Here is a 115343-nt window from a genome sequence, read left to right as displayed (position 1 = left end):
ATAAACCGTTTAATATTCTTCACAACATACGGACGACTCACGCCGGCACGCAGACGAATGGAAATGTCTTGCACGATCCCGGAAAACGGATGAATGTTACAGTCCAGCTCATACCGAATGTCGAGCGTCTCTTTTTCCATGATGGCGGATGGCTTTTCAGGCTTAAACGCCTCTTTAAAAACATCAATCATTTGGTGTCCTTGGATAGCACCATATTTATGTCCATATTCCTCCGTGGACATTAATTCATCGAGTTCCAACAAAAACGCAACGAGGTGTTTACATATCCCCGTATAGGAATCAAACGCAGGGCAAGAACAACTCATTCGGTCCAAATCCCCATTGCGTTGAAATGTTGCTTGGCACTGATAGCTTCTTGACCCATGAACCGCCGCTTTTGTCGTCTTCTCATGCTGAAAAAAAGACACAGGCCCCACACGATCATTGTAATAATAGATTTCGCCGCGCGTATAGGTCCGAGGGTTATCCACGGCTTGAAAAATATAATCCGGATGCAAACTATCTTGGTTTATTTTAAACATCTAGGGTTTCCATCTCCTCCACTACCCGCTCTTTTATTCACATTCTATCACTTAAGCCAGTATATGATAAAGTTCGAACCATATTTGCGATTTCACGGACAAGTTATTGAGGTGTTTTCCCTTGCACGGCACCATTCTTCTATTGACAAGCAACGCCCAAATGCTAAATAATAAAGTTAGCACTCACCGATCTTGAGTGCTAACTTTTTGAAAGGAGCATTCTCATGGCAAAAACAGAATTCAAAGCAGAATCGAAACGATTGTTGGAACTGATGATCAACTCCATTTATTCGCATAAAGAGATTTTTTTACGAGAATTAATGTCAAACGCGAGCGATGCCATTGACAAGATTTATTATCGGGCGTTAACCGATGACTCCTTGACCTTTGACAAGGACCAATACTACATAAAGGTGACGCCTGACAAAGAGAGCCGAACATTGCACATTTCCGATACCGGTATTGGCATGACGAAGGATGAAATGGAAGATAACCTCGGCATCATCGCAAAAAGCGGTTCGTTAGCATTTAAAAATGAAACCGAGTTGCAAGACGGGCATGACATCATCGGCCAGTTTGGTGTCGGCTTCTACTCTTCTTTTATGGTCGCTGACCAAGTCACAGTCATTAGCAAATCATTGGATAGCGATGAAGCGTACAAATGGGAATCCGAAGGCACAGACGGCTACTCAATCGAGCCTTATGAAAAAGAAACCGTCGGCACCGACATTATTTTGAAAATCAAAGACAATGGCGAAGAAGAAAACTATGATGATTTTCTTGAAGAACAAGGACTAAAAACGGTCATTAAAAAATACTCCGATTTCATTCGCTATCCAATCAAGATGGACGTCACCGTCCAACAACCGAAAGAAGACGAAGAGGATGAATACGAGGAGTATCAAGAAGAACAGACGGTCAATAACATGGTGCCGATCTGGAAAAAAAATAAAAGTGAACTAACGGATGAAGACTACGAGAATTTTTATGCCGAAAAACGGTACGGCTTCGACAAACCGTTAAAACACATTCATATTAACGTGGATGGGCAGATCCGTTACGACGCCATTCTTTTTATTCCGGAAAGCGCGCCGCCCGACTATTACACTGCCGATTTTGAAAAAGGATTAGAACTGTACTCCAGCGGCGTGCTCATCATGAACAAAAGCGCGGACTTGCTTCCGGATTACTTTGGATTCGTGAAGGGCATGGTCGATTCCGAAGACCTGTCGCTTAATATTTCCAGGGAAATGTTGCAACACGATCGTCAATTAAAAACGATCGCCAAGAATATTAAGAACAAAATCAAGAACAACCTGCAAACGATGCTTAAAAACGACCGCGAAAACTACGAGAAATTTTATAAAGCCTTTGGCAGACAGCTTAAATTCGGCGTTTACAACGATTTCGGCATGAATAAAGAAGACCTGCAAGATTTGTTGATGTTCTATTCATCTACCGAGAAAAAACTAGTCACGCTGGACGAATATGTTTCCCGCATGCCCAAAGATCAAACGTACATCTACTACGCGAGCGGCAACAGCTATGACAAAATCGACAAGTTGCCGCAAACCGAATTAGTTGCTGACAAAGGGTATGAGATCCTCTACTTCACCGAAGAAGTGGACGAATTCGCGATCAAAATGCTCACGAACTATAAAGAAAAAGAATTCAAATCCGTCTCAAGCAGCGACCTCGACATTGAAAACGAAGACGACAATACGGAAGAAGAACAAGAAAACAAAGAGGTCTTCGCCGCCATGAAGGAAGCAATCTCCGACAAGGTGAAAGACGTCAAAGCATCAAAAAGACTAAAATCCCACCCCGTCGTCCTGGCGTCAGACGGTGAAATATCCATCGAGATGGAAAAAGTCTTGCAAAGCATGCCCAATAACCAAGGAATCAGCGCCGAAAAAGTCTTAGAGATCAACGTCAACCACGACGTATTCCAATCCCTGCAAGAAGCCTACGACAATGACAAAGAAAAATTGGCGCTTTATACCAATTTGCTATACAACCAAGCCCTGCTGATTGAAGGTTTGCCGGTGGAAGATCCGGTGGAATTTACGAATGATATGTGCAAGGTGATGGTGTGAGGATGACTCCCCGGGTGGACGTAAGCGCCCGGGGAGTTTTAATGAGTAGCTACCATTTGTTTATACACATTATTCTGAAATTAATTCATGGATACTGCGAACTGCTTGATGGAATACTTCTTTATTGAGCTTCCCGAACTTTTTGATTACGATATCCTGCGCCAAAGTATAGATCTTATCCGTTCTAATATTTGAAGTTTGCTTCAAATGTCCATCAATTAAGTCTTGATTTGAAATCGTTATCGCATGTTCCATCTCTTTTAGGTTTGAGGTGACCGCCGCAACAAGCACGTCCGTACTTTTTAAGTTATACCGATTATTAGACAAAACCAATACGGGTCTTCTTTTTCTGGAGGACAAATCTGTGAAAGGGACCGGAATGAGCACAATCTCTCCCTGCTAAAGCATCATTCCAGACCTCGTCATCAACCTTATTGTCCCAAAAATCAATACTGCTTTCACTGGCTTGCAGCACATCTTGGTATTCTTCTTTTTCTCTTTTCATTTTAAGATATCCAATAAAGTCAATGATCTCTGCCATATCTTTCTCCGAGATATCCTCAATTAGCTCAATAATTCTTTCCTTATTTGGATTCACTTGCATCACCTCACGGTTATTATAGCATATGATTCCGTCTATTTAAAAAATTATACGAATGATGCCAAATAACACTCCGCTGATGAGCATTTCGTGATATGATGACTAAAAGATCAAACGTCCAATACTACATACATATAATTTTTATATTATTTAGTCATCTAGATTCAGCAATGGACAAACTCAGAAAGGCGGGAACAAATAAGATGGATGACGGTGACGGTTTTTTTAATTTGTATTTTAGCAACCGAAAAAAAATTAATTAAAAACAATATTACGTTACCGGAGGAGGATAGCAAAAAGTATGCGTCAAGGAATCCCTTGCCGCATCAGCCTCGGCGAATGCCGAGAGGCTATTTAACGTGAAGGATGCGCCTAAAACGACTGCTGAAAATAACCCTTTTTTCACTTCAATCTCTCCCCGGCAAGATCAAATATTTCCACGCGACATCGAACATTTCCATGCCGAGGTTTCTTTTTATCACTTCAGTGCTTGCCCCAGTATCGAGTTTGAGTTTGAGGAGCTTGTCCGATATTTCACCCAACTTGCTAATTGGGAATTGACAGCGTCGTTAGACGACGTAGTGTTGGAAGTGTGTGCGTGCTATCCATACTTTGCGGATCGCTTTCTTTAAGTGCCAATGCCAAAATCATAAATCCCAGCCATGACAGTTTAAAACCTAATGACATTTATCGTCCTTTTTTCCGTTAAAGCAAAATGATGGACATGTGTCTTCATCTGTCAATGTTCAAATTCGGTGATTGGCCGTCATTTGACGTGGTTTTCTTCTGAGCAGGGTACGCGTAATTTCATGGAAATATATGGTGAACGAAAGCCATTGTCTTTTCATTTTTGACGCCATCATAATCAGGCGTAGGAACTTTCATGGTGTCATTTGTTGCCCATGGACGCCATTATATGCTGGATTCTGTCGATTCATGGCGTCAAACGTTTGTACTCTTACATCATTTGTAAATACGCTTTTCATTAACGTTTCGCTACTCTAAAGCTTCATTTTAATTTTGGCAGAGGCTTTAAAACAAAGCGGTCCACGTATTATACTGATCCGGCGCTTCGCCTTCTTCTTCGATGATTGTGGGATGCTCCGGTAGCGGTGATTGTTTATCTATTTTACTCAAGTTAATCTCAAAATGCCATTCATCGCCAAAATCAAACAGGTAATAGAGTTTCTGTCCTTTAAAAAGACCAACGTCTGCAATGGTTGTTTTGTCAGCGGCGTAACCTTTGTCATTGTCCATGAAAGCACAGAAGATCGGCTGGCCCGTTTCTTTATTTCCATTGATATAAAAGGAATACAAGTGGTCGTCATCAAATTGAAAAGCATCCTGAATGGCATGATGGAGCTCCTCGAATGTATGCTCATGAGAAGCAATGATTTTTCTCCAACAGTGTTTCCATAAAATGACTTTGAATGTGTACATACCGCTTCGGTCAATCTTCCCTTCCGAAGTCACTGTATTCTGCACTTTACGCGCAGGGAAAATCTTTTTGAAAACATCAAAAGGTTCCTTCTTGACCCTATCCTTTCTTTTCCGCAAAGAGCGAAGTAGCCGCTCCAAACCATCCCCGTTCCAAAACTTAACGGTATGCTCAATCAGCAAACCACTCATATTTATTCCCCATTGATTGGGAATGAAAAATTGCATAGGTTCTCCGAAATCCGATGTTTCTTCAAATTCCCCGAAACCGAAGAAACGGAGATGATGAAAAAATGTAACGCCCTTATCTTGCCATTCCACATAAAAATATGAATCAGGTTCTGGTATTTTTTCACCAAGATCTACATGATGGATCGACTCAAGCTGGTCATAAAAACGCACAAGGGAGACATACTTCTCTGTTCGTTCATTGAAACCATATTTGGACCAATAGATTTGTGTGAGGTAAACGTATTTCTCATAAGGATTCAAAGTCTTGAATTCTTTCATCGCATCGGTCTCTATTAATACAGGCTTTCCCCTCTCATTATTCCCCTTTGCATACAACTTGCCGGCAGTTGCCAGAAAAAACATCAAGTCTATCTCCGGGTATTGTGCTTGAGTATAATGGGGTCCCTTCACTTCTCTTTTATAATTGAGGCTTGCATTCAACCGAAAGGCGTCTTTCTTTCCCAACACGCCATGTTTCTGTGATAATAGTGGTCTTTCCTTTTCGATATAACGCATGAATGTTTCGAATTCATTCAACGTTGTATTTATTTCTTCCAATATTTTCACCCTTCCTTGATAGATTGCGATCAACCTTCTCCAGTCTTTACCGTAAACACATCACACGGCGCGTGTCGGACGCAGGCTTCGGCTACGCTTCCGATAAGCATGCGTTCGAAGGCGTTGCGTCCGGTAGAACCGGTGACCAACAAATCAATGTTATACTCGGATAATAGATTTCTTGAAAGTTGGACCCGTGGGTTGCCGGAGCTAAGAATAGTTTGGACATTCTTCAATCCTGCTTGAACAGCCTTATTTTTGTATTTTTCCAATATTTCTTTTGTTTCGGCATCGGTGAGAATCCCTTGCCGATTATACGCATGCGTGGAAAAATTGCGAAGGTCGATCACATGGGCAATGAAAAGATGAGTATCGTGGAGCTTAGCCATTGCAATCGCTTTTTCCAGGGCCTGTTCAGACTGGACAGATCCATCCACGGCTACTAAAATTTTTTTATACATCCTCACTCCCCTTTTAATAGCTATACCCGATTTAACTTCCATCAAATCGAAAGGAGCGGCATTTATGTCAACGTTAGCCGAACAACTGTTTCTCACCGCTATCAAGCCTAAGGACGGGAAACCTTATGCACGTAGCAGCAGCGCCTTGCCTTACAGTCTCAGTGGTGCCCTTATCGCAGAATTGATGCTGCGAGCCAATGTCGAGTTGCAAAAAAAGAAAATCGTCGTTATTAATGATCAAGTGGACCATCCTTTGCTCCAGGAAACACTCGCCATAATTCAAAAAAAGAAAAGACCAATGACTCCTAAACACTGGGTATCCAAACTCAAGTCGGAATTCAAACAAATTCAAAAAGTGGTCGCACACCATTTGGAAAACGATAACCAAATCACCATCGATGAGAAAAAGATTTTAGGACTCTTTAACAGTCAAACCTATCAACTAAACGATCCCAACCATCTTGAACGATTGAGGGATTCTTTTTCGGAGGTTCTTCGTAAAGGGGAAGCAGGTACCCCATTCAACCAAGAAGACGAACGTCACATTGTGCTTTTGTCCCTAATCGAGGCAAGCAAATTACTTTCCATCGTTTATCCGAACGGAAAAGAAGCACGTGCCGTCCAGAAACAACTCAAGCACGTCAATAAAAATCTCCCCGTTTCCAAGGCAGTGAAAGAAATCATCCAGGCTATTGATGTAGCGATCATCGCGGCTATAGCGGTGACAACGACATCATCGAATCAATCGAATTCTTGATCCGAAACGATCCAGGGAATATGATAGACTGGTAGAGAGGTGATCAAAATGAACGTAACCGTGCTTGGCGGGGGAAACGAGGTCGGCGCTTCCTGTTTGCATATTGAAATGGCGGAAACATCGATCTTAATTGACGCGGGGATGCGCATGCAGGGGGAACAATTATTGCCGGCGCTCGGGATGCTTGAAGATTTGCCGCGACCGCAAGCGATTCTTGTTACCCATGCCCACGCCGACCATATCGGGGCGTTACCCGTTATACATAAACTTTTTCCGGAAGCGCCGATATACGCGACGGCGCCAACGATCGCGCTTATGCGCATCATGATGAAGGACTCGTTAAAAATTATCGAGGAACGCAGCCGACGAGAAGAGACGATTCCTCCATACTCTGAGACCCAAGTTGAAGCGCTCTTGGCAGCCATGCTGGAGATCCCCGCGAGCAACACGCTTCGCATCGGGGAATTGCGTATCGAAAGTCATCAAGCGGGTCATATCCTGGGCGCGGTGATGTTTTCGCTTATTGGCGGGGGCGCAGAACTGCTCGTCACCGGCGATCTTAGCTTTAAAGCCGGAAGGACGATTTCCGGTGCCAACGTGCCGCACCATTTAAAACCCGATGTCGTTATCATGGAGTCCACCTATGGAAATCGTGCCCACACGGATCGCCACACCGAAGAAAAGCGACTCGCCGAACACGTGGCGGAAGTCGTTGCGGGCGGTGGGTTTGCCCTTGTTCCCGCTTTTGCGCTCGGACGTGGCCAAGAAGTCTTACTCGTGCTGCAAGATTACATGGATAAAGGATTAATTCCAGAGTTTCCAATCTATGTCGATGGTCTCGTGACACCTGTCAGCCGTGTCTACAGACAATACCCGCAATTTTTAAAAGGAAACCTTGCCCATCGTGTCCATCGGGAGGGCGATGTTTTCTTAAAAGAAGGACGGTGTCAAGCGGTTCATCCGAAGGAGCGCGAGGCGATCTTGCAAGGCAAACCTGCCTGTATCGTGGCGTCTTCCGGCATGCTGACCGGAGGGGCGAGCAGTTGGTATGCGGAACGACTTATCGGAAACGATAAAAACGCTGTGCTACTCACTGGCTACCAGGATGAAGAAAGTCCAGGGAAAGCGTTGCTGGATGTTGCGGAAGGAAAAACGGTGGAACTTTCGATTAACGGGACGGCGTATGAAGCAAAAGCGCGAATTAGCAAGTACGGCCTGTCTGCCCATGCCGATGCTTCGGAAATGCAGTTGTTCATTCAGCAATTGGCGCCTACGCATACCCTGCTCGTCCATGGCGATGACGACGCGCGAACAGCTTTGTCCGACTTGCTGGACGAACGGTACAGCCCTACCCTCGTTGAAAACGGAGACAACTATCCTTTTGAACTCCGGGATTCGAAAAAAGGCATCAAAGGCAAGCGATATAAACCTAACAAAGAGCATGAGGCGTTGCGTTCCTTAAATGGACAATTTATCCTCTATGAACCCGAAGACGATGACCCGCTGAAAGTAGCCCTATGCACCGGTATTCATCCGAAAACGAATGTTTTGTTTTCGCAAACGCTCAAAGGAAAGCCGGTAAAAATTCAACCACACCAACTCATACAAGCCTTGGGGCAAACAACGCGCACGATTGACGACGTCCGTGAGTCGCTGCAACCGCTGCTTGATTTTAACCGCCCGGAACTGAAAGCTTTAGACTGGAGCCAGGTGACCGAAGGGGTTTACACCTTTCAAGGTTTGCTGCGTCATGTCACCGTACATGATTCACTTGAAGAACGGCTCGTATTAGCCCTCGCGTTACAAGCCCTGCCTGAGGAGCAAAAAAGAGAAGGACAGTCCGGGCAAAAAGAATACAAGCCTGATGATGATTTTATGGTTCAAGCGCAAAATGGAACGCTACCTATGCAGGGCAAGAAAATGAACGCGGCGAAGGCGATGGATATTGCGCGGGAGACGTTAGCGGATGAGCCTGATTTCACGCGTTGCGGGGCTGATCAATCAGGGGAAAAACTGACGCTTTTCTTTGCTTTTCCGGAGGCTTATACAGATGATCAAAAAGAACGAATGATCTCGTCCATTGCCGACCAAACAGGCTGGGAGGTCGTCATTTCCCCTTCAACGAGACAAGACTTGCTGTTTCAAGTACTCTCAGACCTTACCGAGAACGGCGAACCCGAGAGTTTCTCCCTCCACTTGCAAGAAAAAACCGTTCGTGCAACCCTCCCGGAAACGAGCGATGCCAAAGAGGTCGCTGAACGATTCAAGCAACGTACCGGTTTTTATTTTCAGGAGAAAGGTTCTGAAGCAACTGGCCCGACACAATCGAACGATCTCTTCGAAGTTACGGACCGAAGCGTGCGAATGGAAAATAATGAAGCAAGGGAAGAGGCAAAACAATGGGCGGAGGATCGCAACATCACGTTGTATAAAGTCAGTTTCAAAGGACAAGGCGAAAATAGCGTGTTGGAAGTGCACTTTATTTCACCGGAAGTGGCCAAGCGGCATGAGATTGATCTGGAGGAACTTTCTTATCGGACCGGGTTTCCGGTCACATATGCCGAAAATCCGAAACAAAATGAAATTATAAATGAAGCCGTTACCCGCATACCCGCGTCATGGGCGTTAAAGAAAAACCCCTCGATTCATCGTGAACAGAGCATCCTTGGGTTAAAAGTGGGGACTTCGCCCGATACGGAGGAAGCAAAACAAGTAGAAGACGCAATTAAACAAGTAACTGGGTATGGGATCGAATTGAAGAACTAATCTAGGGACTGCTTAATAATGGAAAAAGACTGGCACATAAGCATTTGCCGTTGGTGTTGGTGTTGTCAAAGCTAGATGCAAGGAAATCCATCCTATAATCAAAAAACCCTTGCACTTCTGGCAACGTACGGAGGGACGGTGCTGCAATGGCGAGACTCCAGCGGAAAAACGGACGCGTCAAGCCCCCGCAGCGCCGGTTTTGCGCGAGGAGGCTTGACCGTTCGTCCGCGGAAAGCGAAGCCATGGAAGCGGCATCCCGGCTTCAGCTGATAGCTGCAAGTTGTTCAGCAATCCCTAATCTAACTCGGAAAAAGGAGTCAATCGAACGGTAGTTTTCGGTTCAAACCGTTGAAATCAATGTGCTTGCTGACATCACGGCTCAAAAAAACGTCCAACTTTAAGGAACAGCAGACCTGCTCTAAGTCGCACAGTTGCTGTTCTTTTTGGTTTTCCTGAAAGCCTCTGCCAAAATTAAAATGAAGCTTTAGAGTAGCGAAACGTTAGTGGAAAGCGTGTTTACAAATGATGTCAGAGTACAAACGTTTGACGCCATGAATCTACAGAATCCAGCATATAATGGCGGCATCGGATAGTTATGACGCCATAAAACAACGCATGTGTACATTTAATGGCGTCCATGGGCAACAATGACACCATGAAAGTTCCTACGCCTGATTATGATGGCGTCAAAAATGAAAAAACAAAGGCTTTCGTTCACCATATATTTCCATGAAATTACGCGTGCCCTGCTCAGAAGAAAACCACGCCAAATGACGGCCAATCACCGAATTTGATCATTGACAGATGAAGCACACATGTCCATCATTCTGCTTTAACGGAAAAAAGGACGATAAATGTCATTAGGTTTTAAACTGTCATGGCTGGGATTTATGATTTTGGCATTGGCACTGAAACTACTGTTCCATTTGAAGTTTTTGGTTCATTTCCTCCGGAACGTTCAACACGGTGGCCGATTTTTAAGTTATCATACCCATTCTGAGCGGGGCGGGACATCACTCTGCTCCCCTTGTTCCCCTTGGAACAGCTCAATCCCCGTCTGAGGGATTACTTTGCTTCTTTTGTTCCCCTCAGTGCAGGCTCCTACGGATCCGGTCAATTTTTCCACTAAAATATTTCTAATGCCCACACGAAAATTGTGCCTTCTCCCCTTTTGGGGGAAAAGGCACCTCATAGACCCTAATTCACCTTTTTTGCTCCTTGCCAATGCTCTTCTCTTAAGCGGAATTTTTGCAATTTACCGGTTGCCGTCTTCGGCAAGCTTTCCACAAACTCGACAGCTTTCGGAACTTTAAAGTGAGCGAGGTTCTCACGGCAAAAAACAACCACGTCTTCTTCGGTCACGCGGGCATCCGGTTGCCGGACGACGACGGCTTTCGGAATTTCGCCCCATTTTTCATCGGGAACCGCTATAACGGCTACATCCATAATATCCGGATGCTTAAACAGTACCCCCTCTACTTCTGTGGACGAAATATTTTCACCGCCGGAAATGATTAAGTCTTTTGCCCGGTCACGGATTTCAATAAATCCATCCGGATGGGTCACCGCTAAATCGCCGGTATGATACCAACCATCGCGTATTGCTTCCGCTGTCTTTTCCGGAGCCTTGTAGTATCCTTCCATGACAACATTGCCGCGGGTGACAATCTCGCCTAATTCCTTTCCGTCCCAATTTACCTCTTCTCCGTCTTCACGAACCACTTTCGTCTCCCCGTTAAACGCAAGTTCAATGCCTTGTCTCGCTTTTATGGCCGCTTGTTCATCTGCCGGTTTATCGTCGAATTCTTTTTTCCATTCACAATAAAGAATGAAAGGAGACGTTTCCGTTAAACCGTAAACATGGATCATATCCAATCCTAAAACGTCCTGGGCTTTCTGGATAAGAGCAGCGGCCGGAGGTGCGCCTGCTGTCGCCATCCGCGGCTTTATCGCGATGTCGGTTTCTTTTGCTTTTGGATCATTGACAAGCATATTGATGACTGTCGGAGCACCGCACAATAGCGATATATTTTTATTTTCAAACAAATTGAGAATGTGCGGAGGGTCAACTTTCCGCAAGCATACATGGGTAGCACCCGCTGCTGTTATCGCCCAAACACCACCCCAACCGTTGGCGTGAAACATCGGCAGCGTGTGCAAATAGATATCATCGTGCCGAACGTTTAGATGGTACATAAAATTGGCAGCATTCATGTAATTCGCACGATGGGTAAGCATGACCCCTTTCGGTTTGGACGTCGTTCCACTCGTGTAATTCAAGGTAAGGAGCTGATTTTCATCGATAGCCACTTCAGGAGGTGCGGAATCTGATGGAACGGCCTGAATAAATTCCTCATAATCGATCCCATCTAAGTAGTTTGAGTGTCCTTCTACCGAGACGATAATGATTTTTTCCAACGATAGTTTCTCTCTGATTTCCTCGATTGGCTCGGTGAATGCTTCATCGACGATCAGCATTTTCGCATCGCTATGATGAATGATATATTCCAGATCTTCCGCGGATAATCGGTAATTAAGCGGCACCATTGCTGCTCCCAACTGGCAAATTCCATAAAAACTCTCGAGCATATAGTGGGTATTCGGAATCATGACGGCGACGTGGTCGCCTTGTTGGACGCCCGCTTCCTCTAGGGCTACGGAAAGACGGTCGGTACGATTCCCGAATTCCTTATACGTAAACTGCTTTTCTTCATCAATGACGGCAATTTTTTCCGGGTAATACTTGATTGCTCTTCGTTTCCAGTCCAGAGGGGTAAGAGTCGCTAACAACAGCATACACTCCTTTTTTTAAAAACTCGTTCTACTTATATCATAACATATTGTCATTTGAAAAAATGAATGTTACATCGAACGGGGCGTTGGCCAATTCCATAAAAAACCGATCTTCCCTTTGTTACGATGAAGATCGGGTTTATCGTTATCAAACATACTACGCTTGTGATACGTCATCCATGTGATTTTCATCATTCGAGCTATCATTTGGTGTATCTACGTCACGAATCGTCATGACCAAACCGCCAAACTTCCCCGCGAACAAATTATAGATAAGCGTGGCGAGCGCCATAATTCCAAAATATAGTCCGACATAAAAAACGGCTCCGACTAGGAAAAGCGGCAAGCCGATAAGCCCCAATGGACCTTCCAGGATCGTTAGAAACAACGACCAAAAAATCGCCAAGATACCGAACAAAACAATCGGGATCACCAAGAAATAGCTCGTCGCCTTCAAAACACTTGGGATCGTTAATTTTCGAATTTCGATTTGTTTCTCTTGTTCCAATCCCATCATCTCCTCTCTCACTTCCACCTTTTAATCGATGAAAAATCCCACCAATAATGATGGGAACGAAAGCCTTGATATTTTACATAAACATTAAAGCTCCAAGAACCACATTGATAAGCGTTAAGATCAACGTAAGCGCACCAACCACAATACCTGTAATTGCTGCCCATCGATTCGCGGCTTTCATACTGAGCGCACCTAAAATGATCGCCACAATGCCAATCGGAAAGCCTAAAAACGGGATTAACCAAAAAATTAAGTTTACAAGTCCCAATATGAAAGCAGCAAGCGCCATACCACTATTCGGTTTACTTTCGACATCCTCCATCGTTATCCACCTCATTCCTTATCTTTCTCTTTCTCTTTCTGATGATCAGCAATGGATCATTTCATTACCTATATATAATGCTTGCTAGTAATAAAATTACACATTTTACTCATGAAGTCAATTCATTTACATTATGCTTTTCAAATATAGGCTTTCGTGATAGTGCATCCACTTTATTTTTTTCGATTCACAACATTTGTATTCCCTACCTTCCTATGCCATGATTAAATGAATATTTCTTTTTATCCATGAAAATGGTGATCGATATGGCAATGAACACGGGCGCGACCCGACCGGCAGCGCTCTCTGAACCAACGATGTATCGCATTCTTATTGTGATTGGCTTTGTCCATTTATTAAATGATTCGATTCAAGCGGTTGTTCCAGCGATGTTTCCCATATTGGAAGCTTCCATGGGATTGACCTTTACGCAACTGGGGGTTGTTGCCTTTGCATTAAACACTACAGCTTCGCTCGCGCAGCCGCTTGTCGGCTGGTACACTGATCAAAGGCCATCGCCCTATGCTTTGCCGATCGGATTATGTTTTACATTTGTCGGTGTCTTCGGGCTTGCAATCGCGCCCTCTTTTTGGTTTATCGTTGCTTCCGTCATTTTCATCGGCATCGGTTCGGCAACGTTTCATCCTGAAGGATCGCGGGTTGCAAACATGGCGGCAGGTGGGCGCCGCGGACTCGCCCAATCGATTTATCAAGTTGGCGGCAATGGCGGGCAAGCATTGGCACCGGTCATTACCGCGCTCCTGCTCGTTCCCCTCGGCCAAATCGGCGCGCTTTGGTTCACGATCGTTGCTGCTGTTGCAATTGGATTATTAGTCTACATTGCACGCTGGTATTCACAACAAAACCCGGTGATGACCAAGAAAAAAAAGAAAAAAATTGTCGAAAAGCAATCAAAAACGAAGCATCCGGCCCGTAAATTGTTGATTTTTCCCATTGTTTTGCTCGTGTTTCTCGTTTTCGCCCGTTCATGGTTTCAAGCAGGGATGACGAATTTTTACGCCTTTCATTTGATTGAAAATTATGGATTGACAATTCAAGAAGCGCAAATTTACCTGTTTATTTTTTTGGCTGCAGGTGCAGTCGGCACTTTTTGCGGCGGACCAATTGCTGATCGGTTCGGCAAACGCAATGTGATCATGATGTCTTTTCTGGGTGCAGCGCCGCTCACAATGATTCTTCCGCACGTCCCGTCTTTTTTGCTTTTTCCGTTATTGGCACTCATCGGTTTTATTATCATTTCCAGTTTCGCCGTTTCTGTCATTTACGCCCAGGATTTATTTCCGGGAAGCATCGGGATGGCTTCGGGGCTGATCGTAGGATTGGCATTTGGGATGGGAGCTGTTGGTTCCATCGGACTTGGAGCATTAATGGATCTGGTTGGCGTAACCAATACGATGATCTTCATCGGCGCCCTCCCATTACTTGGTATTCTCACCATATTTCTACCGTCTGATCAACGGTTAGCAAATATCCATGAAGAGGGGAGTTGAAGAGGAAGAAGGAAAATTTTGCCAAGGGATGCTTATGATGACCGAATCGATGCAAACTACTGAATTTCGGGCTTCATGTACGCTTCATGGAGGCTGGAGGTTATCATACATACGCTGCCAATGCAGTATCTCCCTCTTCTTCCAATCTGTTTTTTACCCACTGCACAAACGCGTCATGAACATGAAAAAGTGTCCCCCGATTTCGCAAACGCCCCGCCTCAGTGCCTCGGTAAATGGGATCATTTTTAAATTCATCGTAATGAATAATCTGTTGGAATTCACCAATTCCCCTAACGGTGATGCCATCATCATTGAAACCTTCCTCCACCTCTGCCACGCCGACCAATCCCCTCTTTTCCCTACCGCTTCGGTAACATAAAATCAAATCCCCATCCCAAGCCATTCTAAAGTTACGTGGCAATCTTCTCGTTTCCCAAAAAACAGACGTCTGACTCGTTAAAATATGCTCCCAGCGGAAGGTAGCAGCTGCATCGGAAGCAACCATCAACCATGTTGGTCGTTCAGCTGTATCCATTATCATCAACTCCATACTCAACTTTATTTCTCCTGAATTATCTCATACTTTCTATCATAAACGATTACAATCGCGTCAAACCTTAGTATACTAATAATGAAAAGAGATTTAGAGGGAGGACAAAAATGAAATCAGATGTAGAAATCGCACAAGAAGCCGAAATAATGCCTATCGAAGAGATTGCAAACAAAATAGGCATTGAACGTAACGCCATTGAATTATATGGGGATAACAAGGCAAAAATAAACACGGGTAAAATGGAAAAATTGGAAAGCAAAAAGGATGGAAAATTAATTCTGGTGACCGCGATCACACCGACACCAGCCGGTGAAGGGAAAACAACAACCGTGGTCGGATTGGGAGATGCCCTTCAGAAAATAGGAAAAAACACAGCGATCGCACTGAGAGAACCATCATTAGGACCGGTCTTTGGAATGAAAGGCGGGGCAGCAGGCGGAGGGTATGCCCAAGTCGTTCCGATGGAAGACATTAATCTTCACTTCACAGGAGATTTCCATGCCATCGGTGCCGCAAACAACCTATTGGCTGCTATGGTCGACAACCATATCCACCATGGAAATGACCTTCAGATTGATCCGCGTAAAATCGCTTGGAAACGCGCGGTCGACATGAATGATCGGCAACTTCGGTCTATCGTCGATGGACTAAACGGAAAAACCAACGGCGTTCCACGGGAAGACGGGTTTCACATCACCGTTGCTTCTGAAATTATGGCCATTTTTTGTTTATCAAATAATATCGATGAACTGAAAGAAAAACTAAAAAATATCATTGTTGGCTATACATACGACGATCAACCCGTATCGGCAGGCGAACTGAACGCACAAGGAGCAATGGCTGTATTGCTAAAAGATGCGATGAAGCCCAACCTTGTACAAACGCTTGAGCATACTCCGGCATTTGTTCACGGCGGGCCATTTGCCAATATCGCCCATGGATGTAACAGTGTTGCCGCGACAAAATTAGCATTAAAATCTGCAGATTATATTGTTACAGAAGCCGGCTTTGGGGCAGATTTGGGCGCGGAAAAATTTATGGACATCAAGGCCCGTTATGCAAATGTAAAACCTTCGGCATCCGTTGTCGTAGCAACCGTCCGAGCACTAAAAATGCATGGAGGCGTCGCGAAAAAGCAATTAAATGAAGAAAATTTGGATGCACTTGAAAACGGATTGCCGAATCTATTGAAACATCTGGAAAATATGCAAAATGTTTTCGGTCTCCCTACCGTTGTCGCGATCAATAAATTCCCGACTGATACGGATGCCGAACTTCAATTAATTGAAGACAAGTGCAAGGAATTAGGCGTACATATGGTACTGTCCGATGTTTGGGCACGAGGGAGTGCAGGCGGAGAAGCCTTCGCAAAAGAAGTTGTAAAACTAACCGAACGAGACAGCTCCTTTACATACGCCTATGAATTGGATGATCCTCTAAAGCTCAAGATCGAAAAATTAGTTCATAGAGTATATGGCGGTAAAGGCATTGTGGTTACCTCAGCAGTCGAAAAAGAAATAGCCAGATTTGAAGCCTTGGGATTCGGGCGCCTCCCCATTTGTATGGCTAAAACACAATATTCATTTTCAGATGACAAAACGAAAACAGGCCGCCCTTCTGATTTTGACATTACGATAAGAGGGGTAAGCATATCCGCTGGCGCCGGCTTTATTGTCGTTCTAACCGGATCGATCATGACCATGCCTGGCCTCCCAAAACGACCTGCAGCTGAAAAAATCGATATCAATGAAGAAGGAAAAATTATCGGTTTATCTTAATGATTACTTGAATTTCGGGCGCACTTCTTCTTTAGGCGCCCGCCATTTTACGCGTTAAATCACTTCAAACCCCTGGGGTGCATAGAATGTGGGCACCCAGCAAGCGATTCGATTTCAGGGGGATTCAACGTGAAAAGACGACCCGAAGAAGCTGCGCACCATTTTATTGAACAATTTTTCCCGCGTTGTGAAATAGCCATCTTAGGCGGGAGCGCTGCGCAAAAAACCATCACCGAACAGTCCGATTTGGATATTGTCATTATGGATGACACGGCTCCAAACTCCTACCGGGAATGCTTTTATTGTTTTGATTGGAACATTGAAGCTTTTGTTTTTCAACCGCATTCGCTTGCCTTCGCCTTTGACATGAGTCGCTTGGAGGGTATCCCTACTGTCCCGCGCTTATGTGCAGATGGAATTATTTTGAAAGACGATCCTATATCGGGGGCAAAAATTCAAGAGATGGCCGGACAGTGTTTGCGAAAAGGTCCACTTAAATGGTCAGAAAACCAACAACGACAGATGCGGTTCATGATCACAAATGTTCTTGATGATTTAAACGGCGATCACGACGGGAAGGAAAGACTATTTTCCGCCTATAAACTTTTCGATCTCATCCCCAAGTTTGTACTACGAACTAATCAGCGTTGGGTTGGCGAAGGAAAATGGATGTATCGCGCGCTTCGTGCGTTTGATGAACAATTATGCGCAAACTACCTGGAAGTTTTCGACATTTATATGAAAACGAATAATGCCAAGCCTTTGTATGCATTCATCGAAGAATTGCTGGAAGAAAACGGCGGGAGATTGTTTGAAGGCTATAAAGATTATTTGTACTGAACGATCCAACACTTACCATCTCAGCATTTGCCCCTTTTGCATCATGACTTTTCATGAAACTTCTATTAAAATATAGGAAACGCATTACGCCATAATCAAGGAGGACATAAAATGGATCCGCTCACACTCATCATTATCATCATAATGGTCATCTTTTTCTTCCCTGTCATTATGCGGGGCATCGGCTGTTTACTTCGAACGTTCTCAATAATCATACTCATCGTTGGCGCATTGCTCTTGCTGTGGTTATTTCTCTGAAGTCTCTTTTTCCCACCAAGGAAAATAACGAAATTTCTATTCCACCGCTCCCGTATTATCAATGGTAAAATCAACGTTGACATCAACGTCTACGTCCGGGTAAGCTTCTTTTTCCCACTGCTGAATATCAAGCCCCCGGACATTTTGTCCGACGCGCTCCCCGATACCGATGGGATCAATGTTTAGCGCTTGAAAATATTGAATGGTCTCACTCATTCGGCGCTCGAATTCCTCCGTAGCTAATCGCTCTAGTTGCTCAATACTCTCCCGCTTATAACCTTCAACGCCGCCGTACGTTTGTCGAATTGGCCCTTCAATATCCAGATCCACCTGCACATGCGTGCCATCCGTTTCTTGGGTGATCGTCCAGTTCGAGTTAGAGGATAGGCGATGAAACGAGACCCCTTTGTTTTCGTTAAGTTGTATGTGGACAGTGCCCTCGTCCGTATGCTCATTAAGCATCCGAAAGATTTGCGCGTCATCGATGGATATATCTTCCACGAACGTATCTCCCTGAAATAAAGCCAATCCGGCAACTTTCACATGGTCTCCTTGATATGCCAGTATTGGGAGATAAGGATCAGCCCCTTCGGCATAGTAATGATACATAAAGTCATGCAAACTCGTTCGCGGCATCTGTTTCTCCTGGTTCTGTTCAAGCACATCTTGCAAATAACGAAAAGTAGGCACATGAAAAGCGTATTCTGTCTCTAACATATCTCGCGCAGGTTCTCGTGTGATGGCCACCTGCATGTCTTGGTCAATCATAGGATTTCGTTGAACCGTATCAAGCGATGAAAAGATTCCGTCTTGGGCGGCCATATCTTCATGAAACAAATGCACGCGTGCTCGGCCGGTGTCCACATGTCGAGGCGATTTCGCTTGAAGTGAATTATAGAGGGTTTCAAGCGATTCACCGGATACGTATATGGTTTTGTTTTCCGGCAACATATCTTCTGCAGCTGTAAAAATGGTTGTTATACCGGTGATTCGGTGTTCTCCGTCCTCCAAATCATGACCCATCGCCTGAATATATTGGACCTCTTCAATATAATCATATTCAGGGACACAACCGCCTACAACAAACATAGCAATAAGGGAAAGAATGTACATACGTTTGATCAACGACGCTGCCCCCTTTTCGAAACGATCCTTTCAATCACGTATAATAACGGAACATACACAAAGACGGTATAAAACCCGAGATTACCTGTGAAGGACGAAAGGTTCTCGATTTCCCAACGCGTGACAAAAAAGAAAGCAGCTACAAAAACAAGGGGGGAGAGTCCTTGCAGTGAACGTCGCTGGGAGACTTTTACCGTTTGTTTAGCGGCGCGGCTGGCCGCCCATAACCCTAACGCCACATTCGGCACGAGAATCAAAAACCATATAGACACCCCTATATATTCCATATGCCACAAGGAAATCGTCGGCCATATAATCGTAGAAATATGATGTTCATGGAAAAAAAGCACGGAAAGAATAAAGGCAAACAAATAAACGATCGTACTGCAGATAACGCTGACATGTGCCCATTTTTGCGATCGCGGTGCTTCTTTAATAAAAGGATAAGCCATAAAAAGTATTTCAAATCCCAAAAATTGAAACGTCATCGTTTGCGTGGCCATCCATACATCCATGATGGAGTGGTCCCATAAGGGGAATATACTTCCCCATTGTAATTGCCCATAAGGAAAACGGTTAAAAAGCAGGAAAGGAATCGCCAATATAACGGACAGCACACTTAGACCCGTTACCATTCTCAGACCACCCCCCACGAATAAATAGGCAAGAAGTAGCGTAAAAAAGGCAAAGACCCCTGGATACACTTCAGGAAATAGCCAAACACGAAGAATTTCCACATAGCCCACCAAAATAACAAGCACAAACAAACTATAATAAAAGATCCAATACAAACCTAGAAATCTCCCAAGGATTCTCCCAAACACTCTTGTTTGAAGATCAACGATCGTCTCGTTTTCCTTCAGCATTTGATAGACCAACCATATTACGGCATGGACCATTAGCGCTGAAATAATGATAGCTATCCAGCCATCATGGCCAACAATTTTGACGATAGGACGTTGAAAAGTAAAAATACCCACGCCAACTTGCATCACGGTCACGATGAAAAAAGTTAAAAATGGAGGGATTTGCCTCGTCATCATCGTTTGTTCTCGCATAGGCCTACTCCTCGATATCTTTGGGGATCGTTTTTCTATGTTTCACATCAAACCGCTTCCGTTTTTGCGGCCGAAGGACCATCGGTCTTTTTTGCTGTTTTTGGATCGGCATTTTGAAAATAACATCTCTAAGGTCTTGGAGTCGCAGCGGATAGAGAGGAGCCAAGTATGGATACCCCAACGAAGTCAACTTGAATAAATGATAAAGGTAAAGTCCCGAACAGAAAGCCATGCCAAATATCCCGAAAACCTGCGCAAAGATAACAAAAGGAAAGCGGATCAAACGAATGGTATTGCCCATTTTATAGATTGGCGCCGTAAAAGATGCCAACGCCGTAATCCCAATCATGATCAAGAGCACACTGCTGGCTAAAGATGCTTCAACGACAGCAGTTCCGATAACAATCCCACCGACAATCCCAATCGTTTGCCCGATACGACTGGGAAGCCTAGCACCTGCTTCCCGAAGCAACTCGACCGTCAACTCGAGGATCACAACCTCAACGATCGGCGGATAAGGCACTTCGATTCTAGAAGCGATGAGCGTATCCAACAACTCGTCGGGGATCAATTCGTGATGGTAAGAAGTTACAGCTATATAAAAGGACGTGGCATGAACAGAGAACAGAAGGGCTACGATACGAATCAGTCGAAACGCCGATCCGATAGGCCAAAGCATGTAATGATCATCCGGAGATGAAAAGAATTCCATGAAATTGGTCGGACCAATCGTCATATGCGGAGAACCATCCATCATAAACACGACTTTCCCTTCCGCCAAACCCGATGTCACGCGTTCCGGGCGTTCTGTTTCCAACAGTTGCGGGATAAAAGAATTCGGATAGTCTGTGATGAATTGGTTAATTTGCGAAATATCAACGAGTTCATCATAGTCCACATCTTGGATCCGTTGCCTCAAAGTTTGAACAAGCTGCTTGTTCGTCAAGCCATCCATGTATAAAATCGCCACTCGGCTTTGACTGAAGCGCCCAACCTTCATCTCCTCGACCACGAGATCCGATGTACGCAATCGTTTACGAATCAGATTTAAATTGACATCGATGGACTCAATAAAGGCTTCATTGGGTCCGACCACCGTGAATTCATTTTCCGGTGTTTCAATAGACCGCTTTTCAATCAATTCTGCCGGAAGGCTAAGCACCTCTTCCGTTTGGCCTTTCTTTTGAATAATAATATGGCCGCTCAAGAAATGTTCCTCGATCTCTTTCCCCTTGCAAAGGATATTCGTTTCTTCAAGGGGAATCGCCCGTTGGAGATCCCTGAGCGTATGCATGTCTTTTCGCTTCGTGTAAGCAAGTGCTTCATCATGGAGATAACGATCATCCACGAGAGGATCCAAGTAATGGAAACAAAAAGGACTTTGATCAGACACACGAAAGGAAACGAAATCTGCAGATTTTTGAAACGTCGTCAAAATATCACGAAACGTATTTTCCCTTCGACGATTTATTTTTTCTTTTTGAAATCGCTTAAACATACGCGTCACCTTTTGGAAATATCTATAGGTTTAACGTGCACGAATGGCAAAGAAAATATTCGGCAACAAACAGTACATCAATTCCAACCTCATGCCAGGATTTTTTATTGACAGTCACTTTCAGCCCAGATATACTAAATGTATTACATCAACTAGTACAATTAGCTACCCTTGGGGAGGGAACTTATGCTATCCATTGATCCACGTAGCAAAGAGCCTATTTACCGCCAGATTATTAATCAAATTAAGGAACAAGTGGCTCGCGGGGGATTAAAGGTAGATGACAAAATCCCGTCCGTACGAGAATTATCCACACAAATCGTCGTCAATCCGAATACAGTCAGCAAGGCCTATCAAGAACTGGAGCGGGAGGGCATCATCGTAACGATGCGTGGGAGAGGGACGTTTATTACAGAGCAAGTGCCCGGGGAAATTCTGACAAAAGACATCGAATCGGTGCGGACAAACCTTAAGCAAGTGGTCCTCGAAGGATACTACGCCGGGATAGAAAAAGAAGTGATGCAAGACTGGGTCGCTTGGTACTACAAACAATTTGGGGGAAAGTCATGATACAGGCACAAAACGTTTCCAAAGCGATAGGAAGCCAACAAGTATTAACGAATATAACCTTTACTGTTGGGAAAGGAACCATCACCGGAATTGTAGGTCGAAACGGTGCCGGTAAAACGACATTGTTACGGACGATGGTGACCGTTGCGGATCCCGACCGGGGAACCATTTCGGTGAATGGTGAGGATGTGTTTACAAAGCCTGAGGCAAAAGCGTCCATTCTGTATGTAGATGATAGTGTTGAGGCTTTAAAAAATTATGCCGTTTCCAATGTTGTGTCATTATATGCGGATATTTATCCGAACTTTGACCGTGATTATTTCCAGGAATTAATGGACCGTTTCCAAATGCCGAAAACGAAAAAGCTTAAACAATACTCAAAAGGGCAAAAAGCGTTGTTTTCGCTCATTCTTGCGTTTGCGGCTAAGCCTGAATACGTCCTCCTTGATGAGCCGACCGACGGACTTGATGTAATTATTAAAAAAGAAATCATGCGTTTTATGCTCGATGAAGTCGCAAAAGAAAAGGTTTCTATTATTATCGCTACTCATCGCCTTGATGAATTGGAAAGCTTGGCCGACCAAATTATAATTCTCACTGAAGGGAAGATCACAGAAACGTTCCAGCTGGATGAGTTGCGTGACACTTATAAAAAATGGCAGGTCGTCTACCGTGAAAAAATGCCGGACTCGCTTTCGGATCACTTTTATATTTTGCAGCAATCGGGAAGGGCGTACACGTGTCTGGCGGAAGGAAATCTTCAAGAGTTGGAAGTGGAGTTGCAGAAAACTGAGCCCTTATTATACGAAGAATTGCCATTAACGCTGGAAGATCTATTTGTGGCCAAGCTAGGGGGCGACCACATTGCTGAATAAAGCTTTACTTAAAAAAGATTTGAAACCATCGGCAATGATTCTTCTTATTTTAACAATTCTTTTTGTTATTCAATACCCATTGAGAACCATACTGGAGTTGGAACATTTAAGGTTGTTGGAGGAAGGTGTATCACACGTATTTTCTAGTCGAATGGATAGCTTTGTTCAGGATATCTTCGCAGGAAATGCACTTTCACTGTTTTCGATCATAACCATTGTTGTCATGGGAGGGATGTTCATTGGCTTAGAGCGAAATACACGCCGACACGACTTTAGTCTTTCATTGCCATTTTCCAGGCAGAAACTTTTCGTTACGAAAGCCAGTATCGGCCTTGGTGCCATTACTGTCATCATGAGTGTTAACTGTTTGGTTGCCTGGGGGCTCATTTGGTTCTCGGAATATCGCGATGCACTGGTGAATTTTAACTTTGTTGAAATGTTTCTTGTTCCTTTATTGGCTTACTTGGCGATCTTTGCCTTTACGCTATTGATGGGAACGATATCAGGGGAGATGATTTCCCAAGTTGTTTTAAGTTTCATATTTTTGATATTTCCCTATGGCTTTGTCCTATTATTGAGTGTGTTTGTAACCACACATTTTGGGAATTTAGGAAGGTTAACGGCAACTCATTTTGATGAATGGCTTATGATTCTCGTGTTGCCATTCCAAGTGATGGCAGACTTTGCTTCATTGCCTGAAATACCAACGGGGATGCAATTGGTCGCCTCTTTACCCATCATGTTGATAAGCTTGGCGATTGGCATGAAACTGTATGAAAAAGGAAAAAGCGAGCACAACGGTGAGTTTCTGTTGTTTCCCCCATTAAAACCGGTCTTTCTTATTGGCATCGTCGGTTGCTTTGCCATGTTAGGAGGTATGATTTTCAGCGTATTCGGAGACCCCGCAGGAGCAACCATTCCTTTTTATTGGCTGGGAGCAATTGTTATTGGGGCGTTAGCTTTCTTGATCACAAAACGCTTATTGCAAATGAATGTAACGATGAAAAATAATTAAGAAGCCGCCCCTGTATCACATGGATACGGGGGCTTAAAAGTGTGGCCCGCTCTCATACTCTCCATTTGTATCTTCCGCGTTACAACCGACCAAAAGCGTCATTGATAGTGCGAGCAATGTGGTTTTCATTTTTTTGCCCCTCGTTTTTTGAGACTATACCATTAGATTTTAATGAATAAACTCAATTTTATGCAGTTGTATAAAGCCAAGTTTATACAGCTAACTGAGCGGTAATAACCGTTATATAGGAGGCTAACGTTGTTAGCTATAATTAGAATCATTTTGGCAATCATTGTATTTGCATTAGCAATTTATAGTTTGATAACGGGAGATTATTCAGTATCGCCATACACTATGCTTTGCTTAGGTGCATTGCTTTTCGTTACGGGAATTTCAATCACTAGAGAAAAATATAGAGTATTGGGTATACTTCTTATTATTGTTTCTTTATTCGCCTTTTATGTTTCCATACAGGATTTTCTATTGAGCTGATAAGCGCTCATTTTATTACTTTATGAAAATGAGGGGCAATATGTTCTCAGTTCTCAAGCAACAAGGTATTTGAAATCATAAGTGTCATTGTGCTTGCTGCTTTTGCCATATTTACCGGAGAGGTTGTCACATTCATCATGTTTGGTTTAACATTGATTCAAATGAAATATACTAGCGTACCAACAGTAACGCATAGTATTAATGCTTCATACATTGACATGACAATCACCTCCCTCCTGTTCGTGAATGGACATGGAGGTACAAACGGTGAAACGACCGCCACCGAAGTAACGAATTCTATGACTCTATCTAAGCACATTATTCCTCGGGGTTCTCCCCCTATGATCCATAAAAAACGAATTGCCACAACAATTTTAGGTGTTAATTTCTATGTCACTTTTGATATTTTGATAAGAAAACAATTGATGGATTTGCTGACCCTACACAATCATAATCTCGAATCAATGAAGGTATATTATGCATAAATACGTTCAAAATATGATTTCAATTGTTGTGATTGTGCCCATATTCATTGCTATCTTTCATATTTTATTCGACGTTTCTTTTTGGTTTGCCGGGTTTATGGTCGTATCAGGACTTTATGCTATATATCTGAACCTTAATGGCTTGATCAAAGAGCGAAAGTTACGGTGCCATTAGTTGGTGATCAGCTCCTCTAAGTCGACCATGGGAGTTTCTGTAAAAGACTCATTCTTCGTAATTTTTGTGTTTCTGGAGATGATTCCTCTAGAGAGGGGTATAATCAGGATATTCATTGTTGCTACCATCACAATTCCATATGTTAAAATATTCCTTTATACCTTAATTTTCCTTCATCGCATTTAGGCTCTTCACCAAAATCTATGGCTGACAACCTAGGAGCAATTATGATTGGTAGTGACCGCTACGGAAAAACACTGCGCTTTCCCACAGGAGTCTACGTGTTTTTCCTTCGCTGGCTAGTGGTGTTACCATATTTAATCACGAATATCAACCATTGATTTTAGTGTTGACCCCGCATTTATACTTCAAAAATTAATTCAGGGTAGGTGATCACAGAATGTTTTTAAAAAGAATATCGCTTTTACGTGATAAAGTCTCTTCGTTTAATGAATATCCTTTTTCTATCCCGGTTATCAAACATTTGCACGAATTACATTTAGAAAACAACGTGACTTTTTTTGTTGGGGAAAATGGGTCCGGCAAATCCACGTTGTTAGAAGCCATTGCTGACGGTTGTGGTTTTAGTACTGCTGGCGGCGGAAGAAATAACATGTATGAGGTTTATGCGTCAGAAGCTGCATTAGCTGAATACATCAGGCTTTCTTGGTTACCAAAAATAACAAATGGATTCTTTTTGCGAGCAGAATCTTTTTTTAACTTTGCCTCGCATATTGACAATGTGGATACTGTGGGATTTAAGGATTACGGAGGGCGATCTTTGCATCAACAATCCCATGGGGAATCCTTTTTGTCATTATTTTTGCATCGTTTTCAAGGAAAAGCCATTTATCTTTTGGACGAACCAGAGGCCGCTTTGTCTCCGGCAAAACAGTTGACTTTCTTGAGAATCTTGCATGACTTGACTGTTGAAGGAAACGTCCAATTTATCATTTCCACCCATTCTCCAATTTTGTTGGGGTATCCTCAAGCGGATATTTTGTCATTCGATAGCGATCAAATGTCCAAGATTGACTATGAAAGAACTGAACATTATCAAATAACGAAAACCTTTTTGGAAAACAGAGAAAAGGTCCTTTCTGAATTATTCAGAGAAGATTAGTGGCTATCGACTTCATGCAAGCGCTTGTTATTGACCGGCAATGTTATCGATTCATTATGTCAGGAGATATTACTTATGGAACTCTCATATGAAGAATTAAAAAGGAAAGCCATCTTGAGTACTTTTGTGAAAGTCCCGGTCACCTTTCTTGTTGGGGTCACAATAGCGCATACCGTACTTAATAATCAATTGCCTTCGCTTGTTGATTTAAGCCCCTATCTTGGCGGCGTTTATATAGGGACAACATGTGCTTGGTTTTTCAGATCAGAAGAGAATCACGTTGCAAGAGAACGTCGCCGCCAAACCAAAAAAAGCAAAAAGAGCAACGTGCGAATAGTATTGGAAAATAGCGTAGCCATTTTGATTATTTTTATTTTATTGTTATTACTATCTAGGTACGTCTAACATGTACCTCCGTGAAATTTCTGAAGTATGGTGATACATATGGTCGCAGTTGAGAGAGCAATATTTATCCTTTTCTTTATTTTGATCATCGCGTCGTTGCTCGCTTTACTAAGAGTGATCGTTGAAAATATTTCAGTGAGTTTTACTACCAACTTTTTCACAAATCTTCTCGTCTATTTAAAAAGATTTTTAGGAAGTGATCCTCTTTATGCTCTATCACATTTTAAACATTTCAATGAAAATGAGCTCCTTTCTAGCTGGAATTAGTATGCTCTTTGAATTGATATTTCTTGATTCAGGACAAGGGTTTTTCATTGGTATGGCTTTTTTTGTTTTAGCTTTAATTTTGTTGGGTATTGGATACAAAAAAGCACCCCAAAAGGATGGTTTTTCATAAATGATACCAGGCATTTTATTTTTTTGGTTAATTTTGAAACCAGGGATGGACAAAGAGCATCACCAAAAATAGCCTCATGTGTAAACACATGCAAAGATAGTGCAATTATTTTTTTATTCTGTATGGGATCACACCCTTTATGATACGCTCATTTTTTTATGCAACGGCCAATAAGATTTTTATTCATCATCAATTTCAAAATCAATAACCTCTGCATCCATATCTGCTCCCATGAGTTCAACGCCGTCTGCCATTTCAATTGTCCATTGATTAGATTCATCATCAAACTCCAATGTTTTTATAGCAGGCACATCAAGTTCTTCGACTGGTAAAATCTCACGCAACGCTTCTGTTTTAGTAAGATTGGCCTCTTCCGGACGTTCCTCCTCCAATACTTCGATATAGACTACATCCGATGTTTCACCTGGATAGGGTTCAATGGCGTCCCCATACCCGGCATTCACTTTCTCTCCTAGTTCAACATCTTCAGAAAAATGAGCTAACCACATCGCATCATAGTGCTCTCCATCCCCTGCCGTTGAACTTGGCTCTGTATCAACCACGAGGACTTCATCATCATTTTCGTCCACCACATACCCTGTAATCTCTGATGCCGCATTGGATTCTCCTTGCTTTTGTTCCTGTTCTTCTTCTTGATCCCCGCAAGCAGAAATCACCCCCAAACTTAATGACAGTAAGAGCATCTGTTTCATGATCTTCCCCCTTTCTAGGCATGCCGTTTTATATAATGCGTCGAGATAACAGCAGAAAACGTTACAGAATGTCACCCCGAATCGTTGCCGTATCTCATGTGTTTTTTTATATTACTGCTTTGTTTTTTGTCATATATCCAAACTCCAATCCAAAGGAGTAACAAAGATAAACGGACGCGTCAAGCCCCCGCAGCGCCGGTGTTGCGTGAGGAGGCTTGCCGTTCGTCCGCGGAAAGCGAAGCCATGGAAGCGGCATCCCGGCTTCAGCTGATAGCTGCAAGTTGTTCAGCATTCCCTATTTAAATGTTAAAGAGTCTGGATCTTTCCTATCTTTTTCCGATAACTCATCAAAAATATTGTGTGCTCCCTGATGATTCGTATCCTTATTCTGCTCGATTTGCAAAAGCTGCTTGAAATCTTTTACTGTCAAAGGTCTTGCATCCGGAATAAGTTCATAACCTAACTGTCCATTCGGTTCTAAAGTGGCCGTTTTCACATCCGAAAAAGATGTAATACCTTGTTGGCGCAACTGAATCTCAAGTTGGTCAACGGTGTAACGAAGTTTCTTTAAGTTTTCGGTATGTGGGGTTCCGTTTTCAATCACAACTTTTGATTTTCCAGTGATTAATTTTTCGAGAAAATTAAATTTGATCTGCACATATTCCATAATAATTAGCGCTATGACGAAAATGCCGGCTCCTATCATCGCTTCCCAAACGCTTGTTTCTACAATGGGTTCGATAATGATTGAACCGATGGAGATCATTACAACCGTTTGTGCCATTGTCATTTGTGAAATTGACTTGCGTCCCGCGATTCGGAGTAGCAATATTCCTGAAATGACCATTACGATCGATTGCCATGCCGTTTCCATAATTCCCTCCCATGACCTTTCATCATCCCTAGTTTTACTTAGATGTCGATGGGCTATACGCTTCATTGACATTTAAATGCCACTTTAAAAAAGAAAACAGGCGCTGGTCCTTATATAAGGTAAGCGCCTGTTTTCCTTTTGATAACTAATTCGATCCCTATCACACATTTTAACCGTTTTGCCGAGGAGTCCCCTTCAAAATCTTTGATTTAGTTGGAGAGGTTCACTGAACCTACTTTTCACATGCCTATTTCAAGAAATCTTCATTTTCATAAGATGGATTTGGGTATTTGTAGAACCCCTCACCGGATTCGATACCAAGTTTCCCCTCATCCAAATAATTAGACTTTAGGTATTCAGCAACCTTCTTAGCCGTTTCATCACCTGCTTCGCCTTTTGCCTTGGAAAGGTTATAAGGTGTATGAATTCCAATCACATCCATCGTAGCAAACGGTCCACGCGGCGCGCCCGTTGCAGCCATCCATGTTCGATCGATCGTTTCTGCATCTGCTACTTCATTGACCAGTAATTCTTGAGCGGCGTTCAAGAATGGGACCAATAAGGAGTTTAAAATATATCCGGGTTGCTCCTTGTATATTGGGAGTGGGATCATGCCGATCTCATCAGCAAAGCCCACTATACCCTCGAATACGTTCATGTTAGTTCCTTCATGCTTCATAATCTCAGCTGTATTGTTCCTCCAAATTTCATTTGCAAAGTGTAGCATTAAGAATTTATCCGGACGACCCGTTTCTTCAGCAAACTGGCTCGGAAGCATTGTTGATGAATTGGATGCAAAAATCGTATGCTTTGGAGCAACCGTTGCTAGCTGATGGTAAAAATTTATTTTAATATCCGTAACTTCCGGAACAGCCTCAATCACCAAATCCGCCTGCTCAACGGCTTTTCCTAAATCAGAATAAAAACTCATGCTGTCATACGCTTGGTCTACCTGCTCATCGGTGGCTCCAAGATCTTCTTTGAATCGATCTTTAAGCTTTTTAATTCGTCCCCTTGCTGTTTCAACAGCTTCATCACTTATGTCATAGATGCTTACATGAAAACCTTTAAAGGCAATTTGATAAGCAATTTGACTACCTAAAACACCACTTCCGGCCACCGTTACATGTTTGAATTCCATAAAAGTCCTTCTTTCTTATACTCGCACAATTCTTAAGGGTCCTATTACCCTATACATTTATTGTAGTCCTTTATTTTTTTTCATTCAATTTTCCTGTTCACAGTAAATAAATGGCAGACATAATTCGATTGATATGAGTGACACTTATACTGTGAGGAGGTGCGCCAATGGAGAATAATGCTCATTTAACATCCGCAGAAATTGCTTCCCTGTGGACAGCCTATATGAACGATAGTATGTCCACATGTATCTTACGTTTTATGCTCAAACACATTTCAGATTCAGATATTAAGCCCGTCGTTCAGTATGCCTATGATATTGCATCTGACCATTTAACGCAGTTACACTCCATTTTTGAAAATGAATCATACGCGATCCCGGATGGTTTTGGTGAACAAGACGTCGACATGAACGCGCCATGGCTGTTTACCGATACTTTTTGCATATCTTACATGAAGCACATGGGAAAAGTGGGAATGCTCTCCTACAGTGGCTTCGTTTCGGTGAGTGATAGGAAAGATATACGAACCTATTTTTCACAAGCTTTAACGGAAACAAATAACCTTTATAATCAAGCAAGCGAAATTGAACTTGCAAAAGGAATAGCCGGCAAGCATCCTTATATTGAAGTTCCTAAAAGCATCGATTACGTCAATAGCAAAGCATACTTGAGTGGTTTAAACCCTTTCAACAATGAACGTCCCTTAAACGCCATTGAAATTTCCCATTTGTATATGAATGTACTCACGAATTCTATAGGGATGAAATTGTGCATCGCCTTTGCTCAAAGCTCCACGCATAAAGAAGTTCAGGATTTTATGCTACGGGGAAAAGACATCTCGAAAAAGCACATGAAGATTTTTGCCGATACGCTGTTAGAGGATGAAATTGAAGCTTCACATCTTCCGGATGTAAGTGTCAGTGACTCAACCACCCCAACGTTTTCCGACAAATTAATGATGTTCATGATGTCTCTGCTCATTTCTTCAGGTGTAGGAAACTATGCGACTGCTGCAGCGGCTAGTCAACGAAGCGACCTCGTCACAGATTATGAGCGATTATCGTTAGAAAATGCCAAGCTTGCCAAAAGTGGCGCTGATATCATGATTAAACATCAATGGCTCGAACAACCGCCGGGAACTAAAAATCGAGAAAAATTAGCGAAAAACAATCAAAAAGGCTGACATTAATGAGGTCAGCCTTCATTAGATATCCACAGCTCCTAAATCGCCAACAAGAATCGATCAAAAACAGAGGCTAAAAAATACTCCACCTTAATTTCTGACGAAATTTAAAGATGAAGATGTCCTAAAATAACCGAATGTTTCTACTTGCGTTAATATCTCTATCGTGATGTGTGTGGTATTTGGAACGTTCCCCACGTACGCAACGCAAGGTTTTTAACGTATCGGTCATGGTGGCCACAAACTTGAACATCGTTGACTGGAAGGGAAGTTTTTGGGCACCGTTATCACCTGCTTACCATACCATTTTGCTTTATATTCAAGTATGGTGCGAAAAAGCGACCACCTTACCTCACTAATCGCTTTGGCTAAGTTGTGGTTTTTTTAGCAAATTCGATACTTGCAAATCCTCCATTCCGATCACGTCGTGGTTTTTGACAATGTCCGTAGCAGGCGCGTTGATTTACCTTAAAATACCTTCTGGCATGGAAAAGAAAACTGTTTAGTATCAGATAAGTCCTTTCGAACATGATCTGCGGACTCAAATCGCCGCTCAGAAGCAAATGGAGTCCTCAGGTCCGGGTTTTGGGGAGCCGTAATGGCTGGCGAATGCCAAATTAGTCCGCAAATGTATGTAACATAACACGGTATGTTTAATATCCTTTTCGTCTAAACCCTTTTATTGGTTTTTGTGAATAGTGCCATCCGAAAGAATGGCGAAGTCTTTAATCCCAACGTCAATTCCTAAAGATTCATCTGTTTTGCCGTTTGTTTGTTTTGTCGTGTAAGATTGCACGTTATTATTTTCGATTTAAAACGTAGTGCTCCGTTTTGTTTTTTTGAAAAACCTCGCTTACGCGTCCGCAAGGTTTTTTAGATATGTTGGCTCTTCACCAAAATCTATCGTTGATAAAAGTGAACACTTAGGATAGTAACTAGCCAGCGGAGGAAAACACGGAGACTCCTGTGGGAAAGCGCAGAGGGAAGACCCCGCAGAAAAAAAACGAACTTCTTTTTTCGAGGAGGCTGAGCTTGGGGGCCATTGAAAGCGTAGTGCTTATCCGTAGCGCTGACCAAGCGTTATCCAATACATTGCTTGTCTACCATAGATTTTAGTGTTAACCCGATATGTTTTGTCTATTTTTTCCTATCATTCGGCAATAGCCCATAGGCGATTCATCCCCCACTTTACACTTCATAGGAACTAGAGCTCTTCTCGCCTAAAAACTCGGGCAGTTCTTGTTCATGCTTGTCGAGCATAATCTGTTCCGGTTGAATGCCCTGCTCTCGCAGTACTTCAATGTTATGCACGAGGAATTCGTCGCTGCCGACAACATAAAAGAGCCCATCCTTGTCTGTGGCAAGACTTTTCACCTCTTCATAGTAGTCTTTACGGTTATCGACGAACTGTGATGTGAACGTCTTGTCAGGTGTGGATTTAAAGAAATGAGTGAATAAGAAATCTTTTGATGAATCGATGTTCAGAGAATGAATTTGATTGACGTTATCCGCTCGTTCAAAATAATCAAGTACAAGCGGTCTGAAAGTTGCCAGACCGACACCTGATGACAACAGATAAACATTTTTATTTTCTCTTTTAAGCGGTACATTCGAATATGTTTTAAAGATTGCAACCTCATTGCCAACTTCAAGATTTCTTAAAATCGTTTTAAACTCAGAGCACTGCTCTCTGATGCGTGTTGTGATACCGATTGACTTTTCATGCGGTAAAGTGGAGATTGACATATGTCGAATCAGGCTGCGGTTTGGTTGATCTCCAGCATTAAAGCCTTCCAGTGCGAAGTGGGTGTGGGCACCTTCTTCCCAGATAAAACCTTCCGGACAGTCGAGCATGTACGTTTTGATCTCAGGCGTTTCTTCAATAATCTCATTTATTTTAGTCCAGTATATTTGCATTTATATTCTCCCCTTACTCAATTGTATGGTTCGCTACTATCTAATATACAGCAATTGATAACGATTATCAATTAAACGAGCTGAATGATATTAAAAATCCCTTTAGACAAGGCTATATCCAAAGGGATTACTTCGCAATTTTTATAAAAAAAAGGGGGGGTGTGACTGACCGAGGGTTAAAAGCATTGTTAATGACATGCGCGGATCTTACTTGAATCCACTCACACCACGTTAGTGCCCGCTATTTCTTTATTTGTTTTATCACTGGGTCAATTTTAACCTTTTTGCCAAAGGCGTCAGTGTATAGCCATGAATCGCTACCGTAATAAACACAAGTGCCAGCGTCATCGGGAGCAGCCGCTCGGCATCCGTAAAACCTGCTTCCACCAATATTGTTTGGAAATAGCCGCTGACGGTCATGGCAACAATACCGCGTGGGGCAATCCAGCCAATCAAGGTTTTTTCACTTAGAGAAACATCCGTTTTCGCTAACCCTATCCAAACGGACAACGGTCGAACAATCAACATCATCAAAAGGACGAATCCGATAATTCGGATGTCCCATAGTTCAATTAATTCCGGACGCGTAAGGGAAGCTGTCAACAGCACAAATACAGCACTGATAAACAACGTTGATATATTCTCTTTAAAATGGCGTATATTATTTAAACTATCAACATTCAACCCCATATTCGTTAAGGTGACGCCCATTGCCGTCACCGCTAGCAGTCCGCTTTCATCCATAATTAAGTCCGATATGGCAAAAATAAAAATAACCAACGCGAACATCATAGGTGCCTGCATATCACCGGGAACGATGTTTCGTTGAAATGCATAGCTAACCCCAACTCCGGTCCCAATTCCTAAGACAAGAGCTACGAGTGCTCCCAAAAAGAAGAAACCAAGTTCGGCAGAGTCTGTGACACCGCTCGCCGCCAGGCCAATTTGTAGAGCCAACAAAGCCGCCAGGGCGCCCATAGGATCAACAATAATACCTTCCCAGCGAAGGATTTTGTCGGGTCTTTCTTTTAAATTGGCCTGTTTTAATAATGGGGTGATAACGGTAGGACCTGTAACGATAAACAATCCTCCGATGACAAAAGCAGTCACCCAGGATAATCCGACCACCATGTTGGCAATGACCGCCGTTAAAATCCAGGATATTAATGGTACTAACGTATACATCCGCCTAACAGGTTCTTTGAAGTGGAAAATCTCCTTCCGATCCAGACTGAGACTCCCTTCAAACAGAATGACGGCGACAGCCAGAGAAATAATCGGATCAAGCAAATCCCCAAACAATTGATCCGGCTGAATCCAGTTCATCCCTGGTCCAATCATTAACCCCATTATGGTCATTCCAACAATAGCGGGTATCCCCCACCTCCGTGAAAGCCACTGGGCAATCATACCGCTCAACAGTACTAGTGAAATTCCTATCATAAGTTCTATTGATAACACCCCCCTTACGCTGTAGGTTTGGGCAGTTCCGTATTTGAATCATATAACATTCCTTCTATTAATAAGCGTTCCCTTCAAACACCTGGTCTATTATAAATTCTGCTTTCACTTTTTTGCAAATAAACCACCGCTATTTTTATACCGTTTGACCGAGCTCTCCATGAAAGAACGCCACTTCCTTTGTCGGGGCAAAAAAGCATGGAATAGACTTTTTTGGCACTTGTTATCGGCGGTGCTATGAATTGCAGCGGGATGCATTGAACAACCGGGAGGGATATAATGATTTTAAGACGATCCAATCAATTATTTCCCTGTCATTTTCTGCTTTGGGCAAACACATCCCCATTCCACCTCACATACACTGTGAAAAGTTTCAAACGAAACGTGAGGATCCTTATGGAGACGATGTATGTTCTTTCTTTTCAATTATTTTCATTATATGTAATTGCTTTTATCGGATTTTTTTGTGCAAAAAAACAACTATTCCCTCCAGGAAGCGAAAAAGTTTTATCTAATTTATTACTATACGTGGCATTACCCTGCCTGATTATTCATTCTTTAAATATCCCATTCTCCTATGCTCAAGCCTTTACCGCTTTTACAATGCTGCTATTATCTGCTTATTATTTAATCATGGCGATTTTCTTAAGCAGATTTCTCAATAAAAAACTCAATAAAGCAGCTGACCGCAGTGGTGTATTCCAAAATCTATTGATATTTGGAAACCAGGGATTTATTGGGATGGCTATTATTTTTGCACTGTTTGGAGCAGATGCCTTATTTATTGCTACCGTATTTAATCTCATCTATTTTTTGCTCATATGGAGCTATGCTATTATGATTATGAAGCCAAATGACACAGCACGCCCTCCTTTTACGGACTTTCTGAAAAATCCGGGTTTTCTAGCTACGTTTACCGGCCTTTTTTTATTTATCATGCCATTTCAAATACCAAGCTTTATGGCGTCTCCCATACAGATGCTTGGTGATATGACGATTCCACTTTCCATGCTCGTTATCGGTGTAAGCCTGTCAAACATTACCGCCAGTCAACTACATTCTCTTATTCGCGAGCCTTTATTATACTTTACCGTTATCTTAAGAAACCTTGTTTTGCCGAGCATTTTATTCATTCCTTTATTTTTCCTCCCTATATTTCCTAAAGATTTATTAGTGATTGCATTGTTGTTAGCTGCGATGCCGTGTGCGCACACCATTACCATCTACTCCATTAAATACGGCGGTGATACGAATTTTTCATCGACCGTTGTTTTGCTATCTACTTTTATGACCATCATTACGATTCCGGCGCTATATTTTCTGGCGACCTTTCTCTAACCATTCCAAACCTGCTATGCTACCAATGACACAGAATCAAGACCAAGCAATATAATCAAAGATTTGCGGGAATTTTTTGCGAAATAAAAGAACCCAACTGAACTGAAAACAGTTGGGCATAGGTATTATTTATTTGTTAACTAGTGCAAGGTGGCTGAATGAACCGATGACGGGTACATCTGGAATAAGTTTCCTTCGTCAACGCTTCCGGCTCCCTAACGGACCATTTACCGCTTCATGGAGACCGAAAAAGCGGTCGGTTCTCGTGTTCGGTCGCCATACCCGTTTTATGACGACCGTAACGGTCTGAATCGAAAGCGTTTGGGCGCTATAGCCGCTTCATGATGACCAAAAAGGCTTGTATCGAAAGCATTCGGTCGACATGGCTGCCTTATGGCGACCGAACGAGCGATTGGCTTTCGTTTTCGCAAGAAAACATTTGGTCATTGACGATTGCCTTTGATACCTTCACTCGGGTTATGGAAGTTTCATCCAATCGATCACTAACCCTAGTTTGAAGTCCTAAGCCGGTCTTCCGGTCGTCGGTGTGATCGCTTATTTCCGACAGGCTGCACTAGTGGCGTTTTTCAAAAGTTCTTTCCTTCCGGAAAGCGGGAACGGGTCCATTATTAGAGACTAAAAAACCATAATGTACCTCATATACAAAAAAGCGCTACTCCGGGGTGTGATAAAAGATTTTATTCTACCCCCGATCGGCCCTTTCAATGCACCCGGATCAGCGTTTTCTACCAGTTCAGGGGACGTCGGACCTTTCAATGTCCCTCGGATCAACAATTTTTTCCAATTCGGGGGACGTTGGACCTTTCAACGTCCTTCAGATCAACAGTTTCTGCCATTTCGGAGGGCGTTGGATCTTTCAATGTACTCCATATCAGCAGTTTCTGCCAATTCAGGGGACGTTGTGAACCTTAAAAAGACCGTAACCACTGTTCGGAGGTGCGATGGGTGCTAGTCCGCTTTATCAATCTATCGGCGAAATGCGAACAGGGGTTTTGGAAGGAACTTCTGATATAGACCACTAGTGCGAGATGGTTGAATTCATCACTCGCACCAATATTGTCATTCAAAACACGTCATAGTATGGTTGAACTATTTTTCAGAAATCTCGCCTTCGATGTTCTATCTTTTTAAACATGATCCCCTCCCTGCGTCCCTCATATTGAGGATCATTCTATTTTCAGGGACGTTGGGCTCTTCCCACGTCCCTCATATTGGGGATTAGTCTTTTTTCAAGGACGCTGGACTTTGCAGCGTACCCTTGTTTGAGAAATCATTCCAGTTAAGGGTACGATAAGCCTTCGATTGCGCCTATCGTGGAAAATTTTACTTTTTATTTGTCCATGAAAAACATCCTTGATGAGGGTGATTCCCTAATTCACCGTTCTGCACTAGTTATATATTCACGATTACTTTTATACCGTTATTTAAGTAGAGAGAATACTTAATTGTTGGTTAATCACTAATTTGCTTTCTTTTTTTGCCATTTAAATAGTCTTCCCTATGCTCGAATAAGTTCATTATGAAAAAAATTGGCACAAGTTTTATGCAACCTTTTGTTCGTTTGCAGCATCGTCTATACATTCAGCGTCAGGAACTGAACAGCTGGTAACCCCAGGGGAGACTCAATTTGGACGTCCTGCCGCTATCTACTGTATAGATCTTGCCTGTGACAAACCCATCCTCATCAGCAACGAGAAAGGCGACGAGCGCTGCCACCTCTTCAGGAGATCCCGTGCGGTCCACAGGATGGATGCGCCCGATGTCGCGTCGGAACGCCTCTGAATCATTGGTTTAATCTTTGAACATCACCATACATGTACAAATTATCGTCGACAACGGGCTTTGCATTTGCAAGCACAGTTTGATGAGTTATAATGCCTATGACCCTTATTGTTTTTCCTTTTTCTAACAATTCCCTGGCAACAGCTTTGCCCAACGGTCCTCTTCCAATGACGACATGAACTCCATCATTACTCCATCAACCACTTCAGGTATTTTGAGTAATTAACTCCATTTTTCACCAATTTTATGACTGAGGAGAAATACTAATATAAGAAAGAACATAACAATTAATGCACCTAAAATTGCGTTCATGGTTAAAAAACCTGCTTTGGAAAAGTGGTAAAAAAATAAAACGTTATAAGGGATGATCAGTAATATTGTAGTCCAGAGCCCTGGAGTGTAACATCGTAAATACAAAGCCTGTAATGGATGTGTAAGGATATTTACAGCAAAAAAAAGATTTAACCCTAAAAATATAAAAAAATGTTGTGTCATTACTGTTATCAATATCAGAGCGGAGAAAGCAATTGAAAGCGCAAAAAAATTTTTAAGTTACCATATACAGTCATTATAGAGATCGAAAACCTGGTATCGTTAAGTACGTTGATTCATGAAATCTTTAAGCTTATGTTTTCCGTACATGGGTGCAATCAAATGATGAGTCATCACGTTTATAAAGAAACGGTATACCCCATAATGATGGTTACTACATAATTTCAAACCTAAAGAAACTGGGTTTAATAAACTGACCGGAATGTTTGTGATGCGTTCCTTTTGACCCAACACTTCAAATGCAAGTTGAGCAATTTGCTCGTATGTAAGTATTTCGGGACCACCAATATCAAGTGTTTGGTTTGTTTCCAAGAACGATTGCACACAAAATTGTGCGAGATCTTCACCGTGAATCGGGTTCATTCTCGTTTTACCATCTCCGATCAAGAAAGCTCTGCCCTTTTTAGCCATTGTTAAAAAATTTGTCAAGTCAGAAAAATATCCAGTCGGGCAGATAATGATATGATCGACATTTGACGTTTTTAACACATTAACAAAACGTTCCTTCGCTTCAATTAAAGGACCTGATTTTTTCCATTCATCGTTGCTACAGACATGGATATACATGAATTTGGCAATATGACTACGTTCTGCTTCCTTCAACAAATTAACATTCCCTTGATAATCAACATCTTGAAAGGTCAATCCATTATTTTTTCCCGTGATTCCAATTGAAGAGAAAACATAATCAATGTTGTCACAAACATGTTTTAATGTGTCTGGTTTTGTCACATCACCAATAGCTACTTCGTCAGCATCTTCACGGATAGAAGGCGCGAAAAAATCTCCTTCTTGATTCAATTTTTCCGGATTTCTCACGAGCACTTTGGTGTAAAATCCTTGTCTTTTAAGATCCTTTACAACATACCTTCCCAAATACCCCGTAGCGCCGGCGACCAATACTCGTTTCATATGGCTCCCCTAACCGCTTTCATAAATTACAACATTTTTTATGTAATTTTGGAAGCTAAGCATTGACTGATAAACTGCTATTGCATGTATTTATACGTATTGTATCAGATTGAATGGTTTTTAATATTTCATCGAGGTTTGTTACCTGAAATGGAAATCGCACGCCTGATAAATGATTCTTTAGTATAATATTACTTAGCGTAGCCGTTAGCATAGCCGCAGTATAATAGTCTGAAGAAGTGGCCAACTGCAAGAGCTTTGTCTGTTTAACGTGATTGCTTTCACTTTTTACTTCGACCGTTAAATAAGCATTTTCACTTTTTTGAGGAGGTATTCTTCCGTCTAGAAGAAGCGTAAAAGAACATTTCGAAGGGCGCGCACGTTTTCCAAAAAAGAAAAACATTTATGACATGGTACTAGACACAGCAGTTATTCGTCCAGCGTGATGAAATATCGAAAACTTTTATGAAAATATCTTGCCCCTGACCCAACGTCAAGGTCTATGCTATGTATAGAAGAAAGTGAGGGGGTAGTGTTCATGGAGAGTAAAACGTTTACCGTAGGAAAGTTTGCCAAGTTGACAGGGGTCACTGAACGTACACTTCGCTACTATGATCGGAAAGGATTGCTAGCGCCATCGGAATATAACAAACAAGGGCATCGCCTTTACACCGAAAATGATTTATTTCAGTTACAAAGAATTTTAACACTCAAGTATTTAGATTTTTCTCTGGGAGACATTGCTGAGTATCTTGAAAAATCCGGGCATGATTTAAAGAATTCTTTGGCGGCGCAAACAGGCCTTTTACAACAAAAGCGAGAACATCTTGATCAGGTGATCGGAACCATCGAACGCGTACAAGCGGTCATTCAAGAGCGGGAAAATCAGATGGATAGCGATTTATTGTTAGGCCTCATTCATGCGTTTCAACGTGAGGAAGATCAAAAGCAATGGATGGCCAACCATATGTCGAAAGAATTGCTGGATCGCATGTTCATGGAAGGGAAGACAGCAGAAGAAAAACTTGAATTTGAGAGAAAAATAACATCTATATTTTCAGATATTAGTCTGTTCTATCATGAGGGAAGACCCGTGGATGATTTGGCAGTACAGGAAAAAGGTCTGGAACTAATGAAATTACTGACCGAAGTATTCGAGCAGGAATATTTTGATGAACTTGAGGGAATCTCAGAAGGATTTGGGGAAGGATCACTCTCCCAAACAAAATTTCTGACGAACGAAGTAGAAGCATATTTGGCGGATATTTTAAGTATGGTTCGAGAGGAGGAGCGATGAGTATGTTAAACAATGATCAATATCACACTGATCTAGCTATTGAAGCCAAGGGGGTCGTTAAAACGTTTGGTAAAAACCGCGCCGTCGATGAGGTTGACCTCACGGTGGAAAAAGGAGCTGTATACGGTTTCTTAGGTCCGAATGGTGCCGGAAAAACGACGATTACCCGTATGCTCGCAACATTGTTGAAGCCAGATGCCGGCCAAATCCGAGTACTCGGCCACGATCTCGTGCAAGAGATAGACGAAGTACGAAGCCGTATCGGTTTGACCGGACAGTTCGCTTCACTGGATGAAGATCTGACCGGTCGAGAGAATCTGATCATGATCGCCCGTCTTACGGGATATTCACGAAAAAGTGCCAAGAAAAGGGCAGATGAACTGCTCAACGCTTTCGACTTACAAGAAGCAGCCAAGCGCCTGGTTAAAAAATATTCTGGGGGAATGCGGCGGCGCATTGATATAGCGGCAAGCATTGTCGTCACACCGGAATTGTTATTTTTGGATGAACCGACCACCGGGTTGGATCCACGCAGCCGTCATCAAGTGTGGGAGATTATCCGGGTGTTGGTAAATACAGGTACAACTGTTTTGCTCACAACACAGTATCTTGATGAAGCGGATCAATTGGCTGATCGGATTGCCGTTATCGATGAAGGTAAAATCATTGCTGAGGGGACGAGCAGCGAACTTAAAGCATCCGTCGGTTCGGGAACATTACAAGTACGATTGCTTGATCCGGAAACCCGGCCGGAAGCGGAACAATTACTGGCTGAGAAACTTGACACAGTTATTCAGCTTTCATCCGATCCAGCCGTCCTTTCAGCTCGAATATCAGATAACACGCTTGCTACACTTGCACTCGGAGAATTGGGGCGTGCCAATATTGCTGTTAAGGATTTTTCCCTTGGTCAACCAAGTCTTGATGAAGTTTTCCTTTCTGTGACGGGCCGTACTAATTCAGCTGAAGAGGTGAGTCAATGAATAATAAAACATTACGTGAAGTACTGGCAACCGGGGAGCGTCCGAAGAAACCTAGTGCATTATCAGCATCGCTCACATTTGGATGGCGAGCACTTTTGAAAATCAAGCATATGCCGGAACAAATGTTTGATGTGACGGCGATGCCTATCCTTTTTTTGCTCATGTTCACGTATCTTTTTGGCGGTTCCATCGCAGGATCCACCGGGGATTACCTACAATTCATCTTGCCGGGTATTCTCGTCATGACAGTAACTATGATAACGATGTACACCGGGATAGCATTGAACAGTGATATCACCAAAGGGGTGTACGATCGATTTCGGACCTTACCGATTTGGGGGCCTTCGGTTCTCGTTGGAGGACTATTGATAGACGTTGTGCGTTTCGCGATGGCTTCCGCAATCTTGATCGTGCTAGGAATGATTCTCGGCTTCCATCCCGATGCAGGTGTATGGGGTGTTTTGGCAGCCATCAGTTTACTGTTGTTGTTCGCTTTTAGCTTATCATGGATCTGGATTGCCCTCGCACTCGTCATACGAACGGAACAAACACTTGCAAGCGTCTCGATGATGGTGATCATGCCGTTGACGTTCATTAGCAATGTGTTTGTTGATCCCGATACGTTGCCAGGTTGGTTGCAAGGCTTTGTTGACGTTAACCCGATCTCCCTTTTGGTCACAGCGGTACGCGGCCTCATGCATGGCACGGCAACGTTTGAAGAGATTGGCTGGGTACTCTTGGCTTCCATTATTATATTGGCGATATTTGCGCCACTTACCATGTATCTGTATCGCAACAAGGAATAGCTTATCGTGTTCAATACAACAAAGTTGTAAACATCTTTTTACGATCTAGCTTTGAAACAAGGATTAATCAAAATGGATTCTGGATCTTAGAAAAAACGTGCCAAAAGTTACCTTTAATATAACTCATGGCACGTATTTTTGAAACAACTTTATTGTCACTTAACAAATGGCACGATCTTCTCCACTTGCCCTACTCCACCGTGACACTTTTTGCCAAATTCCTCGGCTTATCAACGTCACATCCGCGATGCAATGCGGCATAGTAAGAAATCAACTGCAGTGGCACCACAGCGACGAGTGCTGTCAAGTATGGGTGAACGCGTGGGATCACGACTTGATCCTCTGCCCGATGGCAGCCTTCCATACTCACCACGCAGGCGTTGGCCCCACGGGCGACAACTTCCTGCAAATTGCCACGAATGTTCAAATCTACATTTTCTTGCGTTGAGAGCGCAAAGACAGGCGTTCCATCTTCGATCAGCGCGATCGTGCCGTGTTTCAGCTCCCCGCCGGCGAAGCCTTCCGCTTGAATATAGGAAATTTCCTTCAATTTTAACGCGCCTTCCTTAACGACATGATAATCGAAAGAACGACCGATGAAAAAGGCGTTGCGCGTATCAAACAAATAGTCGCGGGCGATTTGTTCCATATCATCTTTCGAATCGCAGAGCGTTTCCATCGCATTGGCGGCAATGCTGAGTTCATGGAGCGCATCGAAATCGGTATCGACTCCGGCGGCATGTGCGCCGTCCATGGCGAGAATCGCCAGCACCGCTATCTGTGCTGTATATGCTTTTGTGGAAGCGACCGCGATCTCCGGTCCTGCATACGTGTGCAACGTGTAGTCAGCTTCACGTGAAAGCGTGGATCCCGGAACGTTTGTAATCGTGAGTGATGGGTGCCCCGCTTCTTTTACGTTCACGAGAACACCGCGGCAATCCGCTGTTTCGCCGCTTTGCGATATGAAAATAAAGAGCGGGTTTCGGGACAGTAAAGGTTGGTTATACAAAAATTCACTTGCAATATGCACTTCCACCGGTTTCCCGATGACTTTTTCCATCATTTCCTTCCCTACGAGCCCGGCGTGATAACTCGTTCCTGCCGCGATAATATACACACGGTCGGAACCATAAAACGTGGAGCGAATGTCGTCCGAGAGTTTGATCTCATTGGTCTCATCTTGATATTTTTTTAAAATATTACGGATGACGAGCGGCTGCTCATCAATTTCTTTGAGCATATAGTGGGCATACGTTCCCTTTTCCGTGTCACTTTCATCAAGCTCGGCGGTAAACGCTCCCCTTTGTACATCATTGCCGTCCAAGTCTTGAATCCGAATCCCTTGGCGAGTGACGGTGACGATTTCCTCATCCATGAGTTCGACAAATGTTTTCGTAATATGAAGCATCGCCATGGAGTCAGATGCGACAACATTAGCATCATCAGCCGTTCCGACAAGCAGGGGGCTTTTATTTTTCCCTACATAGATGCGGTCATCGGCTTCCTCGTCAAGAAGGGCGAGGGCATAGGAACCTTTTAAAAGCGATAATGTATTCCGAAAAGCATCATTTACCGCTAGGCCATCGAATACAAAACGCTCAATGATCTGTATAATGACTTCCGTATCCGTATCGCTTCTTAGGTCAACATCATAGAGATATTCTTCTTTGAGGCTTTCGTAGTTTTCAATCACTCCATTGTGAACGAGCGTAAAACGTCTACTTGCACTCTGATGGGGGTGGGCATTTCGAGCACTCGGTACGCCGTGAGTCGCCCAACGCGTATGTCCGATTCCGCATGTTCCCTCGGGATTGGTTTTCTCCACTTCTTTCCGTAACGTCGCAATTCGCCCTTTTTCCTTAACGAGCTGTACGTCTTCCCGTTGTTCATCCACGATGGCAAGACCTGCCGAATCATACCCGCGGTACTCAAGTTTCTGAAGGCCTTTTAACAAAATATCCTTTACACTTTCTGTCCCGATATATCCTACAATTCCACACATTACCTGATGCCTCCGTTTACGCGAGACAAGGCATGCCAAGCCGGGGCAGGCCATTCCTTGCCCCGCTCTTCATGTTGTTGCGGTCACTGCTTTCGCCTTTGTGCCAGGAGTCGCCCCCTCGTTTTGGGCTCAAGCTTACGGTTGTGCCGCGAAAACCGGGAGGTATCCGCCGATGTTTCGATGAACCTCCTCCTCGTCAACTGTTTTTAATTCCGTCCAAAAACAGTCCGGGCGCTTGTTGAATGGATGTATCCATTCAATATTTTTGCTCCTTCGATCCCCCTTTCTTTTCCAATCATAAAACCAACGTCAGCTTACTACATGTACCAAACATTCGTCAAAAGAAAGCCATACGTTGGCAGCCCTTACAGATGACTGCCTAACTGCTCCCAAATGACAGCAGTGATCTCCTCCACATAATCTTGGCAAAGCGTTTCGGTCTCTGCCTCAACCATGACACGCACGAGGGCTTCGGTGCCGGAGGGGCGTACGAGTACCCGTCCATTGCCCGCCATGCGTTTCTCCACATCGGCAATCACTGCTTGCACGGCTTCATTTTCTTCGACTGCATCTTTATCTATCACTCGAACATTTTCCAAGCGTTGCGGGTATTTCTCAACATTTGCAGCGAGTTCCGATAAGGTTTTATCTTTTACTTTCATAATATTCACGAGTTGCAAAGCTGTTAACAGACCATCGCCTGTTTTGACATAATCGAGAAATATAATATGGCCCGATTGCTCGCCGCCTAGACTGTAACCTCCCCGGCGCATTTCCTCCATGACGTACTTGTCGCCTACTGCGGTCTTTTTTGCGACAATGTCCATATCTTTAAAGGCTTTGTATAACCCCAGGTTGCTCATGACTGTGGTCACAACCGTATGATGGGCCAGCAGTCCTTCTTCTTTCATGAAACGGCCGCAAATGTAAAGAATTTTATCTCCATCAACGATATTTCCTTTTTCATCAACAGCAATGAGTCGATCCGCATCGCCATCGAAAGCCAAACCAATGTCTGCTTTTTTCTCTTTGACGAGGTTGACGAGTTGCTCCGGCTTCGTGGAGCCGACGTCTACATTAATGTTTGTGCCGTCAGGGTTGTTTCCCATCGTTGAGATTTCGGCATCCAGATCCGCGAACAATCTCGGCGCTACCGAAGAGGCTGCCCCATGTGCACAATCAAGGGCAACATGCAAATCCATAAAATCTTCGTCAACCGTTTGCTTTAAAAACTGAATATATTTCTGCACCCCTTCATAGTAGTCACTGACACTTCCCAGTTCAGCGCCTGTCGGACGAGGAATATCCGTTTCCCGGTCAATTAATGCCTCTGTCTCTGCTTCTTGGGTACTGGACAGTTTAAATCCGTCGGCTCCGAAAAACTTGATCCCATTATCCTCCATGGGGTTATGCGAAGCCGAAATCATGATACCGGCGTCAGCACTGATTGCTTTTGTAAGATAAGAAACACCGGGGGTAGTAATGACGCCTAAACGCATGACTTCTGCTCCGATGGAAAGAAGGCCTGCAATAAGGGCGCCCTCCAACATTCCTCCGGAAATCCGAGTATCACGGCCGATCACAACTTTTGGGGACCTATGGCCGTTCGCCAATACATAACCACCTGCACGCCCGAGCTTAAATGCAAGCTCGGGCGTAAGTTCGGTATTTGCTACACCTCTTACTCCATCAGTACCAAAGTACTTACCCATAATCGTATCGCTCCTTCTGGCTACCTTTTCAATAGAGGTTGTTCAAAAATCCTGTTAACAGACTGAAAGTCCGGACTGCCATTGCTCTGATTTAGGCTATTCACTATCTTCGGGATTTGTTATTTCCACTTCCACACTTTCCATCTCCGGCTCATACATAAAGTTGCTTGGCCCTTCGACTTCCAGCTGCATTTCATACGACGCTTCATCGCCTTCATCCAGATTCTCATCATCCAGTTCGTCAAAATCGATATAGAGGCGAACATCCTCTTCACTTAAATCATCAAGTTCCTCTTCATCACCCTCGACTGTAACATTGAGGAGTTCTTCCTCTGTGTCCGTTACTTGAACCTCTTCAGGTACATTGTCCATCTGTAATGGCAGGTCCAACGTCTGGGTGTCTTGCTCTTCCGTTTCTTCTTCGTTGTTTTCGTCTTCATTTTCATCTGCTTCATCAACTTCAGCGTCTTCAACGATCACCTGTACGTTAGCTGTCTCAGGTTGGATGTATCTAACCTCGTCTGGCATGTCAATATCCATCTCCATAGTCTCGCTTTCCGTAATCCCGCTTAAATCAATTGGTCCTGCTTCAACGGCGGAGATATCATTAATGATATCCAAATCCCCGTAGATGGTGGCAGTCTCCGGCTCCACGGAAAGATCAACGAGTTCCACATCTTCGTCAAGGGTGCCTTCAGTCTCCACTTCCAGTGGAACTTCTTCCGAAGGGGGAGTAATGGGGACAACGGCATCAACCGTATTTGGATCGACGGCAAAATCCAACACCTCTCCGTAAGGGCCGTATACCGTTACCTCCACCGTTTCATAGATCGTTTCTTCTGCGCCTCCGACATCAATATACGCTTGCAATGAATCGATGTCTTGCAATTGGGAGGAAGCTCCTTGCACCTCTACTTCTTCTGGAGTTACTTCAGGTTCTCCGAGCGTATAACCTTCCGGCAATTCATTTTCATTCATGAATTCAATTTCTACCGGCAACGTAGTCATTTCCCGTTCTTCCAACGTCACCTGTACCGATTCCGGTTCCGTGGATACATCAACCCCGGCAGGAAAATCACGGTGTTCAACATTGACATTGTGTACGCCGGGACCTAGATCTTCAAGGTCCACATACACTTCATAATTTGGACTCGTTACTTGAAAAAGGTTCAACGCGCTTTGGGTCCCTGACAACTGGATATCTACTGTATCTTCCATTTCAACAATCGCATATTGCTCATCATCATAATATACTCCCAATTCCACATCTTCTACGGTTAGCTGTTCGGAGTTCGTTACCGGGAAAACACCCGGTTGACTACCCATGTCATCCATATTCACCATCAAAAAAAGCATCGTCGCGATTACTAAGGAAAAGAAACGTAAAAACCACCGGTTATTGAAGAGCTTATCCATTTTTACGTCCTCCCCACTGCCAACGGGATTGTGTTTTCACATTTTTTAATAACTCGTTTTCCAGCATCCTGCGAAGCCGCTCATCGTCAATATCACGATGGATCTCGCTATTTTTCGTCACCGATATATCTCCTGTCTCTTCGGATACGATGATGGTAAGCGCATCTGTCACTTCGCTCACTCCGATGGCAGCGCGATGGCGCGTACCCAATTCTTTGGAGATAAACGGATTTTCCGAAAGCGGCAAATAACAAGCGGCAGCACTTAGCACATTGTTTTGGATAATAACAGCACCGTCATGAAGCGGCGCATTTGGAATGAAAATATTAATAAGCAATTCGGAAGAAATTTGCGCTCTTACCGGCGTTCCCGTTTCGATATAATCATCCATCCCCGTTTCATTTTCAATGGAAATCAGCGCGCCGATTCTTCTTTTGGCCATATACTGAAGCGATTTCGATAACGCTTCAATCGTGTTTACGGAGTTCTTTTCCTCAGGTGTCGGTCCTCGTCCGAAAAGTCGGCCTCGCCCCAATTGTTCAAGTGCGCGCCTCAACTCCGGTTGAAAAATAATGATAATCGCCAAAACGCCATATGTAACCACGAGATTCATAAGAAACTGCATCGTCTGCAAGGCAAAAAGACTGCTCAAAAACCAGGCAGCCAAAATAACCGTAATCCCTTTAATCAATTGCACTGCCCTCGTCCCGCGCACAATCGTTATCAATTTATATACGACAAACGTCACTAACAAAATATCTACGATTCTTGTTAGCCACGTGATGAACTCCTCGCCAAACATTACGTGTCCTCCCAATAGGAATTAAAACCGAGAAACCTCGAGAGGTTAGCTTTTCCATTATAACATAGCTGAAGGCATTCAGGTTGAATTTGGTATGTGTGATCAAAAAACTGCTTCATTTTCCATTATACCTTTATCTCAGGTCCCATATCCGTCCATCTATATAAACATCCATCATATATGTCGTTAGTGAACGGGAATTGTTACAAAAAAACCATGGAAAACAGTCGATGAAAAAGATTAAAAAATGCATTAAAAAAAGCAAAACCACACGTTTTGCCATTATCTTATCTTAGTATGGAGCGGGTGATGGGAATCGAACCCACATCATCAGCTTGGAAGGCTGAGGTTTTACCACTAAACTACACCCGCAAAAATATGTGCTTTTGGAGCGGGAGACGGGATTCGAACCCGCGACCCCCACCTTGGCAAGGTGGTGTTCTACCACTGAACTACTCCCGCATATTTAAAAATGGTGGAGGAGGACGGATTCGAACCGCCGAACTCAGAGAGAGCGGATTTACAGTCCGCCGCGTTTGGCCAACTTCGCTACTCCTCCAGTATAAAGCTTCAGTGGTCAATTTGCAAAACATAAATGGTGACCCGTGCGGGATTCGAACCCGCGTTACCGCCGTGAAAGGGCGGTGTCTTAACCCCTTGACCAACGGGCCACAACCGCTTAGCACTGTAAGCTGACAAGTTATATTATATGATCCACGCTGATAAAATGCAAGTGGGAAATGGTGATTTTTTTTAGATGTGGCATCTAGACATACTGACGTTACTTAATGATACGGAAAGTAAGATGTGTAACATCAGGAGACGCTATCACCCTTGTCCTTTCCAACCGAACAGAATCATCTCCTAATTGATCGAGCAAACGGGTACCACTGCCGAGCAGCACAGGCACGGGGAAAGTTTATTTTCTCCTTACCCTTAGCCGTTACGTGGCAAGGATTTTGGAACAGCACAATTAGCTCATAAGCGGTAAAAAAAGGGCTTTAAACCAGTCATGTTCGGGCTAGCCCGCACCGGATAAAGCTCGCGCAAAACTATCATCAGGTGTTTCATAGCCTAAGATTTTTCGTGGAAGCCCGTTCATCCATGCTTCTAACTCGTGCAGCTTTTCGTCCGTGTACGAATGGATCGCTTCACCTTTCCTGATAAATCGTCGTATTATCCCGTTTTGGCGCTCATTGGAGCCACGCTCGTTCGATGCAAAAGGGTGAGAAAAATAGATGAAGATGCCTTCTTTTTGGCCTAGGGCATCCAAATTCATTTACATCATTACAAATAACTTGCTCACAAAAATACCAAGTCATTTTTATGATAACTTGGTATTTTTGTGATAAATATAAACCTAACTAGGGATTGCTGAACAACTTACATATATTAGTTGGAGCCGGGATGCCGCTTCCATGGCTTCGCTTTCCGCGGACGAACGGTCAAGCCTCCTCGCGCAAAACCGGCGCTTCGGGGTCTTGACGCGTCCGTTTTTCCGCTGGAGTCTCGCCATTGCAGCACCGTCCCTCCGTGTGTTGCCAGACGTGCAAGGGTTTTCTGCTTTTAGGATAGATTTTCTTGCATCCAGTTTTGACAACATCAACGGAAAATGCTTATGTGCCAGTCTTTTTCCGTTATTCAGCAGTCCCTAACTAAAGAACTTAATTCATACTTAGTATTAAATGAAAAACGAATCAAGTGGTACTTTCCTTCCTCTTCCCCAAATATGAAATTGCCAAAGCTATCGGGGCAACAAGCGGTAAAACAATTGTCCAACCAATGAAGTAAAATATTGGGGCTAAAAAAGCTGTTGCTCCAAAAAGCATTAAATTAAGACATACGTTTAGTACCTTGGCTTATGAGGGCGGAGCTTCCATGGAAGAAATTTCGCGTGCATTAACTCATTCTGATACAAAAACAACTCATGGCTATGTAAATACGCCAAATGTAGTTGACCTGTCAACATACCAGAAGTTTGAGCAACGACTACAAGCAGTTCAAAGTAAGAAGGTTAATGATTATGCAGAAAATGGGCGTACCCTTTTTCGTACCTAAATCAAATAAAAAGCACACTCCCCAAATAAATGAGAAGTGCCATAAACATTGATATAACACGATATTAACGTTTTGAGAATTGTGATGCACGACGAGCTTTTTTAAGACCGTATTTCTTACGCTCCCAAAACAAACATGACGCTTCGCGACACCCCATTAGAGATGAAAGGATGTCAAACCGTACCGTGTTTTTTACATTTGCGGATTAATTTGGCGTTCGGGAAATTAGCCCACAAAACACGAGCTTGAGGACCCAGTTAGGCTCCAGAGTATCCTTTTGAGTCCGCAGATCGCCTTCCTGAAGACTCAGTTTCCTCCAGATCACCCTTTTGAGTCCGCAGATCGCCTTCCTGAAGACTCAGTTTCCTCCAGATCACCCTTTTGAGTCCGCAGATCGCCTTCCTGAAGACTCAGTTGCCTCCAGATCATCCTTTTGAGTCCGCAGATCGCCTTCCTGTGGACTCAGTTGCCTCCAGATCATCCTTTCGAGTCCGCAGATCGCCTTCCTGTGGACTCAGTTGCCTCCAGATCATCCTTTCGAGTCCGCAGATCGCCTTCCTGTGGACTCAATTGCCTCCAGATCATCCTTTCGAGTCCGCAGATCGCCTTCCTGTGGACTCAGTTGCCTCCAGATCACCCTTTTGAGTCCGCAGATCGCCTTCCTGAAGACTCAATTGCCTCCAGAGTATCCTTTCGAGTCCGCAGATCGCCTTCCTGTGGACTCAGTTGCCTCCAGATCATCCTTTTGAGTCCGCAGATCGCCTTCCTGTGGACTCAGTTGCCTCCAGATCATCCTTTTGAGTCCTCAGATCGCCTTCCTGAAGACCCAGTTGCCTCCAGATCATCCCTTTGAACCATTGGTTTTATCTTCTCATGCTAGGAGAGAATTAACCTTCCAGGAATATCCCCCACCTTCGTTTCGTTTTTGTCGCATAATGTTTTGTAAATAGGTTTGAAGGATGTAACTAAGCAAATCCCTTAGAAAGGACCGGTGTTGATCATGATACGAACCATTTTAATGATTATCGGTTTAATTGTGGTGATCGGTTTTATCATCAGTTTGTTTTAAGCCGGAAAAAAAGAAGAGACTGCCCTTGCGCACATGGCGGGCAGCCTCTCCTTTTTATCTTTTACTCCCTTGTTTTCCACCTTTTCCGCCACCTTGCATGGCGAAAAGGTTGGTGTCGATGGAGAATGTTAAGCGCTCGCGGTTTCGTTCACGCTTCAACGCCAATTGAATCATCTCGTGGATAAGCGTGGTGAAATCTTTGCCTGCCGGTTCCCATAAATAAAAGGAAAGCGACCCCGGGATCGTGTTGATCTCATTGACATACACTTGATTTTCGTTTTTGTCAATCATGAAGTCAATGCGGGAAACGCCGCTACAGCCGAGAGCACGGAACGTTTCCTTTGCCAAGCGATGAATCTCCGTAGAGAGTTCCCCATCGATCGGAGCGGGAATGACACGATCCGTATTCTCCATTCCCCCGGGCCCTTTCGACCCCGATGTATCTCCTTTTCCGCCGGTACCACCTTGATACTTATCGGCATAACTTAAAATCTCTTCGGTCTTTAATACTTCTTCCAGCTCGGAAGTCTCTGTCTCTTCAGAATCGCCGAGCACCGAGCAATTGACTTCGGTTAAGTTAGAAATCAAGGGCTCAACGACGAGTTTGGAGGCAAAGGAAAATGCCTCCTCCACCACCGTTTCCAGTGAAACAGAATCGTGGGCAATGTCAATGCCTACACTTGACCCGAGGTTTGACGGTTTGACGATGACCGGGTACCCGAGTTTATCCTCAATTTTTTTCTGTAGCGTCGTTTGGTCTTCCTCCCACTGATGCTGATAAAACCAAACATCCGGCAACACCGGCACGTCCTGGTCCCGAAGCATTTGCTTCATCATGATTTTATCCATCCCGGCCGCGGAAGAAGCGACATCGCAACCGGCATACGGAATATTCAACAGCTCAAAGAATCCTTGCAACGCCCCATCTTCGCCAAACGTTCCGTGCAACACGGGGAAAGCAACATCAATATGGGCGACCTCTCTTTTTCCAAACTTGGGCACCGGATTTTTTTGCAAAATAACGCCGCCGTTTTCAGCAGCCACAGGGGTTACGGGATGCGCTTCTTTTAACAAACCATCCAAGTCTTTATAGGCTTCAATGTCCAACAATTTTTCCCCTGTATACCAAGTGCGATCTTTCGCCATATAAATGGGGACCGGCTCATAGCGACGGTTATCCATGGCATCGATCGCCTGCAAACCTGAAATTACGGAAACCTCATGCTCAACGGATATTCCTCCGAAAAAAACACCTACTTTTGTTTTCATGTTTGTTGTTCCCCCTACTATTCATTGAACGTATCCGGCAAATCGTTTTCCAGTAGCACGACGGAAGGTTCCGTTGCCGTCACTTCGCGCATTTTTTGCAACGCATCTTGCAAATCTGCAGCCACATAGAAGCGAGCCTGCGGATATTCGGCTTCCGTTAACCCGTCCTGAAGCGGTTCGGTTTGTTTTTTGCCAACGAGAATAATAAAATCACAAACCACAGCTGCATGGTGCGCGAGTGTTTTATTGAGTTCATATTCTTTCTCGCCTAATTCAATCATCCCGGGCGTGACGAGCACTTTTTTCTCCGGCATCGATCCCAGCACTTCGACGGCCATCTTCGAACCGGTAGGATTGGAATTAAAACTGTCATCGATGATAGTGAGCGTTGCGCTCGATTTTTTCAGTTCGAGACGATGAGGAACCGGTGGAACCCCTTTAATGGCGCGGGCGATTTTTTCAAGCGAAATGTTCTTTTCCGATCCAATCGCCACCGCTGCGAGAATATTATAGATGTTATGCCTGCCCAATAATTTCGTTTCAATCATTACGCTCGATCCGTCATATTTTAGCACCTTAAATGTGGTGCCCTTTGCCGAATACGCGATTTCCGTAGCACGGTAATGAAGGTCATCGGCATCGATCCCGTAATACATCGTGCGGCAATTATTCATTTGCGGATACGCGCGGATGTTTTCATCGTCTTTATTGAGAAAAGCCGTTCCATCTTCCGGCAGTGTTTCCACGAGTTCAAATTTCGTTTTTTTAATGTTTTCAAGGGTTTTAAACGTTTCTAAATGCTGCTCTCCGATCGCGGTGAGTACGCCGTATTTTTGATGGACGAGTTCACAGATCTCTGCAATATCATTCTCTTGTTTCGCGCCCATTTCGGCAATAAACAGATCGTGATACGGCTTCAATTGTTCTCGAATCGTTCTTGTTACCCCCATTTTTGTATTGTAACTTTCCGGGGTCATGAGAACGTTGTACTCAGCTGCCAATACGGCCTTCAAAATATGCTTTGTGCTCGTTTTTCCAAAACTTCCCGTGATGCCGACCACTTCAAGCTCAGGCATCGATTCCACGATGCTTTCGGCATCATTAAAATAACGCTGACTAATTTGCGATTCGACCGGCAAATTGATGATATTCGCAAACATGACGATAAAAAAAGTAAGAACGTTAGCCGCAACCAGCAAGAGTAAGAAGGCGACGAAAACATTAACGATCAACCATGCCACCACGAGGATGAGCACATAAAGGATGGCCGTTGCCACCAACAGCCTTTTTACTCGCGGTGTATAAACAAGCTTCTTTTTCTCAGCGGTTTTCGGTCGCGTTACGATGAGCAGACCATAGGCTGCGATCGCCCACAATGCCGCGAGCGAAAAGCTCCATGTAACCGAGAGCCCCCAAAGCGGCAGTAAGAAAACGAGCGCAAGCGCCGGCCACACGTCACGCGGATACATCGCTTTTTCCGGATGCTCTTTCATCCAGTGGAAATAGCGTTCCGTTCGGTACGCATTGAGTTGGAGCATGTGCACGTTCTTTTTCACACGGATGATCGTATACCAAGCCCAAGCGGCAATAAGTAAAAGAATCAATAGGTTACTCATGCGACGTACGGGCCTCCTTGTCTTTATCAAGAAAATGATTGAGGATGACCAAAAATTCCTGTAGGTTATCGAGATAAGCATAGTGACCTGCGCCTTTAAGGACGACAAGACCGGCATCGGGGATCATTTCTTCCATTATTTTAGCATCGGAGACAGGCGTTGCATCGTCATGCTCTCCCCAAACGAGTAGCGTCGGCACAGAAATTTTCGGCATGTAATGGCGCAAATCTTCATTCACAACTTTTACGAGCGTTTGTTGCATCACACCGGATGCATTTTGATAATCGGTGGATCCCAATTTCTTTTTCACACGCGTAAGTATCTTTTCTTTGTGTGATTTTAGGCCTGGTAGGTTTAATAATGCCTTACTCGTTTTATACGTATATACTTTCACTTGATTTTTTAACTTACGCTTCGGTTTAATGCCTGCGCTATCTACTAAAATAATCTTATGTACGTCTCGACCAGCGGCATAACGAATCGACACCCTGCCTCCGTGTGAATGACCAATCAAGATCGGGCATTGAATATCATGGTTTTTTATAAATTGTTCCAACATGCTTGTATAATCGTCGATACTCCACGGTTCTTTTGGTTCAGGGCTCTTCCCGCACCCGGGAAAATCAATGGACCATACCCTGAAGTTCGGTTCGAGATGACGGTGAATCGGCGCAAGCGTATCAATGTTCGCTCCCCATCCATGCAAGAGGATCACATCTTTCCCCTCTCCCGAGCAACGGTAATGGATTTGCCCCCCATTTATATCTGTAAACACGTTTATACGCCCCATTCTCATAGAGTGAAACTTCTATCATAGGGGGTGTTCATCCCCCACTGATGGTTAGTTGAACAAATCGGGGTGTTAGTCGCCCGCTTTTCCGGAGGTCAGTTTTCAGAAGCCAGAGGTCGGAAAAAGAATGATCTTCTGATTTCCGGCTTCCGACGTCTGAACTCTGGAATAATGGATGTTTACCTCCGGGATAAACTTTACAAGTCAATCATTTTATATCATATCATAAATCGTTTACCGTGAAGACACAAAATTTTTTTCTTGAGATCATAGCTCGGAAGCCGGAAGCCTTTCCGGACATCGGAACGGCTGATAAATATACGGTTCTCAAAGGATGTGACGGCTTTGCCCTCGGTTTGGAGGACAATAACACATTCTTCCTGATTAGGATTGCTTAGCTGTCACACATGCCTATGAAAATACGCCTCTGCCTATGCAACGGACCGACGCCGAGGCCATCTTCATTTATCGCTCATTGGCCGGGTAATTCCTTTGCCGCTTGTTCATCGGCAAGGATGGTGACATTCGGATGCTGCTGCAAAGCGGTGGCAGGAAATTCATTCGTTATCTCCCGGTACAGCATCTCTCTCAGCGCTTCGGCCTTATCTGCACCCGAGATAAGAACCAGTATTTCGCGGGCTGCTAAAATCGTTTCGATGCCCATGGTTATTGCTTTTCTGGGGACATCGCTTTTTTTTTCAAAGTAGCGGGCATTTGCCTCTCTCGTTTTTTCATCAAGTTCGACGATGTGCGTGGTGGAGGAAAAGGGCGTGCCCGGTTCGTTGAAGCCGATGTGGCCGTTATGCCCCAGCCCCAACACTTGCAAGTCTACGCCGCCCGCGTCGCGAAGCAATGCCTCATAACGCGCACATTCTGCCGTTAGATCAGCCGCTTGTCCATCGGGCAAATGTGTATTCACTGCTGAAAGATCAACCTTTGAGAATAGATGAGCTTTCATATAAGCGCGATAGCTTAAGGGGTGGTACGTGGGCAAACCGATGTATTCATCCAGATTGAACGTGGTTACGTGCTGAAAAGAAAGCTCTCCCTTTTCATGCTGCTCGGCCAGATTTTTGTACATCCCTTCGGGCGTACCACCCGTTGCCAATCCCAATACACTGTTTTCTTTTCCTGCAATCTGTCCGACCACATGCGCACAAGCTTTTGTGCTGAGGTCCTCATAATTTTTGCAGATATGCATATCCATCCTATCGCTCCTCGCTTTGATACGCTAACTGGCCGCAACACCACGTTTCTTCCACATCCAAATGTTCGTTAAGCAGCACGATATCTGCGTCTTTATGCGGGACAATCGAACCTTTGCGATCATCAATCCCTAGCGCCTTTGCCTGATTGCCGGCAGTCATCGCCGCAAGCTCAGGCAAAGTGGCATCCGTATACGCACGCATATTACGCAAGCACCTGTCCATCGTTATAATGCTCCCGGCAAGCGTGCCGTCCGCGAGGATGGCCTTCTCACCCTGAACGGTTACATCTTGGCCGCCCAAATCAAACGTACCGTCTTGAAGCCCTTTTGCTCTCATGCTATCGGTAATCAGAAAAAGATTACGGAACCCGCCTGTCCGATAGGCCGTTGCCACAGCAGGCGGTGAGCTGTGCAACCCATCCACAATGATTTCACTTTTGAGCTCATCGATCGTATAAGCCGCACCGACAACCCCGGGTTCACGATGATGAAAGCCGCGCATCCCGTTGTAAAGATGCGTGATGTGCTTCGCACCGGCTGCCACCGCTGTCTTCATTTCCTCGTACGTTGCATCCGAATGGCCGATGGAAGGGATCGCGCCTGTTTCACTTATGTAGGCCGTTAAATCTAGCCCTCCCAACGTTTCCGGTGCGTAGGTGACGACTCGGATGGTGCCATCCGCTTCTTGTTGGAAAGCCTTATACAAATCAAGGGCATCACTTTTAATATGCTCCTCCGGTTGCGCACCTTTTTTCTTGGCGTTGATAAAAGGTCCTTCCAAATGAAAGCCCAATAATTCAGCAACGCCTGCTTCCCTTTGCCGGCGGTAATAAGCAGCTCCTGTCTGCAGCGCACGCGTGATGTTTTCTTTCTCTTGCGTAATTGTCGTCGCCAAATACGCAGTCGTACCTTCAGACGGTAAAGAAGCCCCTAACGTTTCAAACACTTCTTGCTTCCCGTCCATCACATCGACCCCGTATCCGCCATGGGTGTGAATATCAATAAACCCGGGGAACGCAACCATGTTCTCTTTGTATGCCCGTCTCGGGATTCCGGAAAAATCGTCGTCTTTTAAATCTTTCCCGACAGCAATGATCGTTTCATTTTGCAAAAAAATATATCCATTTGTCCATACGTCACCGTCCGTGACTAGTTTCATTCCATGCAAAATAACGCTTGAATGACGAGGCATCTTTTCTACCCTCCATCTCTTTATCCAGGTGGTGAGCGCCGTGTCTTCGGAATCCGGAACATAACTTCTTGGCTGCCATGCTTTCGTGACGGCTTCATCGTCCAGTTCAACGGCGCCGTCCGTATGTCGGCATATTGTCACAAGAGGTGAGAAATTTCACTTTATACCATTGTACACAGAAAATCCATCGTTTGTGTTCATGCTTTCCCGGGAAAAACACTCACATAAGCAGAAAAGGAGGATTCAGTAATGAAAGTAGACGCTTTACGAACAGCGGATGGAAAAGTGTTCAATTTCCGCGTTGGTAATATTGAAGTAAAAGATAACGATGATTGGACCGCCACATTTCATGGCGTTGAAGAACAAAATTTAATCTTTGATGCCGTAAGTTCAAAAACACCGATGTATTTTGAGTTTGAAGCTGAAGGAGGCGCTTATGAAGGCCGGGCGATTGTCGCAGATGTCGATGGCGAAAGCAAAGAAAACATTGTGACCTTGGAAAGCGCGGGCAACTTGGCAGAAAAAGGGTAATGCCATGTATCCCGCTCCGAGAGACCACGTTTATCCTTTCCCCACCGTGACTCGGACATCCGCTGCACCGAGACGTTTCCCCAAGCGTTTAGCCCCGCGCTCCACTTGTTCCGTACGCGTTTTTGACCATTTCCGAGAAGGTTCTTTATGAACATGAATCGAAAACCTCCCTTTTTCACGGTCAAAAAACGGATCCGCCCGCCCGATCAGCTGATCATCCAGCAGGATCGGGAGTGCGTATGGACCATAGCGCCGCTTGTGTTGCGGCATATAAATTTCCCAACGATACGTAAAATCGAATAAATCTTCCAAGCGTGTTCTTCGCCATAACAAATTATCGAGGGGCGGCAAAAAAGAAACAGTACTGTTGCCGGATTCATTGGATGCTTCATATGCGAGTAACTGTTCAACATCTTCTTGCAACACGGTGTACCGCCCGGTTGCGCCTTCGATATCCACCGGAATAAGCGTACCATCAGAAATAAAGCCGTTCACCCAAGCCTTGCGCTCCTTGGCTGCCATACGCTGCCAGCCAAATCGCGGATCGCTGTCATCAATCAGACGATAGGCGCGCAGATATTTATGCACAAGTCTTCGGTCCGCTTCTTTATCACTGATCACTTCTGCTTCTTGTTGACAGGAAGCGGGAATAACATCTTCGCTCAAGGCAAAATGGCGCTCGGACCCTTGTCTGCCGCACACTTGAATGGCACCGGCTTCAAACAACATCCGAAGCACATGACTCGTTTCTTTCGTTGTCGCGTGTGTTGGATGATCCCAGGCACCAACAACTTTTTTATTTGAAGCAAAGGCTTTGGATGGCAATGCTCCTTGATCTGCCAACGCTTGTCGAATCATACGCTCCACATCTTTATACAGATGCCTTTTCGATGCCCACTCCCGTTGGCTCGTTTTTCTTCTTCCTTTAAAAATCGGATAATCGTCCATTGGAAGCAAACAAGCAGCATTAGCAAAATATTCAAAGGCAAGCCCTTCCCACAATTGGCGCTCGAGTTCTGCCCGATTGTATTTTTCCAAACGATTGAAAAAAACAAGGTGGTGGTTTCGTTCGATGATGGCCACCGGATCCAACTGCACGCATTCCAATTGGCGAAGAGCCGTCGCCATGTTCGAGTCGAGCGCTCCGTAATCATTCAAACCTGATTTCGCGAGGAGGAATCGCCGTGCTGCCTTTTTGCTGACTTGAATAGCCATGTTGTCGCTCCTTACACTCTGATGAGGGGTTGAACGTCAGACCAGCGATGCCCCCAATGATTCGTTGGCCCTTGCCCTTTTCCGATATTGAGTGGGTTTGAGATCGCGGCAGTAATATATGTTTTGCCATCTTTCACCGCTTCATAGAGGGACTTTCCATTCGCTAGGCCGGCTGTAATTACCGCTGCATACGTGCAACCACTTCCGTGGGTGTGCTTCGTATCAAAGCGTTCCGCTGAGAATTTTTCAAACGTTTGGCCATCATACAGATAATCATCGGCCTCGCCTTCATAATGCCCGCCTTTAATCAATGCAGCGCTCGTTCCATATTCCTCTACAAGTATTCGGCCGGCTTCTTTCATGTCGTCAACTGTCTTGATCGTTCGATTTGTCAACGCCTCTGCTTCCGGCAAATTCGGCGTTACGACCGTTGCCAATGGAAGAAGCTCTCTCGCAATCGTCTCCCTGGCCGTTTCCGAAATGAGCGCATGTCCGCTGGACGCAATCATTACAGGATCAAGCACATAATTGGCGACATTTGCTTCCTTCATCTTTTTGGCTGCCAGCGCCATTACTTCCGGGTTGGAAAGCATGCCCGATTTCACCGCATCTGGAGGTATATCTTCAAATACAGCGTCAAATTGACTTTCCACAAAGTCAAGTTCGAGATCCACAAATGACTTTACCCCAAGCGTATTTTGACTGACCACAGATGTGATCACACTCATCCCGTATGCGCCAATCTCCTGAAACGTTTTCAAATCCGCTTGAATGCCAGCTCCACCGCTCGGATCCGTCCCTGCCACCGTTAATGCTTTTGCAATTTCTGTCATGTCTGCGCCCTCCTTCGGCTCACGTAACCAGCGTTGCCACACGAAGTGTTGCCTTCCATTTTTTATGTAGATAAGAAAGTTGATTTATACTTACCTACCAATAAAAAACACCTTCGGACGGAAGGTGGCGGCGCATAGGACAAGAATCGAGTGCTCTCTTCGTCTACGTCCTGAAGCCACTTTCCTCCGCCGGTACTCCCCGGATCAGGTTCGAAGGGTTGAAGCAATCACTTCTCTCAGCGCTGTACGCACCCCTAGTGGTTCTTTCTTTTCCTTTATTCTATCATAATTATGCGGCATCTTCCTATCTTTTCTCACACTCAAGAAATCCACTTTTTCCCGAAAACATGATACCATGGAGAAAAATAGCAAAAAGAGAGGAGGGAAACGATGGACATTTTATCAATCGCCGTTGGCTTGTTATTTTTTCTTAACGCAATTTTTGCCGGCATCATTGTTTTTATGGAACGGCGTGATGTGAATGCGACCTGGGCTTGGTTACTCATCCTGCTATTTATCCCCTACCTCGGATTCATCCTTTACTTGGTCCTTGGGCAAAACTTGACCCGAAAACGTTTATTTCATTGGGACGGCATTGAAAAAATAGGCTTGAAAGACTTAATCAATGAGCAATTGGACGATATGGACCATGACCGCTTTGATTTTCAAAATGAAACATCGAGCAACCACCGCCACCTGATTTCTATGCTGCTTCGCAGTAACGATGCCGTGTTAACCCAAAACAATCATGTAGACGTGTTCACGGACGGCGTCGATAAATTTTCGCAATTGTTATCGGACATCGCGGAAGCGAAAGATCATATTCATTTGCAATATTACATATTTCGTAATGATACCCTCGGCAAACGCGTCATAAACTTGCTGACTGAAAAAGCACGCGAAGGGGTGCAAGTGCGTGTGCTCTATGACGATATGGGATCCCGAAAGCTGCATCCGCGACACTTTCGAACCCTCACGGAAGCGGGAGGCGAAGTGGGCGTTTTTTTTCCATCCCGTATCCCTTATGTGAACTCACGGCTGAATTACCGCAATCACCGTAAAATCGTCGTGATCGATGGAGAGACTGCATATGTTGGCGGTTTTAACGTCGGCGATGAATATTTGGGACATAATAGACGAATGGGCTATTGGCGCGACAGCCACTTACGTCTACGCGGTTCATCGGTGAAAGCGTTGCAAACCCGTTTCATTCTTGATTGGAACCAAGCATCCAAAGACAAAACCGTTCACTATGAGCCCCATTATTTCCCAGACATGCAACCACAGGGAGAAATTAGCACGCAAATTGTCTCCAGCGGTCCCGATACCGAATGGGAAGAAATCAAAAACGGTTATATTAAGATGATCACGTCGGCACGCGACTCCGTATTCATCCAAACCCCTTATTTTATTCCGGATGCCAGTTTGCTTGACGCCTTGCGTATCGCTGCCCTGGCCGGCAAGGATGTACGCATTATGATACCGAATAAACCGGATCATCCCTTTGTCTATTGGGCGACGTATTCCCACATGGGGGAATTGCTCAATTCGGGCGCCCGTTTTTACATTTACGATGCAGGCTTCATTCATTCGAAGATGCTCGTCGTGGACCGGAGTGTCGGCACCATCGGAACCGCGAACATTGACGTGCGCAGCTTCCGTCTGAATTTTGAAGTAAACGTCTTTATGTATAATGATGCCCTCGGCGAAAAAATGGCAACGATTTTCGAAACCGATCAAGCCTTTTCCTCGGAAATGACCCCGCAACGTTACCAAGAACGGGGAATGTGGGTACGTTTCAAAGAATCGATCGCCCGGTTGTTGTCGCCGATATTGTAAGGGGGAAACGAAAGCGGTTGAAAGTACTCATCGGGATCGGTCGCCACGGACGCTCCATGGCGACCGAGATTTGACACTTTCACCGCACTCGGGCTTCCTGATCCCTTCATTTCAGTGCGAAGATCTATCTTGCAATTGATTTTAGAATGATGATTGGTTTGTTTGTTCATACAAAATTTAATGAGAGTAGCTTCCCTACCGGAAATTTGCTGGATTGACGATGTCTCCGATCGCTCTTGACTTTATAAGCGGAGTAATGATATTCTTTTTATAGACCGACGGTCGGTCAATAAATTGGAAAGGCATAAAAAATGAGAACCTCAAAAAACCCCGAAGAACGGAGAAACGAAATTCTGGACGTTGCCGAGACGCTTTTTACAACAAAGGGGTATGGTAACACAACAATAAACGACATATTACAAATGGTCGGGATCGCCAAAGGAACGTTCTATTATTATTTTCGGTCCAAGGAAGATGTCATGGATGCCGTGGTCATACGGTTTATAGACAGTGGGGCCGAAGCTGCCAAGATGATTGCCGCAAATGCCAATCTCGAGGCACCCGAAAAAATATTTCAAATCATTATGGCTCAAAATCCCAACGCAAGCCGAGAGAAGCGCATGCTTGAAGAGTTACATGATGTTCACAATGCCGTAATGCACCAAAAAAGCCTGGTCGAAACCATCCGGCGGCTGACTCCTGTTTTAACAGATGTCGTCGAACAAGGACTAGCGGAAGGTGCATTCACAACCCTTTATCCAAGGGAAACGGTGGAATTTTTGCTTGTCGCCCAACTCGTGTTTGATGACGGCATTTTCGAGTGGCAGCCCCAGGAACTCATGCAAAAAGCAATTGCCTTTACACACATGATCGAAACGTCGTTAGGGGCAGAACCGGGCAGCTTTGCTTATCTCCATGAAAGACTCACGCAAAGTCCTGGAAACGAAAAAGGAGAAGAGTCCGATGAATAAAACCGAAACGATCGCAAAAGTTGCGGAGGAATCAGGTGTCAGTATTGAAGATTGCCAAAAAGTGTTGGATGCTTTTGAAGACGTCTTAAGCGCTGAATTATCACAATCAAAAGATGTACGAAGTGCGTTTGATAAGGTTTATAAAGTGTTGCACTTTTTCAAAAACAAATAAATGCGGAAGTATCTTTGCTTTTTTGGACCCTAACGGCGCGGGCAAACTTATGTACCATTTTGGAAAAAACGTCAGGAACCTTGCGCATAGACGGCAAAGATGTGAGCACAGATAAGGATGCTTTCAGAAGTGCCATCAGCGTTGTTTTTCAAGATTCTACGCTCGACGATAAAATGACGGTGAAAGAAAACTTGAAAATGCATGCCTATTTTTACAATTTGTCTAGAGCGATTAAGATGGGAAATTTTGTGATCACGCTGCAAATGAGTATACTAATTGTTATTTTGAGTCAACACTAAAATCCATGGTTGATATTCGTGATTAAATACGGTATCACTATTAGCGAGCGAAGGAAAAACACGTAGACTCCTGTGGGAAAGCGCAGGGCGAAGACCCCGCAGGAAAAAAGCGAACTTCTTTTTTTCCGAGGAGGCTGAGCTCGGGGCCCACGGAAAGCGTAGGGTTTTTCCGTAGCGGTCACTACCAATCATAATTGCCCCTAGTTTGTCAGCCATAGATTTTGGTGAAGAGTCGTTATTTTATTTGTAATATTATTTTTGTTATTAGCAATGCTTTATTTTTGAAAAATATGATTTATCCAAACAAGGAGCGAAGGGAAATAAGATGCTGTTCAAAATGTTGAGGAAGGATATTGCCCAAAAAAAGACGATCACTGCGGCGCTATTTATTTTGATCACACTATCGTCTTTATTCGTTGCCAGTGGTTCGAATATGGCGATGGAATTAACCCATTCCATGAACACCTTATTTACGAAGTCCAATGCTCCGCATTTCGTGCAGATGCATGCTGGTGAACTGGATGAGGCCGCTATTGACCATTTTGCATCAAGAAACAGCGACGTGAAAGAACAGCAACTTGTCGAGATGGTTAATATTGACGGATTAAATCTGACATTAGGAGACAATCCTACACCAGAAACAAGTGGTATCATGGATCATTACTTCGTTGAGCAAAATAAAAAATTTGATTACTTGCTTAATTTAGAAAATGAAATCATCCAGGTTTCCCAAGGGGAAATTGCCGTTCCTGTTTACTTCATGCAGCAATACAATCTGAATCTTGGAGATAAAATCAGAATAGCAGATTCCCCATTTGATGCGACATTCACAGTCGTAGATTTTGTTCGTGATGTGCAGATGAACCCGTCCATCATTCATTCAAAGCGATTTGTCGTCCATAACGATGATTTAGATATGCTGAGCAAAAACGTTGGCGAAATTGAATACATGGTGGAATTTCTACTCACTGACTTAAGCAAACTGAGCGAATTTAGAAATGCCTATCAAACAGCAGGCATGCCCCAGCAAGGTCCGAATATTGACTACCCGTTATTTCAGACGTTGCACGCGCTAACAGACGGTGTGGTGGCAGCCGCCATCCTATTCGTCAGCGTTATGCTTACACTGATAGCGATGCTTTGTATCCGCTTTATCATGCTTACGACGCTTGAAGAAGATTATAGAGAGATTGGTATTATGAAAGCGGTCGGTATTGAGCAAAAGGATATTAAAAAAATGTATTTGTTCAAATATATCATGTTGGCGGCTTTGGCTTCTGTGACTGGTTTTTTGATCTCTTTATTTCTGAACGATCTATTGACGGCCAATATTCAGCTCTATTTTGGTGCTGCCGAAAAGAGTATGCTGCACTATATGGTTCCGTTTATTGCTGTGCTTGTCATCTTCTTAACGGTTCTACTTTATTGCACGTTAATACTCAGAAAGTTACATAAATTAACAGCAGTAGAAGCATTACGCTCGGGATATATGGGAGAGGAAGCTAACGCAAGTCGGAAATCACTATCACTGAGTAAAAGTAAATACGTTAACGTTCCTGTTTTCCTGGGGTTAAAGGATGTCTTCGGGCGGTTCAAAATGTACAGCTTATTATTATTTGTCTTCTGCGTATGTTCCTTTATGATCATCGTCCCGGTCAATTTTCTGAATACCGTCCAGTCACCTGATTTTGTCACGTATATGGGGATCGAGCGAAGTGATATACGGATCGATTTACAACAATCAGACGACACCATGGAACAATTTAACCATATGCTCGCCTATATTCAAAACGACGAAGATGTTGAGCAATTTTCGCCGCTGATCACCAGTCAATTCAAAGTCGTCAATAGTGATGGCGCTGAAGAAAACATCACCGTTGAAAGTGGAGATTTTTCTATTTTTCCGTTGGAATATTTAGAAGGGGATCCGCCATTACGCGAGCAGGAGATCGCGCTTTCCTATTTGAATGGCCAGGAGTTGGAAAAAAATGCGGGGGATCGTCTTCATTTAATCATCAATGGGCAGGAGCAGGAGATGATCGTCAGTGGTATCTACCAGGACGTGACGAATGGCGGCAGAACAGCAAAAGCGTTGATGCCTTTCAATCCCGATACCGTGCTTTGGTATGAAGTGAGTGTGGATGTAAAACATCCTATTAATATCCGGGAGAAACTGGATGAATATGCAGAGATTTTTCATCCGGCGAAGGTCACGGATTTGCAAGGCTATTTAGCTGAAACATTTGGACATACGATCGAACAGCTCAGACTTCTAACCGTTTTAGCGATTATCATCGCCGTCAGTATCGCCTTGCTCATGACATCGTTGTTTCTGAAAATGTTAATAGCCAAAGATGACGCTCAAATCTCAATTATGAAGAGTATCGGTTTTTCTTTCAAAGATATTCGAACCCAATACGTTACCAGGACATTGCTTGTGCTGGGGGTCGGGATTATTTTCGGGACAATCGTTGCCAATACGGTTGGCCAGCGTGTCGTTAGCCTTCTGCTATCCTTTATGGGTGCTTCCGAAATCAGTTTTGTGATCGATCCTATCCAAGCTTATATTCTTTGCCCATTGTTATTAATGATTGTGGTGACTATAGCCACATTCATGAGCATCGTATCTATCAAGAAATCCAGTATCGCTGATCTGGATGCAGAATAAGGGAGTGCTGATATGGAAGTTGTATTAGAGTCAAAGCAATTATGCAAAACATATAGGCTCGGTAAACATCATCACCAACACGTTCTTAAAAATGTGAATGTACAAATGAAAAAAGGAGAATTTGTAGCGGTGATGGGACCGTCCGGTTCTGGTAAATCGACCTTGCTGTACAATATGAGCGGCATGGACCGCATGACCGCCGGAACTGTGATGTTCGATGGACAGGAGATCTCAACACTTTCCGAAACAGAGTTGTCCAAATTGCGCTTACATCATATGGGGTTTATTTTTCAAGGCATTCATCTATTAAAAAACTTGAGTGTTTTTGACAATATCATCCTATCAGCATACTTGGCTAAGAAAAGCAGTCGTCATCAAATAAACGAAAGAGCGCTGGAATTAATGCAGCAGACAGGCATTGCAGACCTTGCCCATCATGACATTACGCAGGCTTCAGGTGGACAGCTGCAAAGAGTGGGCATTTGCAGAGCACTGATTAATGATCCTGAAATGATCTTCGCTGATGAACCCACAGGTGCACTCAATTCTAAATCCGCTACCGAAATTATGGATATATTAGCGGATGTCAACCAGACAGGGACGGCAATTCTAGTAGTCACCCACGATGTCAAAGTGGCTGCAAAAACAGAACGCGTCCTTTATATGGTCGACGGAAACATTGTCGGCGAAAAGTTGCTAGGCAAATATAATCAGAATACCGACGAAATAAAAGCCAGGGAAGAAAAGCTTTCCAGATGGTTAATGGAAATGGGCTTTTAAGTCAATTTGGATTGCTGAACAACTTGCAGCTATCAACTGAAGCCGGGATGCCGCTTCCATGGCTTCGCTTTCCGCGGACGAACGGTCAAGCATCATTGCGCAAAACCGGCGCTTCGGGGTCTTGACGCGTCCGTTTTGATATCTATGCCATTGCAGCGCCCCCCATAGCAATTTCTCCTGAAGCGGGAGACATGCCTTCCGCTGCCTAATCTGTCTGATTGGTTAAGCATCATTGCGCTAATCCGAATAAGTTGTTTGAAGCCCTGGATCATGTACACAAGGGTGTGCAGAAAGGAAAAAAATATCGACCGACCTCGCCAAGTCTTTTGATATGTTCAAACCGGAATAACAAAAACACTTCTTATCGCTGGAATATATTTCGAGTTGAAAACGAACGTATATTCCACTAAACTAATACATATAATCAGAACAAACGTTTCATTTTTCTAAGGTTGGAGGCAATCATCATGAAAAATAAAGTAATCTTTCTTGTCGATATGGAATCCTTTTACGTCAGTGTTGAAAAGGCTGACCACCTAGAATTGAACAATCGACCTGTCATTGTATCAGGAGACCCCGAGCGCAGAAGTGGCGTAGTTCTTGCGGCTTGCTCTGTGGCAAAAAAGCATGGTGTTAAAAACGCATCGAGATTAGGTGAAGCCCAATTGAAATGTCCCAACGCTGTGGTAATACGCCCAAGAATGCAAAAGTATCTTGAGGTGTCTTTGCAAATCACCAATGTTCTTGAACGATTTACGGATCAGGTTGAACCATACTCTATTGACGAACAATTTTTGGATGTAACGGGTTCGCAAAACCTCTTGGGTCTTCCTTGGGAAATGGCGAAGAACATTCAAGAAATTATCAAGAAAGAGACTCAAATCCAGGCAAGGGTGGGCATAGGTCCCAATAAATTTCTTGCAAAAATGGCCTGTGAAGGTTTTGCTAAAAAGAATGCCTCAGGGATTTTTGAATTAAACGCCAACAATATGAAACAATTTATGTGGACCTTACCCATTGATAAAATGCACGGTGTCGGAGAGCGGATGAGCGAACATTTATGCAAAATGGGAATGCGTACCATAGGGGATTTGGCCACCTATCCTTTATCCACCTTGAAGAAAAGGTGGGGGATCCCCGGTCAAGTGCTTTGGGAGACAGCAAACGGAATCGATGCTTCCCCTGTTATTGCAGATTCGCACAGCAACCAAAAGGCTATTGGCCATGCGATGACGTTACCTCGAGACTACTCTTCAAAATCAGATATTAAAGTGGTATTGCTTGAATTGTGTGAAGAAGTTTGTCGTCGGGCTCGCTCTGCTAGTGTTATGGGAAGGACGGTTTCAATCAGTGTGCACGGGGCAAACGTTGGCTCTCCAACCGGATTTCACAGACAGGTCACATTATTGAATACAACGAATAACACGATGGATGTGTACCGTACAGCTTTGGAGTTATTCGAGCGCTTTTGGGATTGCGTGCCTATCCGTAGAATTAGTGCGGGGTTATCCAATCTTTGCAGTGCCGACAGTGTGCAGCTTGATTTGTTCAACAATGTGATTCGAAAAAGAGATCTTGATTACACGGTGGATAGCATTAAAAATCGGTTTGGAGACGCTGCGATTGTACATGCCTCATCATTGACCGATGCCGGTCAAGCATATCATAGAGCTGCCACGATAGGAGGACACTATAAATGAGGGAATATTTACAGCGGGGGAATAAGTTGTGGGAAGGTTCCAGGATGTTTCTTCCTCAACATAAGCAGGCTTTATTAGATCATAAGAAAGAGCAACAAAAGGTGAAAAAACCGGAGCTGGATGAACAGGAATTGGAAGAATTGAATCAAACCTTTCACATGGCCTTGGCTAACAAGGCGCCTGTAACATTTACGTACTATCAAGAAGGGCAATTTTCGGAGCTTGTTGGTTACATTGACGGTTTTCTTAGGGATCGTAAGGAATTACGCATCATTGACCAATCTCAACAAATCCACATATTGAAAACTGATAGTATTGTGGCACTGAAATAAAGTTCAGTCGTTTACTAAAAATTTGATAAAATTATGGATCTCCCCCTTGGAAGGCGAATCCCTATTAGTCTTACAAATCATCCATTTTTATCCCTGTATTATTTTGTATTTCTCAATAGGTGAATAGTGCTTGTCTACGATCTCATCAAATTCACGGAACAATATGCCCGGTTTATCGATGCGGTTATGGCAGATAAAAATCAAACCTGCCTTTTGAAAAACTCGTCTATATCTCAAGTTACACGGAAAAAATTGAATTCATTAAGCGAGCAGGGTATTCAAACGGAGCACTACTGTTTGTTCTTCTTCCCCATCTATCTTACCTTGAGGAGATATATGCCAATTCGTAGCGATTGAACTTATGAGTACTTTTATTTCCTCATCTGTCATTCTTGATATCGTAATCTCATCATTTTCAACACGATAATCGACATTCTCTGCGAAGTTAAATTTATATTGAAGTACCGTTTGTAACCCTTTCAAGGTGTTAAATTTCATTTGATACCCTTTTAAAATGGCATTTTCCAATTCTTCCTCATACTGTTTAGCGTAATCGAATAATCCGTTATATTGAAAATTATCCCCACTTATTTGATTGAGAAAATCAACATCTTCTTCGCGGATGGCGCGTTGTATTTCCAGTTCAGTGATCCCTTGAAACCTTGCATGCTCAATCAACATGGCCGTCAGTTGTGAGATTTTTGTTCTCACATTCATTGTTACTCCTCCTTTGAATGATCATGTTTGAATTTCCACAAAACATCTAAATAGGACTGCTGAATAACGGAAAAAGACTGGCACATAAGCATTTTCCGTTGGTGTTGTCAAAGCTGGATGCAAGGAAATCCATCCTATAAGCAAAAAACCCTTGCACTTCTGGCAACGTATAGATGACGCTGCAATGCGAGACTCCAGCGGAAAAACGGACGCGTCAAGCCCCCGCAGCGCCGGTTTTGCGCGAGGAAGCTTGACCGTTCGTCCGCGGAAAGCGGAGCCATAGAAGCGGCATCCCGGCTTCAGCTGATAGCTGCACGTTGTTCAGCAATCCCTAAATATACTGGATTTAATCAGAAGGATAAGGATCGGCAAGCAGAATGTTGTTTTTATCATCGAAAAATTGCGTGAGCAACATTCCAACTTCTGTTTTCTTGCTATCGTGTGCCATCGCAAATTTCATCATTGCATAATCATGAGACCGTTCTTTCCATTTATCACCTCCACCCTCCCAAACATGTTTTTTATATATCGTCCTTGCTTTCCTTTCGGTTTCTGCTTTAATTAATGCATGAAATGGAAGGGAAAATTCATAATATCTCATTGCCATTCGGCTCCTTTGCAAATAACGAACGTTCTAAAAAAAGACAAAGAGGAGCCTGCGGTGAGCAGACTCCTCCAGTTTTTACGCTTATTTATTTTTGCATCAACAAATGCCTAAATGATACTGAATTCACTATGATGATATCATCTTAATGCAAGTCGAAAACAGTGTCAACCCTAAATGTGAAGAAAACATGAACATCGTTCTAGCCAATAAGCACTTTATCTTCAGGATAATTGATGCGACTTGGTCTTTGTTTGTAGGTCAGCAAGTAAGCCAGCGTTAAAGGGCCTAATCGTCCGACAAACATAGTGATCATCATAATTACTTTACCGATAGGCGAAAGCTCTTCTGTTAAACCCATGGACAAACCTGTCGTGCTAAAACCGGAGACGACATCAAATAACGTCGTGAGGAAGTGGACATCATGTAGTCCCTCCGTGATCGATAGTAACAAAGTGGTTCCAACAATCCACGCTAAAGAGCTCATCACGACTGCAAGTGCGCGCATAACCGTCTCCAATGCTATTTTTCGATGGAACGCATGGACCTGATGACCACTCCTAAACGTATTGATCGTCGCAAGTACAATAATGGCAAATGTATTGGTTTTTATGCCTCCACCCGTACCACCGGTAGAAGCGCCGATAAACATGAGGACGATAATGAAAAATTGGGAAACGACAAGCATACTCCCAATATCAAACGTGTTAAACCCTGCACTCCTAGGGGTAGCACTTTGAAAATAAGCAGCTAATAAACGTTCGGTTAATGATAATCCTTCGGTTGCCGGATTAAAAAGTTCGACAACGAAAAGAAAGAAAAACCCTCCGAGCAAAAGCGTTCCTGATGTAACGAGAACAAGCTTGGAGTGTAAAGACAGCTTCTTTAACGAACGTTGCCGGTATAAATCAACTAGAACCATAAAACCCAGGCCGCCGATAATAAAAAGTCCAGATAAGCTCAGATTCACAAGAGGATCCCCAAGATAATCTTCCATACTGTTGTCAAAAAGCGTGAATCCTGCGTTATTAAAGGCCATCACTGAATGAAAAAGAGCGGAATAAGCAGCCTCTGCCCAACCCATTTCACCACTCCAATGGATTGTTAGAATAAGGACTGTTACGGCTTCTAAAGCCAAGGCCAGAAGCAGAATCGTCATCGCCAATCTGGAAATGCCACGTGCGGAAAACGTATTGGTGGTGGGTTGAAGAAGTAGGCGGTATTTCATCCCCATCACTTTTCCAACCAAGATGGCAACCGTTACCCCGAAAATCATAAAACCAAGCCCGCCCAATTGTACGAGAACGAGGATGATCGTTTGCCCCAAGTATGAAAAATCCCCGCCGGGCTCCAATACTGCAAGACCTGTTACGCATACAGCAGAAACCGCCATAAATAAGGCATCTATAAAACCGACGCTCTCTCCATCGGCGGAGGATTGCGGAAGAGCCAGCAAAATCGTGCCAATGAAAATGAGGGTTATGAAACCAAAAACAATCCACTGAGGCGGACTGAAACGAATGGCTTTTTTCTGCGGACGCATGAGTATAACACCTACTTCGTTTTGCCTTTTTCCCGGTAATCTTTTTGGAGCCGCTTGATATCTTTATGTTTACCGATAATTGTAAGAATATCGCCGTGATGGATTTCATCTTCAATGTGAGGCGAAATATTAACCTCTTCGTCTTCATCCTTGATGGCCATAATAATACACCCATACGTCTTATTGATGTTTAATTTTTGGAGGGTGCATCCATCCATGGCCTTAGGTGCTCGTATTTCAGCCATGTTGTACTCCGATGAAAGTTCCAGATAATCGATAAGATCACTGGAGCTCAACAAGTTCCCTAATCGCTCTCCCATATCTCGTTCCGGAAAAACAATATTGTCAGCACCGATTTTACTGAGCACTTTCCCGTGATGATCATCCTTGGCTTTAGCCGTAATCTCAGCGATATTCAGTTCCTTAAGAATTAATGTTGTTAAAATACTGGACTGTAAATCTTCACCGATCCCAACAATAGCATGGGAAAATTTATGTAAACCTAATTGTTCTAAGGCTGTCTCGTCAGTCGCATCGATCTGAACGGCATGGGTGACATAAGGCGTGACCTCTTGTACGATTTGTTCATCTTTATCAATCGCTAAAACATCTTTCCCATTATCAACCAGTGTTTTGGTTACACTTTGACCGAACCGCCCAAGCCCGAGAACAACAAATTGTTCTTTCACATCTACCCCTCCATTCCCACTAGAGACATTCTCATTTTATATCTTTTTACCAAAAAATCAAAAAAGGAGCCTGAATGGAGCAGACTCCACCGATTGTCAAGCATATTCAATTTGTATCAGTATTGTTTAATTTTTATAAAAAAGTTTGATCACATTCGAATGTGATATTCAACAATCGCGTTTCGATTTTGGAATAGCTCCTTGAGTCAATTAAAAATTTTTCATATTGGGTCAACACTAAAATCAATGGTTGATATTCGTGATTAAATATGGTAACACCACTAGCGAGCGAAGGAAAAACACGTAGACTCCTGTGGGAAAGCGCAGGGCGAAGACCCCGCAGGAAAAAAGCGAACTTCTTTTTTTCCGAGGAGGCTGAGCTCGGGGCCCACGGAAAGCGTAGGGTTTTTCCGTAGCGGTCACTACCAATCATAATTGCCCCTAGTTTGTCAGCCATAGATTTTGGTGAAGAGCCTTCATATTTTACCTTAAAACCGATTCCTCCAACAACATTCTCTCTACTAGGATTGAATAACCTCGTCAATTATTATTCTCTCTTTAGCAGGATCAAACAATGAGTCAAAAGAAGGAGAATCGGAACGCGGCTTGGGGCGGAACTCCGCTTATTCCACAATACGATCTGTCCCGTTTCAGCAGGATCGGAGGTTGATCTGTGTCCAATTATTAGATTAACATCACAATTATTTAGTGTTGGCTCTCATCATCTAATAATTCAACAGAACCTTCCTCTAACGTCAGAACGCTTCCCATTTAAATAGCGAGCAGCCACAAAGCTGCCCGCATCCTTTCCTATCCTTGAATATAATGCTTATAGGCACTCCCCGTAATAAAAGGAGAAAACGCACCATTCGCACATAGATACAATCCATGCATCGCGCGCGTGCAGGCTGTATAAAGCAAGTAACGGTCCCGCTCGCGATGATAATTTGCCGCAGACGCATCACTGACGACCACCGCATCAAATTCAATCCCTTTCGCGAGATAGACGGGCAATACGAGCAGTGCCGCTTTAAACTCAGACGTCTGTTCATGAATAAGTTGCACGTCCCGCCCTGCCTTTTCCAACTGCCCCCATATCTTTTCACTTTCCGCGAACGTCTTCGTCACAATCGCCACCATGCCCAATTCGCTTTCTTCGAGTTGCTTGGCAAGCGTGCCCACATAGCGATTATGCTGCGCCTCATTTTCCAGCTGCTTCATCTCCGGGATCGGCCCCGGCCGTTCAAAAGCCTCGATCTGTTCGCCATTCGGAATCAACTGCTTCGTAAATTCAACGATCGGTTGCGTAGAACGATAACTCCGATGCAACGTGATCGTTTCCTGTTCTTTTGCAGCCGGATCCTCTGCCAGTGGCGCATTCCCCGCGCTTGTATGCGCGTGCACCGCTTGATTGGCATCGCCAAGCAACGTCAGCCGGCTTGATGGAAACAAATGCTGCAGATAACGGATTTGGATCGTCGTATAGTCCTGGGCTTCATCGATGAAAATATGGCGGATATCCGCGTAGATTGGCCTTCCTTTTAACAGGTCTTCAAAATAGAAAAAAGGCGCGGCATCCTCCCAGTGCATCTCCTTTTTTTGAAAATGATACGCGATTTCCTCGGCAATCACTTTATACCCTGCCCACCGGAAAAACTGGATATACATCGCTTCCGCATCCAGAACGTCGAAGGTTTGAATTTGTTTTCTCAGCGGTTTTACTGCGCGACGAACGACGAGCTTTCGCAATAAATCCTCTTGCAATACGGCATCGTTGAATGCCCCCTCATTCTCTGCTACCTTTTCAAACACCTGGTTGTACGTCTCTTGATCCAACAGATCCATTTTCTCATCGACCCAGGCTTTCGGCCTTTCTTCTCTTTCGGTGATTTGCAACATTTGGAGCAGCCATTCGGCCACCATTTCCAGACGGTCAGACATCGACACGGACGACGCCATTTGATAAAAATAGTCCTGAAGTTGCTCCTTTGACACCCATACCTCTCCGCGAAAATAAAGATCTTTAAAAATAAGACCGGCGCGGGAGAGCGAGACTACATAATCGTGAAGATGTTCGATGAAACGAGGGTCCGTTTTCACCGACAAGCCTTGGGAGCGGGTCGATTCAACCTGTTCGGATAAAAAATATTCAATATGGGCGTGGGGACTTTCCAACTCCCAACCGTTCGGCAACCGTTTTTCAAAATGTTGAAAGAGCGTTGACTGCTGCAGGTTATCTTCCCCCAGTTCCGGAAGGACGTTGGAAACATAACGGGTAAACAGCGGATTTGGCGAAAATAACAACATATTCCCGGCATCCAACTTTTCCCGGTGCTTATACAGGAGATAAGCCACGCGCTGCAGCGCCGCTGATGTTTTCCCGCTTCCCGCGGCTCCGCGTACGATGAGCATTTTGCTTCGTTCATTGCGGATCACTTGGTTTTGTTCCCGTTGGATCGAGGCGACGATGCTCTTCATTTGCGGGGACGATTGCTGGCCGAGCAATGATTGTAAAAGCTCATCGCCAATCGTCAGTCCGGTATCAAACATTCCTTCAAGCTTTCCGCTTCTTACAATGTATTGTCGCTTCAGGGTGATGTCGCCCTCTACATCTCCGTCTAACGTCGGGTAATGGGCACGCCCTGGCGCAAAGTCGTAATACATGCCGGAAATTGGTGCACGCCAATCGTAAACGAGAAATTCTTCATCGTTTTTATCCATCAACGAAGCGATGCCGATATAAATCGGTTCCGTTTCGTTTTCCCCGTCTTCTGTGAAATCGATTCGGCCAAAATAAGGACTTTCTTCTAATTTATTCAATGTCTTTTTTTGTTGATGAAGAAGCCCGTGGCTGCGCTCACGTTCACTCAGCAACTCGGCGCGTTGCTTCAGGCTTGCTTGCGTTTCAATGACATCATCCGGCTCATCAAGGTTAACGGTCACATCATCCCAAAACGTGCGCCGAAGCTCGATGACATCATCTTTCAGCTCATTGCTTTCTTCTTTTAATGATTCTTTTTTCTTTTTCACACGGGAAATGACGGCCTGCAACCGTTCACTCTCTTTTTCCCAATCGATATGTTCCTGACTCACCGGAGGTTCTCCTTTCGCTCTAAAAAACGTTCCAACTTATGTTATCATTACGGACATCTAATGTATCACGTTTCCATATACGTATCAAAAACATGGGGCGGAGCAATGAAAGGAATGGTGAAGCGTGGGCAACGGTTCTTTTTTCAATAAAAGCGATCCAAATGGATAAAGCAGCTAAGATGAAAACGTTCATGATCATGATGAAGGTTTTCCCTTTCTTTATTTTCCTATCCATGCACATAACGTATTTTTGGTTGCTTACGATCGCGGGTTGGGCATGCAGCATTGGATAACGAATTAAAACAAGGAGGAATGGCGTGATGCCAACGATCACTTTTTTTGATCGCAGTGACCGTTTTCTCATTCCTATTCTTATTCTATTGATGATCGGGACGGCGTTCGTCTATCCGTTATTGCCGGATGCGGTTGCGATTCAGTTCAATCCGGCGACATCCGAGGCAAGCTCGAGCGTGCACAAAAATTTTGGTGTCTGGGGATTGATAGGGGTTATGGTGATTATCCTATTCATTTGTAATGCGAGCAAATTTATGCCGCCGATCCGTCCCCTCTTCGATGATGGAGCGCCGTCAGTGCAACAAATCGAGGCGGCAAACATCAGCAAGGCAATGCTTATTCGGATTAAGTGCGCGATCATCATCGCCTTCACCGCCCTCCACGTAGGCATCATTCTTTTTAATCTTGATGCGTTGCCCTACCCGATATTTTCACTGCTTACGACAGGCTTCGTCGTATTGATGCTGTTATACTTCGCTCGATTAATAGCCACATTTAATCCGCCCGTGAATCTATGGGAAGAGGAGCAGCCCACCGAGGTCAAAAAAGTCGCGAACCGTTATATTGCTACCGGGTTAATGGTGATGGCGGCCAGCATCGTGAGCATGCATTTTATCAACAGCACGGAATGGGTACTCATTTGGGTTGCACTCGCGACGATTGTCGCTCCGCTCGCTTTGATGGTGTTCGGCATTGTGAAAGCCAAGAAAAAATGGGAGCAAATTGAAGCAGATTAACAGTTTTTTGGGGCACAAAAATACTCCGGGATGCGTTGCTATCATGAATTGGCTGATATATGTCTTGTTTTGGCTGATAAAACCGGTTTTTGGCTGATATATTGTCAGTTTCCGCTGATAAATGAATCCGCTGCCCATCGTCCCTGTTAAAAGAAAATACTTCTTTTTTTGGGGACGTAAGAATGTCCATCGAGAATAATTCTCAATACGAGGTACGCTGGGAGAGATTCATTCAACCACTCTCCCCTAGTGCTACAAGTTATGTGCATTTGATCTCTCTGGTTGGTCGATAGGTCTAAATATTCTGCCAATTAAGCATTTCACTCGCGTTCCCTACCGTCTCTAATCCCTTTCATCCCCCGACATTATCATTCTTATCCACTAGTTCGATCGGATCGCCCCGTCGAATCTTGCCATTCGTCAATACTTTCCCGAAAGCACCACCTCTCCATTCCGGAAACATCGTATCCTTTAAACCAGGGAGTACCTCATCCATTTGCCAACAAGGTTTTGTTTCTCCACATATCTCAATGCTGTTTTCCCCGATATGAAGGATTTTACCTCGACTTTCCTTTAGGGAAACACCGTTGATTAACAAATTGGCACGTCGATTCATAGGATCAAGAGAAGCCCCCAACTCGTTCATCATTTCTTCCCACAGCTCCTCTTCAATGATCGTCACCTGACGGCGTCCTCCCAGATTTGCATTGCCTGCGATCCCATTACCTTTGTTGAAAATCGCTTCTTCGGCCGGAACCATCGGTCCTCCCTTCATAAGTTTAATCCAGATGTTTTTGAGTTGATTCCCCATATTCAAGCTCCTTTTTTGGTTTGTTTTCTATTTTAACATCTCTTGGGTAAAGCTCATCTTTGCGAGCCCGCGAGACCATTTCTCCAATAATATCAATTCCCCAATTTCAGCATCCTTTTCGCGATTGCCAATTTGTTTTTATAGGGAGGGTACAGGAACGGAAGCCGGACTTTCGTGCTTCGATTGGTGATGCCTTTCTGATTACTAAACGTTTGGAAGCTGTAATACCCGTGATAGGCACCTATCCCGGAGGGGCCGACGCCGCCAAACGGCAAGTGAGGGTTCGCGACGTGCATGATCGTGTCATTGACACATCCCCCGCCGTACGACGTCCGCTCCATAATCTTCGTTTGCAGTTTTTCATTTTCGGTAAACAAATAAAAGGCGAGCGGCTTCGGTTGGGCATTCACGTCATCGACGGCCGCGTCGATATCCGTAAAGGTGATGACAGGTAAAATCGGCCCGAAAACCTCTTCTTGCATCGATGCCGCTTCTCTAGAAAAAATATCGAGAATCGTCGGTTCGATAAAACGATCCGCGCGGTCGTGCGCCCCGCCGTATACCACTGCATCGCGATCCGCGTCGAGTATCCCCTTCAAACGATCAAAATGCTTTTCATTAATGATGCGCCCGTAATCTTCATTATTTTGAATATCATCCCCGTAAAATTTATTGATTTTATTTTTCAGCAGTTTCATGAAGCGTTTTTTAGCCTTTTCATGAACCATCACATAGTCAGGCGCAATGCACGTTTGCCCGGTATTGATGAACTTGCCCCAGGCAATCCGTTCCGCCGCTTTTTTCAGGTCGGCATCTTTATGGACGACGGCCGGCGCTTTGCCGCCTAATTCCAACGTAAATGGCGTGAGATTCCCGGAAGCCGCTTTCATTATTATTTTTCCAACTCTCGGACTTCCCGTAAAAAAAATATAGTCGAATCGCGTATGGACCAAAGCATTGCCTGTGTCCGCTCCCCCTTCAAGCACCCGAACATAAGAGGAATCAAAAATGTCGGCGAGCATCTCTTTAACGAGCCGAGCTGTTGCCGGTGTATGTTCCGACGTCTTCAACACGACACAATTTCCGGCAGCCATCGCGCCAACCAATGGCTCCATCAATAGCTGAAACGGATAATTGAACGGACCGATGATCAGCACTGTTCCGTAAGGTTCGTTTACAATGTAGTTTTTTGACGGTTGCATATAAGTAGGCGTCTTGACTTTCTCCGGCTTCGCCCATGTTTTTACGTTCTTGATGGCATCGTTAATGCTGTTCAGGATGATTCCGATCTCTGTTAAGTATGTTTCAAAAGGGGGTTTTCCAAGATCCGCCTGCAGCGCCGAGAAAATTTCATCCTCATGCAATTCAATCGTTTTTTGCAATTTTTTTAACTGCTCGATTCTAAAAGAAAAATCTTTGGTCGCTTCTGTCAGAAAAAATTGACGATGCTCGGCGAGTATAGCTTCCGCTTCTTCTACCGTGGTTAGATCTGCTTGCATGTTATCCCCTCCCGATTCTATTGTTGCTTATGTCCCAAGTCCAGCATATAATGATGGTGAGGTGAAAACAATGGCAATGAGCGAAAAAGAAACATTGATTCAACTCCTAAACACCCTCGATGATAAACAAATTTCTGCGTTAAAAACCGTTGTCGAATCCATGGCTTTAAAAGAATTAGAACAGAAAGATATCTACGATGCCCTGAAGGTAAGTGAACCATCCTTTAAAGAATGGGATAATCAGGAGGACGACGAATACAATGACTTATAAACAGGGCGATATCATTTTAATACCTTTTCCCTTCTCAGACTTGACCGGGAATAAGAAACGCCCCGCTTTAATCTTAAATAAGCCTAACGTTAACAAGCAATCCTTGCTAATATGCATGATGATTTCTTCTGTCCATAGGCATACTTCTTCTGATATTCCAATCCTTGAATGGAATGAGGCTGGTCTTTTAAAACCTTCTGTCGTTAGGGTCAATAAAATTTTTACTATCGATGGATCTATGGTACTAAAAAGACTTGGATGTCTAAATCAAAATGATTTCAAACCAATTCTCTCAAAATTTTTCAGTCTATTTGAATAAATTGTGTTGTTTACTAACATGGATACTGAATGATTTTTAGCAGGATTTTTACGTTTCGATCTATAACACGGATCTCACTCCAATCGTTCTCCAATGCTGGATAAATTATGTTGGTCCAAATATCTAAGTGTTTCTTCATCTAAATCAACAAGCAAGTCTACCCAAAATTCGTTTGAAAGACTATTCTCTCCATAGTAATTGTGATATCTACGAGCGTCGAAGTTTACGTTATCGCCTTCCACCGTTACGCCTTCAACATTTCTTTCGGCAGCTTCGAGCCATACTGAATTTAAGGCTTTTACATGCTCTATCTTCTCCCTATCATCGGCGTCAAGTTCAAGAAGCACGTCATCCAACTCTTCCGGTTCAGGCCTTTGATAATCACCTAATTCGCTAAAATAACTGCCAATCTCTATGGCATTTACGGCTGTATCGTTTTCAATCATTCTTGGTTCTAAACGCTCGAATTCGACAGCCAAACGTTCATACTCTTCTTTTATCCGTGAGATGTCTCCATTGTATGTTCGAAGTCCTAACAATTGGGCATGACGCTTCGTAACCTGTTCCGTCTCCAGTATTTCCACGTAATAAGTCTGATTATGGCTCATAGCAGTAACCAATCTGTGAAAGTCATTATTCAGTTCCTGCGAAATATTCGCCTCGTACATTTTACGTTCATTATATTGGTTATAACTGAAAGCAAAAAGTACGACAATGCAAAAGCCGACCACGCCGACCAATATTTTTTTATAATCTCGATTTATCATTATAATCATCCTCGAATAGATCACGCGGGAAGATTTGTGTTCAGTCCGGCATAAAAAGCGCATGCCCGCCATCGCAACACAGCACTTCAACATTCGTAAAACCCGCATTGTTTAACCAACGAAGCTTGTCTAAAAGTGTTGACGGTTGATCAACCGGGTCATCCGGATAATAAAATTAATTCCACTTCTCACGTCAATTTTATTTCAAAAATAACGCTAAGTCGCTGTCTTCCCATTGGTTAGTATCCACGAAAGATGCCCCTGTCTTAAAAACCCTATTAATTTAATTCAAACGCATCGGCCAATAATTCAAAGGAACGATGCCTGGTCTTTTTTTCCGTTAGCATGTTCAAGATCATCATTTCATCTACACGAGCTTTTTCCGCGAGATCTCTTAATTTCTTCGCTACGTCCTCTACGCTTCCGATGACGAATCGCCCTCTGTTTTCTTGACGAATTTTTTCTTCTTGAGGTGTATATACGTGATTCTCCGCTTCCTCAAGGGTTGGTGGAGCATGTGTGAATTGCCCGGTACCCCATCTGACCCATTGTAGTTCCGCAGGACCAGCGAGATACTCAGCTTCTTCTTCCGAATCAGCGGCGATGACAATGATGGCGAGTGCGCTTTTTGGTTCTTGCAAAAATAATGAGGGTTTAAAGTGATCCCTGTAAGCGTTCAGCATTCGAACCGCCAAATGCGGCGCAATATGTGCGGCAAACACGAAACCAAGTCCATTTTCAGAGGCAAATCGCATTCCGCCGTCACTGGAACCAAGCATGTAAACATCCGGAATCAGTTGCTCGGCAGATGGACGGATGTCTTTAAAGGGGTGTTCCGGCGAGAAGTTCCCGCTAAAATAAGAAAGCAATTCATCCAGCTGTTCCGGAAAATCATAGCCGGTCACCGCTTCACGAGAACGGCGCAATGCCACAGCCGTAAGTCCATCCGTTCCAGGTGCACGTCCAATCCCTAAATCAATGCGATTTGGGTGCAACGCTTCCAGCAACGAAAAATTTTCCGCTACTTTCAGCGGACTGTGGTTCGGCAGCATAATACCTCCGGAACCGATGCGGATGTTTTTTGTAACCGCTGCCACATGTGCGCCGAGAAGATCCGGAGAAGTACTCATTTGAAATTTCGTATTATGATGTTCGGCGAACCAATAGCGCTCATATCCCAGACGATCCGCAAGTTGTGCAAGTTCCACGGAATTTTGCAATGTCGCCGATGCGGATTCACTGTTATAAATCGTGGCCAAATCTAAGATGGATAGCTTTAGCTTCTTAGAATGATTACTCATTTAATCTTGTCCTTTCCGGAGTTGGTTACCCGATATCTTTAGTTTAGCAGTATCATTGCGTGATTTAAATACGCACAGTGACCGTTCCCGTTCATGTAACTCAATGGGACGGCCACCGGTTCTGTTCCGAACACAGCATTTGGCTTGCCTCATGACACCCATCCAATGACAAATGTCACTACAAAAGAATTTCAAACCACGGCATACTACAAGTAATTACTCAATGAAAAGAGGTTGTGTCCTATGACGATTGCAGCGATGCAGGGAATTGTAAAACGATACGGCAATGAACTTGTGTTGGATTATGTTGACCTCTCCATCCAAGAAGGAGAGATTGTTGGCTTGCTCGGACCAAACGGCGCCGGAAAGACAACGTTGATCCATACGCTTCTGGGCATGATTCCGTTCGATAAAGGAAGCATCCAGTTATTCGGCAGTGAAGATAAAGTTTTCAGTCATGAAAACAAGCAAAAAATGGGACTCGTCACACAAGAACTGACGGTGTTTGAAGACCTGACGGCAAAAGAAAACCTGGAATTCTTCGCAGGGGTCTATGGTTTAAGGGGGAAGGAACGGAAAAAGAGAGTAGAAGAAGCGCTCGCATTTGTCGGGCTCTCTTCAAATGCGGGAAAAGCACCGGCAAAATTCTCCGGAGGGATGAAACGGCGACTCAACATCGCCTGTGCCCTCACGCACCGTCCGAACTTTCTCATCATGGATGAGCCAACGGTCGGCATCGATCCGCAATCGAGAAACCACATTATGGAAACTGTCAAAAAACTGCGGGAACAGGGGACGACGATTCTTTATACGACGCATTATATGGAAGAAGTGCAAACGATCGCTTCCCGGGTCGTGATCGTCGACCAGGGTCAAGTCATTACGGAAGGCACGGTAAACGAACTGATCGCGAACATCCAACATGAAGAAAAAATAAACATTGACGTGAGTACGCCCGGTGATGTCCCGATTGAACGTCTCAAAGGTTTAGACGGCGTGAAGAACGTACACGTCGAGGGCAGTACAGTGCAAATCATATCCACCGTCGGATCAGGAAACCTCGACCGTTTGCTTTCACTCATCAAAGAAACGAGCGGAGTTGTCGGTATTCAAGCGGAAAAACCAAACCTGGAAGATGTATTCCTCACCCTTACGGGAAAACAACTTCGTGACGGGGAGGGTGAAGAATGAAAGAACTTTACACGATGCGATTTACCGCCATGAGGCTCATGCGCGCTTGGGTTGTATTGTTGCTCCTGTTTGCCGTGCCGCTCGTGCTTATTACCCTCTTGTCCGTCGTAATGGGAGATGCCCAAGAAGATGGCATGCTGCTCCGGGATGAAATCAATGTGATGATGGTCCTCGCTTTTCAACTGTTTGGCGGCTCGGTCACCATGAATTACATTCACGAGGACTTCTTCACCGAACGCCGCTATCGTATTCAATCGCTACCGCTGAATACGAGCGTTTACGGTTTCACCATCATGCTTGTCGGCACCCTGTATTCCATTGTTTTAGGTACGATTTTGGTCGGCTATGCGACACTCGCCTGGAACGTCGATTGGGGAAATATCGCTTGGTCGATTTTGATCATCGCCCTCATGGCGACACTCTCAAGCATTGTGTGCCTGATATTCACTTTTTCCGTGAAAAAATTTAATATTGCGGAACGACTGAGTGAAGTTTACGGCGTCGGGGCGATTTTACTCGCCGGTTTAATTTTCCCAATGCCCGATCACGCTTTGATCAACTGGGTAAATGAGTACATCAATCCGATCATGCTTGCTTATGAAGCGATTGATGCTTACAGAAATGCAAATCTCGGAGATGCCTGGATGAACGCGGGACTTCTCGTCGGACTTATCGTTATCACCTTTGCAATTATGTTACTCATTGGACGGAAACGGATACCATGACGATTTTTACATTTGCCCTTAAACGTATTTTCAAAGACAAGACGAACCTTATTTTTCTCACGATGTTTCCCGTCGCAGCCATCTTCCTGCCGGAACCGGATGTTTGGCCATTGTTGCCGTTCGGCTATCATTACTTTGGTGTCTTGATTCTTTTCGTTGCCATCAGACTCACCGGAATTTTGGTCGAAGATCGGCAGAAAGGCGTTTTGAAACGATTAGCGGCAGCGCCGGTCACTCATTTTCAATATCTGTTTCAGAATTTACTCGCCTTTGCTGTGATCCTCATCGCCCAATGTATGTTCATAATCGCAGGGGGCGTCATTTATGGACATGACCTGTATGAACCTTTACTGCTGTTGATCCTATTTATCGTCTTCAGTTTCACGGCCATCGCTTTGAGTCTTGCCTGGAACTCGCTGTATCGCAACAAAGAAACATCCTTTCTTGTATTCATGTGCGTCATCATTCTCATGGCAATGCTTGGAGGCATCATGTTTCCCATCGAAATGTTACCGGATATCCTTGAAAAGATCGCCGTCATTTTTCCAACCTATTGGCTTGCCGAAGGCCTGGATTGGGTGGTGATGGGAGAGGACACAGCGGATTTCTTGCTCATCAATGGCGTTTTATTGCTCTATACATTGCTTTTCCTGATTATCGGCAGTATACGCAGAATCGGCTGAATCATTTCCTCCGGCACTTGAGCCGGAGGCTTTTCACGTTTATAGTTAAAAGAAACAGCAGGAGGGAACGAGCGATGAGGGAAAGCTTCGTAACCATATGGCGTTTTATTAATATCCTTTTTCTTCTCAGTTTATGGACCATACAAGCCGAAAGCATTATCAGCTTTTTACTCATCGTTTCACTCGCCATCCTCGTTTGCTTGCGTTGGCGCTTTCAACTGCCTGCCTGGACTGTACTTATTGATATCATTATTTGCGCGCTATTTATCCCCGTCTGGAGCGCCAGTGTCTTTGGTTTCGCCCTCCCGTTATTTGAAAGTATCCTAAGGGGAAAATATGCATATATCATACCAATTGTCGTTTTGATCCCAATCGGAGACGTATACTCCGTCTTCCTCTTCTGGTTTCTTTTTCAAGCAGGGTTTTTAGGCTTGCTCGCCCGTCAATGGAAAAGACAGCGTGATTTGTATATTTCGGAAGCCGACCGTGAGCGGTATGCCCGCTATGAATTGGAAAATATGAAAAATGAACTGCTCAAAGCCAATCGCCAGACCGCACAACTTGCTGAACTATCGGAACGAAATCGCATTGCCCGTGACCTCCATGATCATGTTGGCCATGATCTGACCGGAGCAAGCCTGGCGATGGACACCTTCGAACACCTGGAAGGAAAAGACGCCGAGGAGATGCTACAGGAAATCAAGCTCAGGATCACAAGAAGTGCGGCGAGACTTCGCGATACTGTCCATGACATGACCCCGGTAACGAGAATGGGAGCAGACGTACTGGAGCATATCGTAGATGAGTTTAACCAGGCCGATACCAACTTCCAAAAATCAGGAGATATGAGCCAAGTTCCCGTACATTATTGGAGCTTGCTGGAGCCTTGTTTAAAAGAAGCGCTTACAAACGTTGCTCGTCACAGTGACGCGACAAATGTTGATGTTCAGCTTGATGTCACCGCTTCGATCGTTCGCCTGAGCGTTCGAGATAACGGCACGGCTTCTACCGATTCAAGCGAGGGCACCGGACTCAGAAATCTGAAGCTTCGCGCTCGAGCCGCCGGGGGCAGCCTTTCCGTCGATACAGCTTTCGGCCATCTCGTCGTCTGTGTTTTGCCGCTCGGAAAAGAGGAGGAAGACCGATGAAGATCCTGATTGTCGATGATGATCCACTCGTACGCCAAAGCCTTAAATTATTACTTGAAAAGGAATCGGATATTGAAGTCATCGGCCTTGCAGCGGATGGCCAAGAAGCGATCGAGCAAAGTGAAACAACGCTGCCGGACGTTGTACTCATGGACATCCGCATGCCGAACATGGATGGGATTGAAAGCACGAAACAGCTGAAGTCGCAATCGCCGGAGCTTCGCATCATGATGCTGACAACCTTTAAAGATGAACAGAATATCCGCCTCGCCCTTCAGGCAGGAGCGGAAGGGTACTTGCTGAAGTCAACGCCCGTGGAGAATATGGCCCAGCAAATACGCGCCTTAATGGCCGGCGGCTCAGTACTTGACGCAGATGTCTTGCAAGAAATCATGAACCCTGGAGCATACGACGAACTCGACGGTCTCACCGAGCGTGAAAATGACATCGCCGCCGCCATCGCTCAAGGACTGTCCAATAAAGAAATCGCCGAGCAACTATATTTGAGTGTCGGCACTGTGCGCAACACACTTTCTGTCATTCTGGATAAACTCGAATTACGGGATCGGACCCAGCTTGCGATTTATTATTGGAAACGGGGGAAACATTCCGTGGATTAATCGTGAAAAATGTGCTAGTACTCTATCCCAGAAATTGTTTCTCTTAGGTGTTATCGCTACCTATCGAGGGGAAGGATCGCGATATGCCCTCCGGCGGAGAACGAACTGCTCTCATAGGAACAAGAAGAGCAAAGTTGACGACCTAACGACATCTGCTAACTCGCGTTAGGGCATCATTCCGATCGGTTCGTGCCTTAACGACATCCGCGACCTCCCGTTAGGGCATCAATATTTTTTTGAACCATAATTTATAGTTGGTGACCATTTATTTAAGCCATTCTGCACTAGTGCAGCACGAGTGTAATGAGTGATCGTCTGTCGTTGTGGCTTTAAAAACTGGATTAGGGCGCTAACATGAGTTTTGACGACCTAACTCGGGAGCACGTTAGGTATTGCTTTCTGAGTGATACGGTGCTTATTTTATAAAAAAGATCAGGCGCGTTGATTTACCTTAAAATACCTTCTGGCATGAAAAAGAAAACTGTTTAGTATCAGATAAGTCCTTTCGAACATGATCTGCGGACTCAAAACAGTGCTCAGAAGTCAAAGGAGTCCTCTGGAACATGACCTGCGGACTCAAATCGCCGCTCAGAAGCCAAAGGAGTCCTTTGGAACATGATCTGTGGACTCAAATCGCCGCTCAGAAGCCAAAGGAGTCCTCTGGAACATGATCTGCGGACTCAAAACAGTGCTCAGAAGTCAAAGGAGTCCTCTGGAACATGATCTGCGGACTCAAAACAGTGCTCAGAAGTCAAAGGAGTCCTCTGGAACATGATCTGCGGACTCAAATCGCCGCTCAGAAGCCAAAGGAGTCCTCTGGAACATGATCTGCGGACTCAAATCGCCGCTCAGGAGCCAAAGGAGTCCTCAGGTCCGGTTTTGGGAGCCGTAATGGCTGGCGAATGCCAAATTAGTCCGCAAATGTATGTAACAAACGGTATGTTTAATACCCTTTTCGTCTAAACCCTTTTTTGGAAAAATACGGATAACCAACGCGCCTGAAAAAAGATATGTTAGCGATAATCGAGGTGTAAAAAATGTATTCCATCCTTATCGTAGAAGACGATGATAAAATTGCCGGGATTCTTAGCGATCACTTAGAGCGCTATGGGTATTCCGTCCGTACAGCAGAGCAGTTATATGCCATTAAAGCAGAATTTGTCAAAATAGACCCCGACCTCGTCCTGCTAGACATCAACTTGCCTTACTTCGACGGTTTTTATTGGTGCCGACAGATTAGGAGCGTATCCAATGTACCAGTTATTTTTATATCGGCACGAACGGATGACATGAACCAGGTGATGGCGATTGAAAACGGCGGCGATGATTATATTACCAAACCGTTTCATCTCGATGTTGTCACAGCGAAAATCAAAAGCGTTTTGCGCAGAGCTTACGGAGAGTATGCCCTGAACAACGCCCATAGCCAAACGGAGGAATTAGCCGGTCTCTTTATTCATCCGGAAAAAAATGAATTGGTGTACGACTCCGAACGCATCGAGCTTTCAAAAAAGGAGTTCACTTTATTCCGGAAATTAAGCGAAGCCCATGACCGCATCGTCAGCCGGGATGACCTGCTTGAAGCGCTTTGGGATGAGGTTGATTTCGTGGACGATAACACATTGTCCGTGAACGTGAACCGATTGCGAAAACGACTGCAAGAATTGGGCATCCACGATGCGATCCAGACGATTCGCGGGCAAGGATACCGATTAAATGTTAATTGGCGAGAAGACGAAGGGGCAAAATGACAGATTAAGCATGAAAAATGCCAGACCCCTCCTCCCCTACTCCTCGCTATGTATCCCCGCCCATGGCCATTGCTCCTAAATAGATGATCTCCCTTCCCCCAATATGATATGTTTACTCTATCATGCATCAAATACCTCAGGAGGATGCACAATGATTCGACATTACCTGGCAGACCGTGTGCTTTTTATTCTTTTTTATGTGATCAACACTGCTGCAATTGTGCTCGTCGCTTATTTGTCTCTTCTGTTTGCCGGCTTGGAACAGCCATGGAGCGAATTCACTTATATGGGGCTCCTTGCCCTATTTTTTTTGCTTTTGGGACTGGCCATTGATTATGCAAGAAGACGACCGTTACTGAAAAAATTATTGGAAATGGAAAAAAGAAACCCATTGCCGCTGGAAACTGCGCTTGAATTGGAAACGATGCAAGTACCATCGCGCGAGGCATTCCTGTTCATCGGTATGCTCCGCCGTTACCAGGAACGCTACCGTGAAGAATTAGATCATTACAAGGCGATGCAAGAGCAGCATCAAATTTTCGTCAACCAGTGGGTGCATCACATGAAAACACCGGTATCGGTCATCTCGCTTTTAACGCAGCAGGGAAAACAACAGCTTGAAGACCAGGGATCGAAAACGTTTCTCGATGAAATCAACGACGAAAACGACCGTTTTCGCCACGGCCTTGAACTCATGCTTCATTTGGCTAGGCTCGACCATTTCGCCGTTGATTTTGTTGCCGATGAAGTCGATGTCGTCGCGTTACTGCGCGAACTCGTCAACGAAGAAAAACGCCAGTTTATACGCCGAAATCTCTTCCCGGAAATCCGAGTCGACACTAAGGACCCATTCGTTTACAGTGATCAAAAGTGGTTGCGCGTCGTTTTCCACCAACTTTTACTGAACGCGCTTCGTTATTCCCAACAAGGAAAGGGCGATCGCATCACCATTGCCGTCTTTAAAGAGGGGGACGCCACCCTCGTAGAGATTCAAGACCGTGGCATCGGCATTCCCGCGCATGACTTGCCGAACATTTTCTCCCCGTTTTTCACCGGAGATAATGGCCGGAAAAAAACGGAGTCGACCGGAATGGGACTGTATTTAAGCCGGATAATCACCGACCGGCTCGGCCACTCTCTGTACGCCCATTCGCAAGTCAGCGAAGGAACGACGATGACCGTTCGCTTTTCTTCACGAACTTTGCATGACAGATGACAAGATTGTAAGATTTCACGAATGATTTGAAAGGTAAATCGATGGGAGCCGACGGCCTTCTTTTTTAAAATAAAGACAGACATCCAGAAAAGGAGTGGCCTACATGCCGATACTCGAAGTCGATGCCCTCGGCAAAACGTACTATCCGAAAAAAGAAGGGCTATCGTACCAAGCTTTAATCAATTTTCATCTGCAAGTAGACAAAGGGGAATTCATCGGGGTAATGGGACCGTCGGGAAGCGGGAAGACGACGTTGCTCAATATGCTCGCGACAATCGACGCGCCAACATCGGGAAAAATGGTCATCAAAGACACCGACCCCACGACATTAAACGACAATCAACTGGCGATTTTCAGGCGTCGGCAACTCGGCTTTGTGTTTCAGGATTTCAACTTGCTCGATACATTAACCGTCCGGGAAAACATCTTGTTGCCGCTCGCCCTCGATAAATATTCACACAAGAAAATGAACACACGTCTGAATGAAATCGCCGAACAACTGGGGATTACGGATATTCTTGAAAAACGCATCACCGAAATTTCCGGCGGACAGCAACAGCGTACCGCTTGCGCACGTGCGATTATTCACGATCCGACGATGATTCTCGCCGATGAGCCGACGGGGAACCTTGATTCCAAATCAGCCCGACAAGTAATGGATACACTCACGACGATAAATGGCGAACAAGGCGCGACCATTTTTACCGTCACCCATGACCCGACGGTCGCGAGCTATTGTGATCGCATCGTATTCATCAAAGACGGCCGCTTTTTCTCGGAAATTCGCAAAGGGGATCGCCAACAGGCATTCTACCAAAACATTCTTGATACGCTCTCTGTCCTCGGAGGTGATTTCCATGAACATTCGTCGCCTCGCACGTAAGAATTTAACCGGGAATGCCCAGCAATATGCCGCTTATTTTCTCAGTTGTGTGTTCGCGGTAAGTATTTTCTTCATTTATGCGCAATTCATTTTGCATCCGGAGGTCATGAGCGGGGACATCCAGGCCGGAGATTCCGTCCGTAGCGGCATGATCGCTGCCCAGGTGATTATCGTGATTTTTTCGGTCTTTTTTATCGCTTATTCAAACAACACGTTCTTGCAAACCCGATCACAGGAATTTGGTTTATTGACGCTGTTTGGGATGAGTAAGCGGCAGTTACGAAAGCTGATCTACCTCGAGCAAACGATCACGTCTTTACTCGCGATTGTGTTTGGCCTTGGACTTGGCACATTGTTTTCGAAACTATTTCTGATGCTCATGAGCGCGATGCTTGATACGGAAACGCCGATCGCTTTCGAATTCGTGCCGATGGCTTACGTTATTACGGCGATTGGCTTCATCGTGTTGTTTCAAACGTTGACGCTGCTGTCTTTTTGGAGAATGCGCGGGCAGACCGTTCAAGATTTTTTGCAGGACGCCCGCAAACCGAAAGTAATGCCGCGTTCTTCCATAACAGTAACGGTGATCGCGCTTTTGTTTCTCGGTTTCGGTTACTTTATAGCCGCCACAGCGAGCATTGAACTGTCATTTTTGTTAATCTTTCCGATTCTTTTCTTCGTTCTGATCGGGTCTTACTTTTTGTTCACACAAGGGACCGTCGCCGTCTACAAGCGTTTATATAAAAGAAAATCATTGTTGCAGGGAACGCACCTGGTTACACGCACGAACATCCTTTTCCGCTTAAAGGATTACGCACGTATGCTTTTCCTCACCTCGACGATCACCGCCGTCGTGCTCACCGCAGCCGGCACGGTATATCTTGCGAATGAATATTTGGTTGACATGGTCATGGAGCAAACACCGGCTTCAGTCACTTGGACGGAAGAAAGCGCGGCTGAAAATGCCATTCTTGAGCCGGAACGGGCGGAAGAAATCATTGCAGAATACGATACGGAGATTGAATACACATTCGACGTAGAAATGCTCCGTGCGGATGTCTCCTTTGACGCCGGCGAAAAAGGCGTCGTTGCTGTCTTTCCGGAAACCGAGTACAACGAAATTGCCGCCTATCGAAGTTTGGACCCTTTGGAATTGGAAGAAGATGAAGTATTTGTCACATCCCCCATGCTCGGGTTTGGGCCATGGGAAGATTTTGAAGGCATGGAACAGTTAGACATGGGCATGAACGGAGAACAAACCACCATGGACATCGCCGGCACAGCGGAAGACGCGATTGTCGGCACAACAAATCAGGGGCAAATTCAAGTCGTCATGAATGATGTGAGTTTTCTCCACTATGCCTCTCAATACACGGACGATGAAAAACTTCGCGCGTTAGGTTATCATTTTGTCGACTGGGAAAATGAAGTAGATGTCTCCAATGCGTTGGATGAAGAGGCCGAGGACTCCTTCCTTCTCCAAACGATGGCTCCGCCTTTTCAGGCGCTACAGCAAACATTTTCCTTAACGTTGTTTATTGGGTTATTCGTCAGCGTCCTCTTTTTTATCGTGCAAGGAAGCATGCTCTATTTGAAACTGTTCACGGAATTGGAAGATACGAAAAAACAGTTGCTATCGTTAAACCGTATTGGCATCACCCGCAAAGAAGCAGGAAAAATTCTCGGGCATAAAATTAAATTCCTTTTCTTTGTACCTTTGGCTGTCGGTGCACTGCACGCCAGTTTTGCCTACGCCATGCTCGCAAGCATCCTTGACGTTAATTTGTTCTGGAGCGGCGTCATGGTCATCTCTATCTACGCCATTTTGCAATATCTCTATTATTTAATCACGCGTCATTTCTATTTGAAAGCGGCGTTTCGTTAGCAGGAAATTTGACGTTTCATCACGAATGATAAAGGGAGGTGTTCATGTACTAAGGAGGGGTAAATGATGGCGAATTTGCTAGAAGTAACAACCGGACGACTGTTGGAAAATATTGCCGAACGCGAGGGAGAAAGAGAAGCGGTCGTCTATCCTGATCGCGACTTGCGTCTCTCCTATCGAACGTTTAACGATTTATGCCGGCAAACCGCCCGGGGAATGATGGCACTCGGCATTGAAAAAGGGGATCATGTTGCGGTGTGGACGGCGAATAAACCGGAGTGGCTTGTGTCACAATTCGCAACCGGAAAAGCAGGGGCGGTGCTTGTTACCGTAAACACCAGTTATCAGGAAGAAGAGCTCGCCTACCTGCTCTCGCAATCGGAGTCGTCGACCTTAATTTTACAACCGACATTCAAGACGACGTCTTACATTGACATTTTGTACAGGCTCGTTCCTGAACTAAAAACAGCAGAGCCGGGAAGATTACAATCGGAACGCTTTCCGCATTTAAAACGCGTGATCATTGTGGACGGGGGCGAAGAACATTACCCCGGCATCTATTTGTGGGAATCGCTTCTGGAAGCGGGAAATACAGTGTCCGAAGATGCGCTGGATAAACGCATGGCGAGTCTCGATAAAGATGAAGTCATCAATATGCAATATACTTCCGGAACGACCGGATTTCCGAAAGGGGTCATGTTAACCCATTCCAATATTGTAAACAACGGTTTGAACATTGCCGAATGTATGAACCTCACCCATGAGGATCGTCTCTGTATTCCCGTTCCCTTTTTTCATTGTTTCGGTTGTGTACTCGGAATACTCGCTTGTGTCAACAAAGGAACGACAATGGTTATCGTCGAGGAATTTGATCCTAAAATGGTCATGGAGGCGGTGCATCGAGAAAAATGTACCGGCCTTCACGGAGTGCCGACCATGTTCATCGCCGAACTCAATCATCCCGATTTTGCTGAATACGATTTTTCCGCGCTGCGCACCGGGATTATGGCAGGCTCAAACTGCCCGGTTGAGGTCATGAAAGCCGTTATGGACAGAATGGGTGCCCATGAGGTAACCATTGCTTACGGACAGACGGAATCGTCACCCGTCATTACGCAAACGCGAACCGACGATTCACTCGAACGAAAAACAGAAACCGTCGGCCGGGCACTCCCGAATGTGGAAGTCAAAATCGTCGCTCCCGGGACGGACAAAGAAGTACCCGCCGGGACCCAAGGCGAACTCTGTACACGCGGATACCACGTCATGAAAGGCTATTATAATGATCCGGAAGCGACCGCTGAAGTGTTAACCACCGATGGCTGGCTTCACACCGGTGATCTCGCTGTGATGGATGAACACGGCTATTGCACGGTCACCGGCCGAATGAAAGATATGATCATCCGCGGCGGGGAAAATATTTATCCGCGTGAAATCGAAGAATTTTTATATCGCCACCCCTCGATCTTAGACGTACAAATCGTAGGCGTCGCCGATGAAAAATACGGGGAAGAAATCGGAGCTTATGTGCGATTAAAAGAAGGCCAACAAGCAACCGTTGAAGCTATAAAAGACTTTTGCCGCGGCTCCATTTCCCATCATAAAATTCCAAGACACATCACTTTCGTTGACAGCTATCCGATGACCGCATCGGGCAAAATCCAAAAGTTCAAATTGCGGGAAGAGGCAAAGGAAATATTTTTGGGATCCTCCGAAACCTGATGGGTTTCGGAGGATCCCTTCTATGTCTAATCTCGTAAGATGCGTAGCAGGTCATAGTTTCGATATTTCACATTTCGCATTTTCTGCTGATCCGCATAAATTTGCCTTCTTGACGCTAGGGCATTCAAGGCTTTTCTGGCCGTATTGGTTGAGACTCCCGTTGCATTTGCAGCTTTTTTCGCTGTCGTAGAAGGGTCAGTGAACGTATAGAGCCAAACATGCCGCTCAGAAGCGGTTTCACAAAGATCGAGTCCATCCTTTGCAAGTTGCTCCGATTGTGCCAATTTGTTCAACAGTTGATCTGCCATACGATTGGAAGCCTCCAAGAAAAAAAGAATCCAGGCACCCCAATCAGGATGTTGACCTCGCACCCCATTCAACAAATCATAATATCGATGCTTTTCTTTTTCCAATTCTTCACTCACAAAAAATACTGGCTGTGAAATTACCCAATCCTTCGCAAGCGATAGCACAATTAAAATTCGGCCTAACCGTCCATTTCCATCGAGAAAAGGGTGGATCGATTCAAACTGGGCATGCATAACGGCCGTTTTTATAAGGGGGTCTGAACCTTCATGGATGGCAAATCGATCTTTTGTTACGTTTTTTCGGTTATTCGTATCGCCATTAATAAATTTCTCAAGATTAGCCATGTAGTCATCAATTTCGTGAGCAGGCGGGGGAATATAAGTGGCATCCTCGATTCGATTCGTAGGTCCAATATAGTTTTGGATTTTCCTGAATTGCCCTGACGAGGTCGTCGAACCTCTAGCTCCCTCCATTAATAATTGATGTAATTCCCTGATCAGTCTTGTGGATATGGGATAACCTTCACGAACCCTGGCGAAACCTTCATGTAACGCAAATTGGTAATTTTCTACTTCAATGATCTCCCATCTTCGCTCTCTGTTATCTTTTTCTTCAACCATATCAGCGAATGTAACTTGGGTTCCTTCAATTTTCGTGGATTCCACCGATTCGCTTAGCGATAACATCTGTATAAGTGGCTGACTTACAATCGCGTGTTTAAATTCTGACTCAAGCTTCCCTAACTTAGCATTAACCTCAGCTAATACATTTAATATACGTAGAGCATCTTCCGTAGATACATCGATCGGCAAGTTGTCGATTCCTTTTATGGCCAAAAAGGACACCTCCTTTGTTCAATTGTACCTTTTTGCGTATATAAGCGCAATTATCACCTAATTTTTCGCTTAATAAACATAGCGCATCGAACTGTGTTACGGTTCGACCTCTTCGGAAGTGCTTTTCTGAATAAATAGAATTAAATCCTTTCGAAATAAGAACACGATAAACGGCTTCCTTCCGTATACCTCAAACCTTGGCTGGGCATAATAGATCACAAATTCTAACGATGCGCGAAGGAAGTGAAATTTCATGGATTACAGTCATCACGATGAGCATATTTTGGTCTGCGTGAATCACGGCGAATCTGGGATCCGACTTATCCGCCGCGGCCTTAAGCTCGCCCTAAAGCTGGAAGCGCCTCTGACCATTATGGTGTTCGGGTCTTTGCCCCATGACGATGAGCACGACAAAATTGTCGGTATGCCGTTGTTCAAAAAAATTTCGCACCATTATGGCGCCGATTTGATTATGGTTAAGAGCGAATCTTATCGTGTGAAAAAGGTCATTGCAAACAAGGCAAAAGAAATCAAGGCCACTCAAATCATCATCGGACAGATGGTGGAAAGTGTGTGGCGACGCTTTTTGGGAAACACAACACTTGACAGTTTGTTAAAGGACCTCCCTCATGCAGACGTGAGAGTTGTGCCGAAACATCATCATGAGGATGATACGAATTACGAACACGGAATAAATGCCTTTTTGCACGGGCGGGAAGACGGGACATACAACCTTGCCTTCCATCACGACACAACCGTCACCCACGAAGGCGTATTTTATAAACACATCCATACTGATTTTAATAACGGCAGGTTTGTTTATTATGAGGAAAAAGACATCTATGAAGTACGTGTGTTGAAAGGGCATGTGCCACATTTGGAGAATATTGCCGAGGGCGTAACAAGTGGTGAAGGGGGCTGAAAAGCACCCTTCTACAGCCTTTCCGATAATTTTCATATCTACCAAATACTACAGGGTACTAAAATCATGGGTGCGTGAATTGAAATCCAACGCATGTCTGATACCTACCTAAAACTGCAGAGTGCTAAAACCTACTCGTTGCCCTTGCCTTCCTACCTGTTGTCTCATACCTACCTAAAACTGCAGAGTGCTAAAACCTTGTGGGGACGCATTTGTATTATCTTCCGGTCTCATACCTACCTAAAACTGCAGAGTGCTAAAACCGTAATACGTCGCCCATGACCGTCGCCAGAGTCTCATACCTACCTAAAACTGCAGAGTGCTAAAACACCCTTATTGCATGAAAAATCTAAAGGCGGGTCTCATACCTACCTAAAACTGCAGAGTGCTAAAACTTGTTCGACTGATTTTCGATCAACCTTTTTGTCTCATACCTACCTAAAACTGCAGAGTGCTAAAACTCCTTCTCCATTCGATTTACCTCATTCCAAGTCTCATACCTACCTAAAACTGCAGAGTGCTAAAACCTGTCGTGAAAATTTTTCATGCCCTTCCAAACTTCTCTACAAACCTTGCTATAACAGGGTTTAATAGAGAATAATCAATGTCTAAACTATATTCTAACCCCATTTCCTCCATAAAATCAATGAGTACGTATAGTTCAATATCTCTGTTCACTTGAATATCTGCGATTTGATAATTTGAGATCGTCGGATATGTCTCAAGATTCACCACGTAAGTATTAAAGATCTTTGAAAAAGTGTGTTCCAACTCTTCCTTCTTAAAATCTAACGGCGCATTCCATTCCATCTCCTCAAAATACTCATTGGTTAGACGCTGTTTACCGTTTATTATCAAATTATTACTCAGTAAATCCTTGGAGAGAAAATACCGAGATTTTGTTAAGACGATGAATGTCATCTTGTCAGCACACTGGTCCAGAATCTTCTTAAATTGTACTTGTTGGCGCGGCCCCAACATGTGCTCGGGATAGTAATAGATCACTAATGGTTGTACTTTGCTCGTTTTCAATATTGTTTTTGTTATCATCGGCAGCAATAATTGTAATTGGTGAAAAATAACCCCGTAATCAGCACTCTCTTTTAGCTCAAAATTAACATCCAATAATTTAATCAGCCCATCCACATCGAGTTTTTTCACCTCAATGGGCAGATCAGTCTCAATTAGTTGAACGGCATCTTCGATCAAACTATTAATAGTTTGTAAATATCCAGAGAATTCAATTTCATTTAAAAAATCCTGTCTAAGTTTCCTTTTAAGGATTGATTTGCTTCCCAGCTGTGTGTCAGCTAGTATATTGACAGTCGATAAACTGAAAAACTGATAATGGTGCGCGGTAACGTTTTCATAATGATTGTCTATCTCTTTTATACTAACTAAACTTTTCACTTTACTTCGTGGTTGAAAGTAACCCACAAGTAAATCCAACAACTCTTTTTCATTAAATGAGTGATTATCAAATATACAACAATAGTTTGAAATATTTAAATTGAGGTCTACATTTTCAGACCTCACGTTCCAACGCATATTCAAGCAATCACCCCTGCCTAAAATTCAATCGTTCGATTGTCGCCCAATAACTCTATATTTTTATCCTCTTCACCAACCAAAATCATCATATTTTCAAATTGTTTCTCAGTGATAACCAAAGATCTCACATGTCCATCTTTAGGCAAATAGCGCTTTACATTATTCACCGATTGATGCGCAGCTTCTTTATTGAGGCAAGATTTTATATAAATGGAATACTGCATCATTAAGAAACCGTCCTGAATTAATCGTTTGCGAAATTTCGTATACGTTCGAATTTGGGCTTTTGTTTCTACAGGTAAATCAAACATAATAAACACTCTCATAAATCTATAACTCATGGAAAGCAATCTTCTTTGCGTTAGGTGATTTTATTTGATTGCCTGTATCAAAATATTCGATAATTGAGCCTACAAAAATATCAATAGCACGTATAACGGTTTGGAGTTTCCCATCTATTGATATCCGACTATGCAACAAATTAATTAAATTTAAGCGATATTGTTTCGTTAAAAACTCGTCAGGCGGCTGTTCAATGACATAAGCATCCACAATTGGACGGAACGGTTCTATAATGTCTGATGCCAGGTTAAAAGGATTTCTTTCTCCCCTATGAAAAATACCGATGCTGGGAAGCAGCCCTTTAGCTAAGATGGTTCTGCCAATTGCCGAATGAAGGATTGAATAGCCGTAATTTAAAGCTGAGTTCTCAATAATTTCTCTATTACTGCGATTATAATCCTCACCAAAAAATGAGTTAAAATAGATCTTAGCCGCTTGAGCTTCACAATTCGTCCGATCAAATGGTTCAATTTCCGATAATAGATTTAACAGACGATTAATTCTTGGCTGTTCAACCTTTGCTCGCTCCATGATTCTCGTTTGATTAAAAATCTTTTGTCCTACAATTTTTTTCCATAACTCCCCCTTTTTATCATCGTCCCATTCTAATTGTCGAGTCATGCGTTTATGCTGCCCAAAATGGCCAGTTACCGGTAATAGTTGTGTCTCTGGAAGGTGATCTTGACCACATACGAGAACTAATATGTTGTGCTTTGAAAGTTCAACGATTAGTCTTCCGGTTAACTTACATGTTAGATCTTCAATGACAACCGAAAAAATATCTGCCAAAGGGATTTTCAATTCGTCATCTCCGCGCTTTACCTTTAGACTATCTAAGTGCAATGACATTTGATCAACATTTGTGACATGAACTACCCTCCAGGACATGGAATTCCTCCTATTTATTATAGCTGAATCGTAGTTTTTCTCCGTTTTCAGGGAATCTATCACCTAAAACATTTGTATTTATTTTGTCGAATTTCCCGATTTTCTTACCTATTGTTTTTTTAATCCTTTTATCTGATTTTTTATTAAGAGTATCTAACTCTATTATATTTGTTAAATCATTATTTACCCCAATAAAACGATATTCTAAATCATCAACTACGATCATATCACTTTTGTACGCACTAAATTGAAAGTGATTTATATTGGTGATCCTTTTCTCCTCAAGTTTCTCGTAATACTTTTCTTCAGGAATAATGTACTGGCCCTTTTCTTCTTTTAAATCATCGTAACGTATCGTAATAAACTTATATCGCTCTTCGTCCTTGTAAACATCCATGCGATATGGTTTTAATGATAAGGTCACCACTCGTTTGTTTTTCGGCTCAAACTTGTACGATAAATCCTTATGACTGCCCAATTTGAAAGATTTATACTTCAATGACTTAACAACAGGACCTTTGCCATTTTTACTATACTTCGTTAAAAACTCTCCTGTTTCTTCATGATATTTAGCCAAAGGATTTTTTGCTTCTGCATACCGCTTCATAATTGTTTCCAGCTTCTCAAAGGTAGGTTGGTCATGTTCATACATTAAAAAACTTTCAGGTGATTTCTTAAACTGTTTTGCTAATTGTTCATCGTCCTTATTATAAAGTCCTTTGATTTTACCAATAATGAACTCCCCGTTTTCTGTATCACGAGTGGAGTAAATGGTGTCGTTCATTAATTGCCGATTCGGTTTTTGATCAACCCTATGAGAGTATTTGTAACGTTGATAGTTCTTAATCTCTTTTACTTTATGATATTTTTCCGTGAAGGCTGCATCAAATGTAGACTCATCCAAAAGTTCCCCTGTTTCTTTATCAATAATTCGCTCATCATCAATCATTACATTTTGTTGTTTAAATAAATCTTTTGTTTCCAATAAATACCCGGCCATGGCAACAATGAGAGCATCTTGTGCGTGATGTTTATAGTCTTCATCACGGTCTTTATGCAGCCCCCAAAGCTTTCGCAAATAGTTGGTAAAAGAACCGTTAATAGGCTTAACAATCACGTCTTTATCGTTTTCATTGAAGTAAGCTTTTAACAGGGTCATAAGTTCTCGTGTTGCGTAGCGAGTATCGACAAGGTTTCGATTGATAAATTCTTTTTGAACATCAAACTTATTGATATCTCGTTCTTCTAGCAAATAGTTTCGCTTTTTCTTTGGCATTTTATCCTTGGATTTGGAGAGTTGAAGGATATGACTTTTGAATTTCTCGTAAGAGATCCCACCTTGGCTAGATTTTAAATATTGATACGGCGTTTTATTCCCTTTCTTTTGGTTTTCCTCAGTATGAACCAAAACTTTATTAGCCTGCGAATCATCAAAAGAGACAGAACGAGGGATTATATGGTCAATTTCATAGTTTGCCGGATTCTCAATTAAATCTTCAATTTCGATTGACTTTAATGAATACAAACAATCCCCATCTTGAAGGTGCCAAAGTCGTAGCTTATTGAACATACCGGATTTCTCTACTAAATCACGGTCATCTAACTTTTCCCTGACTTGTTGATTAAGCGCCTCATTCTCTGTTTGCATCTTCTTCAAAAACTGCTGTCGTTCTTTGCTGTTTTTTTCGCGAGCAAGTTCGATCACAATCGTTTTCGGTTCTCCATATTTTTCGATTAAGGCATTTACAATACGGATAGATTGGATAAACGATCGTTTCACAACGGGCGAGAGTATTAAATCATCAACGTATTCATACGGGATCTTAGTCCTCCCTTTCAGTTCAACCTTTTTAGGGTACAGTCCTTTTTCGGAAAATAGCTGCATTTGATTTTTGTCTGTGTCCCACAAATCTGGCAACAACAAATCGATCGCTTTTAAGCTTAAACTATGGGTACCAGAGAAATTCAGACGTGCTATTTCATCGATTGTTGAATCCTTTACATCCAAGTCCAAATCATCTAATTTATCTCTTGTATCTGTTTCGTCCTGCCAAATGGTAAGTATTTCAGCAATTTGGTCTAACTTTGATGCAGACAGTTCTATAAGGGCTGGGTCAATTTTTCTTAATGTTTGTATGAATTCCAATGTAGTGAATTCCGGCTGTTCATTTTTCTTTATTCGATAACCGCGAATATCTTCTTCGGCAACGTCAATCACTTTGGCAATCTTTTTAAGTGTCGGGTTTCCTTTACTCATAAAAACTTGATCAATGATTTTCTCTTTTTCATTTTTGGATAGTTTGGTATTTTCCTCACGCAATATCGTTAAATTGTTTAAGTCATTGAGCAAGTTATACAGCTGAGCAGAATACGATTGGCGAACGGCTCTTGTTTCTTCCGGAAAATAGCTGCATTTCCCCATCATTTGCCGATACCATTTTTCAATGTCCTGATCCCAGCCATATTCGCTGCCGGCACCGGGACCTTCATAGTATTCCCTTCTTTGTTCAACCAAGTCAATATATTGATCAATGAATGAATCATCTATACGGGTATCAAACGTCTTTTGTTTATTGAGTAAGGCTCGCGCTTCTTTTACATAATCTTCGGTTTTAAACCGATTTTTATGGCCTCGTACCTCACCTTCATTTTCCAGTCGTTCTAATTGAAGCTCACAAACGTATTTATCCTTCAATTGTCTCTCGTTGATTTGTATCTGTTCTTTCGTTGATAAGGATTCGTCATTTGCCTCTTCTTCATCCAAATTTGAACCGGTAACATTATGGACGCCACGACGTTTTATCAAATGAAATAAGGCCGTTACTAATTCATTTTCCGAAAGCTGCTCTGTTAATCCTTTAACTCGAAGTATGTATGGGCTCACGTTAGATGTTCGATGTGGAGATATATCGTAGAATGATAATAATTCCATAAGTCTTTCCTTACGGTGTTTCCGTCTCCTTTTTAATCTTCTGGCACTTCTTTTCGACCTTCTGCCATCATTATTTGATACATCCGCTTCCGGAAAGAGCCTTGTTCCTGCTTCAATAATATTTTGTTGATCATCAATAACTCCGAACCCGACGGACCCAACTCCTATATCTAACCCTATACTATAGTCCTTTTTCACAGTAACACCCCTGTAAATAAGATTATTTAAAGGAAATTATATCATAAGTTGACACTTTTAGACATAAAAAAAGAACCACCAATTGGCGGCTCTTTCTTGATCCTACAAGATCAATTCCGGCACTAAGGCCTTGTTTTAGCAGATCCTGCAGTCTTAGGTAGATACATAACCCGTCGGTTATGTGAGACAATTTAATCATACAATAGAATCATTTACTTGTCAATTGGAATTTTAGAGATTCTTATCCTCTCTTCCGACGCTCTCTTCCGGCACCCACCCATTAAAAAACTCCTTGACAAAACAATGAATTTCAAGAATGATTAACACTTAGCTATAATGTGTTCCCCGCACAATAAAAATAACATCATGAAGGGTGAAATAATGAAGCTTGGGGATTTGAAAAAGAGAGTTAATATGCCCGTCTTTTTAATCAGTGGCGGGTTGTTGGTTTTATTTGTTGTTATGTCTTTTTTCTTTTTTGATGGTGTTGCTAATTTTGTTAATACGGGTTTTGATCTTTCAATCGCTTATTTTGGCGCTTTTTGGCAACTGTTATTATTAGCGACGTTCGTTGTCGGGGTTGTTTTAGCCATTTCGAAGTATGGCAAAGTTCGTTTGGGAAATGAAGATAAGCCGAGAATTAGCTTTTTTAAGTGGGCAGCTATCCTGGTTTCTTCGGGGTTGGGAGCCGGGGGGATTTTTTGGGCAGCTGCCGAGCCTATTTATTATTTTACGGAAGTTCCTCCTATGCACACCGGCATCGCTGACGGGGCACAAGAAGCAGTGGGGGTCGCCATGTCGCAAAGCTTTATGTCTTGGGGATTTACCGCTTGGGCGGTTTATGGCGCAGTTAGTGGCATGGTCATTATGTACGCCCATTATAATAAAGGGCTATCGCTAAAGCCGAGAACCTTATTATATCCGATCTTTGGTGAAAAAATTGAGCATAATAAATGGGGAATAGCGGCTGACGTATGCTGTATTTTAGGGGCGGTTGCAGGCACAATTGGAACCGTTGGTTTTTTTGGATTTCAATTAAGTTATTGGTTGGAGCATTCGTTTGGCATCCCTGATGGTTTATTTACACAAATGATTGTTATTGGACTGCTGATTGCTGTTGTTACAATTTCTGCAGTCACAGGCATTTCAAAAGGCATTCAGTTTTTGAGCAGGATGAATATTTGGCTGATATTTCCTGTCGGTGTCCTAATCCTTCTGTTGGGTCCGGGAGCTTTTGTCATCGATACATTTATATCATCCTACGGAACCTATATAACCGAATTTCTGAACATCCATACGTTTCGAGGCGACGAAGAGTGGTTAGGTTTATGGATGCTGTTTTTCTTTGGATGGTTCATCGGTTATGGTCCTCTGATGGCGATGCTCGTTGCCAGAGTGTCTCGGGGAAGAACCATTAGAGAAGTATTTTTTGTCGTGTCAATTGTAGCCGCGCTTGTGTCCAATGTTTGGTTTACTGTCCTGGGAGGAACCGGTATTTTTTATGAGTTACAGAATACAGGTTCTGTCAGTGGTCCTCTGATGGAAGATGGTTTACCCGCGGCTGTCGTTAGCCTTGCAGAACAATTACCATTAGGGGCTTTAATGGCTGTACTTTTAGCTATCTTAACCATTTTGTTTGTGATCACCACAGCAGATTCTATGTCGTATTCTATTTCCATGTCTGTGACCGGTGAAGGGGATCCGCCGAAACCGATCCGGGTATTCTGGGCAGTGATGATCGGTGTTATTTCGATCATTTTGATTAATATCGGAGAAGGAAGTATCGATGCGATCCAATCGTTTATCATTATTACCGCTGTGCCAATTTCCATCATTATGCTGCCTATCTTATGGGGCGCCCCTAAAATAGCGAAGAAAATGGCGGTTGAACAAGGGATTGAAGAACAAAAGAAAAAAGAATCTTAATCCCTCGTCATAGTTTAAACCCGAGTGCAGCCCCTTCCCCGCACTCGGGTTTTTTCTTCCTTATTCAAATAACGAGCTCACCGATACCTCATTGTGCACGCGGTGGATCGCTTCTGCCACCAGCGGCGCGACGGAGAGGGTTGTGATTTTGTCGATCATTTTTTCTTCGGGAAGTTCAATCGTGTTGGTGACGACGAGTTCTTTGATCGGCGATCCATCGATGCGGCTGATCGCAGGTCCGGAAAGAACTGGATGCGTACAGCAGGCATAGACGGCGTTGGCCCCGTTTTCGATGAGCGCGTTGGCGGCGGATGTGATCGTGCCGGCGGTATCAATGAGGTCGTCGATAATGATGGCGTTTTTTCCTTCGAACTCGCCAACGATGTTCATGACTTCAGATACGTTCGGACGGGGGCGGCGCTTGTCGATGAAGGCGATGGGCGCGTTCATTTCATCAGCCATTTTGCGCGCGCGGATGACTCCGCCATTATCGGGCGCGACTACGACTACGTCTTCCAATTGCTTTGCTTTGAAATAGTCGGCAACGATTGGCACGCCCAGCAGCTGGTCGACGGGAATGTCGAAGAATCCTTGGATTTGGGGTGCGTGCAAATCCATGGTGACGACCCGGGTCGCACCGGCGGCTTCCAGGAGGTTGGCGATTAATTTTGCGGTAATCGGTTCCCGGGAGCGCGCTTTTCGATCTTGTCTCGCGTACCCGTAATAAGGAATGACTACGTTGATCTTTTTTGCCGAAGCGCGCTTTAACGCATCCAACATAATCAATAATTCCATTACATGTTCGTTTCCGGGTTGTGCCGTCGATTGGAGGACGTACACTTCACATCCGCGAACGCTTTCTTCAATGCTGACCTGGATTTCCCCATCGCTGAACCGTTTGACGGAACTTTTTCCGAGTTCACAGCCCAGATGTTGGACCACCTCATGAGTGAGCGTAGGGTTCGAACTTAATGTAAAAATTTTAAATGTATCATTTAATGGATAGCTCATTGTTCCTCTCCTATTTAAGTAGATTGACCGGTGTCACTGCTTCTTTTTCATCGAGGACTTGAATAAGGTTATCAACGGCTAAATCGGCCATCGCGCGTCGGGTCTTCACGCTGGCGCTACCGATGTGCGGGACCGCCGTGACGTTCGATAATGTTAAGAGCGGGTGGTCCGTCGGGACAGGTTCCTGTTCATAAACATCAAGCCCGGCACCCCAAATCTCATCATTGGCAAGCGCTTGGTAGAGCGCATCTTCATCAATGATGCCGCCGCGGGAAGCGTTAATTAAAATAGCATTCTCTTTCATTAAAGCAAGTTCTCGTTGTCCTATCAAGTGATGGCTTTCTGAGCTGTAGGGCAAAAGGAGCATGACGAAATCGGCCTTTTCGAGCAGCCGGTCCAGTTCCGCATATGCAATGTCCAGCTCTGACTCTTTATCTTTTTTTCTCGTCCGACTGTAGTAGAGGACGTCCATATCAAAGCCCTTCGCGCGCTTCACGACCGCTTCGCCGATTCTGCCAAGCCCAACGATGCCGAGCGTTTGGCCGAACACATCCTGACCGGTGAATTGCATCGGCGACCAGGCGCCCCATTCTCCTTTTTGAAGCGTGTCTGACGTTTCTACCAATCGTCGCGCGGAAGCCATTAAAAGCGCGAAGGCAAGGTCCGCGGTCGTTTCCGTCAGAACATCGGGCGTGTTCGTGACCGTAATGCCGTTGGCAGTGGCCGTCTCCACATCAATATTATTATGCCCAACCGCCATATTCGCGACCACCTTTAAACGTTTCCCTGCTTGCAAGACTTCTTCATCAATCGTTTCCGTGATCATGCAAAATAACCCGTCGACGTCTTTTATTTCTTCAAGCAGCGTCTCACGTGGCACCGGTTTGTCTTCTTCGTCCCATGACCGTACATCAAAATGTTTGGCGAGTCGTGCCTCAATATCTTCCGGAAGCTTGCGTGTCACATAGATTTTGCGGGTTGAAGTCAATATTTTCACTCCCATTGCTTTATTCTTTTTTTATTATAGCATTGATGTGCGAACAATTTTAGGGATATGGAAGGATAGACATGAAAATGAAGGGAAAAGTCGTAGTTGTCACCGACGCCGGTTCAGGTGTGGGACGAGCGATTGCTCAGCGGTATGCTCGGGAAGAGGATGTTGGGCATTTGATTGACGCCGCGATTGAACATTTCGGCACGTTTGATATTCTCGTTAATAACGCGGGGGTAATGGACAATATGGTGCCAGCCACGGAAATAGCCGACGAACTCTGGCTCCGGATTCTCGATGTCAACATGACCGGTATGATGCGCACGATTCGCCAAAGCCCTTCCTATTTTTATGAAAAAGAAACAAGGCGTGATCATTCAATATGGCACCTTCAGCGAGTCTCCAAGAATCCCGCGCGGGATTGGCTGATACGGCTTCCATGTACGCAGTGCGCACTTCGGATAATTTAGCGGTGAACCAACAGAAAAGAGGCCGAACCAAGGATCAATTTGGGCAATTTTAAGGGATCTATCTTTATCGTTGTATACGATATAATCACAGAGCGATCGTCGAATATTATATCGTGTATAGAAGCTGATTGGTTGAACCCATCCATATTGAGAGCAAGAATGTAGCATCATTCTTATTTTTTCGTCCCACCCTTTTTTGGCTCAATGGCTCGATTCACCTTGATTCATGACAAAACACTCGCGATCAAGTTGAACATTTCCCGCGGTCCAAACAGCATGCACACGGCCAATCGCCGAATACATGCCACCCGCGCTCAACCAAGCACTGCCCGGTCATTGGCAAGCTGCTCGCCCTGGATCTTCTGAAACTCGTTAAGCAATTGTTCGATCGTGAGCGCTTGCTTCTCTTCTCCCGACGCTTCGAAAATAATCTTTCCTTTATCCATCATGATTAAGCGATTGCCCAGATCCAATGCTTGTTGCATATTGTGCGTCACCATCAACGTCGTCAATCGCGTTTCTTCAACGATGTCTTTTGTAATGCCGGTGATCAGTTCTGCGCGCGATGGATCCAGGGCGGCGGTATGCTCATCAAGCAAAAGAATCGAAGGTGTTGTGAAGGTTGCCATCAGCAAGGACAATGCCTGGCGTTCCCCGCCGGAGAGAAAACCGACCTTCGCCGACAGGCGATCTTCCAGCCCGAGGCCGAGGGTCGCAAGTTTTTCTTTAAAATACGTTCTTCTTTTTTTTGTGACACCAACAGAAAATACGGAGCGTTTTTTCGTACGGTTATAAGCCATCGACATGTTCTCTTCGATGGTCATCGATGGCGCCGTGCCGGCCATGGGGTCTTGAAACACACGGCCGATAAACATGGAACGTTCATATTCGGCAAGCCTAGTCACATTTCGACCATCAATCTCCACATCACCGACATCCGGGGTCAATTTTCCCGAAACCATATTCATGAGCGTTGACTTCCCGGCCCCGTTACTGCCAATAACCGTCACAAAATCTCCCGGCTCTAGGGTAAGGTTAGCGTCCTCGAGCGCGCTCTTTTCGTCGACCGTTCCTTCATTAAACACTTTATAGATCTGACTTAGCCGAAGCAGAACCGCTCCCTCCTTCATCTTCCTGTTTCAATTGGCGCGCTTTGCGGGATCTGCGTTTGCGCTCTTTTTGATTTTCGAGCATTTTCGGAATGACAAGGGCGCCGACCACGATTACCGCGGTAATTAACTGCATATCGCCGGTTTCCAAGAAGTCAACCCGAAGGGCGAGCGCCACAACCATTCGATAGATGACGGCACCGCAAATCACGGCGAGGGTGATTTTAAAAATAGACCCTTTTCCAAAGAGCGCTTCCCCAATAATAACAGAGGCGAGCCCGATAATAATCATCCCGATCCCCATGTTTACATCGGCAAAACTGCTATATTGGGTCACAATCGCCCCCGATAACGCAACAAAACCATTAGAAATGCCGAGTCCCAATATTTTTAATCGGTCCGTATTGGCCGACAGACTGCGAATCATATCCGGATTGTCTCCCGTCGCCCGTAAGGCAAGGCCCACTTCCGTTTTTAAAAAATAATCGGTAAACGCTTTTACAAGGACGATGATAAGAATCGCCAATAATAGCACTGCCCACGTCGATGGGATAAACGGAATGCCAACCGCGGCCAAGGCGCCATTTACCCAATCATCGATCGGAAGGCCAGCCCAAAAATCGGAAAACATGGAAATGATCGTGTTGTCATTCATCAAGGAAATGTTCGGGCTGTTTCCCATAATCCGCAAATTAATGGAGTACAACGCGATCATCATTAAAATCCCCGACAACAACGGATTGATTTTTCCTTTGGCGTGCAGGGTTCCCGTGATGCAGCCGGCGATAAAACCGGCGATCAAGGCGGCGATTGTCGCCACAATCGCCGAATACCCGGCGACAATCATAACGGCCGCGACCGCCCCGCCGGTGACAAAACTTCCATCGACCGTTAAATCCGGAAAATTAAGCACCCGAAACGACAAATAAACGCCGAGAGCCATAATGCCATAAATAAGTCCAAGTTCAATCGAGCCAAAGATGGCGGTGAACATGCCTCTTCACCTCGACTTCCTATTCATTAATAATCTCATCTGCCAGGTCATCCCAGCTGTCATCCCACTCAATGTCCATCCGCTCGGCTGCCCCTTCATTAAAAACGAGCTCCAATTCCGGCGGAAATTCCACGGCCAAAGTCTCTGGGTCCGCTTCACCGTTCAACACGTCGATCGCCATTTCTCCTGTTACATAGCCAATATCATGGTAAGAAAACCCGAAACCGGCAAACCCGCCTGCTTCTACGGAATCAAGCTCGCCGACAAACAGCGGCAACCCTTCATCTTCAGCGACACCGATAACGGAATCAAGTCCCGAGACGACTTCATTATCAGTGATAATATAAAATGCATCGATATTCCCAACTAAACTTTCCGCAGCACTTTGCACATCAGCAGACGTTTGGACCGTTGCCGTCTGTACGCTCATACCGGCTTCTTCTGCTGCTTCTTCTGCTATTCCCACCTGATATTCCGAGTTTTGCTCACCGGCGTTATACACCATACCGATCGTCTCCACATCCAGTTCGTCGCCCATCAACTCAACCGATTGCGAAATGGCGTCGGGATGCAGATCCATCGTTCCCGTCGTATTTCCGCCCGGCGCATCAATCGAATCAACCAACTCTGCCCCTTCCGGATCAGTGACGGACGTGAACATAACCGGAATATCATCGGTGGACGACGTCATGATTTGAGCCGCAGGTGTGGCATTTGCGAAAATTAAATCAACATCGTCTCCGACGAATGTATCCGCGACCGTTTGTATCACGTTCATGTCACCGCTTGCATTTTGCTCATCATACGTGACGTCAAGCCCGGATTCCTCGATCGCTTCTTTAAACCCTTCCGTTGCTTGATCCAACGACGGATGATCAGCGTATTGCACGACGCCAATGTCATAACTTTCCCCATCCGCTGCATCCCCGTTCTCTTCACCGGCCGCCGCGTCCTCTGTATCTGTATCTTCATCTCCACAGGCGGTCAGCAACGCTGAAAGTAAAACAATAGACCCTATCTGAAACATCCCCTGCTTTTTCATTTCATCACTCTCCCTCTAAAATTTAATCCTTTACTCCTTTAATGTTTTTTTTCGTTAAAGTAAATTATAACCTTTTTGCATAAAAATTCAATGGTATTTTCCCCCGCGCTTATGTTTATGCTTCTATTTTTTTCGGGTATTGGCATGGTGTACCTAAGCAAAAGGAGTGAAGCTCTATGGCTAACAATAAAAAAATACTGATGGTCGTCACCAACGGCCAAGAAATGAGCAATGGGCACTTTGCAGGCATCTGGCTTTCTGAATTCGCCGAGCCGTATGAGGAATTGCGAGCAAATGGGTATGAGGTAACCGTCGTAAGTCCGAAAGGCGGGGAATCTCGCATTGACAAAAATAGTTTGGAAAATGACACCATTCCGGTCGGCTGGCAAGAAATTGCGAAGCTTTTAAAAAATACGGAAGCGATCGATCACGTGAACGCCGATGATTACGACGGCATTTTCCTCCCCGGCGGACACGGAACGATGTTTGATTTCCCCGAGAACGCCAAGCTTCATTCTTTGCTTCGCAATTTCGCGGAAGACGACAAATCGATCGGGGCCGTTTGCCACGGACCAGCCGGTTTGGTTGACGCTACCCTGAACGACGGAACACCGATCGTAAAAAATAAAACCATCACGGCATTCACCGATTCCGAAGAACGTGGCGTACAATTGGAAAACGAAGTTCCTTTTTTGTTGGAATCGCAGCTGCGAGAACAAGGTGCCGCTTTTGTAACGGCAGACGATTGGACGGAAAACACGCAAACGGACGGCAAACTCGTGACCGGGCAAAACCCGCAATCGTCCGTGAACGTGGCAAAGCAATTGGTGAAAACATTAGAAGGGTGAATGTCCGGGCATGTATTTGAAAGTACATGCCCTTCTTCGTTTAGTCTGCCTCCTTCGCGGGTAAAATGAACCATGCACTGGAGGTGGACGAATGTTTGATTTACTTGACCTTTTACGTTTACTCGTGTCGATCTTTTTTATCTTGCCGATTGTATCCGTCATTCGTGAAGCGGGTTATTATTTAGCTGCAACTCTCATGCGCGCGACAAACAAGCATATCGTCGTCGGCGCCGGTCCGGTGTTATTTCGTCTCCCTTCCATCGAAGTCCGCCGGTATTTTTTTATGACGAGCTGGATCACCTACGATGAAATTCGCCCGGACCATAAATTTTGGCATATTTTGATTTATGCTTCCCCGATGCTTAGCAATATTATCGTGGCCATCATTATCAATACACTGCTCGGTGCCGAAATTTTGGGCGGAGAAATTTTTTGGAATACGTTTTTATTTTATACGTTCTATTTTGTGCTTTTTGATGCCTTGCCGGTCTATCAACCCGATGGACAACCGACAAACGGACGGGCGATTTACGATGTCATTCGCCACAACCACTGGCACACGTCAGAACGAAGCTACGACGATCCCAACCACCCCGCCGCGCGAACGAAAGAGCAGGAAGAAACGATCAAAAACCGGGACAGGGACATGGAACAAAAGGAAGATAGTTGATCCTCGTGTTAACGTCTATTACAATGGCCCTTTACCGCTTTAAAGAGAGGAGATGCCACCGTGGAAAATAAAGCTGGTTTACGTGGGTCCATGTTGGTTTTATTTATCGTTATTCTCGTTCTTGCGATTAGCATTCTTCATTATGAAGCAGCCCCCCATATTCCGATTTTAATCGGGGCGATGATTGTTACCATTTATGGTTTCATGATCGGTTATAAATGGGATTACATGGAAAAAGCGATGGTTAACGGCATCGCGCAAGGAATCGCCCCGATCTTGATCCTCAGTTTAATCGGGACACTCATTGGCGTCTGGGTGTTGAATGGCACCGTCCAAACCATTACATATTTTGGTTTACAGCTTTTATCTCCCGCCACGTTTCTCGTCTCCACCGTGGTCATCACCGCGATTGTGGCAACGATGGTCGGAAGTTCATTAAGTGCGATGGGGACGATCGGTGTCTCGCTCATGGGGGTCGCCTACGGGATGGATGTGTCACCGGCAATGGCTGCGGGGGCGATCGTGAGCGGCGCGATTTTCGGCGATAAATTGTCGCCCCTTTCCGATACGACCAACCTTGCCGCCGCGACAGCGAAAACAAATATTTTTGAACACATTCGCCATATGTTATGGACGACGATCCCGGCGCTTGTTATAACCTTACTTATTTTTGGTGGTATCGGGTTTGCCACAGCGCAAGGGACGGCAGATACGAGCCAAATCGAAGAAATGATGCAGGTGTTGCAAGCTGAATTTACGATTAGCGTTGTGACGCTTGTATCGCCATTGCTTATCATCGGTTTGGCCGTCGCGCGGGTGAAGCCGATCCCTTCATTGGCACTGGGACTTATCGTTGCGGCTTTGACAACATTTGTCACAGCACCCGGCAGCACACTTGGTGATATCATGGCAGCCGCTCATTCCGGCTTTACCGCTGAAACCGGCTTTGAAGCCATTGACGAGCTCCTGTCACTGGGAGGCTTGGAAGACATGCTCTTCGGGATATCGCTGATTATTATCGCGCTCGCGTTCGGCGGTATCATTCAAGGGATCGGTATAACCGAAGCATTAATCGGGGGGCTGCAGCGGGTGCTCAAAAGCCGGGGCAATACGATCGCATCTACATTGGCCTCTTGTCTCGGTGTCAATATCGCAACCGGCGAGCAATATTTATCGCTCATTTTGCCCGGCCAAATGTACGAAGAGGCGTATCGAAGGCACAATCTTCATCCGAAAAACTTAAGCCGAACGATTGAAGACGGCGGAACCATCCTCCATCCACTCGTCCCCTGGGGTGTCATCGGTGCATTCGTCATGACAACGTTGAACGTAGGGATGGACTATGTGTTTTTTGTGTTTCTTAGTCTTGTAACGCCGTTTATCGCGCTGTTTTATGCGTATACTGGATGGACGCTGACGAAGCGGGATGAGCAGGAAGATTCCGGGGAATAAGGGATGACGGGGATTATTCATAGCAGAAATAGCGCTTATGTCGCGTCCCTATGTCTGGGATCTTATACCATCTATAGGGACAGTGTACTTGCACCGCATCCCCCTAAATAGTAAATTTTTCTATCCAAAAGGACGTTGGAGCTTACCACGTCCTTTTTTTCGGTATATTATTCCATTTGAAGGGGCGTGGCAGTGGCTTCACTCAAGCATCAATCAATATAATACGAGTATCGTCCATTTCTGACGAGTTTGAAATGTTTGGTAAGCACTCTTATAACTGTTTTTCTATCCCCTTGCATTCCGCACCATTCATACATAGCTTGATTGGTCACTTTTCTCTCCGGGAAAAGAAATTTGTATTCCTCTACATTCCTGATAACGCCAGTTTCTACTTTTTCGACATAGGCACAGTGATCACAGTAAAAGGTTTTCCCTTGATGTGACATGATGGCAGCGCACCTCACACAAACAACACCCTTTTTCAATTGATCATAATCATATTCCGGGAAGCGAGCATTTGGAGACACTGGCAAATGGAGGGAGAGTAACTTTTCGGCAAGTATCTCGTGTTTATGAAGGAGTTTGGAAGGTGTGTGATTCAATTTTTTCATAAATCGTTGCAGTTGGGGCGGGAATGCGGCAGGGAGCTGTGGTGGCGCGTTGTACAACATGAATTGCGGATTTGGAAAAATAAGTGTGGACTCGATCGGAAAGCTCATTCGGTGATGTTGGAGTAATTGTCGCAGTAGAGACTCAGCCCGTCGAAGCTGAGGTAAAGGGTTCGTGACTTCGGTGCCGGGCAACGTGTACCAGTTATCGGATTTGATACAAAGGTCGCCTTCATTATTTTTCGAATCAAAAAGATGCATCTTTTCCTGAAAAATTAGCAAGGTGTCGATTTGAAAAAGCTTTCGGTTATGTTCGAGCAGCAAATCGTTCAACACAAGGCATTCAGCCGAAAGCCCTTCCTCCAGCCAAGCATCCATCCGTCGTTCGCCGGCGAAGCCCTTCTCCAGGTTCAAGTAATACTGTTGATCCACAAGTTCCTTTCGCGGTTTCAATAATCGAAAAACTTTTAATTCAGGGGGTTCTTCACGTGACTTGATAATATTCATGGCTCACTTCCTTTCAACAACAGTATAGCAGATCAGGAAAGCCCACGCACGCGCTGCGCGAGCTCCCCCTTTCATTCATTTCAACGTTTTTTTCCAAAATCCGAGCATGAGACCTGTGACAATCGCGCCAACCACGATCGCGAAGATATAACCGAGCGTATTCGTTACGGCCGGCGTCAACATGGTGATCAATCCGCCGTGCCCGGCTTGCAAGGTAACACCGAAAAGCAGAGAAAGCCCTCCGGCAACGGAGGATCCAACAATAGCAGAAGGAAGTACTCGTCCTGGGTCCGCCGCGGCAAACGGAATGGCCCCTTCGGTGACGAAGAATGAGCCTAAAATATAATTGGTTCGGCCCGAATCTCGTTGTTCAACGGTAAACTTATTTTTAAAGAAAGTGGTTGCCAGTGCAATGCCGAGCGGCGGAACCATCCCGCCGGCCATAACTGCAGCATGGGGACCAAACTGACCGGCATCAATCATGGCAAGGCCAAAGGTGAACGCCGCTTTGTTTACGGGACCGCCTAAGTCAACCGCCATCATCCCACCAAGGATCACTCCGAGTATGGCAATGTTCCCGGCTTGCATGCCATCCAACCAATTCTGGAGGAATAATGTAAAGGCAGCGAGCGGTTCAATAAGCACGAAATGCATGACGATCCCTATGACAAAAATACTGATTAAGGGGTAAAAAAGGATCGTTTTAATGCCGTCAAATGTTGCCGGAAGTCCGGAAAATAATTTTTTCAACCCTAAAATCAGATATCCCGCCAAGAAACCGGCAATGATCCCGCCGATAAAACCGGCGTCTCCCGTTGTGGCCATAAAACCACCGACCATGCCGGGTGCCAAACCGGGACGATCCGCGATGCTCATCGCAATAAAACCGGCAAGCACAGCAACCATTAGCCCGAAGGCATGCTCACCGCCAATGGAATCAAGCGCGGCGGCAAATACATTATAATCCGATGAATTCGGATCGGCTGCATCAACGCCGAAGAAAAACGACAAAGCAATCAAGATTCCGCCGCCAACGACAAACGGCAACATATGCGAGACGCCGTTCATTAAGTGCTTATAAAATCCGAAACCGCCTCCGCCGCCGGATTTCGCGGAAGATTCACCACCGCTTCCGCCGGATCCTTTATGAATAGGCGCGTCTTGGCTTGTCGCCCGGTCGATGAGCGACGCAGCATTACGAATGCCGTCACCAACGCTCGCCTGAATGAGCGGTTTCCCGTCGAAACGGTCGGTGTCCACTTTTGTATCAGCCGCAATGATGATCGCGTCCGCAGCAGCGATTTCTTCTGTGGTGAGGGGATCTTTTACACCATCAGAACCGTTCGTCTCCACTTTAATGCTGATATTTCGATTTTTAGCTTCATCCTTTAACCCGTCGGCGGCCATATAGGTATGAGCGATTCCGGTTGGACAACCGGTAACACCCAATAGACGATGGTATTCATTTTCTTCCGAGCTTTCTTCTTCGCTTCCGAGTTTCTCTTTTTCCTTCTCATCAATCGCTGCCAAAATCGCTTCTTTCGACTCCGCTTCCAACAATTGTGCACGGAACGATTCATCCATGAGCAACGTCGACAATCGTGATAATGTCTGCAAATGATCCTGATGGGCGCCTTCACTTGCGGCGATCATGAAAAAAAGGTGCGCCGGCTGTCCGTCAAGCGACTCGTAATCAATGCCCGCTTCTGAACGCCCAAACACGATCGAAGGTGTTTTCACGGCACTCGTTTTCGCGTGGGGAATCGCGACTCCTTCACCGATGCCCGTGCTGCTTTCGGACTCACGTTTCTCGATTTCTGCTTTGAATTCATCACGATCGTCTAAATAACCGTTTTCGTCGAGTGTCGCCGTTAATTCCTCAATGACATCGTCCTTAGAGGTAGATGCCAGATTTAAGATCATCGTCTCTGAACGTAATAATTCAGTAATTTTCACAATGCTCCCCCCTAGATATTTATCCGCTCACTGTGCATAATACTGCTATAATGATCCACGTCTGCTTTCGTGCAAAATCCTTCAGAGAAAGCACTCGCGCTCCCTGCGGCCACCGCATAGATCGCCGCTTTCTGCGGATCATTCGTTTTTTCATACTTTGCCAGAAAGCCTGCGACTGTTGAGTCTCCGGCTCCTACAGAGTTGACGAGTTTTCCGTGGGGAGATTCAATGTGAACGACTTGTTCTTCGTGTATATAGAGCGCTCCCCGACTTGCCATGGAGACGAGCACATGAGATACGTCGTAGTCGGTTTGCAACTTTTTCCCATAAAAAGCTGCTTGTTCAAGCGATACAATCGGAACGTTATACAGCTCTGCAAGCTCATGATGGTTCGGTTTAATAAAAAATGGTTGCGCGCGCAACGCTTCATGAAGAGCATCACCATTTGTATCGACACAACAACGGATGCCTTTAGCTGTCAATGTGTGTACAATATCGTGGTACGTGCCGGAAGATACTGTTTCAGGTATGCTTCCTGCCAAAACGAGTATATCTCCCTCCTGTAACAACTCGAGTTTTTGTTTTAACGCCTCCATATGTGCTGCAGAAATTTGCGGAG

Annotated in this window: 106 protein-coding genes, 4 tRNA genes, 2 pseudogenes, 1 CRISPR repeat array and 1 riboswitch (2 of these 114 only partly in view); of the genes and pseudogenes, 50 read left to right on the top strand and 62 right to left on the bottom strand. The window is 44.4% G+C overall.

Translation table 11 applies throughout. The features are described 5' to 3' along the window. Window positions 1-542, bottom strand: the start of a protein-coding gene (locus HUG20_RS03370) for a DEAD/DEAH box helicase (protein ID WP_200088071.1). The gene continues 2656 nt to the left of window position 1, outside the view; the window shows 542 of its 3198 coding nt (coding positions 1-542); the start codon lies at window positions 540-542; its stop codon lies beyond the left edge, outside the window. Between the two features lie 224 nt (window positions 543-766). Between HUG20_RS03370 and htpG the strand changes: the two genes are divergently transcribed. Next, the gene (gene htpG / locus HUG20_RS03365) at window positions 767-2638 is read left to right on the top strand and encodes a molecular chaperone HtpG (protein ID WP_200088069.1); all 1872 of its coding nucleotides are present in this window, start codon (window positions 767-769) and stop codon (window positions 2636-2638) included. Window positions 2639-2707: 69 nt separating this feature from the next. Here the strand turns inward: htpG and HUG20_RS19895 are convergent, their stop codons facing one another. The 5 genes from HUG20_RS19895 to HUG20_RS03345 all read right to left on the bottom strand — a co-directional run bounded on the left by HUG20_RS19895 (window position 2708) and on the right by HUG20_RS03345 (window position 5926). After that, on the bottom strand, window positions 2708-3025 hold the full coding sequence (locus HUG20_RS19895; protein WP_200088067.1) for a type II toxin-antitoxin system PemK/MazF family toxin: 318 nt from the start codon (window positions 3023-3025) through the stop codon (window positions 2708-2710). Then, window positions 2958-3236 (bottom strand): DUF2281 domain-containing protein, encoded by a 279-nt coding sequence (locus HUG20_RS03355; RefSeq protein ID WP_200088065.1) that lies wholly within the window; start codon window positions 3234-3236, stop codon window positions 2958-2960. Before HUG20_RS03355 ends, HUG20_RS19895 begins: the two co-directional genes overlap by 68 nt. A gap of 274 nt (window positions 3237-3510) precedes the next feature. Continuing rightward, window positions 3511-3645: a hypothetical protein gene (locus HUG20_RS19345; RefSeq protein WP_281392502.1), complete on the bottom strand. Its 135-nt coding sequence runs from the start codon at window positions 3643-3645 to the stop codon at window positions 3511-3513. 626 nt (window positions 3646-4271) lie between these two features. Next, complete coding sequence (locus HUG20_RS03350) at window positions 4272-5465, bottom strand: plasmid pRiA4b ORF-3 family protein (protein WP_200088063.1); 1194 nt, start codon at window positions 5463-5465, stop codon at window positions 4272-4274. A gap of 29 nt (window positions 5466-5494) precedes the next feature. Continuing rightward, on the bottom strand, window positions 5495-5926 hold the full coding sequence (locus HUG20_RS03345; RefSeq protein ID WP_246476519.1) for a universal stress protein: 432 nt from the start codon (window positions 5924-5926) through the stop codon (window positions 5495-5497). A 64-nt stretch (window positions 5927-5990) separates the two neighbouring features. Between HUG20_RS03345 and HUG20_RS03340 the strand changes: the two genes are divergently transcribed. The 3 genes from HUG20_RS03340 to HUG20_RS03330 all read left to right on the top strand — a co-directional run bounded on the left by HUG20_RS03340 (window position 5991) and on the right by HUG20_RS03330 (window position 9719). After that, window positions 5991-6683, top strand: coding sequence for a GOLPH3/VPS74 family protein (locus HUG20_RS03340; protein WP_200088059.1), 693 nt, complete (start codon window positions 5991-5993; stop codon window positions 6681-6683). A gap of 48 nt (window positions 6684-6731) precedes the next feature. After that, a complete protein-coding gene (locus HUG20_RS03335) occupies window positions 6732-9449 on the top strand; it encodes an MBL fold metallo-hydrolase (RefSeq protein ID WP_200088057.1) in 2718 nt (905 codons plus the stop codon). A 75-nt stretch (window positions 9450-9524) separates the two neighbouring features. Further along, window positions 9525-9719 carry a hypothetical protein gene (locus tag HUG20_RS03330; protein ID WP_200088055.1) on the top strand — a complete coding sequence of 65 codons (195 nt, stop codon included), beginning with the start codon at window positions 9525-9527 and terminating at the stop codon, window positions 9717-9719. A 927-nt stretch (window positions 9720-10646) separates the two neighbouring features. Here the strand turns inward: HUG20_RS03330 and HUG20_RS03325 are convergent. From HUG20_RS03325 to HUG20_RS03315, 3 genes are all read right to left on the bottom strand, one after another. Continuing rightward, complete coding sequence (locus HUG20_RS03325) at window positions 10647-12239, bottom strand: long-chain-fatty-acid--CoA ligase (RefSeq protein ID WP_200088053.1); 1593 nt, start codon at window positions 12237-12239, stop codon at window positions 10647-10649. 160 nt (window positions 12240-12399) lie between these two features. Next, window positions 12400-12750, bottom strand: coding sequence for a hypothetical protein (locus HUG20_RS03320; protein ID WP_200088051.1), 351 nt, complete (start codon window positions 12748-12750; stop codon window positions 12400-12402). Window positions 12751-12832: 82 nt separating this feature from the next. Beyond that, a complete protein-coding gene (locus HUG20_RS03315) occupies window positions 12833-13081 on the bottom strand; it encodes a hypothetical protein (protein WP_200088049.1) in 249 nt (82 codons plus the stop codon). A 266-nt stretch (window positions 13082-13347) separates the two neighbouring features. Here HUG20_RS03315 and HUG20_RS03310 point away from each other — a divergent pair, with 266 nt between their 5' ends. Beyond that, on the top strand, window positions 13348-14592 hold the full coding sequence (locus tag HUG20_RS03310; protein ID WP_200088047.1) for an MFS transporter: 1245 nt from the start codon (window positions 13348-13350) through the stop codon (window positions 14590-14592). Window positions 14593-14695: 103 nt separating this feature from the next. On the opposite strand, the gene HUG20_RS03305 is transcribed toward HUG20_RS03310, so the two are convergent. Beyond that, window positions 14696-15142, bottom strand: coding sequence for an EVE domain-containing protein (locus tag HUG20_RS03305; RefSeq protein WP_246476626.1), 447 nt, complete (start codon window positions 15140-15142; stop codon window positions 14696-14698). 110 nt (window positions 15143-15252) lie between these two features. Between HUG20_RS03305 and HUG20_RS03300 the strand changes: the two genes are divergently transcribed. The 3 genes from HUG20_RS03300 to HUG20_RS03290 all read left to right on the top strand — a co-directional run bounded on the left by HUG20_RS03300 (window position 15253) and on the right by HUG20_RS03290 (window position 18021). Beyond that, the gene (locus HUG20_RS03300) at window positions 15253-16923 is read left to right on the top strand and encodes a formate--tetrahydrofolate ligase (protein ID WP_200088036.1); all 1671 of its coding nucleotides are present in this window, start codon (window positions 15253-15255) and stop codon (window positions 16921-16923) included. Between the two features lie 129 nt (window positions 16924-17052). Continuing rightward, complete coding sequence (locus tag HUG20_RS03295; RefSeq protein WP_200088034.1) at window positions 17053-17763, top strand: nucleotidyltransferase domain-containing protein; 711 nt, start codon at window positions 17053-17055, stop codon at window positions 17761-17763. A gap of 111 nt (window positions 17764-17874) precedes the next feature. Beyond that, complete coding sequence (locus tag HUG20_RS03290; RefSeq protein WP_200088032.1) at window positions 17875-18021, top strand: hypothetical protein; 147 nt, start codon at window positions 17875-17877, stop codon at window positions 18019-18021. Between the two features lie 36 nt (window positions 18022-18057). Here HUG20_RS03290 and HUG20_RS03285 read toward each other — a convergent pair whose 3' ends face one another. Genes HUG20_RS03285 through HUG20_RS03275 form a run of 3 tightly spaced genes read right to left on the bottom strand, consistent with a single transcriptional unit; the run spans window position 18058 to window position 21702 of the window. Beyond that, window positions 18058-19146 (bottom strand): Ger(x)C family spore germination protein, encoded by a 1089-nt coding sequence (locus HUG20_RS03285; RefSeq protein WP_200088030.1) that lies wholly within the window; start codon window positions 19144-19146, stop codon window positions 18058-18060. Continuing rightward, window positions 19143-20204: a GerAB/ArcD/ProY family transporter gene (locus HUG20_RS03280; protein ID WP_200088027.1), complete on the bottom strand. Its 1062-nt coding sequence runs from the start codon at window positions 20202-20204 to the stop codon at window positions 19143-19145. Before HUG20_RS03280 ends, HUG20_RS03285 begins: the two co-directional genes overlap by 4 nt. Before the next feature lie 4 nt (window positions 20205-20208). Continuing rightward, window positions 20209-21702 (bottom strand): spore germination protein, encoded by a 1494-nt coding sequence (locus tag HUG20_RS03275; protein ID WP_200088025.1) that lies wholly within the window; start codon window positions 21700-21702, stop codon window positions 20209-20211. A gap of 186 nt (window positions 21703-21888) precedes the next feature. On the opposite strand from HUG20_RS03275, the gene HUG20_RS03270 reads away from it, so the two are divergent. From HUG20_RS03270 to HUG20_RS03240, 7 genes are all read left to right on the top strand, one after another. Next, a complete protein-coding gene (locus HUG20_RS03270) occupies window positions 21889-22272 on the top strand; it encodes a GntR family transcriptional regulator (protein ID WP_200088022.1) in 384 nt (127 codons plus the stop codon). Then, window positions 22269-23147: an ABC transporter ATP-binding protein gene (locus HUG20_RS03265; protein ID WP_200088020.1), complete on the top strand. Its 879-nt coding sequence runs from the start codon at window positions 22269-22271 to the stop codon at window positions 23145-23147. The genes HUG20_RS03270 and HUG20_RS03265 overlap by 4 nt, the downstream gene beginning before the upstream one ends. Further along, window positions 23137-24162, top strand: a complete 1026-nt coding sequence (locus tag HUG20_RS03260; protein ID WP_200088018.1) for a hypothetical protein — start codon at window positions 23137-23139, stop codon at window positions 24160-24162. The genes HUG20_RS03265 and HUG20_RS03260 overlap by 11 nt, the downstream gene beginning before the upstream one ends. 354 nt (window positions 24163-24516) lie before the next feature. Then, window positions 24517-24654 (top strand): DUF3953 domain-containing protein, encoded by a 138-nt coding sequence (locus tag HUG20_RS19890; protein WP_425504106.1) that lies wholly within the window; start codon window positions 24517-24519, stop codon window positions 24652-24654. Between the two features lie 1060 nt (window positions 24655-25714). Further along, window positions 25715-26437: an AAA family ATPase gene (locus tag HUG20_RS03250; RefSeq protein WP_200088015.1), complete on the top strand. Its 723-nt coding sequence runs from the start codon at window positions 25715-25717 to the stop codon at window positions 26435-26437. A 75-nt stretch (window positions 26438-26512) separates the two neighbouring features. Then, on the top strand, window positions 26513-26842 hold the full coding sequence (locus tag HUG20_RS03245) for a hypothetical protein (protein WP_200088013.1): 330 nt from the start codon (window positions 26513-26515) through the stop codon (window positions 26840-26842). A gap of 208 nt (window positions 26843-27050) precedes the next feature. Beyond that, window positions 27051-27239 carry a hypothetical protein gene (locus tag HUG20_RS03240; protein ID WP_200088011.1) on the top strand — a complete coding sequence of 63 codons (189 nt, stop codon included), beginning with the start codon at window positions 27051-27053 and terminating at the stop codon, window positions 27237-27239. Window positions 27240-27418: 179 nt separating this feature from the next. Here HUG20_RS03240 and HUG20_RS03235 read toward each other — a convergent pair whose 3' ends face one another. The 3 genes from HUG20_RS03235 to HUG20_RS03225 all read right to left on the bottom strand — a co-directional run bounded on the left by HUG20_RS03235 (window position 27419) and on the right by HUG20_RS03225 (window position 29967). After that, the gene (locus HUG20_RS03235) at window positions 27419-27952 is read right to left on the bottom strand and encodes a hypothetical protein (protein ID WP_200088009.1); all 534 of its coding nucleotides are present in this window, start codon (window positions 27950-27952) and stop codon (window positions 27419-27421) included. A gap of 295 nt (window positions 27953-28247) precedes the next feature. Next, the gene (locus tag HUG20_RS03230; RefSeq protein WP_200088007.1) at window positions 28248-28826 is read right to left on the bottom strand and encodes a DUF421 domain-containing protein; all 579 of its coding nucleotides are present in this window, start codon (window positions 28824-28826) and stop codon (window positions 28248-28250) included. Window positions 28827-29073: 247 nt separating this feature from the next. Then, window positions 29074-29967 (bottom strand): 3-hydroxyacyl-CoA dehydrogenase, encoded by an 894-nt coding sequence (locus HUG20_RS03225; RefSeq protein ID WP_200088005.1) that lies wholly within the window; start codon window positions 29965-29967, stop codon window positions 29074-29076. A 167-nt stretch (window positions 29968-30134) separates the two neighbouring features. Between HUG20_RS03225 and HUG20_RS03220 the strand changes: the two genes are divergently transcribed. After that, window positions 30135-31151, top strand: coding sequence for a DUF3231 family protein (locus tag HUG20_RS03220; protein WP_200088003.1), 1017 nt, complete (start codon window positions 30135-30137; stop codon window positions 31149-31151). Between the two features lie 124 nt (window positions 31152-31275). Here the strand turns inward: HUG20_RS03220 and HUG20_RS03215 are convergent. The 3 genes and pseudogenes from HUG20_RS03215 to HUG20_RS03205 form a co-directional block, all read right to left on the bottom strand. Next, a pseudogene (locus HUG20_RS03215) lies at window positions 31276-31602 on the bottom strand (RNA-guided endonuclease TnpB family protein); the annotation flags it as partial. A gap of 737 nt (window positions 31603-32339) precedes the next feature. Beyond that, window positions 32340-33068: a dihydropteridine reductase gene (locus tag HUG20_RS03210; protein ID WP_200088002.1), complete on the bottom strand. Its 729-nt coding sequence runs from the start codon at window positions 33066-33068 to the stop codon at window positions 32340-32342. A 261-nt stretch (window positions 33069-33329) separates the two neighbouring features. Next, complete coding sequence (locus tag HUG20_RS03205; RefSeq protein ID WP_246476518.1) at window positions 33330-34529, bottom strand: cation:proton antiporter; 1200 nt, start codon at window positions 34527-34529, stop codon at window positions 33330-33332. 405 nt (window positions 34530-34934) lie between these two features. Between HUG20_RS03205 and HUG20_RS03200 the strand changes: the two genes are divergently transcribed. Then, window positions 34935-35867: an AEC family transporter gene (locus HUG20_RS03200; protein WP_200088000.1), complete on the top strand. Its 933-nt coding sequence runs from the start codon at window positions 34935-34937 to the stop codon at window positions 35865-35867. Between the two features lie 1608 nt (window positions 35868-37475). Here the strand turns inward: HUG20_RS03200 and HUG20_RS03195 are convergent. The 3 genes and pseudogenes from HUG20_RS03195 to HUG20_RS03185 form a co-directional block, all read right to left on the bottom strand. After that, window positions 37476-37661, bottom strand: a pseudogene (locus HUG20_RS03195) (SDR family oxidoreductase); the annotation flags it as partial. A gap of 231 nt (window positions 37662-37892) precedes the next feature. Beyond that, entirely contained in the window at window positions 37893-38198 is a 306-nt protein-coding gene (locus HUG20_RS03190; protein ID WP_281392557.1) for an HXXEE domain-containing protein, read from the bottom strand. A gap of 66 nt (window positions 38199-38264) precedes the next feature. Beyond that, entirely contained in the window at window positions 38265-39134 is an 870-nt protein-coding gene (locus tag HUG20_RS03185; RefSeq protein ID WP_200087996.1) for an SDR family oxidoreductase, read from the bottom strand. Window positions 39135-39672: 538 nt separating this feature from the next. Between HUG20_RS03185 and HUG20_RS03180 the strand changes: the two genes are divergently transcribed. The 3 genes from HUG20_RS03180 to HUG20_RS03170 are packed head-to-tail and all read left to right on the top strand — an operon-like array spanning window position 39673 to window position 42220. Further along, complete coding sequence (locus HUG20_RS03180) at window positions 39673-40431, top strand: MerR family transcriptional regulator (protein WP_200087994.1); 759 nt, start codon at window positions 39673-39675, stop codon at window positions 40429-40431. Next, a complete protein-coding gene (locus HUG20_RS03175; RefSeq protein ID WP_246476516.1) occupies window positions 40428-41414 on the top strand; it encodes an ATP-binding cassette domain-containing protein in 987 nt (328 codons plus the stop codon). The genes HUG20_RS03180 and HUG20_RS03175 overlap by 4 nt, the downstream gene beginning before the upstream one ends. Next, complete coding sequence (locus HUG20_RS03170; RefSeq protein WP_200087992.1) at window positions 41411-42220, top strand: ABC transporter permease; 810 nt, start codon at window positions 41411-41413, stop codon at window positions 42218-42220. Before HUG20_RS03175 ends, HUG20_RS03170 begins: the two co-directional genes overlap by 4 nt. Window positions 42221-42410: 190 nt before the next feature. On the opposite strand, the gene glmS is transcribed toward HUG20_RS03170, so the two are convergent. From glmS to HUG20_RS19340, 10 genes are all read right to left on the bottom strand, one after another. Next, on the bottom strand, window positions 42411-44222 hold the full coding sequence (glmS, locus tag HUG20_RS03165; RefSeq protein ID WP_200087990.1) for a glutamine--fructose-6-phosphate transaminase (isomerizing): 1812 nt from the start codon (window positions 44220-44222) through the stop codon (window positions 42411-42413). A gap of 365 nt (window positions 44223-44587) precedes the next feature. Further along, window positions 44588-45934 (bottom strand): phosphoglucosamine mutase, encoded by a 1347-nt coding sequence (gene glmM, locus HUG20_RS03160; RefSeq protein WP_200087988.1) that lies wholly within the window; start codon window positions 45932-45934, stop codon window positions 44588-44590. A gap of 96 nt (window positions 45935-46030) precedes the next feature. Continuing rightward, window positions 46031-47350, bottom strand: coding sequence for a CdaR family protein (locus tag HUG20_RS03155; protein ID WP_200087986.1), 1320 nt, complete (start codon window positions 47348-47350; stop codon window positions 46031-46033). After that, complete coding sequence (gene cdaA, locus HUG20_RS03150; RefSeq protein ID WP_200087984.1) at window positions 47343-48152, bottom strand: diadenylate cyclase CdaA; 810 nt, start codon at window positions 48150-48152, stop codon at window positions 47343-47345. Before cdaA ends, HUG20_RS03155 begins: the two co-directional genes overlap by 8 nt. A 298-nt stretch (window positions 48153-48450) precedes the next feature. Beyond that, window positions 48451-48524: transfer RNA gene (locus HUG20_RS03145), tRNA-Gly, on the bottom strand. A gap of 15 nt (window positions 48525-48539) precedes the next feature. Beyond that, a tRNA-Gly gene (locus HUG20_RS03140) sits at window positions 48540-48614 on the bottom strand. An 11-nt stretch (window positions 48615-48625) separates the two neighbouring features. Beyond that, window positions 48626-48711, bottom strand: a tRNA-Tyr gene (locus HUG20_RS03135). Window positions 48712-48748: 37 nt separating this feature from the next. Further along, window positions 48749-48823 (bottom strand) — tRNA-Glu (locus tag HUG20_RS03130). 350 nt (window positions 48824-49173) lie between these two features. Continuing rightward, the gene (locus tag HUG20_RS03125) at window positions 49174-49431 is read right to left on the bottom strand and encodes an IS30 family transposase (protein WP_200087982.1); all 258 of its coding nucleotides are present in this window, start codon (window positions 49429-49431) and stop codon (window positions 49174-49176) included. A 113-nt stretch (window positions 49432-49544) separates the two neighbouring features. Continuing rightward, a complete protein-coding gene (locus tag HUG20_RS19340) occupies window positions 49545-49676 on the bottom strand; it encodes a hypothetical protein (RefSeq protein ID WP_281392500.1) in 132 nt (43 codons plus the stop codon). 354 nt (window positions 49677-50030) lie between these two features. Between HUG20_RS19340 and HUG20_RS03120 the strand changes: the two genes are divergently transcribed. Next, entirely contained in the window at window positions 50031-50210 is a 180-nt protein-coding gene (locus tag HUG20_RS03120) for a hypothetical protein (RefSeq protein ID WP_200087980.1), read from the top strand. Between the two features lie 1123 nt (window positions 50211-51333). Here HUG20_RS03120 and HUG20_RS03110 read toward each other — a convergent pair. The 5 genes from HUG20_RS03110 to nagA all read right to left on the bottom strand — a co-directional run bounded on the left by HUG20_RS03110 (window position 51334) and on the right by nagA (window position 57353). Then, window positions 51334-52548: a D-alanine--D-alanine ligase family protein gene (locus HUG20_RS03110; RefSeq protein ID WP_200087977.1), complete on the bottom strand. Its 1215-nt coding sequence runs from the start codon at window positions 52546-52548 to the stop codon at window positions 51334-51336. Between the two features lie 17 nt (window positions 52549-52565). After that, a complete protein-coding gene (locus HUG20_RS03105) occupies window positions 52566-54164 on the bottom strand; it encodes a UDP-N-acetylmuramoyl-tripeptide--D-alanyl-D-alanine ligase (RefSeq protein ID WP_200087975.1) in 1599 nt (532 codons plus the stop codon). Beyond that, window positions 54157-54960 (bottom strand): alpha/beta fold hydrolase, encoded by an 804-nt coding sequence (locus HUG20_RS03100; protein ID WP_246476515.1) that lies wholly within the window; start codon window positions 54958-54960, stop codon window positions 54157-54159. The genes HUG20_RS03105 and HUG20_RS03100 overlap by 8 nt, the downstream gene beginning before the upstream one ends. Window positions 54961-55426: 466 nt before the next feature. After that, window positions 55427-56161, bottom strand: a complete 735-nt coding sequence (nagB, locus tag HUG20_RS03095; RefSeq protein WP_200087973.1) for a glucosamine-6-phosphate deaminase — start codon at window positions 56159-56161, stop codon at window positions 55427-55429. A 1-nt stretch (window position 56162) separates the two neighbouring features. After that, entirely contained in the window at window positions 56163-57353 is a 1191-nt protein-coding gene (nagA, locus tag HUG20_RS03090) for an N-acetylglucosamine-6-phosphate deacetylase (protein ID WP_200087971.1), read from the bottom strand. Window positions 57354-57602: 249 nt separating this feature from the next. On the opposite strand from nagA, the gene HUG20_RS03085 reads away from it, so the two are divergent. After that, entirely contained in the window at window positions 57603-57884 is a 282-nt protein-coding gene (locus HUG20_RS03085; RefSeq protein WP_200087963.1) for a hypothetical protein, read from the top strand. 30 nt (window positions 57885-57914) lie between these two features. Here HUG20_RS03085 and HUG20_RS03080 read toward each other — a convergent pair whose 3' ends face one another. Then, window positions 57915-59099, bottom strand: coding sequence for a DNA glycosylase AlkZ-like family protein (locus HUG20_RS03080; protein WP_200087961.1), 1185 nt, complete (start codon window positions 59097-59099; stop codon window positions 57915-57917). Between the two features lie 11 nt (window positions 59100-59110). After that, a complete protein-coding gene (thiD, locus tag HUG20_RS03075; RefSeq protein WP_200087959.1) occupies window positions 59111-59932 on the bottom strand; it encodes a bifunctional hydroxymethylpyrimidine kinase/phosphomethylpyrimidine kinase in 822 nt (273 codons plus the stop codon). A 164-nt stretch (window positions 59933-60096) separates the two neighbouring features. Further along, window positions 60097-60198, bottom strand: a riboswitch (TPP riboswitch). A gap of 124 nt (window positions 60199-60322) precedes the next feature. Here thiD and cls point away from each other — a divergent pair. The 6 genes from cls (at window position 60323) to HUG20_RS03045 (ending at window position 66661) form a co-directional block, all read left to right on the top strand. Beyond that, window positions 60323-61771 carry a cardiolipin synthase gene (cls, locus tag HUG20_RS03070; RefSeq protein ID WP_200087957.1) on the top strand — a complete coding sequence of 483 codons (1449 nt, stop codon included), beginning with the start codon at window positions 60323-60325 and terminating at the stop codon, window positions 61769-61771. 311 nt (window positions 61772-62082) lie between these two features. Continuing rightward, on the top strand, window positions 62083-62742 hold the full coding sequence (locus HUG20_RS03065) for a TetR/AcrR family transcriptional regulator (RefSeq protein WP_200087955.1): 660 nt from the start codon (window positions 62083-62085) through the stop codon (window positions 62740-62742). Next, complete coding sequence (locus tag HUG20_RS03060) at window positions 62735-62914, top strand: HU family DNA-binding protein (RefSeq protein ID WP_200087953.1); 180 nt, start codon at window positions 62735-62737, stop codon at window positions 62912-62914. Before HUG20_RS03065 ends, HUG20_RS03060 begins: the two co-directional genes overlap by 8 nt. Before the next feature lie 101 nt (window positions 62915-63015). After that, window positions 63016-63213, top strand: coding sequence for a hypothetical protein (locus tag HUG20_RS19060; RefSeq protein ID WP_246476514.1), 198 nt, complete (start codon window positions 63016-63018; stop codon window positions 63211-63213). A 325-nt stretch (window positions 63214-63538) separates the two neighbouring features. Beyond that, window positions 63539-65881, top strand: a complete 2343-nt coding sequence (locus tag HUG20_RS03050) for an ABC transporter permease (protein ID WP_200087951.1) — start codon at window positions 63539-63541, stop codon at window positions 65879-65881. Window positions 65882-65893: 12 nt separating this feature from the next. Continuing rightward, window positions 65894-66661: an ABC transporter ATP-binding protein gene (locus HUG20_RS03045; protein WP_200087949.1), complete on the top strand. Its 768-nt coding sequence runs from the start codon at window positions 65894-65896 to the stop codon at window positions 66659-66661. On the opposite strand, the gene HUG20_RS19000 is transcribed toward HUG20_RS03045, so the two are convergent. After that, complete coding sequence (locus HUG20_RS19000; protein ID WP_211200001.1) at window positions 66641-66832, bottom strand: hypothetical protein; 192 nt, start codon at window positions 66830-66832, stop codon at window positions 66641-66643. The two genes, HUG20_RS03045 and HUG20_RS19000, sit on opposite strands and share 21 nt — an antisense overlap. 296 nt (window positions 66833-67128) lie before the next feature. Between HUG20_RS19000 and HUG20_RS03040 the strand changes: the two genes are divergently transcribed. Together HUG20_RS03040 and HUG20_RS03035 are read left to right on the top strand one after the other, a co-directional pair. Beyond that, entirely contained in the window at window positions 67129-68361 is a 1233-nt protein-coding gene (locus HUG20_RS03040; RefSeq protein ID WP_200087947.1) for a DNA polymerase IV, read from the top strand. Next, a complete protein-coding gene (locus HUG20_RS03035; protein ID WP_200087945.1) occupies window positions 68358-68693 on the top strand; it encodes a YolD-like family protein in 336 nt (111 codons plus the stop codon). Before HUG20_RS03040 ends, HUG20_RS03035 begins: the two co-directional genes overlap by 4 nt. Window positions 68694-68954: 261 nt before the next feature. On the opposite strand, the gene HUG20_RS03030 is transcribed toward HUG20_RS03035, so the two are convergent. Further along, window positions 68955-69410, bottom strand: coding sequence for a hypothetical protein (locus HUG20_RS03030; RefSeq protein ID WP_200087943.1), 456 nt, complete (start codon window positions 69408-69410; stop codon window positions 68955-68957). A 151-nt stretch (window positions 69411-69561) separates the two neighbouring features. Between HUG20_RS03030 and HUG20_RS19335 the strand changes: the two genes are divergently transcribed. Next, window positions 69562-69693 (top strand): hypothetical protein, encoded by a 132-nt coding sequence (locus HUG20_RS19335; RefSeq protein WP_281392499.1) that lies wholly within the window; start codon window positions 69562-69564, stop codon window positions 69691-69693. 63 nt (window positions 69694-69756) lie between these two features. Here HUG20_RS19335 and HUG20_RS03025 read toward each other — a convergent pair whose 3' ends face one another. From HUG20_RS03025 to helD, 4 genes are all read right to left on the bottom strand, one after another. Further along, window positions 69757-70011 carry a hypothetical protein gene (locus HUG20_RS03025; protein ID WP_200087941.1) on the bottom strand — a complete coding sequence of 85 codons (255 nt, stop codon included), beginning with the start codon at window positions 70009-70011 and terminating at the stop codon, window positions 69757-69759. A 205-nt stretch (window positions 70012-70216) separates the two neighbouring features. Continuing rightward, window positions 70217-71557 carry a TrkH family potassium uptake protein gene (locus HUG20_RS03020; RefSeq protein ID WP_200087939.1) on the bottom strand — a complete coding sequence of 447 codons (1341 nt, stop codon included), beginning with the start codon at window positions 71555-71557 and terminating at the stop codon, window positions 70217-70219. Window positions 71558-71568: 11 nt separating this feature from the next. After that, the gene (locus HUG20_RS03015; protein WP_200087937.1) at window positions 71569-72246 is read right to left on the bottom strand and encodes a potassium channel family protein; all 678 of its coding nucleotides are present in this window, start codon (window positions 72244-72246) and stop codon (window positions 71569-71571) included. 810 nt (window positions 72247-73056) lie between these two features. Beyond that, entirely contained in the window at window positions 73057-75339 is a 2283-nt protein-coding gene (helD, locus tag HUG20_RS03010; RefSeq protein ID WP_200087935.1) for an RNA polymerase recycling motor HelD, read from the bottom strand. 320 nt (window positions 75340-75659) lie between these two features. On the opposite strand from helD, the gene HUG20_RS03005 reads away from it, so the two are divergent. Next, window positions 75660-76370 (top strand): SdpI family protein, encoded by a 711-nt coding sequence (locus HUG20_RS03005; protein ID WP_200087928.1) that lies wholly within the window; start codon window positions 75660-75662, stop codon window positions 76368-76370. A gap of 352 nt (window positions 76371-76722) precedes the next feature. Here HUG20_RS03005 and HUG20_RS03000 read toward each other — a convergent pair whose 3' ends face one another. Both HUG20_RS03000 and HUG20_RS02995 read right to left on the bottom strand, forming a co-directional pair. Then, on the bottom strand, window positions 76723-77181 hold the full coding sequence (locus HUG20_RS03000; protein WP_200087926.1) for an MOSC domain-containing protein: 459 nt from the start codon (window positions 77179-77181) through the stop codon (window positions 76723-76725). A 92-nt stretch (window positions 77182-77273) separates the two neighbouring features. Next, on the bottom strand, window positions 77274-78680 hold the full coding sequence (locus tag HUG20_RS02995; RefSeq protein ID WP_200087922.1) for an aldehyde dehydrogenase: 1407 nt from the start codon (window positions 78678-78680) through the stop codon (window positions 77274-77276). 70 nt (window positions 78681-78750) lie between these two features. Here HUG20_RS02995 and HUG20_RS02990 point away from each other — a divergent pair, with 70 nt between their 5' ends. Both HUG20_RS02990 and HUG20_RS02985 read left to right on the top strand, forming a co-directional pair. Then, window positions 78751-78951, top strand: coding sequence for a hypothetical protein (locus HUG20_RS02990; protein ID WP_200087919.1), 201 nt, complete (start codon window positions 78751-78753; stop codon window positions 78949-78951). Then, window positions 78941-79270 (top strand): type II toxin-antitoxin system PemK/MazF family toxin, encoded by a 330-nt coding sequence (locus tag HUG20_RS02985; RefSeq protein WP_200087918.1) that lies wholly within the window; start codon window positions 78941-78943, stop codon window positions 79268-79270. Before HUG20_RS02990 ends, HUG20_RS02985 begins: the two co-directional genes overlap by 11 nt. A gap of 74 nt (window positions 79271-79344) precedes the next feature. Here HUG20_RS02985 and HUG20_RS02980 read toward each other — a convergent pair whose 3' ends face one another. Both HUG20_RS02980 and HUG20_RS02975 read right to left on the bottom strand, forming a co-directional pair. Next, window positions 79345-80037 (bottom strand): hypothetical protein, encoded by a 693-nt coding sequence (locus HUG20_RS02980; protein WP_200087916.1) that lies wholly within the window; start codon window positions 80035-80037, stop codon window positions 79345-79347. Between the two features lie 278 nt (window positions 80038-80315). Further along, window positions 80316-81338 (bottom strand): LLM class flavin-dependent oxidoreductase, encoded by a 1023-nt coding sequence (locus HUG20_RS02975; protein ID WP_200087914.1) that lies wholly within the window; start codon window positions 81336-81338, stop codon window positions 80316-80318. A gap of 243 nt (window positions 81339-81581) precedes the next feature. Here HUG20_RS02975 and HUG20_RS02970 point away from each other — a divergent pair, with 243 nt between their 5' ends. The 10 genes from HUG20_RS02970 to HUG20_RS02925 all read left to right on the top strand — a co-directional run bounded on the left by HUG20_RS02970 (window position 81582) and on the right by HUG20_RS02925 (window position 93162). Beyond that, window positions 81582-82529, top strand: a complete 948-nt coding sequence (locus HUG20_RS02970) for an ABC transporter ATP-binding protein (RefSeq protein ID WP_200087912.1) — start codon at window positions 81582-81584, stop codon at window positions 82527-82529. Continuing rightward, a complete protein-coding gene (locus HUG20_RS02965) occupies window positions 82526-83254 on the top strand; it encodes an ABC transporter permease (RefSeq protein WP_200087910.1) in 729 nt (242 codons plus the stop codon). Before HUG20_RS02970 ends, HUG20_RS02965 begins: the two co-directional genes overlap by 4 nt. Beyond that, window positions 83251-83937: an ABC transporter permease gene (locus HUG20_RS02960; RefSeq protein WP_200087900.1), complete on the top strand. Its 687-nt coding sequence runs from the start codon at window positions 83251-83253 to the stop codon at window positions 83935-83937. Before HUG20_RS02965 ends, HUG20_RS02960 begins: the two co-directional genes overlap by 4 nt. Before the next feature lie 74 nt (window positions 83938-84011). Further along, the gene (locus HUG20_RS02955) at window positions 84012-85085 is read left to right on the top strand and encodes a sensor histidine kinase (RefSeq protein WP_200087898.1); all 1074 of its coding nucleotides are present in this window, start codon (window positions 84012-84014) and stop codon (window positions 85083-85085) included. Then, window positions 85082-85705 (top strand): response regulator transcription factor, encoded by a 624-nt coding sequence (locus HUG20_RS02950; RefSeq protein WP_200087896.1) that lies wholly within the window; start codon window positions 85082-85084, stop codon window positions 85703-85705. Before HUG20_RS02955 ends, HUG20_RS02950 begins: the two co-directional genes overlap by 4 nt. 1037 nt (window positions 85706-86742) lie before the next feature. Further along, complete coding sequence (locus HUG20_RS02945) at window positions 86743-87456, top strand: response regulator transcription factor (protein ID WP_200087894.1); 714 nt, start codon at window positions 86743-86745, stop codon at window positions 87454-87456. Between the two features lie 151 nt (window positions 87457-87607). Then, the gene (locus HUG20_RS02940) at window positions 87608-88672 is read left to right on the top strand and encodes a sensor histidine kinase (protein WP_200087892.1); all 1065 of its coding nucleotides are present in this window, start codon (window positions 87608-87610) and stop codon (window positions 88670-88672) included. Window positions 88673-88775: 103 nt separating this feature from the next. Further along, the gene (locus tag HUG20_RS02935) at window positions 88776-89555 is read left to right on the top strand and encodes an ABC transporter ATP-binding protein (RefSeq protein ID WP_200087890.1); all 780 of its coding nucleotides are present in this window, start codon (window positions 88776-88778) and stop codon (window positions 89553-89555) included. Beyond that, window positions 89530-91440 carry an ABC transporter permease gene (locus HUG20_RS02930; protein ID WP_200087888.1) on the top strand — a complete coding sequence of 637 codons (1911 nt, stop codon included), beginning with the start codon at window positions 89530-89532 and terminating at the stop codon, window positions 91438-91440. Before HUG20_RS02935 ends, HUG20_RS02930 begins: the two co-directional genes overlap by 26 nt. 66 nt (window positions 91441-91506) lie before the next feature. Next, complete coding sequence (locus tag HUG20_RS02925) at window positions 91507-93162, top strand: AMP-binding protein (RefSeq protein WP_200087886.1); 1656 nt, start codon at window positions 91507-91509, stop codon at window positions 93160-93162. Between the two features lie 26 nt (window positions 93163-93188). On the opposite strand, the gene HUG20_RS02920 is transcribed toward HUG20_RS02925, so the two are convergent. Further along, window positions 93189-94316 (bottom strand): Fic family protein, encoded by a 1128-nt coding sequence (locus tag HUG20_RS02920; protein WP_246476513.1) that lies wholly within the window; start codon window positions 94314-94316, stop codon window positions 93189-93191. 244 nt (window positions 94317-94560) lie between these two features. On the opposite strand from HUG20_RS02920, the gene HUG20_RS02915 reads away from it, so the two are divergent. Beyond that, window positions 94561-95229, top strand: coding sequence for an adenine nucleotide alpha hydrolase family protein (locus HUG20_RS02915; protein ID WP_200087882.1), 669 nt, complete (start codon window positions 94561-94563; stop codon window positions 95227-95229). A 95-nt stretch (window positions 95230-95324) separates the two neighbouring features. Continuing rightward, window positions 95325-95756: a CRISPR direct-repeat array (repeat unit 36 nt; unit sequence GTCTCATACCTACCTAAAACTGCAGAGTGCTAAAAC). Window positions 95757-95772: 16 nt separating this feature from the next. Here the strand turns inward: HUG20_RS02915 and HUG20_RS02910 are convergent. Genes HUG20_RS02910 through cas9 form a run of 4 tightly spaced genes read right to left on the bottom strand, consistent with a single transcriptional unit; the run spans window position 95773 to window position 101140 of the window. Continuing rightward, complete coding sequence (locus HUG20_RS02910; protein WP_200087875.1) at window positions 95773-96783, bottom strand: hypothetical protein; 1011 nt, start codon at window positions 96781-96783, stop codon at window positions 95773-95775. Window positions 96784-96797: 14 nt separating this feature from the next. Then, on the bottom strand, window positions 96798-97106 hold the full coding sequence (cas2, locus tag HUG20_RS02905) for a CRISPR-associated endonuclease Cas2 (protein ID WP_200087873.1): 309 nt from the start codon (window positions 97104-97106) through the stop codon (window positions 96798-96800). 4 nt (window positions 97107-97110) lie between these two features. Next, the gene (gene cas1, locus HUG20_RS02900) at window positions 97111-98010 is read right to left on the bottom strand and encodes a type II CRISPR-associated endonuclease Cas1 (protein WP_200087864.1); all 900 of its coding nucleotides are present in this window, start codon (window positions 98008-98010) and stop codon (window positions 97111-97113) included. Between the two features lie 10 nt (window positions 98011-98020). Beyond that, entirely contained in the window at window positions 98021-101140 is a 3120-nt protein-coding gene (gene cas9 / locus HUG20_RS02895; protein WP_200087862.1) for a type II CRISPR RNA-guided endonuclease Cas9, read from the bottom strand. 381 nt (window positions 101141-101521) lie between these two features. Here cas9 and HUG20_RS02890 point away from each other — a divergent pair, with 381 nt between their 5' ends. Next, on the top strand, window positions 101522-103066 hold the full coding sequence (locus tag HUG20_RS02890) for a BCCT family transporter (protein WP_200087860.1): 1545 nt from the start codon (window positions 101522-101524) through the stop codon (window positions 103064-103066). 60 nt (window positions 103067-103126) lie between these two features. Here the strand turns inward: HUG20_RS02890 and HUG20_RS02885 are convergent, their stop codons facing one another. Together HUG20_RS02885 and HUG20_RS02880 are read right to left on the bottom strand one after the other, a co-directional pair. Further along, entirely contained in the window at window positions 103127-104077 is a 951-nt protein-coding gene (locus HUG20_RS02885) for a ribose-phosphate diphosphokinase (protein WP_200087858.1), read from the bottom strand. A gap of 10 nt (window positions 104078-104087) precedes the next feature. Next, the gene (locus HUG20_RS02880; RefSeq protein ID WP_246476512.1) at window positions 104088-105065 is read right to left on the bottom strand and encodes a 2-hydroxyacid dehydrogenase; all 978 of its coding nucleotides are present in this window, start codon (window positions 105063-105065) and stop codon (window positions 104088-104090) included. 80 nt (window positions 105066-105145) lie between these two features. On the opposite strand from HUG20_RS02880, the gene HUG20_RS02875 reads away from it, so the two are divergent. Then, window positions 105146-105538 carry an SDR family NAD(P)-dependent oxidoreductase gene (locus HUG20_RS02875; RefSeq protein ID WP_246476511.1) on the top strand — a complete coding sequence of 131 codons (393 nt, stop codon included), beginning with the start codon at window positions 105146-105148 and terminating at the stop codon, window positions 105536-105538. Window positions 105539-105852: 314 nt separating this feature from the next. On the opposite strand, the gene HUG20_RS02870 is transcribed toward HUG20_RS02875, so the two are convergent. The 3 genes from HUG20_RS02870 to HUG20_RS02860 are packed head-to-tail and all read right to left on the bottom strand — an operon-like array spanning window position 105853 to window position 108683. After that, complete coding sequence (locus HUG20_RS02870; protein WP_200090362.1) at window positions 105853-106650, bottom strand: ABC transporter ATP-binding protein; 798 nt, start codon at window positions 106648-106650, stop codon at window positions 105853-105855. After that, window positions 106625-107641, bottom strand: a complete 1017-nt coding sequence (locus HUG20_RS02865; protein WP_200087853.1) for an ABC transporter permease — start codon at window positions 107639-107641, stop codon at window positions 106625-106627. The genes HUG20_RS02870 and HUG20_RS02865 overlap by 26 nt, the downstream gene beginning before the upstream one ends. Before the next feature lie 19 nt (window positions 107642-107660). Next, window positions 107661-108683, bottom strand: coding sequence for an ABC transporter substrate-binding protein (locus HUG20_RS02860; protein ID WP_200087851.1), 1023 nt, complete (start codon window positions 108681-108683; stop codon window positions 107661-107663). Window positions 108684-108859: 176 nt separating this feature from the next. Between HUG20_RS02860 and HUG20_RS02855 the strand changes: the two genes are divergently transcribed. From HUG20_RS02855 to nhaC, 3 genes are all read left to right on the top strand, one after another. Continuing rightward, the gene (locus HUG20_RS02855; protein WP_200087849.1) at window positions 108860-109531 is read left to right on the top strand and encodes a type 1 glutamine amidotransferase domain-containing protein; all 672 of its coding nucleotides are present in this window, start codon (window positions 108860-108862) and stop codon (window positions 109529-109531) included. Between the two features lie 91 nt (window positions 109532-109622). Further along, a complete protein-coding gene (locus HUG20_RS02850; protein WP_200087847.1) occupies window positions 109623-110201 on the top strand; it encodes a hypothetical protein in 579 nt (192 codons plus the stop codon). A 60-nt stretch (window positions 110202-110261) separates the two neighbouring features. Next, on the top strand, window positions 110262-111653 hold the full coding sequence (gene nhaC, locus HUG20_RS02845; RefSeq protein ID WP_246476510.1) for a Na+/H+ antiporter NhaC: 1392 nt from the start codon (window positions 110262-110264) through the stop codon (window positions 111651-111653). 209 nt (window positions 111654-111862) lie between these two features. Here nhaC and HUG20_RS02840 read toward each other — a convergent pair whose 3' ends face one another. From HUG20_RS02840 to pfkB, 3 genes are all read right to left on the bottom strand, one after another. Beyond that, complete coding sequence (locus tag HUG20_RS02840) at window positions 111863-112768, bottom strand: nuclease-related domain-containing protein (RefSeq protein ID WP_200087845.1); 906 nt, start codon at window positions 112766-112768, stop codon at window positions 111863-111865. 75 nt (window positions 112769-112843) lie between these two features. Next, the gene (locus HUG20_RS02835; protein ID WP_200087843.1) at window positions 112844-114724 is read right to left on the bottom strand and encodes a PTS fructose transporter subunit IIABC; all 1881 of its coding nucleotides are present in this window, start codon (window positions 114722-114724) and stop codon (window positions 112844-112846) included. A gap of 11 nt (window positions 114725-114735) precedes the next feature. Next, on the bottom strand, window positions 114736-115343 hold the 3' portion of the coding sequence (pfkB, locus tag HUG20_RS02830; RefSeq protein WP_200087841.1) for a 1-phosphofructokinase. 313 nt of this gene lie beyond the right edge of the window; only the last 608 of its 921 coding nucleotides appear in the window; the start codon falls outside the window, past its right edge; it ends in the stop codon at window positions 114736-114738.

The organism is Salicibibacter cibi (assembly GCF_016495865.1).
GTDB classification, from domain to species: domain Bacteria; phylum Bacillota; class Bacilli; order Bacillales; family Marinococcaceae; genus Salicibibacter; species Salicibibacter cibi.
Note: the sequence above shows the minus strand (reverse complement) of the source record. Positions and strands in the feature narration are given on the sequence as shown.

Coding starts and splice junctions, on each gene's coding strand:
- htpG (WP_200088069.1), top strand. CDS start 767: ATGGCAAAAACAGAATTCAAAGCAGAATCGAAACGATTGTTGGAACTG.
- HUG20_RS03345 (WP_246476519.1), bottom strand. CDS start 5,926: ATGTATAAAAAAATTTTAGTAGCCGTGGATGGATCTGTCCAGTCTGAA.
- HUG20_RS03340 (WP_200088059.1), top strand. CDS start 5,991: ATGTCAACGTTAGCCGAACAACTGTTTCTCACCGCTATCAAGCCTAAG.
- HUG20_RS03335 (WP_200088057.1), top strand. CDS start 6,732: ATGAACGTAACCGTGCTTGGCGGGGGAAACGAGGTCGGCGCTTCCTGT.
- HUG20_RS03330 (WP_200088055.1), top strand. CDS start 9,525: ATGCAAGGAAATCCATCCTATAATCAAAAAACCCTTGCACTTCTGGCA.
- HUG20_RS03315 (WP_200088049.1), bottom strand. CDS start 13,081: ATGGAGGATGTCGAAAGTAAACCGAATAGTGGTATGGCGCTTGCTGCT.
- HUG20_RS03310 (WP_200088047.1), top strand. CDS start 13,348: ATGGCAATGAACACGGGCGCGACCCGACCGGCAGCGCTCTCTGAACCA.
- HUG20_RS03305 (WP_246476626.1), bottom strand. CDS start 15,142: ATGGAGTTGATGATAATGGATACAGCTGAACGACCAACATGGTTGATG.
- HUG20_RS03300 (WP_200088036.1), top strand. CDS start 15,253: ATGAAATCAGATGTAGAAATCGCACAAGAAGCCGAAATAATGCCTATC.
- HUG20_RS03290 (WP_200088032.1), top strand. CDS start 17,875: ATGGATCCGCTCACACTCATCATTATCATCATAATGGTCATCTTTTTC.
- HUG20_RS03280 (WP_200088027.1), bottom strand. CDS start 20,204: ATGCGAGAACAAACGATGATGACGAGGCAAATCCCTCCATTTTTAACT.
- HUG20_RS03275 (WP_200088025.1), bottom strand. CDS start 21,702: ATGTTTAAGCGATTTCAAAAAGAAAAAATAAATCGTCGAAGGGAAAAT.
- HUG20_RS03270 (WP_200088022.1), top strand. CDS start 21,889: ATGCTATCCATTGATCCACGTAGCAAAGAGCCTATTTACCGCCAGATT.
- HUG20_RS03265 (WP_200088020.1), top strand. CDS start 22,269: ATGATACAGGCACAAAACGTTTCCAAAGCGATAGGAAGCCAACAAGTA.
- HUG20_RS19890 (WP_425504106.1), top strand. CDS start 24,517: ATGCTTTGCTTAGGTGCATTGCTTTTCGTTACGGGAATTTCAATCACT.
- HUG20_RS03250 (WP_200088015.1), top strand. CDS start 25,715: ATGTTTTTAAAAAGAATATCGCTTTTACGTGATAAAGTCTCTTCGTTT.
- HUG20_RS03245 (WP_200088013.1), top strand. CDS start 26,513: ATGGAACTCTCATATGAAGAATTAAAAAGGAAAGCCATCTTGAGTACT.
- HUG20_RS03240 (WP_200088011.1), top strand. CDS start 27,051: ATGCTCTATCACATTTTAAACATTTCAATGAAAATGAGCTCCTTTCTA.
- HUG20_RS03235 (WP_200088009.1), bottom strand. CDS start 27,952: ATGAAACAGATGCTCTTACTGTCATTAAGTTTGGGGGTGATTTCTGCT.
- HUG20_RS03230 (WP_200088007.1), bottom strand. CDS start 28,826: ATGGAAACGGCATGGCAATCGATCGTAATGGTCATTTCAGGAATATTG.
- HUG20_RS03225 (WP_200088005.1), bottom strand. CDS start 29,967: ATGGAATTCAAACATGTAACGGTGGCCGGAAGTGGTGTTTTAGGTAGT.
- HUG20_RS03220 (WP_200088003.1), top strand. CDS start 30,135: ATGGAGAATAATGCTCATTTAACATCCGCAGAAATTGCTTCCCTGTGG.
- HUG20_RS03210 (WP_200088002.1), bottom strand. CDS start 33,068: ATGCAAATATACTGGACTAAAATAAATGAGATTATTGAAGAAACGCCT.
- HUG20_RS03200 (WP_200088000.1), top strand. CDS start 34,935: ATGTATGTTCTTTCTTTTCAATTATTTTCATTATATGTAATTGCTTTT.
- HUG20_RS03185 (WP_200087996.1), bottom strand. CDS start 39,134: ATGAAACGAGTATTGGTCGCCGGCGCTACGGGGTATTTGGGAAGGTAT.
- HUG20_RS03180 (WP_200087994.1), top strand. CDS start 39,673: ATGGAGAGTAAAACGTTTACCGTAGGAAAGTTTGCCAAGTTGACAGGG.
- HUG20_RS03175 (WP_246476516.1), top strand. CDS start 40,428: ATGAGTATGTTAAACAATGATCAATATCACACTGATCTAGCTATTGAA.
- HUG20_RS03170 (WP_200087992.1), top strand. CDS start 41,411: ATGAATAATAAAACATTACGTGAAGTACTGGCAACCGGGGAGCGTCCG.
- glmS (WP_200087990.1), bottom strand. CDS start 44,222: ATGTGTGGAATTGTAGGATATATCGGGACAGAAAGTGTAAAGGATATT.
- glmM (WP_200087988.1), bottom strand. CDS start 45,934: ATGGGTAAGTACTTTGGTACTGATGGAGTAAGAGGTGTAGCAAATACC.
- HUG20_RS03155 (WP_200087986.1), bottom strand. CDS start 47,350: ATGGATAAGCTCTTCAATAACCGGTGGTTTTTACGTTTCTTTTCCTTA.
- cdaA (WP_200087984.1), bottom strand. CDS start 48,152: ATGTTTGGCGAGGAGTTCATCACGTGGCTAACAAGAATCGTAGATATT.
- HUG20_RS03125 (WP_200087982.1), bottom strand. CDS start 49,431: ATGAATTTGGATGCCCTAGGCCAAAAAGAAGGCATCTTCATCTATTTT.
- HUG20_RS03120 (WP_200087980.1), top strand. CDS start 50,031: ATGGAAGAAATTTCGCGTGCATTAACTCATTCTGATACAAAAACAACT.
- HUG20_RS03110 (WP_200087977.1), bottom strand. CDS start 52,548: ATGAAAACAAAAGTAGGTGTTTTTTTCGGAGGAATATCCGTTGAGCAT.
- HUG20_RS03105 (WP_200087975.1), bottom strand. CDS start 54,164: ATGAGTAACCTATTGATTCTTTTACTTATTGCCGCTTGGGCTTGGTAT.
- HUG20_RS03100 (WP_246476515.1), bottom strand. CDS start 54,960: ATGAGAATGGGGCGTATAAACGTGTTTACAGATATAAATGGGGGGCAA.
- nagB (WP_200087973.1), bottom strand. CDS start 56,161: ATGGATATGCATATCTGCAAAAATTATGAGGACCTCAGCACAAAAGCT.
- nagA (WP_200087971.1), bottom strand. CDS start 57,353: ATGCCTCGTCATTCAAGCGTTATTTTGCATGGAATGAAACTAGTCACG.
- HUG20_RS03085 (WP_200087963.1), top strand. CDS start 57,603: ATGAAAGTAGACGCTTTACGAACAGCGGATGGAAAAGTGTTCAATTTC.
- HUG20_RS03080 (WP_200087961.1), bottom strand. CDS start 59,099: ATGGCTATTCAAGTCAGCAAAAAGGCAGCACGGCGATTCCTCCTCGCG.
- thiD (WP_200087959.1), bottom strand. CDS start 59,932: ATGACAGAAATTGCAAAAGCATTAACGGTGGCAGGGACGGATCCGAGC.
- cls (WP_200087957.1), top strand. CDS start 60,323: ATGGACATTTTATCAATCGCCGTTGGCTTGTTATTTTTTCTTAACGCA.
- HUG20_RS03065 (WP_200087955.1), top strand. CDS start 62,083: ATGAGAACCTCAAAAAACCCCGAAGAACGGAGAAACGAAATTCTGGAC.
- HUG20_RS03060 (WP_200087953.1), top strand. CDS start 62,735: ATGAATAAAACCGAAACGATCGCAAAAGTTGCGGAGGAATCAGGTGTC.
- HUG20_RS03050 (WP_200087951.1), top strand. CDS start 63,539: ATGCTGTTCAAAATGTTGAGGAAGGATATTGCCCAAAAAAAGACGATC.
- HUG20_RS03045 (WP_200087949.1), top strand. CDS start 65,894: ATGGAAGTTGTATTAGAGTCAAAGCAATTATGCAAAACATATAGGCTC.
- HUG20_RS03040 (WP_200087947.1), top strand. CDS start 67,129: ATGAAAAATAAAGTAATCTTTCTTGTCGATATGGAATCCTTTTACGTC.
- HUG20_RS03035 (WP_200087945.1), top strand. CDS start 68,358: ATGAGGGAATATTTACAGCGGGGGAATAAGTTGTGGGAAGGTTCCAGG.
- HUG20_RS03030 (WP_200087943.1), bottom strand. CDS start 69,410: ATGAATGTGAGAACAAAAATCTCACAACTGACGGCCATGTTGATTGAG.
- HUG20_RS03025 (WP_200087941.1), bottom strand. CDS start 70,011: ATGAGATATTATGAATTTTCCCTTCCATTTCATGCATTAATTAAAGCA.
- HUG20_RS03020 (WP_200087939.1), bottom strand. CDS start 71,557: ATGCGTCCGCAGAAAAAAGCCATTCGTTTCAGTCCGCCTCAGTGGATT.
- HUG20_RS03005 (WP_200087928.1), top strand. CDS start 75,660: ATGCCAACGATCACTTTTTTTGATCGCAGTGACCGTTTTCTCATTCCT.
- HUG20_RS03000 (WP_200087926.1), bottom strand. CDS start 77,181: ATGGGGAATCAACTCAAAAACATCTGGATTAAACTTATGAAGGGAGGA.
- HUG20_RS02995 (WP_200087922.1), bottom strand. CDS start 78,680: ATGCAAGCAGATCTAACCACGGTAGAAGAAGCGGAAGCTATACTCGCC.
- HUG20_RS02990 (WP_200087919.1), top strand. CDS start 78,751: ATGGCAATGAGCGAAAAAGAAACATTGATTCAACTCCTAAACACCCTC.
- HUG20_RS02985 (WP_200087918.1), top strand. CDS start 78,941: ATGACTTATAAACAGGGCGATATCATTTTAATACCTTTTCCCTTCTCA.
- HUG20_RS02980 (WP_200087916.1), bottom strand. CDS start 80,037: ATGATAAATCGAGATTATAAAAAAATATTGGTCGGCGTGGTCGGCTTT.
- HUG20_RS02975 (WP_200087914.1), bottom strand. CDS start 81,338: ATGAGTAATCATTCTAAGAAGCTAAAGCTATCCATCTTAGATTTGGCC.
- HUG20_RS02970 (WP_200087912.1), top strand. CDS start 81,582: ATGACGATTGCAGCGATGCAGGGAATTGTAAAACGATACGGCAATGAA.
- HUG20_RS02965 (WP_200087910.1), top strand. CDS start 82,526: ATGAAAGAACTTTACACGATGCGATTTACCGCCATGAGGCTCATGCGC.
- HUG20_RS02960 (WP_200087900.1), top strand. CDS start 83,251: ATGACGATTTTTACATTTGCCCTTAAACGTATTTTCAAAGACAAGACG.
- HUG20_RS02955 (WP_200087898.1), top strand. CDS start 84,012: ATGAGGGAAAGCTTCGTAACCATATGGCGTTTTATTAATATCCTTTTT.
- HUG20_RS02950 (WP_200087896.1), top strand. CDS start 85,082: ATGAAGATCCTGATTGTCGATGATGATCCACTCGTACGCCAAAGCCTT.
- HUG20_RS02945 (WP_200087894.1), top strand. CDS start 86,743: ATGTATTCCATCCTTATCGTAGAAGACGATGATAAAATTGCCGGGATT.
- HUG20_RS02940 (WP_200087892.1), top strand. CDS start 87,608: ATGATTCGACATTACCTGGCAGACCGTGTGCTTTTTATTCTTTTTTAT.
- HUG20_RS02935 (WP_200087890.1), top strand. CDS start 88,776: ATGCCGATACTCGAAGTCGATGCCCTCGGCAAAACGTACTATCCGAAA.
- HUG20_RS02930 (WP_200087888.1), top strand. CDS start 89,530: ATGAACATTCGTCGCCTCGCACGTAAGAATTTAACCGGGAATGCCCAG.
- HUG20_RS02925 (WP_200087886.1), top strand. CDS start 91,507: ATGGCGAATTTGCTAGAAGTAACAACCGGACGACTGTTGGAAAATATT.
- HUG20_RS02915 (WP_200087882.1), top strand. CDS start 94,561: ATGGATTACAGTCATCACGATGAGCATATTTTGGTCTGCGTGAATCAC.
- cas2 (WP_200087873.1), bottom strand. CDS start 97,106: ATGAGAGTGTTTATTATGTTTGATTTACCTGTAGAAACAAAAGCCCAA.
- cas1 (WP_200087864.1), bottom strand. CDS start 98,010: ATGTCCTGGAGGGTAGTTCATGTCACAAATGTTGATCAAATGTCATTG.
- HUG20_RS02890 (WP_200087860.1), top strand. CDS start 101,522: ATGAAGCTTGGGGATTTGAAAAAGAGAGTTAATATGCCCGTCTTTTTA.
- HUG20_RS02885 (WP_200087858.1), bottom strand. CDS start 104,077: ATGAGCTATCCATTAAATGATACATTTAAAATTTTTACATTAAGTTCG.
- HUG20_RS02875 (WP_246476511.1), top strand. CDS start 105,146: ATGAAAATGAAGGGAAAAGTCGTAGTTGTCACCGACGCCGGTTCAGGT.
- HUG20_RS02865 (WP_200087853.1), bottom strand. CDS start 107,641: ATGTTCACCGCCATCTTTGGCTCGATTGAACTTGGACTTATTTATGGC.
- HUG20_RS02860 (WP_200087851.1), bottom strand. CDS start 108,683: ATGAAAAAGCAGGGGATGTTTCAGATAGGGTCTATTGTTTTACTTTCA.
- HUG20_RS02855 (WP_200087849.1), top strand. CDS start 108,860: ATGGCTAACAATAAAAAAATACTGATGGTCGTCACCAACGGCCAAGAA.
- HUG20_RS02850 (WP_200087847.1), top strand. CDS start 109,623: ATGTTTGATTTACTTGACCTTTTACGTTTACTCGTGTCGATCTTTTTT.
- HUG20_RS02840 (WP_200087845.1), bottom strand. CDS start 112,768: ATGAATATTATCAAGTCACGTGAAGAACCCCCTGAATTAAAAGTTTTT.